The following is a 112731-nucleotide window of genomic DNA, read 5'->3' on the forward strand; positions in this document are numbered from 1 at the left end:
AATACATCAACAGCCGCACTGCAATATTTGTCCGTTTCGTGATCCGCATGATCGCCCCTCCGAGGTGCCTTGTCGCAAGATCATGACATGGCCGCACAAAGGCCACTTTGACATGTATCAAAGCCGCACGCGCTTTCGCCTGACCCTGCCCCTGCCGGGTCCCGCTGCGCCGCCCGCAGGCAGCGCCGACGCAGGGCAAACGGTGGGCGACAGACCCCGCCTGCCTGTGGCGGTCAGCGCCGCTGAGACAGACATCGCCAGTCAGGAGATCTGAATGCCCGCCCCCGTTTCCCCAGCCCCCTATTTCTTTGGCTACGGCAGCCTGGTGAACACGCGCACCCATGGCTACGGTCAGGCCCGCCCCGCGCGGCTCAGCGGCTGGCGCCGGGCCTGGGTGCATACCGATCTGCGCCCGGTTGCCTTTCTCAGCGCCGTGCCCTGTGACAGAACCACCATCGACGGGCTGATCGCCGAGGTGCCGGGGGCCGACTGGGCGGCGCTTGATGACCGCGAATTTGCCTATGAACGGCTGCCTGCCAGCGGCGCGGTCCAGCATGATCTGAACCCGGAGACGGATATCGCGGTCTATGCGGTGCCCGGCCACAGCCAGCGCGCGGCCAGCCTGCGCCATCCGATCCTGCTCAGCTATCTCGACGTGGTTATTCAGGGCTATCTGGACGTCTTCGGCGCCGATGGTGTCGCCGCCTTCGTGCGCACAACCGATGGCTGGGACGCGCCGATCCTGAACGACCGCAGCGCCCCGCGATATCCCAGAGCGCAGAGGCTGACTGTTGAAGAGCTGGATCTGGTCGATCAGCATCTGCTGGCGCTTGGCGCGACCGTTATCGGGGCAGATCAGTGATTTCCCGCACCCTGCTCTATGTCCGGCGGATCACCCGGCAACTGTGGTTCCGGGTTGTGCTGCTCTCGGCCTGTTCGCTGCTGGCGCTGGCCATCGCACCCTGGCTCACGCCCTTCATCCCCGAAGATCTGGGCGAACGCTTTGGCCGCGAGGCGGCGCTGCCGGTGCTGACCATCCTTGCCTCCGGGATGCTGGCGGTCACCACATTCTCGCTCAATGTCATGGTCTCGGCCTATCGTACGGCCGCTGCCACGGCGACGCCACGGGTCTATCGCCTGCTGCTGGAGGATACGATCACCCAGAGCGTATTGGCCACCTTTGTCGGCGGGTTTGTCTTCAGCCTGAGTGCGGTGATCCTGTTCCGCGCCGGGTTCTACAGCGAGGATGCCGCCATCGTGATCTTTGCCATCACCGTCGGAGTGGTGGCGCTGATCGTCGTGGCGATTTTGCGCTGGATTGACCATCTGTCGGGACTTGGCAGCATGGATCACACGCTGCGACTGATCGAAGAGCGCAGCCGCACCAGCCTGCGCCAGCGGGCCGAAGCGCCCTGCCTGGGCGCCGCCTGCGCCGAGGATGACACCAGATTTCAGCAGCAGGGCCGGGCCATCCCAGCGCAGGCCTCGGGCTTTGTGCGGTTTGTCGATGTCGCAGGGTTGCAGACGCTGGCCGAAGAGGCCGAGACCAGGATCGCCATCCACCGCACCCCCGGCGAATTCGTGCTGCGCGGGCGGCCGGTGGCCTATGCCGAGACCGGCGAGGAGACGCTCTGCGAGGCGGCCAGCCGCTGCATCGAAATCGGTGATGTGCGCAGTTTCGATCAGGATCCCTCCTTTGGCCTGACGCTGCTGGCGGAAACCGCACAGCGCGCCCTGTCGCCCGGCGTCAATGATCCCGGCACCGCGCTGGAGGTCATGGGGCGGCTGGAACGGTTGCTGTGGGAGAATACCCCGGATGAGGCCGAGCCTGACGCGCGCGACGTGTCCTTTGACCGGGTGATGATGCCTGCGGTTTCGGCCCGGCACCTGCTGTCCTGCGCCTTTCCGCCTATCGCCCGCGCCGGCGGCGACGACCCTGCGGTGATCGACTGGATGGACAAGGCGCTCTCGGCGCTTGCGCATCATCCCAACCCGGCCATGGCCGAGGCCGCCGCCGACCTGCGCGATGGCAAGCGGAAGGGAGATGACCAAGAGGGAGAGCCGAAGTGACACCCGGAGGCGGGCCCGAAGGGCGGCGGCCAAGGCGGCTCCCGCCCGCGCAACAGGGCAGATCTGCCCTGCCCTGAGCGCAGTTGGGCATGGCAGACCGCCTACAGGCGGTCTGCGGCGCCGCGCCGGCGCGCGGCGCCCGGCTCAACCGCAGAGGTAGCTTCTGTGATGCCACCGATGTGGGCGGGAGCACCCCGGAGAGCACAGGACAGCACAAAGGCGGCCCCCTATGGTGCCGCCTTTGCATCAGACAGTCGTCAAAGCTCAGCCGCGGGCGCGGACCGTTTCCATCAGCGCCAGCAGGGCGGACATGTCGGGGCCGCGCTCCATGCCGGTCACGGCTTTGCGCAGCGGCATGAACAGGCCCTTGCCCTTGCGGCCCGTCGCCTCTTTCACAGCAGCGGTCCATGTGCCCCAGCTCTCGCTGTCGTAGGGGCCTTCGGGCAGCAGCGCCATCGCCTCGGCGATGAAGTCCTTGTCCTCATCAGCCACCAGCGGCTCGGCGCCGTCGCGGCAGAGGTCCCACCAGCCCGCCAGATCCTTCAGCGTGGTGATGTTCTCCTTGGCCATATCCCAGAATGCGGCCTGTTTCTCTGCCGGAACCCCGAGCGCGTCCACATGGGACTGCACGGCCTCCAGCGGCAGGGACTGCAAATACCGGGCGGTCAGCGGGTAGAGATCCTGCACATCGAACTTGGTCGGCGCAGCGCCAAAACGGTTGATGTCGAAACCCTCGATCAGCTCTGCCAGCTCCGCGCGCAGCTCAACCGGGTCGGAGGAGCCAAGGCGCGCCATCAGGCTCAGCAGCGCCATCGGCTGCACGCCCGCTTCACGCAGATCGCGCAGGGCCAGCGTGCCGAGGCGTTTGGACAGCGCCTCACCCTGCGGGCCGGTCAAGAGCGAGTGATGCGCAAAGGAGGGGACAGTGCCGCCAAGCGCCTCGATGATCTGGATCTGGGTGGCGGTGTTGGTGACATGGTCAGAGCCGCGCACAACATGGGTCACGCCCATTTCCGTGTCGTCCACTACCGAGGCCAGCGTATAGAGGAACTGGCCGTCGCCACGGATCAAGACCGGGTCGGAGACCGAAGCGGCATCGATGGAGATATCGCCCAGGATACCATCGGTCCACTCGATCCGCTCCTGATCCAGCTTGAAGCGCCAGACACCATCGCCGCGCTCGGCGCGCAGCTTGGCCTTGTCGTCCTCCGACAGGTTCAGCGCAGCGCGATCATAGACCGGCGGCTTGCCCATATTCAGCTGCTTCTTGCGCTTCAGGTCCAGTTCAACCGGCGTTTCAAACGCCTCATAGAACCGGCCGATCTCGCGCAGCTTGTCGGCAGCGGCGACATAGCGGTCAAGACGTTCGGACTGGCGTTCGACACGGTCCCAGGTCAGGCCCAGCCATTCCAGATCCTGCTTGATGGCATCGACGTACTCTTCCTTCGACCGTTCCGGGTCGGTGTCGTCGATGCGCAGGATGAAGCTGCCGCCGGCCTTGCGGGCGATCAGATAGTTCATCAGCGCGGTGCGCAGATTGCCAACGTGGATATAGCCGGTCGGCGACGGGGCAAATCGGGTGGTTGTCATCACAAGTCTCCTGTTGCCCTGCCCCATGTCACATAGGCGACGTTTTGTCCAGTTGCGGCGCAGTCGCCGACGGTTGATCCCAAGTCGTCTCAAACTGTCCGCGTTTTTCAGGGGGCGGCTTAGATTTCGTTCAGACTTCCTGTGTCAGCCTGTCGCAGCACTGACGATTATTGGTACGAAGAATGGGGTCTCCCGTGAACAAAGTGATCCCGAGCGACATGTTGCAGGCGGAGAGTTTGCCTGAACCCTCCCATGCGCGGCTCATGGATGTGTTGAACAAGCTGGATCAGGGCGTGATGGTCTGGACCGAGGACGGGCATTGCCAGGTCTTCAACGAACGGCTGCTCACCCTGCTGGAGTTGCAGAATGGCGACATCTTTCCGGGCTATTCGCGCGAGGCGTTTTTTGCCACCGCCGTCAGGCTGGGCCATGTGACCGAAGACAGCGCCAGACAGGCCGAACAGGATTTCAGCTCTGACAAGGAGCGGTTTTCGGCGACCCGCAGGATGCCGTCGGGACGGCGCCTTCAGATCGACACCCGCAGGCTGTCCACCGGCGGCTTTGTTTCCTGCTACACCGATGTGACCCAGATCGAGCGCAGTGCGCGGGACCTGACACTCGCGCGCCAGGCCGCCGAGGAGGCGGAGCTGACCGCGCTGAAGACGCTTGCGGCGGAACAGTCCTGGCGCGAAGAGGCCAAGCTGCTGTCGCAGCTCGACGTCTGGCTGCATTCCTGCAAATCCCAGGAGGAGCTGTTCCGCATTGTCAGCGCCTTCATGGCGAAGCTGTTTCCGCAATCCCAGGGCGAGCTTTACATCTACTCCAACTCGCGGGACGTTCTGGATGGCAAATGCCACTGGGGCGGGGCCGAGGTCCATGACCACATCTTTGCCGATGCCTGCTGGGCGCTGCGGCGCGGGCGACAGTATCTCTATTCTGCGGATAAGATCGCCTTTCCCTGCGCCCATGTCGAGGAGCAGCCTGCCACCGATGAGCATGGCGATTACGTCTGTTTTCCGGTGGTCGCCCATGGCAATACCGTCGGTCTGCTGCATGTGAAATTTGCACCGGAAACCGACCCCAAGCGCAAGGTGGCGCTGCATCGCCTTGCCCTGCGCTGCGGCGAACATATCTCGCTGGCGGTGGCCAATGTCCGCCTGCGCGACGAATTGCACGACCAGTCCACCCGCGATCCGCTGACCGGTGTCTACAATCGGCGCTATTTCCTCGGCGAGCTGCGCAATGCGGTGGCGCTGGCCGACCGGCGCGCCAGCCAGCTGGGAGTGCTCAGCTTTGATGCGGACCGGTTCAAGACCTTCAACGACACCCATGGCCACGATGCCGGCGACATGGTGCTGCGCGCCATTGGCGACACGCTGAAGGATCTGTTCCGCAATGGCGAGATCTGCTGCCGGATGGGCGGCGAGGAATTTGCCGTCTTCCTGCCGGATACCGACAAGGAACAGACGATGGAGGTCGGCGAAGCGCTGCGTGTCGCGATTGAGGAAATCACACTGCGCTATGGCTCCGGCACGCTGCCGCGTGTCACCATCTCCATCGGCGTTGCCAGCTTCCCCGAGGATGGCCTGCTGCCGCAGGATCTGATGCACGCCGCTGACCGCGCGCTTTACGCGGCAAAGGATGCAGGCCGCAACTGCGTCGTGGATTGCCAGGAAGCCGATCCCGCCAACGGCCCCTTCTCCGGCAGCTGACCCCGACCGAACGTATGCGATGCTCCCGCCTTTGGCCGCACCTTTGGCCGCAGGGACCAGCCCGATATCGCTGGCACCAACTGGCGGATCACCAGCGCCTTACTGGTCGGTCAACTGGGGTCGCGCCAGCGGTTCACGATCGGATACCGACGATCCAGCCAGAACGCGCGCGGTGTGAGCCGCGCACCGGGGGCTGACTGAAAGCGTTTGTATTCGCTGATATAAATCAGGTGTTCCACGCGTTTTGCCGTCTCCCGCGAGAACCCGGCCGCAACGCAATCAGCAATCGAACCGTCCCGATCCACCAGGATCTCCAGCAGCGCGTCCAGTTCGGGGTAATCCGGCAGGCTGTCGCTGTCCTTCTGATCGTCGCGCAGCTCGGCGCTCGGTGGCTTGTCGATGACCGAGGGGCGGATGACCTCCCCTTCCGGCCCCATCATCCAGTCGCGGTGATTGGCATTGCGCCAGCGGCAGGTCTCGAACACGCGGGTCTTGTAGAGATCCTTGATCGGGTTGTAGCCCCCCGCCATATCGCCGTAGATCGTGGCATAGCCCACGGCGACCTCGGATTTATTGCCGGTGGTCAGCAGCATCTCGCCAAATTTGTTGGACATCGCCATCAGGAGAAGCCCGCGCAGGCGCGACTGGATGTTCTCCTCGGTCAGCCCCTCCTCCATCCCGGCAAAGAGCGGCGCCAGCGTGTTGGTGATCGCGGCGCGCCCCTCGGCAATCGGGACGTAGTCGTAGCGCACGCCCAGCGCCTTTGCCACCGCTTCGGCATCGTCAAGCGAGGCTTGCGAGGTATATTCGGACGGCAGCATCACGCAGCGCACATTCTCAGCCCCAAGCGCATCGACCGCGATCGTGGCGACAATGGCGGAATCGACGCCACCGGAGAGCCCCAGCAGCACCTTCTTGAAGCCGGTCTTGCGCATGTAATCCCGCAGCGAAAGCGTCATGACGTGGTAATCCTGCTCCCACTCATCCGGCAGCACCGCCTTGGGGCCATCCACGGCGCGCCAGCCCTCGGCGGTCCGCTCCAGATCCAGATGGCAGATATCTTCGCGCAGGACCGGCATCTGCAAGGCCAGCGCCCCGCCCGGATTCAGCACAAACGAACCACCATCAAAAACCTGATCATCCTGGCCGCCCACCATATTGAGGTAGATCACCGGCAGATCGGTCTCGATCGAGCGGGCCACAATATGGTTGAGCCGCACATCCATCTTGTTGCGATAATAGGGCGATCCATTGGGGATCAGCAGGAACTCCGCGCCGGTTTCGGCCAAGGTTTCGGCCACATCCTCATACCAGCTATCCTCGCAGATCGGGCTGCCGATCCGGGTATCGCCAACCGCGTAAGGACCGCCCAGCGGGCCCGCATCAAAGATCCGCACCTCGTCAAAGACGGTGGCATTTGGCAGGTGATGTTTCAGCACCTGCGTGGTGATCTTGCCGCCCTTCAGGATCAGATAGGCGTTGTACAACCTGTCGCCCTCGACCCAGGGGCTGCCGATCGCCAGCGCCGGACCATCGGCACAATCGGCGGCCAACCGCTCAACCTCGGCAATGGCAGCACGGTGGAAAACCGGCTTCATCACCAGATCCTGCGTGTTGTAACCGGTAATGAACATCTCTGGCAGGGCGACCAGATCAGCACCTGCCTCGCGGCCTGCGGCCCAGGCCTCGCGGGCCTTATCTGCATTGCCAGCCAGATCCCCGACGGTGGGGTTCAACTGGGCCAGTGTCACGCGAAAACGATCAGCCATCCTGCTTGCGTCCTTCGATAATCCTGCCTTCTGCCATTAAACAGATCACGCTGCGAGGGAAAGACCGCAGTGGCAAAAGACATTGCGACGGCGGCGGCTGTGGCATAGTTTCCTGTCAAACCGATCAACAGGCCCGCACCCCGGCTCCCCTTATGGCAAGCAGATATTCCATGACCCGTTTCACCACCGCCGCTCTTCTGACCTCCGCCCTGGCGCTTGGCGCTGCCGGGGTCGGACGCCCGGCCCTGGCCCAGGATGGCAAGGTGCTGACCACGCAGGATGAAATCGGCGGCATCTATGAGGGCACCTTTCGCGGCGGCCTGCAACATGGCACCGGCACCTACCGGCTGCCCAACGGCTATGAATATACCGGCGACTGGGTCGATGGCGAAGTCCGCGGTCGTGGCGTTGCGCGCTTCCCCAACGGATCCATCTACGAGGGCGAGTTCGTCAAAGGCAAACCCGAAGGCGCAGGCAAGATCACCTTTGCCGATGGCGGCACCTATGATGGCGAGTGGTCGGACGGCGTAATCAATGGTCAAGGGGTTGCGGTCTATGCCAATGGCGCGCGCTATGAGGGCGGCTTTCGCGATGCCAAGCACCATGGCAAAGGCATCATGCGCAATCCCGGCGGCTACGAATATGACGGCGACTGGGTCGATGGCCGCAAGGAAGGCACCGGCAAGATCACCTACCCGGACGGCGCCACCTATGAGGGCGACATCCGCGACGGCCAGCTGGAGGGCAAAGGCAAGCTGATCATGCCCGATGGTCTGGTTTACGAGGGCGATTGGTCCGCAAACCAGATGGATGGCACCGGCGTGTTGACCCAGCCCAATGGCGATATCTACGAAGGCCCGCTGGTGGCCGGCCGCCGTCAGGGCGAAGGCAAGCAGATCCATGCCAATGGCGATGTCTATATCGGCAATTTCGAGGATGACCTGCGCCACGGCGAAGGCACCTTCACCAAGACCGACGGCTATGTCTACACCGGCGAATGGCTGGCCGGTCAGATCGAGGGCAAGGGCCGCGTCACCTATCCCGACGGTTCGGTCTACGAGGGCCAGTTCCGCGATGATCTCGCCGATGGCGTGGGCAAGATCACCTATCCCGACGGCTCCACCTACGAAGGCGACTGGGTGGCCGGCGTGATCGAGGGCAGCGGCACCACTACCTATCCCAACGGGCTGGTCTACACAGGCGAGTTCCAGAACGCCAAGAACCACGGCCAGGGCGTGATGACCTACCCTGACGGCTACCGCTATGATGGCGGCTGGAAAGAGGGGCAGCGCCATGGCGAAGCGGTTGTCACCTACCCCGACGGTTCGGTTTATACCGGCAGCTTTGCCAACAGCCAGCGCCACGGCACCGGCAAGATCGTGATGACAGATGGCTTCAGCTATGAGGGCGACTGGACCGAAGGCAAGATCAGCGGCCAGGGCGTCGCGACCTATGCCAATGGCGATGTCTACGAGGGCAGCTTTCTCAATTCCAAACGTCAGGGACCGGGTGTGATGCGTTATGCCAGCGGTCAGCAAGCCGAAGGCACCTGGGAGAACGGCGCGCTCAAAACCACCGGTGCGGCGGCACAGGACAGCGATGATGCCACAACAGCCGACCCGGCCACCGCCACCGACGATGCAAACGCCAGCAACTGATTACCGCTGACCCGCAGCACGGCCGACCGGATAGGCTGGCGCGCCCTACCGCCAAAAGGCGTAGCGGAGCCGCCGCACAGCGCGCGCCCAGCCATAAGGCGTAGCATGTCTGATCCGGGCCAACGGGTTACAGTCGCAGGCTTTGCCCCTGCCCGGTCAATTTCTGTCTTTCCATTCGTCTTTGGCTCTGTATAACTCTGCGTCATGATGATGCGTGCAGATATCCCTTGCTTTGCCACCGCCTCGCGCGGTGCAGATCTGCGCGCCCTACTGATCCTAATCCGCCTCTGAGCGTGCCATCCGGCGCGCCCGCTCAGAGGGGAAGGCATGCGCGCCACATGGATTGGATTTTAGGACAGACAAGAAAGATACCGACATGACGACTGCAGCTGACAAAGATCGCGTTTTGATCTTCGACACCACTTTGCGCGATGGCGAGCAGAGCCCCGGCGCAACCATGACCCATGATGAAAAGCTCGAGATTGCCGAGCTGCTGGACGACATGGGCGTCGATATCATCGAAGCGGGCTTCCCCATCGCCTCCGAAGGCGACTTCAAAGCGGTGAGCGAGATTGCCGAACGTTCCAAGAATGCCGTGATCTGTGGTCTGGCGCGCGCCAACTTCAAGGATATCGACCGCTGCGCCGAAGCCGTGCGCAAATCCGCACAGCCGCGCATCCACACCTTTATCGGCACCTCGCCGCTGCACCGCGCCATTCCGAACCTCACCATGGATGAGATGGCCGAGAAGATCCACGAGACGGTCACCCACGCCCGCAATCTGGTGGACAATGTGCAGTGGTCGCCGATGGATGCCACCCGCACCGAATGGGATTACCTCTGCCGGGTGATCGAAATCGCCATCAAGGCGGGCGCCACCACCATCAACATCCCCGATACCGTCGGCTATACCGCCCCGGTCGAGAGCGCCGATTTGATCAAGCGCCTGATCGAAACCGTGCCCGGTGCAGATGACGTGATCTTTGCCACCCATTGCCACAACGACCTCGGCATGGCGACCGCCAACGCGCTGGCTGCCGTTGCAGGAGGCGCGCGCCAGATCGAATGTACCATCAACGGTCTGGGCGAACGCGCGGGCAACACCGCGCTGGAAGAGGTGGTGATGGCGCTCAAGGTGCGCGGTGACATCATGCCCTTTACCACCGGCATCGACACCAAGAAGATCATGCACATCTCGCGCCGGGTCTCCACCGTGTCGGGATTTGTCGTGCAGCCGAACAAGGCCATCGTCGGCAAGAACGCCTTTGCCCATGAAAGCGGCATCCATCAGGATGGTATGCTGAAGAACAAGGAAACCTTTGAAATCATGCGGCCCGAGGATGTGGGCATTGCCGGCACCTCGCTGCCGCTTGGCAAACATTCCGGCCGTGCGGCGCTGCGCGACAAACTCAGCCAGCTCGGGTTTGAGGTGGGCGACAACCAGCTGAAGGATCTCTTTGTCCGGTTCAAGGAACTCGCCGACCGCAAGAAAGAGGTGTTTGACGACGACATCATCGCGCTGATGCGCACCAGCGGCGATGAGGATGACCACCTCAAGCTGGTGTCGATGAAAGTCGTCTGTGGCACCGGCGGTCCCGCCGAGGCCACCATCGAAATGGAAGTCGACGGCAAGGATGTGACCGAGACTGCAGAAGGCGACGGCCCTGTCGATGCCGCCTTCAAGGCGATCCGCAAGATCCACCCGAACTCGGCCCATCTTCAGCTCTATCAGGTCCATGCGGTCACCGAAGGCACCGACGCGCAGGCCACTGTGTCTGTCCGACTGGAAGAAGACGGCGTGATCGCCACGGGCGAGAGCGCGAACACCGACACGGTTGTCGCCTCTGCCGCCGCCTATATCAGCGCCCTCAACCGCCTGATCATCCGCCGCAGCAAAATGGGCGAAGGCGCCGACACCCGCGAGATTTCCTACAAGGACATCACCTGATCAATGCGTTGATCTGAAACAGCAAAGGCCACCCGACGGGTGGCCTTTTTCGTTCTGCCCAGGGCCAACCGGCTCTGTTGGCCGCATCTCAGCCCAGACGGCTGAACAGTTTGGTCAGCCGCGCGGCTTCTTCCTCGGTGCCATAGGGCGCATTCACGATGAACATGCCCGAGCCGACCATCCGGTGCCCCTCCCGCGCCGGGGGAAACCGCACCTCATGACGCAATGCGCCGGACAGTCCCTGCGCCTCCAGCGCGCTCAGCATCGGCTTATGCGCCCCGTCCGTCAGGATCGGATACCACAGCGCAATGACGCCGACGTTCCACTTGCGGTGCAGCTTGGCGATATGGCCGGGGATCTGGGCGTAGTCGCGCTTTACCTCATAGCTGGGATCAATCAGCAGCAGCCCGCGACGCGGCGTCGGCGGCGCCAGCGACTGCGCCAGCTCAAACCCGTCCTGCTGATGCACATGGACCCGCCGCCCCAGCCCATGCGACCACAGCGCCTGCCGCAGGGCGGCGTTTTCCTGCGGGTGCAGCTCGGCAAAATTGAGACTGTCGGCCTCGCGCAGCAGATGCGCTGCAATCAGCGGCGACCCCGGATAGGCCATCTCCCCATGAGCGCTGCGGGTTGCGGCAATGGCAGCGGCCAGCGGGTGATCCTCGGCCAGCAGGGCCTGATCCAGCAGGCGGCTGATCCCCGCCGCCGCCTCGCCGGTCTTGACCGCCTCTGCCGCATCCAGCTGATAGAGCCCGCGCCCGGCGTGGGTCTCGATATAGCTGAGCGGCTTGTCCTTCCGCGTGAGATAATCCAGCATCCGCGCCAGCAGCGCGTGTTTCTGAACATCGGCCAGATTTCCGGCGTGATAGATATGTTGATATGACAGCATCCCAGCGGTCTAGCGCCAAACCCTTGCGGACAAAAGCCCCCGGATGGCAGCGGGCCCAAGACTTTCCCATGGGGCACCCCGCAGTGGCGGCGAAAAGGCGCCTTTTGATCGGAATCCGCCCTTTCGCCACCTCCCGGCGCTGCTTATAAGACATAAAGCCCGCGCTCAGCAGAGTCGCGGGACAGGTGGCAGTTTTACAGGGTCCTAATACATGTCGATCTTTGGAAGTCTTGGCGGGTTGTTCACGTCTGATATGGCAATTGACCTCGGCACGGCGAACACGCTCGTCTATGTCAAGGGTCGCGGTGTCATCCTGTCGGAACCCTCCGTTGTCGCCTATCATGTGAAGGACGGCGTGAAAAAAGTGCTCGCAGTTGGCGAGGATGCCAAGCTGATGCTGGGCCGCACCCCCGGCTCCATCGAGGCGATCCGCCCGATGCGCGAAGGGGTGATTGCCGATTTTGACACCGCCGAAGAGATGATCAAGCATTTCATCCGCAAGGTGCACAAACGCTCCACCTTCTCCAAGCCCAAGATCATCGTCTGCGTCCCGCATGGCGCCACCCCGGTTGAAAAACGCGCGATCCGCCAGTCGGTGCTATCCGCAGGCGCCCGCCGCGCCGGGCTGATCGCCGAGCCGATCGCCGCCGCCATTGGTGCCGGGATGCCGATCACCGATCCCACCGGCAACATGGTCGTGGACATCGGCGGCGGCACCACCGAGGTTGCGGTTCTGTCGCTGGGCGACATCGTCTATGCGCGCTCGGTCCGCGTTGGTGGCGACCGGATGGATGAGGCGATCATCAACTACCTGCGCCGTCAGCAGAACCTTCTGGTGGGCGAGGCCACGGCCGAACGCATCAAGACCTCCATCGGCACCGCCCGGATGCCCGACGACGGCCGCGGCCAGTCGATGCAGATCCGCGGCCGCGACCTGCTGAACGGCGTGCCGAAGGAAATCGAGATTTCGCAGGCCCAGGTCGCCGAAGCGCTGGCGGAACCCGTGCAGCAGATCTGCGAAGCGGTGATGACCGCGCTGGAAACCACACCGCCGGATCTGGCGGCGGATATCGTGGATCGCGGCGTGATGCTGACCGGCGGCGGCGCGCTGCTGGGCGATCTGGATCTGGCCCTGCGCGAACAGACCGGTCTGGCGGTCTCCATCGCCGATGAAAGCCTGAACTGCGTGGCGCTTGGCACCGGCAAGGCGCTGGAATACGAAAAACAGCTGGCACATGCCATTGATTACGACAGCTGAGCGGTCCGGCCATCGCTAGGATGGCCGACGCCCGGCGCCGGGAAGGAATACCTTGGCCAAAGACCGGTCCCAGCGTGATGACTATACCGCCCCGCTGCGCCGCCTGCTGACCGGGGTTATCTGCCTGTGCCTGCTGGCGATTTTCCTGATCTGGCGGATCGACAGCCCAAGGGTCGAGAGGTTTCGCGCCCAAATCGTCGATGCCGTTGTTCCCAGCATGGACTGGGCCATGGTCCCGGTTGAGGGCGCCATCAACCTGCTGCGCGATTTTCAGAGCTATCAGCGGCTTGCCGAACAGAACCGCGAACTGCGCAGCGAATTGCGCCAGATGAGCGCCTGGAAAGAGGCGGCGCTACAGCTGGAACAGGAAAACGCCCGCCTGCTGGATCTCAACAATGTGCGGCTCGACCCCCGCCTGACCTTTGTCACCGGTGTGGTCATGGCCGACAGCGGCTCGCCCTTTCGCCAGTCGGTGATCCTGAACGTCGGCGCGCGTGACGGGGTGCGCGACGGCTGGGCGGCGATGGATGGCATCGGCCTTGTCGGGCGGATCTCCGGCACCGGGCAGGATACCGCGCGGGTGATCCTCCTCACCGATGCTGCCAGCTCCGTCCCCGCGCTGATCCAGCCCTCCGGGCAAAGCACGCTGGTAGCTGGCGACAACAGCCCGGCGCCGGTGATCGACTTTCTCGAAAACCCCGATCTGGTCCGCCCCGGCGACCGGGTGGTCACCTCGGGCGATGGCAAGGTGTTCCCGGCAGGTCTGCTGATCGGGCAGGTCACGCAGGACCGTTTTGGCCGCCTGAGGGTGCGCCTTTCGGCCGATTACGAGCGGCTGGAATTCCTGCGGGTGCTGCGCCATCACGGATCTGAGGTGATCAAGGATCCCGGCGGGCTGGTGGTTCCAGCACCGGGCATCAATATTCCGCAACCCCGGCCCGAGGGGCTGGGCGATGGGGCGGCGGCGGAGGCCGGAGATGGCCAATAACGCCCCGGCGCGGATCTGGCTCATGCGCGCGGCCTTTCCGGCGCTCGCCCTCGTGATCATGTTCTTTCACCTGCTGCCGCTGGATACGCTGCCCTCTCGCTGGGCGCCGCCGGATCTGATGCTGGCGCTGGTCCTGGCCTGGTCGCTCCGGCGTCCCGACTATGTGCCGACGCTGCTGATTGCCCTCACCTTCCTGCTGGCCGATCTGCTGTTCCAGCGGCCTCCGGGCCTGATGGCGCTATTGGTGGTTCTGGCCTCCAGCTTTCTGAAATCACAGGTTCAGCCGCACCGTGAAACCGCCTTTCTCGGCGAATGGTTCACGGTGGCGGTGACCGTCACCGCCGTGACCCTGCTCAACCGGCTGATCCTGGCGATTCTGGGGGTGGTGCAGCCGTCGCTGGGGTTGATTCTGATCCAGATGGTGGCAACATTGCTGATCTATCCGCTGGTCGCGCTGGCCAGCCAAAGCCTGCTGGGGGTGCGCAAACTCTCCCCCGCCGAGGCAGAAGCCCTGGGAAGCCGCTGATGAAACGCAACGTCAAGGATGTAGAGGCCTCACATCGCAAACTCAGCCGTCGCGCTCTGCTCTTGGGCGGGTTGCAGCTGGCCTTTGCCGGGGGTCTGGCGATGCGGATGCGTCACCTTCAGGTCGATCAGGCTGACCAGTTCCGCCTCTTGGCCGAGGAAAACCGCATCAACCTGCGCCTGATCCCCCCGGCACGGGGGCAGATCTACGACCGCAACGGCACAATTCTGGCGCAGAACGCGCAGTCCTACCGGATCACCGTGGTGCCCGAGGATGCCGGCGATGTGGGCGACGTCATCGACAAACTGTCGCGACTGCTGACGCTGGACCCCGAAGACATCGAACGCGCCATGGCTGAAATGCGCCGCTCGCCACCGTTCCTGCCAATCACCCTGGCCGATCAGATCAGCTGGGACGACATCTCCAAGGTTGCGGTCAACGCCCCCGCCCTGCCCGGCATCACGCCCGAGGTCGGCCTCACGCGGGTCTATCCGCAGCATGAGGATTTTGCCCATGTGATCGGCTACGTCGGGCCGGTCTCGGATTATGACCTCAGCAAGATGGAAGACCCAGAACCGGTGCTGATGATCCCGCGCTTTCAGATCGGCAAGGTCGGGTTCGAGGCCAAGCGCGAGGATGTGCTGCGCGGCAAGGCCGGCGCCAAACGTGTCGAGGTCAACGCCACCGGTCGCGTCATGCGCGAGCTGGATCGCCGCGAAGGCGAGGCCGGCGCCGACATGCAGCTGACCGTCGATGCCGATCTGCAAAACTACACCCAGGCGCGGCTTGGCCTCGAGAGCGCCAGCGCCGTGGTCATCGACTGCGAAAACGGTGATGTGCGCGCCATTGCCTCTTCGCCCAGCTTTGATCCCAACCTCTTTGTGCGGGGTATCTCGGTAGCCGACTACCGGATGCTGACCGAAGACCCCTATCGCCCGCTGGCCAATAAATCCGTTCAGGGCACCTATCCGCCCGGATCGACCTTCAAGATGATCACCGCCCTTGCCGCGCTGGAAGAAGGCCTGATCGGCACCGAAGATACCGTCTGGTGCCCCGGCCATCTGGAGGTCTCGGGCCGCCGCTTCCACTGCTGGAAACGCGCAGGCCATGGCCATGTCGATCTCAATACATCGCTCAAAAGCTCCTGCGACGTCTATTACTACGATCTCGCCATCAAGGTCGGCATCGACAAGATTTCCGCCATGGCAAAACGCTTTGGCCTTGGCGTGCGCCATGATCTGCCAATGTCCGCCGTGGCCAAGGGGATCGCCCCCAACAAGGAATGGAAATCAAAGACCTACGGTCAGGACTGGCTGGTTGGTGACACCGTGAACTCCTCTATCGGGCAGGGCTATCTTCTGGCCTCGCCCATGCAGCTGGCGGTGATGACCGCACGTCTGGCCACCGGGCGTTCGGTGACGCCGCGCCTGCTGAAATCCATCGACGGGGTGGAACAGCCCAGCGGCGCCGGAGAGCCGATTGGCGTCAACGAGAACAATCTGCGCACGATCCGCCGGGGCATGTATTCGGTCAGCAACGAACGGCGCGGCACCGGCTACGGCTCCCGGATCATCGCCGAGGGCATGCGCATGGCGGGCAAGAGTGGCACCAGTCAGGTCCGCAATATCACCGCCGCAGAGCGCGCCGCCGGGGTGATCCGCAACGAGGACCTGCCCTGGGAACGGCGCGACCATGCGCTGTTTGTCAGCTACGCGCCCCATGACAACCCGAAATTCGCCGTTGCGGTGGTGGTGGAACATGGCGGTGGCGGCTCCAAGGCGGCGGCGCCAATCGCCCGCGACGTGCTGCTACAGGCGCTCCACAATGGCACGCCACCGCTTGAGGCCTACCCCAAGAAGGACCGCAGCCGTATCGAAGCCCAGCAGGACCGTCTGGAACGTGAACGCATCCAGCGCACCAGCCGCAACAGCGACAGTGGTCAGGCCTGAGATGGGCCTGCGTGAACAGGGGCAGACAGCGACAAGAGGACAGCCATGAGCTATCTTGCCAATAACGCGCAATCGGTGCCGACCGGCCTGCGCAAGATCCTCTATCTCAACTGGCCCTTGACCCTGCTTCTGGCCAGCGTCGCCAGCGTCGGTTTTCTGATGCTCTATTCGGTGGCGGGCGGCAGTTTCTCCCCCTGGGTGGAACCGCAGGTCAAACGCTTCCTGCTTGGGCTTTCGGTGATGCTGGTGGTGGCCATGATCCCGATCTGGTTCTGGCGCAATATCTCGGTACTGGCCTATCTGGTCTCGGTGCTCTTGCTGGTGGCGGTGGAATTCTTCGGCACCGTTGGCATGGGGGCACAGCGCTGGATCGACATTGGCTTTATGCGGCTACAGCCATCGGAGCTGATGAAGATCACGCTGGTGATGCTGCTGGCCGCCTATTACGACTGGCTGCCACCGGAGCGCTGTTCACGGCCGCAATGGGTGATCCTGCCGGTGATCCTGATCCTGCTGCCCACCTTTCTGGTGCTGCGCCAGCCCGATCTTGGCACCTCCATCCTGCTGATGGCCGCCGGAGGGGGCGTGATGTTCCTTGCCGGTGTGCACTGGGCCTATTTTGCCGCCGTCATCGGCGCCGCAGTGGGTCTTGTTGCGGCCGTGTTCAAAAGCCGGGGCACCGACTGGCAGCTGCTGAAAGACTATCAGTTCCGCCGCATCGACACCTTTCTCGATCCCTCGCAGGATCCGCTCGGCGCCGGCTACCACATCACCCAGTCGAAGATTGCGCTGGGGTCCGGCGGCTGGTCCGGCCGCGGTTTCATGCAGGGTACCCAGTCACGGCTGAACTTTCTGCCCGAGAAACACACCGATTTCATCTTCACCACCCTGGCCGAAGAATTCGGGTTTATCGGCGGGTTCACCCTGCTGTTCATCTACATGCTGGTGATCCTGTTCTGCATTGCCACGGCGCTTGCCACCAGGGACCGGTTTTCCTCTTTGGTCACGCTGGGCGTCGCCATCACATTTTTCCTGTTCTTTGCGGTGAATATGTCGATGGTGATGGGGCTGGCACCCGTGGTCGGCGTGCCGCTGCCGATGGTCTCCTACGGGGGGTCGGCGATGCTGGTGCTACTGGCCGCCTTTGGTCTGGTGCAAAGCGCCAATATCCACCGCCCGCGATAGCCGTCGGCTAGAGCGCTGCCAGCAAGACCCGCGTCAGCGCGCTGTCCGCATCGCGCTGATGGAGAAGCACGCCCAGCCGCCGTTCCGCATCATCAAAGGGCGTGAACCGCAGCCCGCCATATCGCCCCACCCCTTCCCAAAGCGGCACAACCGCCTGCGCAGTGCCCTCTGCCACCATCTGGGCAATCAGTTCCAGCGCATCCAGTTCCGCCAGGATCTCCGGCGCCTCGACCCTCTGCGTCAGCGCCTGCCAGCAGCGCGCGCCACCCCAGGCGTCCCGGCTGTAGATCAGATAGGGCAGCGGCTCTTCAGCGGCCTTCTCAGCCTGCAACAGCCCGATGGGTTGCCGGGCAATCTCGGTGAACACATAGGATTTTGGCAGCAGAAAGGGCGGTTCGATCAACAGGGCTGCATCGACCTGCCCCTGTTCCATCGCCGCATAAAGCCCCTCAGAGGTGCCGGGCACCAGCTGCAACGCAACCTCCGGCGCGGCGGCTCTCAGATGCCGCAGGATCGCGCCCGCGTAATCTCCCATCGCCGTCGATACCGCGCCCAGCCGCAACCGCCCGGTCAGCGCGGCGCCGCGCAGCTCTCCCCGCAACTCGGCTTCTGCCCGCAGCATGTCACGCATCCGTGGCAGCAGCCGACGACACTCCGCCGTTGGCTGCATGACCCGGCCCGCCCGGCACAGCAGCGCCACGCCCACATCAGCCTCCAATGCGGCAATCCGCTGCGAGATGGCCGAGGCGGTGATCCCCTCACGCCGCGCCGCCGCCGCAAGGGAGCCTTCTTCAATCGTGGCAATCAGGCTGGTGAGAAATCGTGTATCCATAGATATCCTTATGTCTGAACATAGAAAAACAAGCTATCCTTTGCACGCCTCACCGCCTATCCCCTTAGGTACAGAGTTAAGGGAGCACAGAGATGAGCATTTTTCACCTCGCCTATCACGTGGATGATCTCGACAGGGCGCGCGGCTTTTACGGGGATCTGCTGGGCTGTCAGGAAGGGCGTAGCACCGAGACTTGGGTCGATTTCAACTTCTTCGGCCATCAGATTTCGCTGCACCTCGGGCCAGTTTTTGCCACCGCCAAGACCGGCAGGGTCGGCGATCACATGGTGCCGATGCCCCACCTCGGGGTGATCCTGCCGCAGGGTGACTGGCGCGCGCTGGCTGACCGGCTGGAGGCGGCGGGTGTTGACTTCACCATCGCCCCCACCACCCGGTTTGCGGGCGAGCCGGGAGAGCAAAGCACGATGTTCTTTCACGATCCTGCGGGCAATCCGATCGAAATCAAGGGATTTGCCGATATGGACGGGGTGTTTGCCACATGATCAACGTCCAGTTCGCCGCCCTGCCCGAACGCTGGGCCAGCTATCAGGCACCTTTGCGCGCCGCCTTTGCCGAGGCCGGGCTGGAGGTTGATCTGCGCCTCGATCACGCGCCGGGAGAGGTCGATTACGTAGTCTATGCCCCCAATTCCGACCTTCAGGACTTTACCCCCTATACCCGCTGCAAGGCGGTGCTGAGCCTCTGGGCCGGAGTGGAAAAGATCGTCGGCAACCAGACCCTCAAGATGCCGCTCTGCCGGATGGTGGATCCGGGGCTGACCGCAGGCATGGTGGAATGGGTCACCGGCCATGTGCTGCGCTATCACCTCGGCATCGACCGCACGATCCGCACGCAGGACAGATGGGACCCCGTGGTGCCGCCGCTGGCCGAGGAACGGCCGGTCACCGTGCTGGGCCTTGGCGCATTGGGGCAGGCCTGCGCGCAGATGCTGGCAAAGCTGGGCTTCCCGGTCACCGGCTGGTCGCGATCCGAAAAATCCATCGACGGCATCACCTGCCGCCACGGCGAGGCCGGGCTGCGCGCAGCGCTCAGCGCCGCCGAAATCGTGATCCTGCTGTTGCCCGATACACCCGCCACCGAGAATACGCTGAACCGTGACACGCTCGCCCTGCTGCCCCGTGGCGCACGGATCATCAACCCCGGACGCGGCCCGCTGATTGAGGATGATGCCCTGCTGGCCGCGCTCGACAGTGGCCAGATCGGCCATGCCACGCTGGATGTTTTCCGGGTGGAGCCGCTGCCGCTGGATCATCCCTATTGGGCCCATCCCAATATGACCGTGACGCCCCATATCGCGGCCGAAACCCGCGCCATCACTGCCGCACGGGTGATTGCCGAAAACATCCGCCTGGGCGAGGCCGGACAGCCCTTGCGCCATCAGGTGGACCGCAATCTGGGCTATTGATCACCCAGGTGGGCGGCAGATCTTAACATCCGGCAAACCTGCCGCCCGCTCCGCTCAGGATCGTTTCAGACCCTTGCGCTAGTCTCTCGGGCAATCGCGATTGCAGGATCCGGGTCTGGCACCCCGGCTCCGACCAGGAACCGGGCCTCAGTGTGTGAGGCTGTGCAGAGAATTTGAGCACGCGGGCCATCAACCCGCCCCTCTCCGCCCCCGTGGCGGCGCCGTCCACTTTATGCCGCAACCCCCGGTTGCAGAACAAGTCCCCAGTTCCAAGACTGGCAGATCAGCACGGCAGCATCCCCGGGACGACCACAGGTCGCGCCGGTGATGACCCGTGTCTGGACAACAGCCACCCCGACGCACCATGCCGGGCCACGTTTTCACAGCACCGATCATCATCGAAATTTCCAAATAGTGCAGCCCCAATCCGCCCCCGGCCATGTCCCCGCAAAACCACGATCAGCGCGACCTCGGGTCCGCTCAGCCCCGTCCAGACCGGCTGAGCGCCATAATGGCTGGCCAAATGCGAGAAACTTGCGCTACGGTTCTTCAAAAAACATAAAAACAGGGACGGAACTAGATGAACAATCGCTTAAGGAAGATCACCATCGTCGGCGGCGGCACGGCGGGGTGGATGACGGCGCTGATCCTGGAGACGGAATTCTCCCGCACCTCGGCACCAAAGGACTGCCCGCGGATCTGCCTGATCGAAAGCCCAAATATCGCCACGGTCGGCGTCGGAGAGGCAACGGTGCCACGGATGCCGAAGACGCTTCGTCAGGCGGGCATATCCGAACGCAATTTCTTCCGCGAAACCAACGCCTCCTTCAAGCTCGGTGTGAAATTCTGCAACTGGAACAAGGACCCGAAGGGCAATCGCATCGACTATGTGAACCCCTTTGCCCATGGTCAGCTGCTGGAGGGGCTGGAGGCCGCTGAATATTTCCTGCGCTTTGGCAACGGCGACCGGGATTTCACCCAGTCCATCGCGCCACATGATGATCTGGGCCGCCTGTGCAAGGGTGCGCGCCCCTTGGGTCAACCGGAGTTCGAACAGCGGTTCGGCTATGCCTATCATCTGGACGCGGTGAAATTTGCAGGCATGCTCACCAGGGTCTGCACCAAACGCGGTGTTGAGCATATTCAGGACGAGGTGACATCGGTCGAACTGGATGAACAGGGCAATGTCAGCCACCTGATGCTGGAACAGCGCGGCCGCCACGATATCGAAATGGTCATCGACTGCACCGGTTTCCGCGGGCTGATCATCAATCAGGCGCTGGGTGAGCCGTTCATGGATTATTCCGACTACCTGCCCAATGACCGCGCCATGGCCTTGCAGATTGAACATCCCGACCCGGAAAAAATCGAAAGCCTGACCCGCTCCACCGCCCTTGGGGCCGGCTGGACGTGGCGCGTGCCGCTCTACAATCGCGTGGGCACCGGCTATGTGTTCTCCTCGGCCCATCGCACCGATGATCAGGCGGCGGATGAATACCTTGAATGGCTCGGGGACAGTGGCAAAGGGGCGACGCCACGGGTGATCCCGATGCGGATCGGACGCGTGCGCAATGCCTGGGTCAAGAACTGTCTGGCCATTGGTCTGGCCGGCGGGTTTATCGAACCGCTGGAAAGCACCGCGATCCACATGATCGACCACGCCGTGCGCTGGTTTGCCGAACATCTGCCAACGCGCGAGATCGCCCCCTCCCTGCGCAGCCGATACAACCGGCAGATGGACAAACTTTATGACGAGGTGCTGGAATTCATCTGCCTGCACTACCGGCTGGGCAACCGCACCGATGACCAATACTGGATCGACGCCCGCACGGAGATGAAGATCCCGGATCGCCTTGCCGAGAACCTTGAACTCTGGCAGCACCGCCTGCCGATGCCCCATGATATCGAATTTGCCACCCTGTTTGATTACCGGGTCTACCAGACCGTGCTTCTTGGAAAACAGGTCTATGATACCGGCTATGGCCCCGGCATCCGGGATCGCCTGCGCCCATTGAAGAAACCGATCTGGTTCCAGTGGTGGAAGGGCGCGAAGGTGGATCTGGCGAACATTCTGAAGTCGATGCCGGATCACAAAACCCTGCTGCGCGACATCCGCGGCGAACTGGACCAGCCAAGCTTTGGCATGGCGGCGGCGATGAAACCGACAGTGCCGATGCCCGGCGCCGCCCCGGTGCCCTGGGCGATCCAGAACATGCCGAGCTTCAGCGAGATTGAGAGCGGTCAGAAAGACCTGCAACTGTTCTAGGCAGGCCTGCGCCCCCTCACCGCAGATCGCGGGGGCACAACCACAAACGAGAGAGGGCAGACGCATCGCGCCTGCCCTCTCACATTTCAGACAAAACCATTGTGCGGATTATTTTGCCGCCAGCCCCCGCCCCTTCAGCAACGCATCCACACCGGGCAGTCGGCCCCGGAACGCCGTGTACAGCTCCGCCGGATCGCGCGAGCCGCCGGTCGACAGGATATGCGCCTCCAGCGCCTTGGCGCGTTCGGGGTCAAAAGCACCGCCCGCCTCCTCAAAGGCGGCAAAGGCATCGGCGTCCATCACCTCCGACCACATGTAGCTGTAATAGCCCGAGGAATAGCCATCGCCCGAGAACACATGGGCGAAATGCGGGGTGGCGTGGCGCATGATGATCGCCGACGGCATCCCGATCTCGGCCAGAACCTCGGCCTGTCTGGCCATCGGATCCTTCGGTGCAGGCCCGTCGTGAAATGCCAGATCCACCAGTGCAGAGGCCACATATTCCACCGTCTGGAACCCCATATCAAAGGTCGAGGCCGCCAGCACCCGGTCGCGCATCTCCACCGGCATCGGTTTGCCGGTTTCCGCATGGGTGGCGAATTTGCCCAGAACCTCCGGCACATCCAGCCAGTGCTCATAGAGCTGCGAGGGCAGTTCGACAAAATCGCGCGCCACCGAGGTGCCGGAGATGCTCTCGTAACTCACATCCGACAACATCTGGTGCAGCGCATGGCCGAACTCGTGGAACAACGTGCGCGCATCATCATAAGACAAGAGCGCCGGATCCCCCTTGGCAAAGTTGCAGACGTTGATCACAACCGGTGTCTGCACCTTGGGGAAATTCGCCTGGCTGCGCATTGCCGAACACCACGCACCGGAGCGTTTGAAGGAGCGGGCGAAATAGTCACCAATGAACACGGACACATGCGCGCCATTGCGGGTCACCTCCCAGGCGCGGCAATCCTCGTGATAGAGCGGCACATCAAGCGGCGTGAACTCCAGCCCGAACAGCCGTGTCGCGCAGTCAAACGACGCCTCGATCATCCGGTCCAGCTGGAAATATGGCTTCAGCTCCGCCTCATCCAGATCATGCTCTGCCTTGCGCCGTTTCTCCGCGTAATAGCGCCAGTCCCAGGGCTCCAGCTCGCCGTTGATGCCATCATCCTGCATCATCTTCGTCAGCACCCAGGCATCCGCTTCCGCCTGCGCCTTGGCCGGTTCCCAGACCTGCATCAGCAGATCGCGCACCGCGGCCGGGGTCTTGGCCATCTCGGTTTCCAGCTTGTAGGCCGCGAAATTCTCATAGCCAAGCAGCTTGGCCCGCTCTTCGCGCAGGGCCAGAATTTCGGCGGCAATCTTACGGTTGTCGCTGTCGCCGCCATTGGCACCACGCGCGGCCCAGGCCTCGAACGCCGTCTTGCGCAGGTCGCGGCGGGGCGAGAATTGCAAAAACGGAGTGATGAGCGAGCGCGACAGCGTGACCGCCGGCCCCTCCAGCCCCTTGTCCTTGCCCGCCGCGCGGGCAGCATCGACCACAAATTGCGGCAGGCCGGTCAGATCCTCTTCGCCGAGCTCCATATACCAGCTGCGTTCATCCGCCAGCAGGTTCTGGGTAAACTCGGTCCCAAGGGTCGCGAGCCGGGATTTGATCTCCTGCATACGGGTGTCATCCGCGCCTTCCAGCGCCGCACCGCCGCGTACAAATCCGCGATGGGTCAGCATCAGGACGCGCTGCTGTTCCTCGGTCAGATCCAACGTATCGCGCTGATCCCACACCGATTTGACGCGCGCATAAAGCGCCTTGTTGGCGGTGATGGCGGAAAAATGCGCCGCCAGCTTCGGGGAAAACGCCCGCTGCAACGCTTCGCGCTCGGGGTTACTGTCCGCACCAGCCACGCTGTAGAACACCGACAAAACCTGCTCCAGCTCGCGGCAGGGGGTTTCCAGCGCCTCGATCACATTGGCAAATGTCGGCGCCTCGTCCGAGGCGGCAATGGCGTCAATCTGCGCCTTATGCGCAGCCAGCGCCTCATCCAGCGCAGGGGCAAAATCACTGTCCTTGATCTGGTCGAAGGGGGCAATTTCAAACGGCGTGTCCCAGTTGGACAGCAGCGGATTGGTCATGGCAAATCTCCTTTGTGAGGAAGCTATGCCCGCCCCTGCCCGCCGTCCAGAGGCACAGTCGAGAGAATTTCACCGATTGCCGCCGGAGCCTGCCCGCTACCGGCGCTCCTCGCGGCGACGCAGGTGTTTCTCAAACCGCCTGAGCAGCAGCGACAGGCCAATTGTCAGCGTGAGGTAAATCAGCGCCACCACATTATAGGTCTCGAAATAGCGGAAATTGCCCACCGCCGTGATCTTGCCCAGCTGGGTGACATCGGCGACCCCCAGCACAGAAACCAGCGAACTGTCCTTTACCAGTGCCACAAAATCATTGCCAAGCGGCGGCAGGATGGTGCGGATCGCCTGCGGAAACACGACAAAGCGAAAGCGGTGCCAGCGGCTGAGACCCAGCGCCTTGGCCGCCTCGATCTGGCCCGCATCCACCGATTGCAGACCGGCGCGGAACACCTCTGAAATAAAGGCGGAATAGGCGATCATCAGCGCGATAATGGCCCGCCACAGCAGTGGGAAATTGCGGGTACGGATCGGGTCCAACCCGATCTGCGCGCCGATCCAGTTGCGCAGTTCCACCAGCGCTGGCGCCAGCACAAAGGCGACGTAAAGCAGCAGTACGATGATCGGGATGCCCCGCACCACCTCGATATAGAACCGCGCACCCTGCCGGATCACCAGCCAGCGCGATCCCGCAGCCAGCGCCAGCCCAAGCCCCAGAAGAGAGGCCAGGAAAAAGCTCACCAGCGTGACAAAGATCGTCAGCTGGACGCCACGCATCAGGGTGCTGAGGATATTGAGATAGAGATCATCCGAAACCACCCGCCAGATCAGCGTCGCCCCGATCAGGATCACTGCCGCCAGCCACCATGGGAAATCTTCTTTTTTGCTGTCCGCCCAACGGTTTTGCCTGCCCGGTCTTGGCTCTTGCTCGTTCATCTCTGCCCCATGATGTGGAAATCCCCGACGCTAGGGCCGGGGATTGGTCATAGTCTGCCGCCGGGTCAGCCGCCCAGCTTATACTCCAGGAACCACTTGGTGTTCAGCGCATCGAGCGTGCCATCCGCCTCCATCGAGGCGATGGCGGCGTTGATCGGCGCCACCAGATCGCTGCCCTTGGGGAAGATGAAGCCGAAATCCTCGGTCCCGAGCGGCTCGCCCACGATCTTCAGCGCCCCGTCCGAGGCCTGCACATAGCCATTGGCGGCGGTGCTGTCCGACAGCGCCAGATCCACATCGCCCGTCCGCAGCGCCTGAATCGCCGCGCCAAAGGTTTCAAACAGCTTGATCCGCGGGTTGGCCTCATCGCCGTCAAGGATATCATAGACGGTCACATAAAACGGCGTGGTGCCGGGCTGGGCCCCGGCCAGAAGATCCGCATTGGCAGCAAAACTGGCGGCATCGTCAAAGCGGCTCTCGTCCCCGGCCACGATCATGCGCATCTGCGAGGTCAGATATTTGTCGGAGAAATCCACTTTTTCCTTGCGGTCGTCGCGGATGGTGATGCCGGTCATGCCCATGTCATACTGGCCATCGCTCACCGCCGGGATCATTGCGTCCCAGCTGGTGGTTTCATAGACGACTGTGATGTTGATCCGCTCGGCGATCTCCGCCATGGCGTCATATTCCCAGCCGATGGCTGTACCGCTGGCAGGGTCGACAAATTGCAGCGGCGGATAGGCGTTCTCCACCGAGACCACCACTTCGCGCCCCTCAAGGTCCGGCAGATCCGCCGCCGTGGCAGCGGTAGACAGCAGGGCCAGGCCTGCGGCAGCGGCGATGGTTTTCACCGCGCCCTGGGTCATGTTGAATGTCATTTTGTCCTCCCCTTTGGTTTTGATTGATCAATCGCTGCGTCTGGTTCCGTCAGACCCCCTCCGCGCGCCTGCTGATGAGCGCCGCGTCAGGCTCCACGCCGGCATCGGCGCCACCGGCACAGATCGGGCAATCGGGCTGGCCGCGCAGGGTGATCTTGCGGCTTTCGGCATAAAGGCCGTCATAGATCAGCATCTCACCACGCAGCACCGCACCGGCACCGGTCAGCGCCTTCACCGCCTCCAGCGCCATCATCGCGCCGATGACACCGGGCAGCGGCCCGACCACCCCGGCCTCGGAACAGCTGGGCGCCAGCCCGGCCGCCGGTGCTTCGGGAAAGATGCACTGATAGCAGGGGCCGCTGACCGAGGGCTGGAACAGCGAGATCTGCCCCTCCCACTGCGACAGCGCGCCTGAAATCAACGGCTTGCCCAGCGCCACCGCCGTGCGATTGGCCAGATAGCGGGTTTCGAAGTTGTCGGTGCCGTCGAGAATCAGATCGTAATCGGCAAAAAGATCCGCCGCGATCTCGGCATCCAGGCGGCGATGATAGGGGCGCACCTCCACATAGGGGTTCTGCGCCACCATCGCGGCCTGCGCCGAAAACACCTTGGGCCGCCCGATATCATCATCGCGGTGAATGACCTGCCGTTGCAGATTGGCGTTCTCCACCAGATCATCGTCGATGACGCCGATTGTGCCGACGCCAGCGGCGGCCAGATATTGCAGCGCAGGCGCGCCCAGACCACCGGCTCCGATCACCAGCACGCGGGCGTTGCGCAGTTTTTTCTGCCCGGGGCCACCCAGCTCGCGCAGGACAATATGGCGGGCGTAGCGCTCCAGCTCTGTCTCGGAGAATTTCTGCGACCGGGGCTGGGTCGCCTCACTGTCGGCCGCCTTCGGCTGCGCCCGATTGCGCAGGACACGCAGCCCCTGACGGTAGCCCAGCACCAGCGTCACGGCCCCCGCCAGCATCAGCCAGGGGGCGGCGGTTTCCCCGGTGGCCAGCCGCAGCGGCGCGGTCGCAGGCAGGGTCAGATGCAGCGTCAGGATCGCACCATAGAGCAATGCCAACAGGCTGAACCGCAAACGGCGTCCCAGCCCCAGGAAGTGGCCACCCCACCAGATCAATGCTGCAAGGACAAGGATCGACAGCATCAGCCCTGCCCCGTCGAGCCGAAACCGCCAGACCCGCGCGGCGTCTCATCCAGCGTTTCGACCAGCTGGAACTCCGCCCGCAGCACCGGTGCCACCACCATCTGCGCAATGCGGTCCCCATGGGCGATGTCAAACGCGGCCTCGCCGGCATTCATCACAATCACCCCAAGCGGACCACGATAGTCGCTGTCGATGGTTCCGGGGGTATTGGGCAGGGTGATGCCATGTTTCAGCGCCAGACCCGAGCGCGGGCGGATCTGCACCTCATAGCCCTCGGGGATCGCCAGCCGCAGGCCCGTGGGCACCAGCGCGCGGGCACCGGGGGCAAGCGTCAGGCTGGCGCGATCCGGCAGATTGGCGCGCAGATCGGCGCCTGCCGCGCCGCTGGTCTGATAGGCGGGCAGCGGCACCTCCCGGTCTGCGCCTTCGTCATATGTGATACGGATATCGACCATTCTCTGCCTGATCCCTCTTGGTTTCGTCCTGTGCGGCTCTGTTCAGCCCGTCTCCGCCAGCGCGTGTGCAATGCGGTCGGCCAGCTTGCGGGCAACCGCGTCCTTGTCCATGCGCGGCCAGCTTTCGGCGCCTGCATCGGAGATCAGGATCACCGCGTTCTCACGGCCGCCCATGATACCGGTTGCCGGGGAGACGTCATTGGCGACAATCCAGTCGCAGCCCTTGCGCAGGCGTTTGGCGGTGGCATTGTCAACCACATCATTGGTCTCCGCCGCAAAGCCGACGACAAGTCCCGGTCGCCCCTGCTCCAGCCGCGACACGGTCTTGAGAATGTCGGGGTTCTCGGCAAATTCCATCACCGGCAGCCCATCCTTGGATTTCTTCAGCTTGCGATCCGATGCGCTGGTCACACGCCAGTCGGCGACCGCCGCGGCAAAGACACCGGCATCTGCGGGCAGCGCCGCTGACACCGCCTCGGCCATCTCCCGCGCGGTCTCAACGGCCACCACTTCGACGCCATCGGGCGGCGCAACGCTGGCCGGGCCCGTGATGAAGACCACTTCAGCGCCCAGATCGCGCAGAGCACGGGCCAGCGCTGTCCCCTGCGCGCCCGACGATCGGTTGGCGATGTAGCGCACCGGGTCGATCGGCTCATGCGTCGGGCCGGAGGTCACGACGATGCGCCGCCCCTTGAGCGGTCCATCGGACAGTTTCGCGGCAATGGCGGCAACAATGGCGTCCGGTTCCGCCAGACGGCCGGGACCAAATTCGCCGCAGGCCATGCCGCCCTCATCCGGGCCGACGCAGGACACACCATCCGCCATCAGGCTTGCCAGATTGCGCTGGGTCGCGGGGTGCTGCCACATGCGCACATTCATCGCAGGAGCCAGCAGCACCGGAGTATCTGTGGCCAGCAGCAGGGTTGAGGCCAGGTCATTGGCGTGACCATGGGCCATCTTCGCCATCAGATCCGCCGTGGCCGGGGCCACCACCAGTAGATCCGCACTGCGCGACAGCTGGATATGACCCATCTCCGCCTCGGCGGTAAGGTCAAAGAGATCGCGGTGCACCGCCTGCCCGGCCAGCGCCGAAACGGACAGCGGAGTTACAAATTCCTCGCCCGCCTTGGTCAGGACCGGCACCACCTCGGCGCCCTGATCCTGCAGGCGGCGGATCAGCTCCAGCGATTTATAGGCGGCAATCCCGCCACCGATGATCAGGAGAATACGTTTGTTCGCCAGCATTTGCCTATCCTTGCCGCAGATCCCGGCAAACTCTACTGCGCCCTGTCGCCAGTGTGAAACGGTTTTCCGCAGGGTGTCTGCCGCAGCGCGCGCGTGCCCCTCACTGGAAGGCCAGACAGGGATCGGCGCGCGGGACTGGATCTGCCTCCATCACCACATCAAACGTCCCCTCGATCTGCCCACCTTCGGACTGGCCCAGAGCGGTGATCTTCAGCGCCGGGCGCGCCTGCCGCAAGGCCAGCGGCGCGCCACGATCCAGCCGGGCATGGCCATTGCCGGTCACCACCACGACCGGCCCCGGATTCTGGCCGCCAGATTGCCTGACCGGGTCTGCGGCGACGTGAACCAGCGCCGCAACTACAGCGCGGGCCAGCACCGCATCGCGCAGCCGCTGAAGCTCAACCAGAACCGGCAGCATCTCGCCCGGCATCGCATTGCAATGGCTGGCCAGCTGATCGGCTTCACGCGCCGCCTGCTCTGCCTCATCCAGCGGGGTGGAGAGCCCATAGGCCGCCGCATCAGGACCAAAGACCCCCGCCACGCCCTGTTCCATCGCGCGGCGGGTTTCCGTTCGCGGCACCAGCGCGCCGAACTGCGCCGCCCCGTGACTGGCGGCAAAGACCGGTTGATAAAGCGCGAACTCAGGCCAGAGCCGGACAGCGTCCAGTCGAGCGTCTCTGCCAGTGCCTGACCATCCTGCAACAGATCCGGTGTCAGCGCTGCCGCCTGCGTCGCCGTGATCATCTCCCAGACCACAGCGGCGGGCTGGAGCGCGGTGATGATCTCTGCCTGCACCGCGTGATGGGCGGGGTTGTCGTGGATCTCGCCCAGAAACACCACGTCAGCCCCGGCCAGAACCGGCAGCACCTCCGCCACCGAGCTGGCCAGCACCGCAGGCGGGCGGACCTGTCCACTGTGTTCGTCCGCGCGGGCCGTGCCGGTCATGACGGCAGCCGCGACAAGAACGCCGACGGCGATCGGTCCCCATGCCGCCGCGCAGATGCAAAAGGCGCGCCCGAAGTCGGACACGCCTTTGATCATGATAGGTATCTGAGATGTCATAGGAGGAAGTTCTGAACTTCCCGTGAGCAGGTTTCAAGCGATTTGCGCATCTTCTGAAAGGCGCCCGCCTCGAGCTGGCGGACACGCTCCTTGGACAGGCCCAGCTCCGTGCCGAGGCTCTCCAACGTGCGCGGCTTGTCCCGCAGCTTGCGTTCGGTGATGATGAAGCGTTCGCGGTCGTTCAGCGCCTGCATCGCCTCCACCAGCCAGATCCTGAGCTGCCTGGTGTCATGGCTTTCCTCGACCAGCTCGGCGGCCTGGGCGCTGTCGTCCTCCAGCGCTTCGATCCACTCGCGGCCCTCTTCCTCGGCCGATTGCACCGCATTCAGCGAGAAATCCGCCCCGGCCAGCCGCCCGTCCATCATCTGCACATCGCGCAGCGGCACACCGATTTCGGTGGCGATCTTCTGATGCAGCTGGTGCTGATCCAGCTGGGTGCCCTCGGACTGGGCCTGACGCTCCAGCTGGGCCTGCACCCGACGCATATTGAAAAACAGCGACTTCTGCGCCGAGGTCGACCCGGTCCGCACCATCGACCAGTTGCGCATCACATAGTCCTGAATCGACGCCTTGATCCACCAGACCGCATAGGTCGAAAAGCGCACCCCACGGTCAGGGTCGAATTTATCGGCCGCCTTCATCAGGCCCAGCCCGGCCTCCTGAATGAGATCATTCATCGGCGCGCCGTAGCGGCGGAATTTGGAGGCCATAGAGATCGCCAGTCGCATATAGGCATTGATCAGCCGATGCAGCGCCTGCACGTCCCGCTCATCCCGCCAGGCGTAGGCCAGTCGCAATTCGGTCTCAGCGTCCAGCAATTCCGCCTTCATTGCCCGCTTGGGCAACGGGTTTTCGATCATGGTATCAAGAGCCATTTTTCTTCCCCGTAGATGAATTTTGATCTGAATACGGACGATGCGCCCTCTTGGATCACTTCAGTCTTGGTAAATTCCCGAAAATCAGGCTCGGGACTGTCGTCTCGGCCCCCAGCGTGGTTGGACAGGCGCGAAATGCGCCGCCACAGCGGGCCGGTCCGGGTGCAATCAACCTCTGAAATCAGCGTCATCTCTGCGGGCCTGACGCGCGCCCGTGGTCAACACATCTTGTGTTGCGCCGCACCCGTGGCTACCCAGTCACGCAACACTCGATAGCTTCAGGGTAATAAAAGTGCCGACTAAAGTCACATTCATTCTGGGCGGTGCGGCATCGGGCAAATCGGCCTATGCCGAGGAAATCTGCCTAAACTCAGGGAAAGACAGGGTTTATCTGGCCACTTCACAAGTGTTTGACGAGGAGATGCGGGCCAAGGTGGACCGCCATCTGCATCAGCGCGGCGCCGGCTGGACCACCCATGAGGCGCCACGGGACCTCGCGCCGGTGCTCGACTCGCTGCGCGCCGACCAGATCTGCCTGCTGGACTGCGCCACCATGTGGCTCAGCAATCAGATGCTGGCGGAGGCGGATCTGATTGTTGAGCAGGCAGCGCTGATGGCCGCCTTGCAGCGCTGCGCCGCCGAGGTGGTGGTGGTGTCAAACGAGGTGGGCCATGGCATCGTCCCCGACAATGCGCTGGCCCGGCAGTTCCGCGAGGCGCAGGGACGGCTGAATATCGCATTGGCCGGGGTGGCCGACCGGGCTGTGCTGGTCACCGCCGGGCTGCCGCAGGTGCTGAAAGGAACGCTATGAGCAACGATGCGATCACGAGACTGTTTCTGGTCCGTCACGGCCCGACCCATGCCAAATCCATGGTTGGCTGGTCCGATCTGCCCGCCGATCTGTCCGATACCGCCGCGCTGGACCGGCTTCACGGGTATCTGCCCCCCGAGGCGCTGGTGGTGTCCTCCGACCTCAGCCGGGCGCGCGATACGGCCACGGCCATCGGGCGCGACCGGCAGCGGCTGACGGACCAGCCGGCGCTGCGCGAAATCCATTTCGGCGCCTGGGAGCTGCGCAGCTGGCGCGAGATTGACGCCGAAGACCCCGAGCGTATCCGCGCTTATTGGGAAACCCCCGGCGATGTAACCCCGCCCGGCGGCGAGAGCTGGAATCAGGTCTGCGCGCGGGTAAACGCAGCCATCGATGGTCTGATCGAGGCGCATCGCGGCCGGGATCTGGTGGTGGTTGGCCATTTCGGCCAGATCCTGACGCAGATCCAGCGCGCCGAGCAGCTGACCGCCGAGGAGGCCTTTTCGCATCGGATCGACAACCTGTCGGTCACCGAGATCACCCATCAGGGCAGCAGCCGGGATCGCGGCTGGGGGCGTGGTAGAATAAATCACATTCCGTGATGGGTTAGCGAACAAATATTCCGTTTGAGAATGACTCGAGGCGCGCTAACCTCGCGACATGACATATCAACTCTATATCGGTGATCGCAAGTATTCCAGCTGGTCGTTGCGCGGCTGGCTGATGCTGGAAAAATTCAACCTGCCTCATGAGGTCTCGCTGGTCGAGATGTTCTCGGGCACCATGGCGGAGAAGATGGCGGCACTGGCCCCGGCACGGCTGCTGCCGACGCTGCAATTGCCGGATGGCACGGTGATTGGTGAAACCGTCGCCATCGCCGAAACGCTGGCGGAACGGCACCCGGAGGCTGGCATGTGGCCGCAGGATCCGCGCCAGCGGGCAACGGCACGCTGGCTGGTGGCCGAGATGGCCTCGGGCTTTGGTGCGCTGCGCAGCGCCTGCCCAATGCAATTGGCACATATCTATCAGGGGTTTGAACCCTCTGACGCGGTGCTGGCAGATCTCAAGCGGATTGAAACACTGTTCGCCCATGCACGCGATGTGTCCGGCAGCAAGGATGGCTGGCTGTTTGGCAGCTATTCCATCGCGGATGCGTTCTATGCGCCAGTGGCGGCTCGCATCGTCGGCTTTGATCTGCCTGTTTCGGACGAGATGCGTGCCTATTGCCGCGTCACCCTGTCCGACCCCGTGCTGCGCCGCTGGCAGGACCGCATTGACGAGGTGAGCTATGCAACCGATCCCTACCCGATTGATCTGCCGCGCAAACCCTGGCAGCTGAGCTGACCTCACTGTCCCCGGCATCGCCCCGGCGCCCCCTGGCATCAGGGTGAATAAAACGTAAAACCGCAGCGGCATCGCCGGTGCGTTAACGACTCCGAAACCACGTTGGCCAAGCATCTCTCCCCACCCACAGCGGAAAGGGGAGAGATGATTTCGCGCGCCTATACCGTTGCGTTTCAAGGCGTCGAGGCCCGCCCGGTCGAGGTGCAATGTGCGGTCGCCCCAGGTCTGCCGGCTTTCTCCATCGTCGGCCTGCCGGATAAGGCGGTCAGCGAGGCCCGCGAGCGGGTCCGGTCGGCGCTGGCGACGATGTCGATTGCCCTGCCCTCGCGCCGGATCACCGTAAACCTGTCGCCTGCCGATCTGCCCAAGGAGGGCAGCCATTTTGATCTGCCGATCGCGCTGGCGCTGCTGGCGGCGATTGGGATCATCCCGCCCGAGGCGGCCTCTGAGACCATTGCCCTGGGCGAGCTGTCGCTGGATGGCAATCTGGTGCCGGTGGTGGGTGCCCTGCCTGCCGCCATGGCCGCCGCCAGCGAAGGACGGCGGCTGCTCTGCCCGAAAGCCTCGGGTGCGGAGGCGGCCTGGGTCAGCGATGCGACGGTGATCGCGGCGGGCGGTCTGGCGGATGTGGTGGCGCATTTCACCGGGCAGATGGTGATCCCCCCCGCCGCCCCCGGCGAGGTGATTGATCCCCCCGCGGGAAAGGATCTGCGCGATGTGAAGGGGCAGGAACGGGCCAAGCGCGCGCTGGAGATTGCCGCGGCCGGTCGACATCATCTCTATATGGTCGGCGCGCCGGGATCGGGGAAATCCATGCTGGCGGCGCGGCTGCCCTCGATCCTGCCGCCGCTAAGCGCGGCCGAAGCACTGGAGACCTCAATGATCCAGTCGCTTTGCGGGTTGATCGACGAAGGCGGCATTCGGCGCAGCCGCCCCTACCGCGAGCCGCATCACACCGCCTCGATGGCGGCCATTGTCGGGGGCGGGCGCAGGGCGCAGCCGGGCGAGATCAGCCTGGCGCATAATGGTGTGCTGTTTCTTGATGAGCTGCCGGAATTCAGCCGGGCAGTGCTGGAGACGCTGCGCCAGCCGTTGGAAACCGGCCATGTGAATGTGGCACGTGCAAATGCCCATGTCAGCTACCCGAGTCGGTTCATGCTGGTGGCGGCGGCCAACCCCTGCAAATGTGGCGCGCTCAGCGATGCCAATCGCGCCTGTGCAAGGGCGCCGCAGTGTTCGGCGGATTATCTCGGCCGTATCTCCGGGCCGCTGATGGACCGGTTCGATCTGCGGGTGGATGTGCCGCCGGTCGGCTTTGCCGATCTGGATCTGCCGGGTGATGGCGAGACCTCGGCGGAGGTGGCCGTGCGGGTTGCCATCGCGCGGGAGGTCCAGGCCAGCCGCTACCGCCAACATCCCCAGCTGCGGCAGAATGCCGATGCCGAGGGCCAGCTGCTGGAGGAGGTGGCGACGCCCGACAGCGAAGGCCGGGCCCTGCTGTTGCAGGCGGCGGACCGGTTCGGGCTGACCGCGCGTGGCTATCACCGGGTGCTGCGCATCGCCCGCACCATCGCCGATCTGGATGGGGCGCCGGATGTCCGCCGCCCCCATATCGCCGAAGCGATCAGTTTTCGGATTGCCGCCTGAGGCGTGTTCTCACGCGAGAGCTCAGAGCTTGGCTTCGATCGCCTGCCAGATCTTCTCGGCGATATTGACGCCGTCGAAGCGTTCCAGCTCCTGAATGCCGGTCGGCGAGGTCACGTTGATCTCGGTCAGGTAGTCGCCGATCACGTCGATGCCGACAAAGACCTGCCCTTTTTCGCGCAGCAATGGCCCGATGGCGGCGCAGATTTCGCGGTCGCGGTCGGTCAGGCCGATTTTCTCCGGCCGGCCGCCGACATGCATGTTGGAACGGGTTTCCCCCGCCGCAGGCACCCGGTTGATTGCGCCGACGGCTTCGCCATCGACCAGGATCACCCGTTTGTCGCCATTGCTCACATCCGGCAGGAATTTCTGCACGATCAGCGGCTCGCGGCTGAAGCCGGTGAACAGCTCATGCAGCGAGGTCAGGTTGCGGTCGTCGCGGTCCAGCCGGAACACGCCGGCACCGCCGTTGCCGTAGAGCGGCTTCAGAATGATATCGCCATGTTTTTCCTTGAACGCCTTGATCGTCTCAAGATCGCGGGCAATGGCGGTGGGCGGCGTCAGCTCCGGGAAATCCAGAACCAGCAGTTTCTCCGGGTAGTTACGCACCCAGAAGGGATCATTGACCACCAGCGTCTGACCCTTCAGCCGGTCCAACAGATGGGTCGAGGTGATATAGTGCATGTCAAAGGGCGGATCCTGCCGCAGCCAGACCACGTCGAAGTCGCTCAGGTCGACTTCGCGACGCGGACCCAGCTCCGCCGGGTGTCCGGCCACGCGCTGAACGGTCATATCATGACCGCGCGCGGTGATGCGGCCCTCCTGATAGGCCAGCTGGTCGGGGCCATAGAAAAACAGGCTATGCCCGCGCGCCTGCGCTTCCTCAGCTAGGCGAAAACTGCTGTCGGCATTGATATCAACGTCGGTGATCGGGTCCATTTGAAAGGCGATTTTCATAATGTCAGTCCCTCATGACATGGGCAAAATGACATGGGCAAACCGCCCACGCCGAATACATGACCCAGCTTGGCGACAGGTTCAATGGCAGAGGCGCTCAACCCTGACCATAGGCGTTTTCCATTACCTCAACCCTGCCGGTGCCATCGACCACCGCCACATCCAGCCGCGACTCGGTCAGCTGCCCGGCAGGTTCGCCGGCCAGAAACCCGGCGGCGCTGGTCATCATGCGCTGCATCTGGGTGCTGTTGATGCGGGCGATCGCCTCATCGCGGCTGACGCTGTGCTTGACCTCGACAAAGACCACCATCGCCCCAAGCCTCAGGATCAGGTCGATTTCGGCGCCACCGCCGCGCCAGCGGCGCGCCGCGACTGTGTATCCCCCGCGTTCATAAAACCGGGCGACCAGCTCTTCCGCGGCGTATCCGGCGTGATGGGATCTAGATCCACGCAGCCCGCGCGCAGAGGGCCGTCCGGGCGGGGTATCTGCCCGCCCAGCCATGCTCAGCCTGCGTCCTTGGCCATGTCGAGCGCCAATTGATAGATCTTGCGGCGCGGCAGATTGTGCATTTCGGCAACGATGGAGGCGGCGTCTTTCACGGAGTTGTCCTTTAGGGCGGCGCGCAGATCGCTGTCGAGATCGCCATCGCTGACACTGGTGCCGCGCGCACGGTCCACCAGAACCACAATTTCGCCTTTCACCGGGGATTGTTCCAGTCCTTCGGCGAGGGTCAGCAGGGTATCGCGGCGCACCTCCTCGAATTTCTTGGTGATTTCACGGCAGAGCGCCGCCGGCCGGTCGCCCAATACGCCCGCCATGTCGCGCAGCGAGGCGGCAATCCGCTTGGGCGATTCGTAAAACACAAGCGTGCCGGGGACGGCGGCCAGCTCCTCCAGCCGTTTGCATCTTGCACCACTGGCGTTGGGCAGAAAGCCTGCAAAGAAAAACGCATCCGTTGGCAGTCCGGCCAATGTCAGCGCCGCCAGCGCCGCAGAGGCGCCGGGCGCAACCGTGACCATATGCCCGGCCTCGGCGGCGGCGCGGCTGAGATCATAGCCCGGATCGGCAATAAGCGGCATACCCGCCTCGGAGGCATAGGCCACGGACTGCCCCGCCTCCAGCGCCGCCAGAAGCCGTCCGCGCGCACCAGCGCCGCTGTGATCGTGATAGGCCACGATCTGCCGCCCATTAAGCGGAACACCGTGGATTTCCATCAGCTTACGCAGAGAACGGGTGTCCTCGGCGGCGATCATGTCGGCGGAGGCCAGCACGTCAAGCGCCCGCAAAGTGATGTCGCGCGCGGTGCCGATGGGCGTCGCGACGAAGTAGAGCCCGCATGGCAAATGGACGATCTTGTGATTCACGCTGGACCCGCCTTGTTGGTCGTTTATGATCCCTCAGGTACCAACACGGCGTACGCCGCCGGACAAGGGAGTTTCAAGTCCATTATGTTTGCTGTTTTTCAACACGCCCGCAAGGCGGCACTGGCCGCTGCAACCGTTGTTTCGACGCTGGCACTGGCCGCCTGTGACACCTTGCCGACTGGCAGCGGGCCGTCGATCAACACGACCAAACCCGTTCCGGTCGCCCTGTTGGTTCCGCGTGGCTCGGCGCAGCCCGGTGACGCGCTGCTGGCCAAGAGCCTTGAAAACGCTGCCCGCATGGCGATTGCCGATCTCAACGGGGCGCAGATCGACCTGCGGATCTATGACACCGCCGGCGTGCCGCAGCAGGCCGCAACCGCAGCAACCACCGCGATCAACGATGGCGCGCGGATCATCCTGGGGCCAGTCTATGCCGAGGCCGCAAATGCCGCAGGTCTGGTCGCCGCACAACGCAACGTCAATGTGCTGGCGTTTTCCAACAACACCGCCATTGCCGGCGGCAATGTCTTCATCCTCGGGCCGACCTTTGACAATACCGCGCGACGCCTGACCAGCTATGCCAGCCGTCAGGGCAAGGGCAATATGGTGATCGTCAGCGGCAGTGACCCCGCAGGTCAGGCCGGCCGCGTGGCAATCGAACGTGCCGCCGCCGGGACCGGGGCAAATATCAACGGCTCCGTCAGCTATGAACTGTCGCAGCAGGGCGTGATCAACGCGATCCCGACGATCCGGTCAACCGTTGCCAGCAGCGGCGCGCAGTCGGTGTTCCTGACGGCAAATACCGCAGGCGCCCTGCCCCTGCTGACGCAGCTGATGCCCGAAGCCGGTGTCGATCCTGCGGTGACGCAGTATATCGGCCTCACCCGCTGGGATATTCCGGCGCAGACGCTGGCCCTGCCGGGTGTGCAGGGTGGCTGGTTCGCAATGCCCGACACCAACCGGTCGCAGCAGTTCCGCAGCCGCTATCAGGCCAGCTATGGCGCCGCGCCGCATCCGATCGGTGGTCTGGCCTATGATGGGATTGCCGCAATCGGTGCGCTGGTGAGTGCCGGCAAATCCGACGCGCTGACCGGCGCGGCACTGACCCGTGGCAATGGGTTCCAGGGCACCGGTGGTATCTTCCGCCTGCGCCCAGATGGCACCAATGAACGCGGCCTTGCGGTTGCGACAATCCAAGAACAGAAGGTTGTGGTTATTGACCCAGCTCCCAGCAGCTTCGCCGGTGCCGGATTCTGATCCAGCGCTGCCGGACACCGTCCATCTGCCACCCTTGCTGGGGCCGCTGATCTGCGACCCCGGCAAAATTTTTGACGCCGTTGCCGTGCGCGCCGCCATCACCGCCCTGTCGCGGGATTGCTCAGCGGCGGAGCTGCGCGCTGGCGTTGTGAAAATCCTACGCGAGGCCAATCTGGCCGGGCGCGCCGCCATCGCCGAGGCCTTTGCCGAGGAACCCTTTGCGGCGCGGGCGCTGACCCGGTCTTATGTCTATCTGACCGATGGGCTGGTTACTGCCGCCTATTTCACAGCCACCAGCCTGCTGCATCCGCTGGCCAACCCGACCCAGGGCGAGCGGATCGCGGTGATTGCCGTTGGCGGCTATGGCCGCGGTGAAATGGCACCGCAGTCCGATGTGGATCTGCTGTTCCTCACCCCGTACAAGATCACCGCCTGGGCCGAGAGCGCGATTGAATCGATGCTCTATATCCTGTGGGATCTGCGCCTGAAGGTGGGCCATTCGAGCCGCACCATCCGTGACTGCATCCGTCTGGGGGGCGAGGATTTCACCATTCGCACCGCCATGCTGGAACAGCGGTTTCTGGATGGCGATGCCGGGCTTGCGGCTGATCTGGATAGGCGGCTTAATGCGGAGCTGTTTTCCAAGGACGCCCGCGATTTCGTCGAGGCCAAGCTGGCCGAGCGCGATGCGCGCCACCTGAAACAGGGCGAACGCTATGTGGTGGAACCCAACGTCAAGGAAGGTAAAGGCGGGCTGCGCGACCTGCAATCGCTCTATTGGATCGCCAAATACCTGTACCAGGTGCAGGATGTCGCCGAACTGGTGCCGATGGGGCTGTTCAGCCCGGAAGAGCTGGATTCCTTTGCCAAGGCGGAGAATTTCCTCTGGGCAGTGCGGGCGCATCTGCATCTGCTGACCAAACGCGCCACCGAGCAGCTGAGTTTCGACCTACAGGTCGAGGTCGCCGCCCGTATGGGCTATGAGGATCGGGCTGGTCGCCGCGCCGTCGAGGTCTTCATGCAGGAGTATTTCCGCCACGCCACCAAGGTGGGTGACGTGACCCGGATCTTTCTCACCAAACTGGAAGCCACCCATCAGAAGAGCGAGCCGCTGCTGGAGCGGATTTTCCGCCGTCGCCCGAGGGTCAAACCCGGCTATGTGGTGGTGCACAACCGGTTGGATGTCTCTGATCCCGAAGCCTTTTGCGCGGATAAGCTGAACCTGTTGCGGATCTTTGAGGAGGCGCTGCGGACGGGGATGCTGATCCACCCGGATGCCATGCGGCTGGTGACTGCCAGCCTGCATCTGGTCGACGACGAGATGCGCAACGACAAGGAAGCGCGGCGGATTTTTCTGGATCTGCTGCTGAAACACGGCAACCCGGAACGCGCGCTGCGGCGGATGAACGAACTGGGGGTGCTCAGCGCCTTTGTGCCCGAATTCGAGCCGATCGTGGCGATGATGCAGTTCAATATGTATCACTCCTACACAGTGGATGAGCACACCATTCAGGTGATCTCCAACTTTGCCGCCATCGAGCGGGGCGAGCTGGAGGACGAGCTGCCGCTGTCCTCCACCGTGATCCGCAAGGGGGTCAATCGCAAGGTGCTGATGGTCGCCATGCTGCTGCATGATATCGGCAAGGGGCGCGAGCAGGATCATTCGATCCTGGGGGCGCAGATTGCCCGGCGTGTGGCGCCCCGGCTTGGTCTCAACAAAAGCGAAAGCGAAACCGTTGAATGGCTGGTGCGCTATCACCTGCTGATGTCGGATATGGCGCAGAAACGCGATATTGCCGATCCGCGCACGGTGCGCGGCTTTGCCAAGGCGGTAAAGACGATCAAGCGGCTGGACCTGCTGCTGCTGCTGACGGTCTGCGACATTCGCGGCGTCGGGCCGGATACCTGGAACAACTGGAAGGCCGCGCTGCTGCGGGCGCTTTATAACCAGACCCGCGAGGCGCTGGAGAATGGCGTGGAGGCGCTGAACCGCGCCCATCGCGGCACCGAGGCCAAGAAGGCCCTGCGCGCCGCCCTGCCCGACTGGCCCAAGGCCGATCTGAAGATCGAGACCGCCCGCCACTATGACCCCTACTGGCAGGGGCTGCATGTGACGGCCCATATTGATTTTGCCGAGATGCTGCGCGAACTGACCGATCTGGACGACCCGGGTGGGGTGATCATCCGCCTGCACCCCGATGAGGATCGCGACGCCACCCGCGCCTGTTTCTCGATGGCCGATCACCCCGGCATCTTTGCCCGGATTGCCGGCGCGCTGGCACTGGTGGGCGCGAATGTGGTGGATGCGCGGTCCTATACCACCAAGGACGGCTATGTGACGGATGCCTTCTGGATCCAGGATTCCGAAGGTCACCCCTATGAGGCCGCCCGGCTGCCGCGTCTGCGCGAGATGATCCACAAGACCCTGAAGGGCGAGGTGATCACCGGCGAGGCGCTGAAATCGCGCGACAAGATCAAGAAGCGCGAGCGGGCGTTTAACGTGCCGACGCATATCACCTTTGATAATGATGGCTCGGAGATCTACACGATCATCGAGGTCGACACCCGCGACCGCCCCGGTCTGCTCTATGATCTGGCGCGCACACTGGCGGGGGCCAATATCTATATCGCCAATGCGATCATCGCGACCTATGGCGAGCAGGTGGTCGATGCGTTTTATGTGAAGGATATGTTCGGGTTGAAATACTACTCCGAATCCAAACAGAAATCGCTGGAGGCCAAGCTGCGCAACGCCATCGCCGAAGGGGCAAAGCGGGCCGGATCATGAAGCCGATCAAACTGCTGTCGGGCTTTCTCACCGTCGGATTCTGGACGCTGGCAAGCCGCATCCTGGGGTTTCTGCGTGAAATCCTGATCACCGCCTATATCGGGCCGGGTCCGTTGATGGATGCCTTTGTGGCCGCTTTCCGGCTGCCGAACATGTTCCGCCGCTTCTTTGCCGAGGGCGCGTTCAACGCGGCTTTTGTGCCGATGTTTGCCAAGCGACTGGAGAGCGGCGAGGATCCGCAGGGGTTTGCGCAGGAGGCGTTTAACCTGCTGGCGGTGACCGTGCTGCTGCTGGTGGGGATTGGCATGGTGTTCATGCCGGCCCTGGTCTGGGCCACGGCGGGCGGTTTTGTTGGCGATGCGCGGTTTGATCTGGCGGTGGGCTACGGGCAGATCGTCTTTCCCTATATTCTGTTCATGTCGCTGGCGGCGCTGTTTTCCGGCGTACTGAATGCCACCGGTCGTTTTGCGGCGGCGGCGGCGGCGCCTGTCTTGCTCAATATCTTTGCCTGCGCGGCCATGGTGGCGGGCGCGGTGCTGGGGGGCGAGGTGATCACCTGGCTGGTCTGGACCATTCCGGTTGCAGGGGTTGCACAGCTGGCGCTGGTGTGGATCGCCGCCAGCCGGACCGGTATCCGCTTGCGCCCCGGCCTGCCGCACTGGACCCCGCGCATGAAGAAGCTCGTCCGTGTGGCGCTGCCGGCAGCGCTGGCGATGGGGGTCACGCAGATCAATCTGGTGGTCGGCCAGCAGGTGGCCTCTGACATTGAAAACGCGGTGAGCTGGCTGTTTGTGGCAGATCGCCTCTATCAGCTGCCGCTGGGGGTGGTGGGGATTGCGATTGGCATCGTGCTGCTGCCGGATCTGTCGCGCCGTCTGCGGGCGGGGGACGATGCGGGCGGGCGCGATGCGTTTTCCCGTGCCGGGGAATTTTCGCTATTGCTGACCCTGCCCTCGACTGCGGCGTTTCTGGCGGTGCCTGTTGTGCTGGTGTCGGTCCTTTATGAGCGTGGCGCCACCGGGGCCGAGGATGTGGCCGCCATTGCGCTGGCGGTGGCGATCTACGGCGCGGGCCTGCCGGCATTTGTGCTGCAAAAAGTGCTGCAACCGCTGTTCTTTGCCCGCGAGGACACCCGCTCGCCATTTCGCTATGCGCTGGTGGCGATGGTCATCAATGCCGCTCTTGCCTTTGGTCTGAAACCCTATCTGGGCTGGATCGCCCCCGCCATCGCGGCGACGGTGGCGGGCTGGGCGATGGTCGCCTGCCTGTGGCTGGGGGCCCGCCGTATGGGAGAGGTCGCGCGCTTCGATCAGCGCTTCTATGACCGGAGCCTGCGCATCCTGGCGGCCTCCGCCATCATGGGGCTGGCGCTATTCGGCGTGGTACAGAGCTTTGGCTGGCTGTTCTACCTGCCCAGCTGGCGCTACCTCGCACTGCTGGGTCTGATCGTGCTGGGCGCGGTGGTCTATTTCGGCGTCGGCCAGATCATCGGGGCGGTGCGCCTCGGCGACCTGAAACGCTCCGTCCGCCGGGGCGGCGACACGGGGTGACGGGGGAGACGGGGGTGCGGCCGGTGCCTCGGTAGCCCCACCAAGTTGGGTTCTGGCAGAGGTTCGTGTTGCTGCGCATCGCGCTGATTAGTGAGATGCGCGGCAAGAGAGCTGGGCAGAGGGGCCATCCCAACCGGCGCTGCACTCATCCGGATCAGATCTGCTCCGGGATAACCCCACCGCTCCTGAGGGTAATTTCGGCGGCGGCCTTGGAGACCGCTGCGCCGAACTGTGCAACATGCGCGTCATCAAACCTGATGCTTGGGCCTGAAATTGACACACCGGCACAGGGTTTGCCGAATTCATCAAAGATCGCGCTGCCGATGCACGACATGCCTTCGTAGCGCTCTTCGCTGTCAAAGGACCAGCCACGCGCGCGGATCTGCGCAAGATCCTCGAACAGGGATTTCGGGCTGGTATGGGTATTGGCCGTGAATTGTTGCAGGCCCGCTTTTGTCAGCAACTGGGTGACTTTCTCTTCTGACAGCTGTGACAGAATGGCCTTACCGGTGCCGGAGGCATGCATGGCCGTGCGCGTGCTCGGCGGGAAGAACGCGCGGATCGGATTATGTGTTTCTACCTGCCCGATGAAGACAACCTCCGCGGCGGCGGGCACCGCCAGATTCGCAGTCTCGCCGGTCTGCTCCATAAGCAGCTGCATGACGGGGCGCCCGATCTCGGCAAGGTTTCTGCGTTTCAGAAAGGACGAGCCGGTGCGAAAGGCCTCGATCCCTATGAGCCAGTCCTGGCGGTCTTCATCGAAGGTGACGAAGTTGTGCTTTTGCAGGGTCATCAGAATGCGATGGGTCGTGGCTGTGGGAACACCGACGGTCAACGACAAATCCGTCAGCGTCAGACGATCCGCGCGTGCAATGGCTGTCAGCACACCAAGGGCACGATCCAAAGACTGAAGCGTGCCTGCACTGCTTTCGGTGAATTGTGACTTCGGTCTGCCACGGGACCGTTTCTGTTTTTGCATCGTCATTCCTAGCTCATACCTCGCGATGCCTCAAAGGTATCGAAGTGAAAAATATTTTCAAGACGAACAGCGGTCGGGATATGAAAAATGTAAAATTCATCAATATCAGTGACTAAGTGAATATTCTTCAATACTGGAAATATTTTTCAAGAAAATTGCAGCACACCTTCGAACTGGTAATAATAACTTACCAAAGCGGAGAATCGAGTGATGTCAGATCAAAATCCAGTCTTTATTCCAGGCCCCACCAACATTCCCGAGAGGCTCTTGTCGGCGATGCATGTTCAGACGCGGGACCACCGCGCTCCGGATTTTGTCAGCACGTTTGCACCGGTTCTGGAGGGCACAAAGAAAGTGTTTGGTTCGACGAATGGCAAGATCATCACCTTTCCCGCAAGCGGGACCGGTGGCTGGGAGGCCTCTGTCACAAATACCCTCAGCCCCGGCGATACGGTTCTCGTGGCGCGCTACGGCATGTTCAGCCACCGCTGGATCGACCTGTGCCAGCGTCATGGTCTGGATGTTCAGATCATCGAATGCGCCTGGGGTAGCGGTGCGCCCGCCGAGAAATTCGAAGCCGTGCTGAGCGCAGACAAGGACCATAAGATCAAGGCCGTTCTGGTCACCCACAACGAGACAGCGACCGGCGTGCGGTCGGACATCGCGGGCGTTCGCAAGGCGATGGACGCCGCCAGCCACCCGGCGATGCTGTTCGTGGATTGCGTCAGCTCGCTGGCGTCGATGGAGTTCCGCTTTGACGATTGGGGCGTGGATATCGCGGTATCCGGGTCGCAGAAGGGCTTCATGCTGGCCACCGGCATGGCCATCCTGTGTGTCAGCCCCAAAGCGCTGGACGCAATGGCAACCGCCACATTGCCCCGTACCTTCTTTGATTTCCGCGACATGATGGCGGCCAACGCCTCAGGCGGATTTCCCTATACGCCGCCGTTGCAGCTGATTTACGGCATGGGCGAAAGCCTGAAGATGCTTTTTGAAGAAGGGCTGGAGAACGTTTACGCCCGCCACTTCCGGCTGGCGGAAGGCGTGCGCCGCGCGGTTCAGGCATGGGGGCTGAAGCTGGTCGCCCAATCGCCCGAGCTCTACTCGGACACGGTGAGCGCGATCTATGTGCCAGAGGGGTTCGACAGCAATGCGCTGACCGAGCACGCCTTTGACGCCTACGGCGTGTCCTTCGGGATTGGGCTGGGCGAGATGAACGGCAAGGCCTTTCGCATCGGCCATCTGGGCAGCCTGACCGACGTCATGGTTCTGTCCGGTCTTGCCACCATAGAGATGGCGATGGCCGATCTCGATTATCCGGTCCAACTCGGCAGCGGGGTGACTGCCGCACAGGAGTATTTCCGCAGCACCCATGCAACCGCAGCCAAAGCGGCCGCGTGATGAAGGATATCCAACCCATGTATATCCCCACCTACGAGGACATGCTGGCCGCGCATGAGCGGATCAAGCCACATATCCGCCGTACACCGGTTCGGACGTCGGATTACCTGAACGAGATCGCCGGGTGCGACCTGTTTTTCAAGTGCGAGAACTTTCAGGAGCCGGGTGCTTTCAAAGTGCGCGGTGCCTCGAACGCCGTATTCGGCCTTGATGATGACCAGGCGGCAAAGGGTGTTGCGACGCATTCCTCGGGCAACCATGCTTCCTGCCTGAGCTATGCGGCGATGTTGCGGGGCATCCCGTGCAATGTGGTCATGCCGCACACCGCGCCACAGGCCAAGAAAGACACGGTGCGCCGCTACGGCGGCAAGATCACCGAATGTGAGCCCTCTACCACCTCGCGCGAGGAGACCTTTGCCAAAGTGCAAAGCGAAACTGGCGGTGACTTCGTGCACCCCTATAACGACCCGCGCGTCATCGCTGGCCAGGGGACCTGCTCGAAAGAATTCATGGAACAGACCGGTGGTCTCGATATGGTTGTGGCCCCGATCGGTGGCGGCGGCATGATTTCGGGAACCTGCCTGACCCTGTCGACACTTGCGCCGGAAACCAAGGTGATCGCGGCCGAACCCGAACAGGCCGACGATGCGTTTCGCAGCTTCAAGGCCGGATATATCATTGCCGATGACGCACCCAAGACCATTGCGGACGGGCTGCTGGTGCCGCTCAAGGACCTGACCTGGCACTTCGTTTCGACCCATGTGTCCGAGATTTACACAGCCTCCGAGCACGACATCATTGATGCGATGAAGCTGGCCTGGAAGCACCTGCGGGTGGTCATGGAGCCATCATCGGCGGTTTCGCTCGCAACGGTTCTCAAGAACCCGGAGGCCTTCAGGGGCAAGCGCGTCGGCCTGATCATAACCGGTGGCAATGTCGACCTCGACAAGCTGCCCTGGCTGACCGCCGCCTGATCTCAATCATCTTACTGAAATCCCGACAGAGGAGCACGGACATGAAGGACATGACCAATCTCGACGCATTCGAAGTGGGCTACGACATCCCGGCCAAACCGGGCATGGACGAGGCTGACATACAGACCCCATGCCTTGTGCTGGATCTGGACGCGCTGGAGCGCAACATCAAGAAGATGGGCGACTATGCCAAGGATCACGGTATGCGCCACCGCACCCACGGCAAGATGCACAAGTCGGTCGACGTGCAGAAGCTTCAGGAAGAGCTCGGCGGCGCCTGCGGTGTCTGCTGTCAGAAGGTCTCTGAAGCTGAGGTCTTCGCCCGGGGTGGTATCAAGGATATTCTGGTATCGAACCAGGTGCGCGACGCCGCCAAGATCGACCGTCTTGCGCGTCTGCCGAAGCTGGGCGCCCGCGCGATCTGTTGTGTCGATGATATCGACAATGTGGCTGACCTTGCGGCTGCGGCCAGGACGCATGGGACCCAGATTGAATGCCTCGTCGAAATTGACTGTGGCGCAGGACGCTGTGGCGTGTCGAGCACGCGCGATGTCGTGGAAATCGCCAAGGCCATCGACGCCGCAGAAGGTCTGAAATTTGCCGGCATCCAGGCCTATCAGGGCGCGATGCAGCATCTTGACGACTATAACGAGCGCAAGGCGAAGATCGACGTTGCGGTGGCCATGGTCAGGGATGCGGTCGACACGCTGAAAACCGAAGGCCTGGAGTGTGACATCGTCGGTGGCGGTGGCACCGGATCTTATTACTTCGAGTCGAACTCGGGTGTTTACAACGAATTGCAATGTGGCTCCTACGCCTTCATGGATGCCGACTATGGCCGCATCCTCGACAAGGACGGCAAGCGCATCGACGCTGGGGAATGGGAGAACGCCTTGTTCATCCTGACCACGGTCATGAGCCACTCCAAGGCCGACAAGGCCATCGTGGATGCAGGCCTCAAGACCCAGTCCGTAGACAGTGGGTTGCCCTTTATCTACGGCCGAGACGATGTCGAATATCTCAAATGTTCGGATGAGCATGGCGTTGTCGCAGATCCCGGTGGAGCCCTGAAGGTCAACGACAAGCTCCGGCTCGTGCCCGGCCATTGTGACCCGACCTGCAACGTCCATGATTGGTATGTCGGCGTGCGGGGCGGCAAGGTCGAAACCCTCTGGCCCGTCTCCGCCCGCGGCAAAGCCTATTAACGCCAGCCCTCCTCCCACTGGCGCGCGGGGTGCGGCGTGGTGCTAGACGCTGCCCCCGCAAAATGAACTCACAAAGGAACAAGACGATGACCAACCCGACTGACACCGATGGATTGCTGATTGTCAGCGAGGAGATCTGCGCAAAAACCGTCAGCCGTGCTGATGCTTTTGACGCGGTAGAGGCTGTTTTTGGCGCCATGGCGCGCGGAGACGCTTACAATTTCCCGGTGATCCGCGAGGCGATCGGATACGCCGATGCGATCTATGGGTTCAAATCGGGTTTTGACCGGGCGGGCAAATCTCTGGGTGTGAAATCCGGTGGCTTCTGGCCCGGCAACATGGACAAGGGGCTGACCAACCACCAGTCCACCATCTTTCTGTTTGATCCAGATACCGGTCGTCTTCAGGCGCTGGTCGGCGGCAACTACCTGACAGCAGTCCGTACCGCTGCCTCGTCATCCGTCTCAATTGCTCATCTGGCGAGACAGGACGCCAGAGTCCTTGGCATGGTGGGCGCAGGTCATCAATCCACCTTTCAGCTTCGGGCCGCTGCCGAACAGCGCGATTTCGAGAAGGTCGTCGCCTGGAACCCGCATCCCGACATGCTGCCGCGTCTGGGCGCCGTGGCTGAAGAGCTGGGTCTGGAGTTCGAAGCCGTAACGCAAGAAGAGCTGGGCGCGCAGGCGGATGTGATCATCACCATTACATCGGCGTTTGAACCGCTGTTGATGGCCGACTGGATCAAGCCCGGCACCCATATTGCCTGCATGGGCACAGACACCAAGGGTAAGATGGAAGTGGACGCGGCGCTCTTTGGCAAGGCCACCGTCTTTGCGGATGAGATCGCCCAGTCGATCACCATTGGCGAGGCGCAACATGCAATCGCATCCGGGCTGATCGACGAAGCTGACATCACACCCATCGGTGCCGTGATCAACGGCGACCATCCGGGCCGCAGCTGTGACAGTGAAATCACTGTGTTTGATGGCACCGGTGTGGGCCTTCAGGATCTGGCCGTCGCCTCGGTCGCGGCGCGGATCGCTGATGAAAGAAATCTGGCGACACGCGTCGCTTTGTAAAAGCGGCCCTCCGGTGAAGAGATCGGAGGCTCGGACGCGGAGGGTGCGGCCCAACCGGGCCACGCCGTCGAAATCGCCGGGGATGTCGGGGCTGGCAGACCGCAGGATCCGGGAAAGTCAGATGCGGGTCAACATATGTTTGATCGCCGTTGGCTGCTGTCCCTGACCAGAGTGTTCCCTTTGGAAGCACCCGCAGAACCACGCGCACCCGGTCGGGTGCGCGCCCAATCTCGACAGGTTTCAAGATGCCTTGCGAGGCGCACATGGCCGGGACGTGATCCCCGGCTTACCCAACCGGGTCTGCAAAAAGATCCGGACACATGTCATCAAGGAGGAAAACGACATGAAGAAAGTAGCAACAGCTCTCGCCGCAGCGGCTCTCGCCGCGGCACCGGCCTTTGCCTCAGACAAAATTCTGCTGAAAACGCCGGTCGCCTTTTCAACTGAACTGCCTGGGCTTGGCACCCCGATCGTTCGCGTGTCGGAGGATCTTGCGGCTATCTCAGGTGGGGCCATCAAGATGAAGGTCTACGAGCCCGGCAAGCTGGTTCCGGCGTTTGAGATTCTTGATGCGGTTTCATCCGGCAAGATCAACTCGGGCTTTGCCACCGCTGGCTACTGGGCCGGCAAGATTCCGGCAGCGCCGTTGTTCTCGGCTGTCCCATTCGGCCCCGAAGCAGGCGAATACATGGCCTGGCTCTACTACGGCAATGGCATGGATCTGTATCAGGAGATGTACGATCAGGCCGGTTTCAACGTCAAAGTTCTTCCCTGCACCATTATTGCACCGGAAACCTCGGGGTGGTTCGCTGAAGAAATCACATCGGTTGAACAGCTGAACGGCCTGAAGATGCGCTTCTTCGGTCTGGGCGGCAAAGTCATGCAGAAACTGGGCGTTGCCACATCCCTGCTGCCCGGCGGTGAGATCTTCCCGGCCCTGGAAAAAGGGGCAATCGACGCCACCGAGTTCTCGATGCCCGCCATCGACCAGCGTCTCGGTTTCCACAAACTGGCGAAGTACAATTACTTCCCCGGCTGGCATCAGCAGGCCACCATCTTTGAACTGATCATCAACAAGGATGAATGGAACGAGCTGAACCCGACCTTGCAGGCCCAGATTGAGCTGACCTGCCGGGCGCAGATGACCGAGAGCTTTGCCGAAGGTGAGGCGATCCAGTTTGCAGCGATGCAGAAGAACGTCGATGAAAACGGCGTGACCATTGTCGACTGGACACCCGAGATGCTGGACGTCTTCCGCGCGACCTGGACCGAGGTGGCCGAGGAAGAAGCCGCAAACGATGAGTTCTTTGCAAAGGTATACGCCGACCTGAATGAGTTCAGCGAAGGCTACGCCCTGTGGAAAGCCCACGCATTCCTGCCACGCCAGTAACACATCTAACCCGGACCGGCTTTGCGGTCCGGGTTTTTGATCTGATCGGGGGAGGCCCGGTTCAGGGGAGGAAAAGAAATGACATCGACATCTCACGATCACCAAGACGCCCACTATGACCCGCTTTGGGAAGAAATCGAAAACGACGACCGGAAAGACCCGAAATTCGCAGCCACGCTGGACCGGCTGGTCAAGGGCGTCGGACACGTCGTTATGTGGGCAAATGTGCTCCTGATCCTTGCTATCATAGTGCAGGTTGGGATGCGCTATACGCTGGATCTGAATTTTCCAAAGCTGGATGAATTGCAGTGGCATCTCTATGCGCTGACAACCATGGTCGGCGTGTCCTATGCGCTGAGCACCGACGCCCATGTCCGCGTCGACGTTTTGCGTGCCGACTTTTCCTTCCGCGCCCGGCGGGTGATCGAAATTGTCGGGATCGTGGTTCTGATCTTGCCGTTCTGCTACCTGATGATTGATCAGGGCCTCGATTATTTTCAGGACAGTTACCGGGTCAACGAACGGTCCGACAGCCCCACCGGCCTACCGGCCCGCTGGCTGCTGAAGGCTGTTATCCCGGCCAGCTTTGTTCTGATTGCCATGGCTGCTGTCGCACGCTTGATTCATGACCTCTACATGCTGGTGACCCGCGCCGATCCATCGTCGGATCGCGCTGGTCTGAAACCCCTCATGTGGATGATGGTTGGCTTCGCCATCGTGACGTTCACCCTGATGCAGCTGGTGGACGCGCCTGAGGAAAAGCTCGTCATCGCAATGTTCATGTCCTTCGTCGGTGTCCTGTTCACCGGCATTCCGGTCGCCTGGGTCCTGTCGGGCATCGGCGTTCTTTACTGCGGTATTGCCTACCTCGGCGACAATGACATGCTGCTCTGGACGGGCATGGAGGCCACGTTTACGGGGCTCGATTACCTGACACTTGGCGCGGTTGTGAACCGTGTTTACGCGACGATGTCCAACGCCGTTCTTGTTGCCCTTCCCATGTTTATCTTCATGGGGCTGATGCTGGACGAAAGCGGCGTGGCACAGCGGCTGATGACCTCGATGCAGAGATTGTTCGGCACCATGCGTGGGGGCCTGGCCATCACCGTGACCGCGATCGGGATCATCTTGGCCGCCTCGACCGGTATCGTCGGGGCATCCGTCGTGCTGTTGGGTCTTTTGTCGATGCCCGCGATGATGGAACAGAAATATTCCAAGACTCTGGCAGCAGGCGTGATTGCCTCGTCCGGCACGCTTGGCATTCTGATCCCGCCGTCGATCATGCTGGTCATCATGGCCGACCAGATGGCGCTGTCAGTGGGGGATCTGTTTATGGCGGCGCTGTTTCCCGGCCTGATCATCGGGGGCCTTTACATCCTCTACATCGTGGTGATTTCAACCCTGCGCGCTGATGTGGCGCCACTGCCTGAGGGTGCCAAGAAGGTGGACTGGGCGGCGATCTGGGATGTGTTCAAGGCGGTTCTGCCGCCCGTGGCGCTGATCTTTGCCGTGTTGGGGTCGATCTTTGCCGGTCTTGCGACACCGACGGAAGCGTCAGGCGTTGGCGCCGCCGGGGCCACGCTGCTGGCAATAGGCTATCGCAAGCTGACAATCGCGAAACTGGTCGAAGTGACACGGAACACGTTCAAGACAACGGCCTATATCTTTGCGATCTTCCTTGGTGCCACCTGCTTTGCCTTTGTTCTGCGCGAATTGGGCGGCGATGAGCTGATCACCCACACCATCGAAGGCATGGGCCTGGGAGAAATGGGCACGATCCTGTTCATTCTGTTCATCGTATTTCTGCTTGGTTTTGTGTTGGACTGGATCGAGATCACGCTCATCATCCTGCCGCTTGTCGCTCCGATCATTGCGGCAATGAGTTTGTCGGTACCTGGCTATGGGCTGGATAACCCGGAGCTTGTCTGGTTCGTGATCCTCGTCGCTGTAACGCTGCAAACGAGCTTCCTGACACCGCCGGTGGGGTTTTCGCTGTTCTACCTGAAGGGCGTCTGCCCGCCCGAGGTCACGCTGACGGATATCTACAAGGGCGTCGTTCCCTTCATCCTGCTGCAATTGACCGGACTCGCCCTGGTGATCTGGTTCCCGTCGATCGCAACCTGGCTGCCATCGGTGGCCTATTGAGGCCAGGCTGGTGGCGTCCAGAGTGGCGCCGCCAGCCCTTTCCCGCTGCCAGTATCGAACTGAGAACGCCCTGTCCGATCCTGCGGCCTTCGCGCCCTTACTCCCGGCGGATGCGGTTGCGGATACGGGCCCAGCCACCGGGGGCGAGGAAGAAGGAGAGACCAAAGCCGGTGGCAAAGCCGCAGAGATCGGCGACCCAGTCAAGCGTGCCGCCAAACAGCAGGCCAAACAGCAGCTGGATCCCCATCAGGAAGGCAATCAGCGTGAAGGCGCGGCTTTGCTGGGCGCCGACAAGCGACAATTGCCGCCACAGGATATAGGTAAAGGCTCCGATCAGCCCGTAGACGGCGGGAAAGCCACCGATCAGCGGCACCGGCGATTGAGTGAGCAGCGCATAGCCAAAGGCGCCGCCAATGCCGGATATCAGAAACACCAGAACCATGGCCAGATCGCCAAAGATCTCGCCCACCATCTTGCCCATGGCGAGCACGAAAACGCAGACAAACAGCGTCTGGGTAAAGGCCACATGCACAAAGGGATAGGAGACAAAGCGGATCAGATGCTCCACCGGCCATTGCCCGGTCTCCCACATCCACCAGAAGATGTCGGAAGAGAACGAATAGGTCTGGATCGCCTGTAGCCGCCAGCCAATCGCCTCGGGGCCGCCGATGATGCCGCGCGCGCCGAGGGAAAATCCGGCCTCGATGGCAAAGAGGATCAGCACCAGCGCCACCACCACGGGCGGCAGCGGGTTCACCGGCGACGGCTCTTTTTGATATTCCATCGTGTTCTTGCTCCTGCTTGCCTGCTCTGCTGTTCTGCCCGGCCGCCCGGTTGATCCGCGCGCGGTTGACGAGGGTTGCCGCCATGGTTAAGCCAGCGAGGATCCTAATTCCAGACGGGAGTTTCTTGATGACCGAGACCACATTCACGCCCCGCGTGTTTTCCGGCATCCAGCCATCGGGCAATCTGCACCTTGGCAACTATCTTGGCGCGCTGAAGCGGTTCGTGGACTGGCAGGCCAAGGACGTGGAGAGCATCTACTGCATGGTGGATCTGCACGCGATCACCGTCTGGCAGGATCCGGCGGATCTGAAGAAATCCACGCGTGAGCTTTGCGCGGGCTTCATTGCTGCGGGTCTGGACCCCGAGCAGTCGATCCTGATCAACCAGAGCCAGGTGCCTGAACATGCGCAGCTGGCCTGGATCTTCAACTGCGTCGCCCGCATGGGCTGGATGCAGCGGATGACCCAGTGGAAGGACAAGGCCGGCAAAAATGCGCAGAACGCCTCGCTTGGGCTCTTTGCCTATCCGGCGCTGATGGCGGCGGACATTCTGGTCTATCACGCCACCCATGTGCCGGTGGGAGAGGACCAGAAGCAGCATCTGGAGCTGACCCGCGACATCGCGATGAAGTTCAATCACGACTACGGAGTCAACTTCTTCCCGGAGACCGAGCCGGTGATCGAAGGGGCGGCCACCCGCGTCATGTCCCTGCGCGACGGATCGAAAAAGATGTCGAAGTCCGACCCCTCGGATGCCAGCCGCATCAATCTGACGGATGATGCCGACACCATCGCCAAGAAGATCCGCAAGGCCAAGACCGACCCTGATGCCCTGCCCTCCGAGGTTGAGGGGCTTGAGGGGCGGCCCGAGGCGCGCAATCTGGTCAATATCTATGCCGCCATGGCCGAACTGTCGGTGGAACAGGTGCTGGCCGAAGTCGGCGGCAAGCCGTTTTCCGAGTTCAAGCCGATGCTGGCCGACCTGTCAGTTTCGAAAATGGCGCCGATCACCACGGAAATGGCCCGGCTGATGCAGCATCAGGACGAAATCGACAAGATCCTTGCCCGGGGATCAGAGCGTGCCCGAGAAATCACAGCCCCCATTCTTCGCAAAACTTATGACATTGTGGGCATGGTCGCGCCGGTTACTCTGTGATATCAGGCCTTACGATCCCGCACCCTGCGGGGAGATAGATACTGGAGAATTCGGATGGCCAATGGCACCGTGAAATGGTTCAACGCAACAAAAGGCTACGGCTTTATCGAGCCTGAGTCTGGCGGCAAGGACGTGTTTGTACACATCTCTGCGGTTGAACGCTCGGGCCTTAATGGTTTGAACGACAACCAAAAAGTTTCCTACGAGCTGGAAACTGGTCGTGACGGCAAGCAGTCCGCAGGTTCGCTGGAACTGCTGTAAGGATCGCGGCGCGGAGTTTCCGCGCCCATCCATCTAAAGACATTCTGACCATAGTGACCTGTGGATAGAATCACCTAAGGCCGCCCGTTTCAGGCGGCCTTTTGCGTATCCGGGTCTTTTGCCTGTTCCGGGGCCTATTCAGGGCCTGCTCCGGGCCTGTTCTGGTCGTGGCGCTGGATGACAAGCTGCGGCGATAGTCGCCTGCTAGAGCGCGCGAATGCCGTTCATCGTCAGATCCGCCACCATCTGCGCGTAATCCTCGCGTGCCTCCGGGCCTGCGCCGGAATTCCACATATAGTACCAGTTCAACATGCCAAAGACGGACATGGTCACGGCGCGCAGCCTGGCCGGATCCCTGGCAATTGCTGGCGCGGCCACCCCGGCAAGGGCATCGCTGACCAGCTGCACCAGTTCGCGCTGGTAGGCGCGCAGGAGTTTCTGCTGCGCTTCTGGCAGGGCGCCCATGGCGCTGATCTGGACCTGATGCTCATGATCGGCGCCCTGATAGGCCAGCAGGATTTCCGACACGATGCGCCGCAGACGCTGCTCGGGCGACAAGCCCGTCACATCGACCGTGCAGACCCGGTCGCGCAGCGCGCTGAGATAGGTATCAAGGAGGCCAAACAACACGGCATCCTTGCTGTCGTAGTAATGGTAGATATTCGCCTTGGAGATTCCGCATTCGCGCGCGAGCTGGGTCATCGACGCACGGTCGAACCCCTCCTCGGCAAAGACTTTCGCCGCGGATTTCAGGATCTGGGCGCGCTTGTGGTCGTGGTCTTTTGCGATGGTGCGGGCCAAGCCGGGTTACTCCTTGCTGCGGTTGTCGACGACGCGCTTGGCCTTGCCCTGGCTGCGCTCCACCGATCCCGGCTCGCCTACAATGATCTCGCTTGAGACGCCAACCATATCCTTGATCCGCTTGGTCAGCATCCGCGCGGCTGCGGTCTTGCTGAGTTCGTCGGCGGCATCCGGGTTGGCCTCCACATAAACCCGCATCGCGTCCATGCGGCCGGATTTATACAGCTCAATCTGGTAGTAAGGCGCCAGCCCGCCGGTGGCCAAGAGCTGCTCTTCGACCTGGCTGGGGAACACATTGACACCGCGCAGGATGATCATGTCGTCGCTGCGGCCGGTGATCTTCTCCATCCGCCGCATCGTGCGCGCGGTGCCCGGCAGCAGGCGGGTCAGGTCGCGGGTGCGGTAGCGGATCATCGGCAGGCCTTCCTTGGTCAGCGTGGTGAACACCAGCTCGCCCATCTCCCCGTCCGGCAGCACCTCGCCGGTCTTCGGGTCGATGATCTCCGGCAGGAAGTGGTCTTCCCAGATCACCGGACCATCCTTGGTCTCGACGCATTCATTGGCGACACCCGGCCCCATGATCTCGGATAGGCCGTAAATATCGACCGCGTGCATGTCAAAGGCCGCCTCGACCTCCTTGCGCATGGCGTCGGTCCAGGGTTCGGCCCCGAAAACGCCAACCTTCAGCGAGCACTCGCGCGGATCAAAGCCGACCTTGTGGAACTGCTCCAGAATGTTGAGCATATAGGAGGGCGTCACCATGATGCCGTCAGGCTTGAAATCGGTGATCAGGCCCACCTGTTTTTCGGTCTGGCCGCCCGACATCGGAACAACAGTGGCGCCCAGCCGTTCGATCCCGTAATGCGCGCCCAGGCCGCCGGTGAACAGCCCGTAGCCATAGGCGTTGTGCACCATGTCGCCCTTGCGCAGGCCGGAGGCCCGCAAGGACCGCGCCACCAGATCGGCCCAGTTGCTGATATCATTCGCCGTATAGCCCACAACGGTCGGTTTGCCGGTGGTGCCGGAGGACGCGTGCAGGCGGATGATTTCACTGCGCGGCACCGCAAACAGGCCGAACGGGTAGTTGTCCCGCAGGTCGTTCTTATAGGTGAAGGGGAACTTGGACAGATCCGAGAGCTGTTGTAGATCGTCGGGATGCACCCCTGCCTCGTCAAAGCGCGCCTTATACATCGGCACGTTGTCATAGGCGTGGCGCAGCGACCATTTCAGCCGCGTGAGCTGAAGGTCGCGGATTTCGTCGATCGAGGCGATCTCGATCGGGTCCAGATCAGCCTTTTTCGGGCTCAGGTCTTCCATGGCGTTCTCCACAGCTTGTCTTTGCAATAGGGCTTACTCATCAAACAGCTGACCCTTTATCGCCCGGGAAAAGCCCCGGAATTCGGCGATCTGCTGGCCGTCCTGATTGGTCACTGTCACGTCATAGATGCCGCTGCGCCCGGTCAGGGAAATCTCGCGCGCCGTGGCGATCAGCGTATCGCCCAGCCGTCCGGGCGCGGTGAAGCTGATCACATTGTGCTGCGCCACGGTCGACTGGTTGCGGCTGTTGCAGGCAAAGGCAAAGGCGCTGTCGGCCAGCATGAAGGTGACACCACCGTGGCAGATGCCATGGCCGTTGCAGTGATGCTGGGCGATGGTCAGCTCCAGCGTGGCCTCGCCATCATCCACATGGGTGATCTCCATCCCCGCCCATTTGGACGCATGGTCTTCGGCCCACATAGCGGCGGCGGATTTCTCGGCACGTTCTTTCGGGGTCATGGTCATTTGCCCTTGAACACAGGTGCGCGTTTTTCAAGGAAGCTGGCGACGCCTTCCGCATAATCGGCGCTTTCGCCACAGGTCTTCATCGCGTCCGCCTCGATCTCCAGCTGGTCAGACAGCGTGTTGACCGCCGCCGCCTGAATGCACTGTTTGGTCAGCCCCAGGCCCAATGTCGGGCCATTGGCGAATTTCTCTGCCATCGCGCGGGCCTCTGCCATCAGCGCGTCATCCGGCAGCGCCTTCCAGATCAGGCCCCAGTCCTCGGCCTTTTTCGCGGGCAGCGGTTCGGCGGTCAGTGCCAGCCCCTTGGCGCGGGCCTCGCCCAGCAGGCGCGGCAGATGCCAGCTGCCGCCGGTATCCGGGATCAGGCCAACCTTGGAGAACGACTGGATGAACTTGGCGCTTTCCGCCGCCAGCACCACGTCGCAGGCCAGCGCCAGATTGGCCCCTGCCCCGGCCGCCACGCCATTGACGGCACAGATCACCGGGACGTCCAGCGAGCGGATGAGGTTCACAAGTGGCGCGTAAAAGGTCCGCACCGTGTGCCCGAGATCCGGGGGACCATCCATCTTGCGCGGGTCGCGGTCGCCAAGATCCTGACCTGCACAAAAGCCACGGCCAGCGCCGGTCAGCAGCACTGCACGGGCGCCGCTGTCACGCGCGGCTTCAAGGGCGGCGCGCAAGGCATGGTGCATCTCTTCGTTGAAAGAGTTCAGCCGGTCCGGGCGGTTCAGGGTGATTTCCACCCAGTTTTCGTGGTCCTTCACCAGCAGCGTCTCAGACATCACAGCGCCTCCCTCGTACATGTGTTAACAAAGACCTTGCATAAACCGACCGGTTGGTCAATATATTTGGAGCTTCTCACCTCAGACCGAACCACATTGGTTCAGATGCAAAGGATCGCGCTCATGAGCCTTCTTGATGTTTCCAGCTTTGTTGCGGGCCAATGGGTTGCACCGGGGGCTGGCGCGCGCAACATCGCCAGCGCCATTACCGGCGCACCTCTCGCCCAGGCCGGCAATGATGCGCTGGATGTGCAGGCAATGCTCGACCATGCCCGCACGGTGGGCGGTCCCTCTTTACGCAAGCTGACATTCCACGACCGCGCCCGGATGCTGAAGGCGCTGGCAGGCCACCTGAACCAGCACAAGCAGGCGCTTTACGATCTGTCGTTCAACACCGGTGCCACCCAGTCCGACCACATGATCGACATCGACGGCGGCATCGGCACCATGTTCGTCTTCGCCTCCAAGGGGCGCCGCGAAATGCCGGACGGGCATGTTTATCTGGACGGCGATGTGGAGCAGCTCTCCCGCAACGGCACCTTCCTCGGTCAGCATATCTGCACGCCTTTGCAAGGGGTTGCAGTGCATATCAACGCCTTCAACTTCCCGGTCTGGGGGATGCTGGAGAAGCTGGCGCCGACCCTGCTCGCAGGGGTTCCGGCCATCGTGAAACCGGCGACCGCCACCTGCTATGTCACCGAGCTGGCGGTGCGGCTGATGCTGGACTCGGGCCTCCTGCCCGACGGGGCACTACAGCTGGTGTCCGGCGGCCTCAGTGACATGCTGGACCATCTGACCATGCAGGATGTGGTCAGTTTCACCGGCTCGGCGCAGACCGCGCTGAAGCTGCGGGCGAACCCGGTGATCCTGGAAAACTCGGTCCGTTTTGTGGCCGAACAGGACAGCCTCAACGCGTCGATCCTGGGCCCGGACGCGCAGCCCGGAACGCCGGAGTTTGACCTGTTCGTCAAGGAGGTCAGCCGTGAGATGACCACCAAGGCAGGTCAGAAATGCACCGCCATCCGCCGCATCATCGCGCCGCAGGCGCAGGTGGACGCGGTGATCGAGGCGCTCTCTGCCCGCCTGGCCAAAACCCAGATCGGCGACCCGCGTCTGGAAACCACCCGCATGGGCGCGCTGGTCTCCAACAGCCAAAAGCGTGACGTGCTGGAAAAGGCGGAAATCATCGGCCAGGAAGCTGAGCGTGTCTTCGGTGATCCCGAGAACTTCACCGTCGATGGTGCAGACGCCGACAAAGGCGCCTTTGTGCCGCCGATGCTGTTCCACTGCGCCGACCCGGACCATGCCCAGCGGATCCATGACACCGAGGCCTTCGGCCCCGTCTCCACCATTATGGGCTACCGCGATCTGAGCCATGCGATTGCTCTCGCCAATCGCGGTGAAGGCTCGCTGGTCGCCTCGGTCATCACCCATGATACTGAGGTGGCCCGCGAGGTCGCGCTGGGGGCTGGCGCCTACCACGGGCGGCTTTATTTCAACAACCGCGACTCGATGAAGGAATCGACCGGCCATGGTTCCCCCCTGCCCCACATGGTGCATGGCGGCCCGGGCCGTGCCGGCGGTGGCGAGGAGCTGGGCGGCGTGCGCGGCGTCAAGCATTACATGCAGCGCACCGCCATTCAGGGCTCACCCGATATCCTGTCTGCGATTGGCAAGACATGGGTCCCCGGCGGCACAGAGATCAAGGGCCCGGCACATCCGTTCACCCGCAAATTCGGCGAGCTGGCGATTGGCGAGACCCTGCACACCGCGCCGCGCACCGTGACGCTGGAGGATATCGAGACCTTCGCCCATTTCACCGGCGACACCTTCTATGCCCACATGGACGACGCCGCCGCCAAGCGGAACCCGTTCTTCCCGGGCCGCGTGGCGCATGGCTACCTGCTGTTGTCCTTCGCGGCGGGCATGTTCGTGCAGCCGGACGAAGGCCCAGTTCTGGCCAACACCGGCCTCGACTCCCTGCGCTTCATGAAGCCGGTTTCGGCAGGTGACAGCATCAGGGTGCGCCTGACGGTGAAGAAAAAAACTCCCCGCAACGAGGACTACGGCGAAGTGCGCTGGCATGTCACCCTGACCAATCAGGACGACGAGATTGCCGCCGAATATGAGCTGCTGACGATGAATGCCTTCTGACAGGTGTTTGCAGTGAAACACTCGCCCGGTCTGGCCTAACCGGCCCGGGCGATTTATCTATTCTATATGACCGACACGCAGACCCTCTGGTTTGACACCGCCGTAACCGCCCTCAGCGATCCGCAGAACCAGCGGGTGTGGTCGATTATTGTCTCGCTGTTTGGCGATCTGGCGCAGCGCGAGGGGGATCAGATCGGCGGCAGCGCCCTCACCCGGATCATCACGCCGATGGGCATCAAGCCCGAGGCGATCCGCGTGGCGCTGCACCGGCTGCGCAAGGATGGCTGGATCGACAGCACACGCTCGGGCCGGGCGTCGGTCCATTTCCTGACGCCGATGGGGCGCAGTCAGTCCGCCGCCGTCACCCCGCGCATCTATGCGCCAACCACCGTGCCCCCCGCCGACTGGCACCTGCTTGTGGCTGCGGATGGGCAGAACAGCGCACTGGATGCGCTGTTGCAGCAGCCCAATTATGTCGCGATCAACCGTTCGACCCTGCTGGGTCACGGTCCGCTGCCGCAGGGTCGGGACAATTTCCTTGTGGTGGAACAGCCGGAACTGACGGTGCCCGATTGGCTGCGGGACCGGCTGTTTCCCGATGACCTGAGACAGGCCTGCGCCCGGCTCGACACCACGTTGAGCGGTCTGACACCGCCAAAGATGACCGAGGCAGGCGCGCTTGATCCGGCGCAGATTGCCACGCTGCGGACCCTGATCGTGCACCGCTGGCGGCGTGTGGTGCTGCGCCACCCCGACTTGCCGCCCCGGTTTCACCCCGCAGACTGGACCGGGGAACATTGCCGCCAGCGCGTGGCAACCCTGTTGCAGCACCTGCCGCGCCCCCGGCTTGGCGCCGGTGGTGAACTGCTTCAGCCCGAAGAGCCCTGAGGCGCGCATTTGCGCCACCGCCGCCCTGGCGGCACACGCATTGGCAGACGGTTTCCCCTTTACAAACCCCGGCGAGAAATCTACCCAAAACCGGAGATGGTTCCCAAGACCCAAAAGCGGTCACGGGATGAAAAGGGAACGCGGTGTGGTGTAGCCATCAGGCGCCGAATCCGCGACTGCCCCCGCAACTGTGAGCGGTGAGCGACCTCGATTGACCACTGGCGCTGGCGCCGGGAAGGCCGAGGCCCGCAGCAACCCGCAAGTCAGGAGACCTGCCATCGACTGGAAACCTATTGACCGGGCGGGGTGTTCCGGCGGGCAGGACGATTTTGCGTGGCGCTGAGGCATTGCTGATCCCCTTCCCCCTCATCACCTGACCGGATTGCGCGGAGGGCGCTATGGACGGGACAGCAAGGCACCGTATTCTGGTGTGCACATCCTGCAAGGGCGCGACCCCGGGCAGCCGTCCGGGGCCGGAGCTGATTGCGGCCCTGCGCCGTGAACTCGACCGGCGTGGCAGTGCCGCGATCGAGGTTGCCGGCGTGGCCTGTATGGCCGGATGCAGCCATCCCTGTACCGTCGGATTTCAAGCGGATGGCAAGGCAAGCTATGTCTTTGGCGATCTAAGCCCCGAGGAGGATCTCGCCGATCTCCTGAGTTTCACCGATCTCTACCAGATGCTGGCTGACGGCTGGTGCAGTTCGGTTGACCGCCCCGGAAAACTGCGCCGTTGTACATTGTCGCGCATCCCGGCCCTGGTTCCGGCCGCCCCGGCCGCTGCGATCCCGGCGCCCGCCATCGACGCCCCTGCGGCGCTGCAACAGGTGGAGCCTGCCGAATGACCGCAGCTGCCGTAACCGTGACCGATGTCAGCTGGGGGCCGGGCCGCATGGCTCCGCTGATCCTGCATCCGACCAGTTTTCATCTGGACGCGGGCCGGGTGCTGGGCGTGGTGGGGCCGAATGGGGCCGGCAAATCCAGCCTGCTGCGGGTGATCTACCGGTTCAACCAGCCGCGCAGCGGCAGGGTTGAGGTCGGCGACAGCGACATCTGGGCCCTTCCGCCCAAGGCCGCAGCGCAGCGCGTTGCCGCTGTCTTGCAGGAGCAACCCACAGATTTTGCCCTGACCGTGGCCGAGATTGTCGCGCTGGGGCGCGCGCCCTACCGGTCCGGTTTTGCCACGCCGGGCGCCCGCGATGCGGCGATTGTCGACCGGATGCTCCATCGTCTGGAACTGGGCGAAATGGCCGATCGTGCCTTTGGCACCCTGTCGGGCGGCGAACGTCAGCGGGTCATGGTGGCGCGTGCGCTGGCGCAGGAGCCGGCCCTGCTGGTGCTGGACGAACCCACCAACCATCTGGACATTCGCCATCAGCTTGATGTGCTGGAGCTGATCCGGGATCTCGACGTGACCATCATCACCAGCCTGCATGATCTGAACATAGCAGCCGGGGTCTGCGACGACATCCTGCTGATGGCGCAGGGCCGCACGCTGGCCTTTGGCGCACCGCGCGACGTTCTGAGCGAAGATACCGTTAGCGAGGTCTTCAACGTCGCTGCGAGGCGCGAGACACTTGCCCCCTCCGGGCAGGATCACCTTACCTTTCATCTCCCTGTTTCATAAGGACACCACCTGATCATGTTTGCCCGCCTTTCCACTGTGATGCCGCTGCTTGCCGCCACCCTACTTGGTGCCTCCCTGGCCCCGGCGGCGCAGGCCGAGACCACCGTGCAGAGCTGCAACCGCAGTGTCAGTTTTGCGGCACCGCCAAAACGCGCGGTCTCCAACGACGTCAATCTCACCGAAATGATGCTGGCACTGGGGCTGGCTGACCGCATGGTCGGCTACACCGGTATTTCCGGCTGGAAAACGCTGGATCCGGTCATGCGCGCAGGCGTGGCGGAGCTGCCGGAACTATCGGCCAAATACCCCTCCAAGGAAGTGCTGATCGGCGCCGGTGCGGATTTCTACTTTGCCGGGTGGAACTACGGCATGAAAGTGGGCGGTGAGGTCACACCCGAGACACTCGCGCCGTTTGACATCAAGGTCTATGAGCTGACCGAGAGCTGCATTCACATCGGCGAAAAAGCCAAGGTCAGCATGGATGACATGTATAATGACCTGCTGAATCTGGGCCGGATCTTTGCGGTCGAGGACACCGCCGAGGCGCTGGTGGCCGGCTATAAGGACGAGCTTGCCGCCTTTGCCAAGGACCGCCCCGAGACGGGTGAGCCGCTGCGGGTCTTTGTCTATGACAGCGGCGAGGATTCGCCCTTTACCGCCGGGAAATACGCCATGCCCACCGCGCTGATCGAGGCCGCGGGCGGCAGCAATGTGATGGATGATCTGGAGAAAAGCTGGGCCACCGTCACCTGGGAAGCCGTGGTCGAGCGCAACCCCGAAGTGATTGTCATCGTCAACTACGGCTCGGTCACCGCCGAGGAAAAACGCGCCTTCATGCGGGGCAACCCGGCCTTTGCCGAGATCGACGCGGTGAAGAACGACCGTTTCGTGACGCTGGAATATGTCGAAGCCACACCGGGTCCGCGCAATATCCGCGCGATCAAGACACTTGCCACCGATTTTGACGCCGCCCGCGCGGATGCGGTAAGCAACTGATATGTCCACAGCCGACGCACATCACGCATCTGAGCCGCGCCTGAGCGCGCGTGCCCGGCGGCGCCTGCGCGGGCGGCTGGCCTGGATCCTGGGCGGGGCCGTGCTGACGGCCCTGACCCTGTCGATTGCGGTCTCCGTGGGCGCGGTCGGCATCCCGCTGACCTCCGTCTGGGGGATCATCGCCGACAAGCTGGGCGGCGGATCGGGCGCCGATTTCGCCGCAGGCTGGACCAAGGGGCAGGCGGCCATCGTCTGGGATATCCGGTTTCCCCGCGCGCTGCTTGCGATGATGGTCGGGGCCGGTCTGGCCATGGTGGGTGCCAGCCTTCAGGCGGTGACCCGCAACCCGCTGGCAGATCCGCATCTGCTGGGCATTTCGGCCGGCGGTGCCTTTGGTGCCATTCTGGCGCTGCTGCACACCGGGTTGTTTCTCGGGCTTCTCACAGTGCCCTTGCTGGCCTTTGTCGGCGCATTGGGCGCAACCGCGCTGGTCCTTGCGGTCTCCCGCTTTGCCGAGGCGACAACCGCTGACCGGCTGGTTCTGGTTGGCGTGGCGGTCTCCTTTGTGATCATGGCAGGCGCCAATATTCTGATTTTCCTTGGAGATCCGCGCGCCACCCATACCGTGGTGTTCTGGATGCTGGGCGGGCTTGGCCTCGCGCAGTGGAGCCACCTGGCCTATCCGCTGGTGGTGCTGCTGCTCTGCGGGGGGTGGCTCTGGTCCCGCTCTGGCGATCTCAATGCGATGACCGTCGGTGACGAAACGGCAACAACCCTGGGCATACCGGTGGCGCGGTTCCGGCTGATGACCTTTTGCGTCGGCGCGCTGGTCACCGGGGTGATGGTGGCCTTTTCCGGAATGATCGGCTTTGTCGGGCTGATCGTCCCGCATGTGGCGCGGCTGATCGTTGGCGGTGATCACCGCCGGGTGCTGCCGGTCTCGGCACTATTCGGCGGGCTGTTTCTGGTCTCTGCCGATATCGCCGCCCGCACCCTGATGGCGCCAGAGGACATGCCGATCGGGCTGGTCACCGGGCTGGTCGGCGGCGTCTTCTTTATCTGGCTGCTGCGGCGGCGCTAAGGTCGCCCGATCCCAAAGAAGGCCCCCATCGCTGACGGGGGCCTTTTGCAATTATCAGCCTCAGGCCGCGGCAACGACGATCATCTCCACCAGAAACTCGGGGCGCGCCAGCTTTGCCTCGCCGCAGGCCCGGGCCGGGGTATGCCCCTCGGGCACCCAGGCGTCCCACACCTCGTTCATCGCAGCAAAATCAGCCATGTCAGACAGCCAGATGGTGCATTGCAGGATACGTGTTTTGTCGCTGCCCGCCTCTGCCAGCAGCCGGTCGATATTGTCGAGGCAATCCTGCGTCTGCTGCGCGACGCTGGCCCCGGCGGTGCCGACCTGACCGGCCAGATAGATGGTATCGCCATGTTTGACGATCTGGCTCATGCGGGGGCCGGTGTGGCTGCGTTCAATCTGTGTCATGTGATCCTCGTTCGGTGTCGGCCGCGCCGACAGGGCGGGTCCGCATCATGGATACCGCCCCATCGAAAGCAAGGCAATGCGCAGGGCAAGCGGTTCAAATACCGCACAGATTTCGATATCTGAATTCATCCTTGCCCAAAAGAGAAGCGCGCCCCTATAGTTTCCCCTGCGGAACACAGGGCGCGTATTGCCGGGGTCACGACCAGCCCCCTAGCGTCGACACCACGCGGGCATGACCGGCGACGTTCCAAAGAGCCTGCACCAACGCAGGGCCATCGACAGGGGGAAATGACATGACACAGACCAAGACCAGCGCGCGGATGTCGCGCCGCCACTTTCTGCTCAGCTGTGCCGCCGGGGCGCTGACCGTCGGGCTTGCCGCCTCGCTGCCGCTTCGGGCAACAGCGGCCGAGCCGATCAAGGTTGCAGGCATCTACACCGTGCCCGTCGAACAGCAATGGGTCAGCCGGATCCATGTTGCCGCCCTCGCCGCAGAGAACCGTGGCGACATCACCTATACGTTTTCCGAAAACACCTCGAACACCGATTATCCGCGCGTGATGCGCGAATATGCCGAACAGGGGCACAAGCTGATCATCGGTGAGATCTTCGGCGTTGAGGCAGAGGCCCGCGAGGTGGCGGCAGATTATCCCGATGTGGCCTTCCTGATGGGCTCTTCCTTCAAGGAGGATCCGGCGCTGCCCAATCTGGCGGTCTTCGACAACTACATTCAGGATGCCTCCTACCTGTCGGGGATCGTGGCCGGGGCCATGTCGGAGAGCGGCAATATCGGCATGGTCGGCGGTTTTCCCATTCCTGAGGTGAACCGCCTGATGCACGCCTTTATGGCGGGCGCGCGGGAGATGAACCCCGATATCAAATTCCAGGTCTCGTTCATCGGCAGCTGGTTCGATCCGCCCAAGGCCAAGGAAACCGCATTCGCCATGATCGAGAACGGTGCCGATATGCTCTATGCGGAACGCTTTGGCGTCTCCGACGCGGCCAAGGAGAAGGGCGTGCTGGCCATCGGCAATGTGATCGACACCCAGAGCGACTATCCTGACACGGTGGCGGCCTCGGCGCTGTGGCATTTTGAGCCGACCCTGGATGCAGCCATCGCCAAGGTGCGGGACGGCAATTTCACCGCTGCCGACTATGGCATCTATTCCTTCATGAAGGAGGGCGGAGCCTCGCTGGCGCCTTTTGGCACCTTTGAGGGCAAGATCCCGCAGGAGGCACTGGATCTGATCGCCAGCCGCAGCGCAGCGATCAAGGATGGCTCTTTTGTGGTGGAGATCAACGACACCGAGCCCGGCTCCTCCTGAGCAGCTGCGCATGACGCCGGACCAGACGGCGCAGGCATCGGGCAGTGGCCCGGTGCTGCGCCTGCAACACATCACCAAGCATTTTGGCAGCGTCACCGCAAATGATGACGTGAGCTTTGACCTGTTTGCAGGCGAGGTGATCGCCCTGCTGGGAGAGAATGGCGCGGGCAAGACCACGCTGATGAATATTCTGTTCGGACAATACACGGCGGACGCTGGCGGCGTGGAACTGTTCGGCACGGCCCTGCCCCCCGGTGTACCGCGCGCCGCGCTGGATGGCGGCGTCGGCATGGTGCATCAGCATTTCACGCTGGCGGATAATCTGACGGTCTGGGAGAATATCACCCTTGGCGTGGAGCCGCTGCTGGGTCTGGGCCTGCGGGCAGGACCGGCAAAGGCCCGTATCCGCGCGCTGGCGGAGCAGTTTCATCTGAAAGTCGATCCCAACGCCAAGGTCTCGCGGCTCACCGTCGGCGAACGCCAGCGGGTGGAAATCCTGAAGGCGCTGTACCGCGATGCCCGGATCCTTATTCTGGACGAGCCCACAGCGGTTCTGACACCGCAGGAGACCGATGCGCTGTTTGCCACGCTGCGCGAAGCCATCGCCCGTGGTCTGTCGGTGATCTTCATCTCGCATAAGCTGCATGAGGTGATGGCAATCTCCGACCGCGTGCTGGTGCTGCGCCATGGCCGGCTGGTGGCCGAGCGGCGTACCGCCGAGACCAGCCGTGACGAACTGGCGGCGCTGATGGTGGGTGCAGAAGTGACGCCGGCGGATTTCACCGCCAACGCCCCCGGCCCTGCCCTGTTGCAGCTGCATGAGGTCTCCACCCCCAGCATCGGGGCAACACCCGGATTGCAGCGCGTGTCACTGGAACTGGCGGCGGGTCAGATTACCGGATTGGCCGGGGTGTCCGGCAATGGTCAGGCCGCGCTTTCTGATCTGGTCTCGGGGCTGATCACGCCGCAGTCCGGCAGCCTGACCCTGAACGGCGCCGCCCCGGCAGGCTGGTCCCCGCGTGAGGCGATCAACAGCGGGATCGCCCGCATCCCCGAAGACCGGCACAAGACCGGCACGATTGCCGATTTTGACCTGACCGAAAACGCGATCCTTGAAACCTATGCGACCCGCTTCAGCCGCCGTGGCTGGCTCGACTGGCGGGCCGCGCGTGACTTCGCCAAGACGGTGATTGCGGGCTATGACGTGCGCTGTCCCGGCCCCGACACGCGCATCCGGCTGCTGTCGGGCGGCAATATGCAAAAGCTGATCCTTGGCCGTGTGCTGGAGCAGGCCCCGCAGATCATTCTGGCCAACCAGCCGGTGCGCGGGCTGGATATCGGCGCGGTCACCTATGTGCATGAACAATTGGCCAAAGCCTGCGCGCGCGGGGCGGCGGTTCTGCTGATTTCCGAGGATCTGGACGAAATCATGCAGCTTTCCGATGTGATCCATGTGATCAGCGAAGGGCGTCTGAGCCCCGGTTTTGCCCGTGGCAGCAAACAGCCCGAGGAACTGGGCGCCTGGATGGCCGGCCATGGGTTTGACGATCGGTCGGATGCCCCACAGACGGAGGATGGCCATGCGGCTTGAACCGATTGCCGCGCCAAGCTGGCAGCGGCGGCTGCTGCCGCCTGCCCTTGCACTGCTGGCGACATTTGTCATTGCTGCCGCGCTTGCACAGGTCGCCGGGGGGGAACCGCTGTCGATCTTTGGCCTGATCCTGAGCGGGGCATTCGGGTCGAAATTTGCGCTGCTTGAGACCTTGAACCGCGCAACCCCGCTGATTTTCACCGGTCTGGCGGTTGCGGTCGCCTTTCGTGCCAAGCTCTGGAATATCGGAGCCGAGGCGCAGCTCTATGCTGGGGCTGTGATCACCGTTGTTCTGGGCACCGGCGCGCTGAACCTGCCTGCACCGCTGTTGCTGCCCCTGCTTGGTGCGGCGGCTCTGATCGCGGGGGCGGTGCTGCTGCTGGGGCCTGCGCTGCTCAAAACGCGGCTGGGGGTGGATGAGGTGGTCACCACGCTGCTGTTCAACTTCATATTCCTGTTGTTCGTCTCCTACCTGCTTGAAGGGCCGCTGAAGGATCCGATGGGCATGGGCTGGCCAAAATCACCCCGGCTAAGCGCCGACGCGCGGCTGCCCCGGGTGGTGGATGGGCTGCGGCTGCACTGGGGGTTTGCGCTGGCGCTGATTTCAGCGCTGGTGATCTGGGTGATCAACACCCGCACCACGCTGGGCTATGAGATGCGCGCAGTTGGCCAGAACGCCGAAGCCGCGCGATTTGCGGGCATTCCGGTCACAAAGGTGATCCTGAAAACCGCGCTGTTGTCCGGCGGGCTGGCCGGGCTGGCGGGTTATTCGGAGGTGGCCGGCCTCAAGGGGGCGCTGACGCTCGATCTCAGCCCCGGTTTTGGCTACACGGGCATCGTTGTGGCCATGCTGGCGCTGCTGCATCCGATTGGCGTGGTTTTTGCAGCGCTGTTTGTCGCCGCGATCTTTGTCGGGGCCGACAGTATGAGCCGCGCCGCAGGTGTTCCCAGCTATCTGGCCGATATCATGCTGGCCTCGGCTCTGCTGCTGATGGTGCTGGCGATCCTGCTCAGCAAATTCCGGCTGCGGAGGGACTGAGATGGACATTCTCGAAATCCTGCTTTCCGCCAGCTTCTGGGCCGCTGCGATCCGCATCGCCTCGCCGCTGATCTTTGCCACGCTGGGGGAGCTGATCTGCGAACGGGCCGGCGTGCTCAATCTCGGGATCGAGGGGATCATGGTCGCGGGTGCCTTCTCCGGCTGGATCGCGGTCTGGGCCGGGCTGCCGCTATGGGGCGGGGTTGGTGTGGCGCTGCTGACCGGCATGGCCTTTGGCCTGCTGCATGCGACGCTCAGCGTGCCTTTCGGGTTGTCGCAGCATGTGGTGGGCATCGGGCTGACACTGCTGGCGACTTCGCTGACCTTCTACACCTACCGCGTGGTGCTGCCAGAGGTGTCCTCGCCGCCCAAGATCGAGGCGTTTCAGCCCTATGAAATCCCGCTGCTGTCGGATCTGCCGCTGATCGGCCCGGCCCTGTTTTCCCAGACACCGCTGACCTATGCCGCCTTTGTGCTGGCGGCGCTCTGTGCCTATGTGCTCTACCGAACGCCGCTGGGGCTGGCGGTGCGCGCGGCGGGTGAGAACCCATCGGCAGTGGCCGCACAGGGGCTGTCAGTGACCGCAATCCGCATGGGTGCGGTGGTGGTGGGCAGCGGCCTGATGGCCGTGGGAGGCGCGTTCCTGACGCTTTCGGCCTTTGACAGTTTCTTTTTCGATATGGTGAACGGGCGCGGCTGGATCTGCATTGCGCTGGTGGTCTTTGGCGCGTGGCGACCGGGCAAGGCGGTGTTGGGCGCCATCCTCTTTGCCGCCTTCGATGCCTTGCAGATCCGCCTGCAACAGACCGGGATCGGCGCGGTGGTGCCCTACCAGCTGTTCCTGATGATGCCCTATATTCTGTCGATACTGGCGTTGATCGTGATGTCGCGCCGCGCCGAGGTGCCTGCCGCATTGATGGTGCCATTCAACAAGGGAGAAAGATGATGTTGGATCTGTTGATCAAGGGCGGCACGCTGCCCGATGGCTCGGTCGCGGATATCGGCATCACCGGTGACATCATCACCGAGGTGGCGCCGTCCATTGACGCGGCGGCCAGAGAAACCATCGAGGCCAGCGGCGATCTGGTCACGCCCCCCTTTGTCGATCCGCATTTCCACATGGATGCGACGCTCTCCTACGGGCTGCCGCGGGTCAATGCCTCTGGCACGCTCCTGGAGGGCATCAGCCTTTGGGGAGAGCTGCGCGAGGAGGCCAGTGTCGAGGATATGGTCAGCCGCGCCCTGACCTATTGCGACTGGGCGGCCAGCATGGGGCTGCTGGCGATCCGCACCCATGTCGATACCACGCCCGACCACCTGCGGGGCGTGACCGCGATGCTGGAGGTCCGCGAGGCGGTCAAGGAGTACATCGACCTGCAATTGGTCGCCTTTCCGCAGGATGGGTTGTACCGGGCGCCGAACGGTCGCGAGAACCTGATCCGCGCGCTGGATATGGGCGTCGATGTGGTGGGCGGCATTCCGCATTTCGAACGCAGTATGCAGGATGGTGCGGAGTCTCTGGGCGATCTATGCAAGATCGCGGCGGATCGTGGGTTGCAGGTCGACATCCATTGTGACGAAACCGATGATCCGCTGTCGCGACACATCGAGACACTGGCGCAGGAGACGCTGCGCCACGGCTTGCAGGGGCGCGTGGCCGGCAGCCATCTCACCTCCATGCACTCGATGGACAACTACTACGTCTCCAAGCTGTTGCCGCTGATTGCCGAAGCCGGGATTGCCGCCATCCCCAATCCACTGATCAACATCGTCTTGCAAGGTCGCCACGACAGCTTTCCCAAGCGGCGCGGCCTGACCCGCGTGAAGGAATTGCTGGCCCATGGCGTGACGGTGGGCTGGGGGCAGGATTGCGTACTGGATCCCTGGTATAGCCTTGGCACCGGCGACATGCTGGACGTGGCTTTCATGGGGATGCATGTGGCGCAGATGACCCACCCGGACGAGATGGCGCAGTGTTTCACCATGGTGACCGAGAACAATGCCGCGATCATGGGGCTGGACGGCTACGGGCTGAAGAAAGGCGATCGCGCCTCGTTGGTGGTGCTGGATGCGGCCACCCCGACCGAGGCACTGCGCCTGCGGCCTGCCCGTCTGGCAGTGGTGGCAAAGGGCAAGGTGATCAGCCGCAGCGCACGCGGCGATGCTGCGCTGTCGCTGCCCGGTCGCCCTGCACAGGTCCGGCGCCGCCACACCCTGCCGGGCTGATCCCCGTCATAGCAGCAGGTAAGGCAGGCCGACGCCCGCTACCGCCAGCAGCGCCAGCGCCACCAGCATTACCAGCCCGTCGCGGGTCAGCATCGCAACGGCAAGGCTGCTGACCACCGCCCCCAGAGTGGAAGAGCTGAAGGGCACCAGTTCAAGAAACGGCATCGCCAGCCCAGAGAGGGCGCACAGGATACGCGGCACTGTGACAAAGGGCTGGCGCAGCAGGATCTTCACCCGCGCCTCGGTATGGCGATCGAGAAATCGGGCCATCCGGCGCATAGGCCCCAGCACCCTGCGCGCCCGCTCCGAGGAGATCCGCTGTCGGCGGAGCCAATCCGGCAGCCACAGGTGATCCCGGCCAAGCGCCATTTGCCCGGCGATGAGAAAGATCAGCAGCCCGCAGACAGTCGAGAACAGCGGCACGCCACTGAGCGGCGACACCACCGCCATCGCGGGCAGCAACAGGGTCGCCGCCATCGAGGAATGGCCAAGATCCTCGACAACCTCGGCAACGCTGATGCAGTCCTCTTCCAGCAATTCGGTCGTCGCCTCGATTATCTCGCCGACGGGATGGTCCTGCGCTGTCATTGTGATCTGCCTCCTGTCTGGCCTGCGGTGCGCGCTTCGGCGCTCTGTCCGACCTGTCACGCGTCGGGTCCCGTGTCTGTTCTGTGTCTCTGGAAAGCAAACGTTTCGACGCGCCTGCGGTTCCGGCGAGCGCGGAACAATGCGCACGACAACACCGCTCGCCCCCGAGGCAGGTCAGGTGTTTTTCTTTGACTGCCAGCAGCTTCGGCGGGAACCGATCCGGCAGCAGAGGCGTTAGCCCAGCGCAACCCCGTGACGAGACGGGGCAGGCCCCGCCAGATCGGGGCCACCCGGGGCCGCGACTGGGCTTTGCCCGCGCCCCATACTCCGCCGGTGCGACACCGGCCCCGATTTTTCGGGACTGATACTTGGATCTGACACCGGCGTTCGCGCCGCGAAACAAAAGGAATTTGACATGCGACTAATTATTGCCGCTCTTGCCCTGGCCGGTCTGGCTGCCTGCGAAACAACCGAGGGCTTTGGCCGTGACGTCTCCGACCTTGGCGACGCGATCACCGAGGAATCTCAGGAAGCACAGTAAAGCGCCGCCCGATTCATGCCCCGTCAGACCAGTTCTGGCGGGGTTTTTCTGTCCGATCCCGCGCGCATCCGGATATTGCGGTGCTGATGGCGGTCGGCGGTTGACGTTCCCCGTAACTCGAAGAACCATTGCAGCGCGATCAATGGCCTGACGGGTATTACAACCAGCGGGCCACGCGCCCCTTTCCGATGCGTTCCAGACCGAGGATGCCAATGCCCCACCGCCCTGCCCGCCGCTCCCCCCATCCCGTCGGCGCCGCCGCCCGGCCCTTGGCCCGGGCATTCCGTCAATCCCGGCTTGCGCTGCATCTGAGTGTCATGGCGCTGACATTCTGCCTGTTGCTGCCGCATCCCGGCGCCGCTCAGGCGACCAGCGATCCGGTGCAGACCGACAGCGCAATCCAGCTCGACAGCAAAGCCGCCCCGGACGCCCAGATCCGCCGCAGGATTGTCCAGCTGCTGGGAGAGATCGACGGCTTCGACAAGGTGAGGGTCTCTGTGTCAAGTGGCGTTGTGACCCTGTCGGGCGAGGTTCTGGACAATCCGCGCCAGACCCAGCTGACCACGATGGTCGAACGCATTGACGGTGTCGTGGCGATCGAAAACCGGACCGCGATCAATGGGCGGCTTGATGAGCGGCTCGACTCGGCCTTTTCCCGGCTGAAGGAGCGGACCCGAAATATCATTGCCAATGCACCGATTTTCTTTGTCGCGATGCTGGTTTTCGTGATGATTTCCGCCTTTGGCTGGCTGCTGACGACGCGGCTGCGGATCTGGAAGCGTCTGGCGCCAAACTCCTTTATCGCGGAGGTCTATAGCGGTGTGGCGCGCATTGCCTTTATCGTCCTTGGGCTGGTGGTGGCGCTGGATATCCTCAACGCAACAGCGCTGCTGGGGGCCGTATTGGGGGCCGCTGGTGTTGCTGGTCTGGCGGTTGGTTTTGCGGTGCGCGACACGGTGGAGAATTTCATCGCCTCTATTCTGCTCAGCCTGCGGCAACCGTTTCGACCGAATGATTTTGTCGAGATTGCAGGCGATATGGGGACCGTTGCCCGGCTGACCTCACGCGCGACCATCCTGATCTCACCCGAAGGCAACCATATCCGCATCCCCAATGCGACCGTCTTCAAGGGCCGGATCGTCAACTACACCCGCGATGCCAACCGGCGGTTCGAGTTTGAACTGGGTGTTGATGCCGACGCCGATCTGGCCGCGGCCCTGTCGACGGCGGTTGATGCCCTGCAATCGCTGCCCTTTGTCCTGCGGGATCCATCGGTTGGTGCCTGGGTCAAGGAGGTTGGCGATTCAAATGTGATCCTGACCTTCACCGGCTGGGTCGATCAGACCCAGAGCAGTTTTCAAAAAGCCCGTGGCGAGGCCATTCGGATTGCCAAGACCGCGCTGGAAAGCAATGGGTTTGGCCTGCCGGAGCCGATCTACCGCCTGCGTGTTGATGCTCGGGACGCCGCGAGCCTGCTGCCCGTGGCCCAGCAGAAATCGCAGAAGGCCCCGGCACCTAAACCTGCCGCCGCCCCGGCCGAGACCCCCCTGCCGGCAGCGTCGGATCCAGCCCGTGTCGAGGACGCCAATGAGGAGGCTGCCGCCCGCGAACGCAACGCCCCCGATGGTGGCGGCGACCTGCTGAGCGACGGGCAGAACGCGGAGTGATGACGCCAATCGCCACGGCCAGATGGCAATGCGGCAATATGAGATGGCGGAACAATTTATTCAGGTTCTGCGTTGCGCTTGGAAAAGAGGAGCACCCCATGGCCGACGACCACAGCGCATCCATCAAGAAGGAAGACACCTATGAGGCCCTGCGCGACAAGGGCTATGGTAAGTCGAAGGCTGCCGCCATAGCCAACGCGCAGGCAAATGATGACATGTCCCCATCTGAAAAGGGCGGTAAGGCGCCCCCATATGAGGATTGGACCAAAGACGAGCTGATGGACCGCGCCCGCGAGCTGGATATCGACGGGCGCTCGACTATGAACAAGGACGCGCTGATCGAGGCGCTGCGCAGCGCCTGACCGCGCCCATACCCCGACAAGGAGAGATTATATATGGTAGAATATGCTGGCATCGGCGGGCTGATCGTCCTGCTGCTATCCATCTGGGCAATCGTGTCGATTGTCGGGTCCAACGCAGGCACCGGAAAGAAAGTCATCTGGGTTGTTTTCGTGCTGATCCTGCCGATCCTTGGCTTCATCTGCTGGCTGCTCTTCGGCCCCCGCGCGCGGAAGGCATAAACACATCTGACCGAAGACTGAAACGTTAAAAAATGGCGCTGCCCCAACACGGGACAGCGCCATTTTTCGTGATCGCGCGACGTGCTGACGATCAGGTATTGAGCTGAAGCACGTGGTGCACGCCGACATCCGGGTGGCCCTCGGTCTCGCTCAGGCTGGCGCGCAGCAGCTTCAGGCCGACCAGAACGGCGTTGCCCTGCGAGGCCCAGACCGCTGCTTCACGCGGGGTCATCTTGAGCAATGTCACCTTGGGGTCGTCACGGCCCTTTTCAAACCAGGCGCCGACTGCAAAGCTCCACAACTCGTCGAGCTTATCGGGGTCATTGGTGACCTCCAGCGGTCCGCGCACGCTTGCGTGGTAATCCTGACCGTCAGAGACAAGGGTCAACTGGGCGTCGGCACCAAGGCCGATTGCCCGGACCAGATCGCTGTCGGAGGAGCTGATGAACCAGATCGCGCCATTCTCTGCATCCGCGAAATGCGTCATCGGCTGCGGATGCTGGTCGCTGTCACGCACAGCCAGCATCGAAGTGCGGCGTTTCTCCAGCTGGTGCCACAGTTGAGAGATCGCCTCCTGCTGGGTTTCGGTCTGTCGTGCCATGTCAAAATTCCTTTCGTCTCAATTCGATAGGCGGGGTCAGAGTGTCACCCCGCGCAGTTTGCGGCCGCCTGTCCGGCAGCCAAACCACAGGACATCAGATGGAGGGGTCAGACCGAGGCGAAGAACTTATCCAACTCGCGCTCAGCTTCTTCGCGGGCCTTGCCATATTTCGTTTGCAACAGGCCAAGCAGCTGTTCGCGGTCGCCCTTGGCCTTCTCGACATCATCATCTGTCAAATCGCCATAGGCCTCATGGAATTTGCCCTTCAGGGTTGCCCAGTTCCCTTTGATCTGTTGCTCGTTCATGTCTTGGCTCCTGTCATTTGGGTATCGTCGCCTAGTCAACGTGCCGGTATCGGCTTGGTTCCCGGAAAACTCCGCCGGTGCGCTATCGCCGATCGCGAAGACTGCTCTGGAGTCCGCGTCCCAGAGGGCGCTGCCATATCGGCGTTCATGATCGCGCGTTGGGCACCGCTAGTTGGAACAGACAGAAGTCCAGAGAGATCGGGAACCAACCGTCGCAGGCCGCGTTGGGATCACAAGCCATCCAAACAGAACGGGAGAGGCACATGACCGATCAACACACGACTTCACGCCACATCGAGCGCGCCAAGACACATGCGACGGAACTCGCGGAACAGGCGCAGGAGACGCTGCGCAGCGAGGCCAGAGCACGCGCGGAGCAGGCCCAGAGCAAAGCCGCAGGTGAGGCCGCCGCCGTTGCGCGTGCTGCTGATGCCGCTACTTCCGAGCTGCCGCAAGGCTCGCTTCAGGCTCAGGCCGCCCAGCAGCTGGCTCAGGGGCTGGAGCAGGTTGCGGATACCATCCGGACAGCCGATCTGGAAAAAGTACTGCGCGATACCGGCACTTTTGCCCGCAAGAACCCGATGCTGTTTCTGGGGGGGGCTGCGCTTCTCGGCTTTGCCGCAACCCGGTTCCTGAAGTCGACAGCGCCGGACGCCACGTCGGACCGCGCCGTCGCCGATGACGCAACAGGCGACCCATGGGCCGCCTATGAGGCCGGTGACGGCTCCCCGGCCAGCGACAGTGACTACAGCCGTGGCAGCATGACGCAGAGCCCGACGCGGAGGGTTTCTTGATGGAAGATCAGAACACCTCTGCCAGCCCGTCACAGGCGCCGGGACTGCTGGTGACCGTGCTCAAACAGATGTCGCAGCTGGTTCAGGACGAGTTGCGACTGGCGCGGGCAGAACTGTCGCGCAACCTGTCGCGCGCTGGTGTTGCCATCGCGATGATCGCGGTGGGTGCCGTGCTGGCCATTGTGGGGCTGCATGTCCTTGCAGCCGCGCTTGTCGCCGCGATCACCGCTATGGGCCTTAGCGTCGGGACCGCCGCGCTGATCGTCGGCGGGCCGTTGATCGCCCTTGCCGTGGGGCTGGTGATGCTGGGCGTCAACCGCCTGTCACCCTCAGCCCTTATGCCGGATCGCAGCCTGCGGAACGTGCAACGCGACCTCAAGACCTTGAAGGAGACCACACGCCATGTCTGATGATACCGATCTGACCGAGCTTGAGACCGAAATCGCCCGTGACCGCGTGGCGCTGTCCAAATCCCTCGACACATTGGCGGCGAGCCTGTCGCCGGAGCGCATCGCGACGGAAGTTTCTGCAACCGCATCGCAATATGGCGGTGAGATTTCGCAGCAGCTGTGGTCAACCGCGCGTGCCAACCCGGCCGCGCTGGCGCTCGTCGGCACCGGCATCGCGCTGCTAATGTCGGGAGCCGGCAAGCGACGTGATCCGGAAGGACAGGCGCAACCGGCGGGACCGGTGGCCGCGGCGACCAGCGCTGAGATGGCTCACGTGCCCAGCCCCGATGCGGGCCAGCGCAAAAGCCCCAGCGCCAGGCGTCTGCGTGCGGCGCTGGACCACGGGCTGGACAAACTGCCTCCCAAAGCGCGCAAGCAGGTGCGAAAGGCACGTCTTTCCGCGATCCAGATCCAGGAAGAACTGGAACGCAGAGCCGCAAAGCTCAGCCGCGCGTCGCAGGATGGCATCGCGGCGCAGCCACTGGTCGCCGGCGGTCTCGCCTTTGGTCTTGGCGCGATTGTCGCGGCCCTTCTGCCGCAAACCCGGCAGGAAGATGAACTGCTGGGCGACAAACGCGACGCCCTGATGGCTGAGGCGCGCGACACCCTGCAACAGGAGTTACGCAAGCTGGCCAACAAAGGCGAGGCCGCGCTGCACGACCAGCTCAGCCAAGGCCGCGAGGCGCTGGAAGCCTCTCTGAACTGACGCTGCCCTCCCCTCTGGCCCGACCGGGCCGGAGGGTTTTCTCTCAGACAAGGCCATTCGCCATGCTCAATTCGATGCTGTCCGACCGTGCGGCGCGCATCATGCTGCTCATTCTGACGGCACTTGCCCTCGGCCTTGCACTCTATGTATCCAAACCGATCCTTGCGCCCATCATATTTGCCGTGGTGGTGGGGATTGTCGTCTCACCCATTGCCGACCGGCTACAGGGCATTGGCGTGGCCCGCGTGATCGTCGCGAGCAGCCTTCTGCTGTTCTCCTGCGCCATCATCGTGCTGCTGTTCCTGTCGCTGGAGCCTCTGATCTCGGGCGTTGTTGAAGATCTCCCCAAAATCAAACGTGAAATCAAAAGCTGGGTCTACATGATGTCCGGCCTTCTGCGCGGCATCGAAGCCATCAGCCAGGAGATTGAACAAACCGTCGGCACACGCGGCGCCGAGGCGGATGTGGCCAGCGGGTTTCCGACGCTGATGGATGCGCTCTGGGTGGCGCCCAACTTTGGTGCGCAGGTGTTTATCTTCATCGGCACGCTGTTCTTCTTCGTGCTGACACGTACGGATATCTATGCTGCTGCGGGGGCATTGGGCAAACGGCTCTACCGCGCGGAACATGAGGTGGCGCGCTACTTCGCTGCTGTGACGATCGTCAACGCAGGGCTTGGCGTCGCCACCGCAATCGGCCTTGCCGTGATCGGCATCGACAGCGCGCTGATCTGGGGGCTGGCGGCCATGCTGCTGAACTTCATCCTGTATCTCGGCCCGTTGATGATGATCACCGGCCTGACATTCGTCGGGATGACACAGCTTGGCGGTGCGGCGGCGCTGCTGCCGCCGGCATTGTTCCTAGGGCTGAACCTTATCGAGGCGCAGTTTGTCACCCCGGCTTTTGTCGGTCATCAGCTGCATCTGAGCCCGCTGGTGGTGTTTCTCGCGATTGTCTTTGGCCTGTGGATCTGGGGTCCGGTGGGCGCGATCGTGGCGCTGCCGACGTTGCTGTGGGCCGGTCAGTTGCTGCGCGCCTCCTCAGAGGCACGCCGGTCACAAGGCCCCGATACCCAGCCAAGTTGAGCCAGACCACCGGGCCACCGGGCTGCCGCCTGCGCGCCATCAGGCCCTGTCATCCCGTCGGGTCAGACCACATCCTCGGTCGCGCCCGGAAGGGGCTGCTGAAGATCGGCCATTTTGTCCGGATCATGGGGCACCAGAAAGCCGTTGCGCGACTCCGGCAGGCGCAGGCCATTGCGTGCGACTTCTGCGCGCCACCAGTCCGACGCTGTCTCCAGCCTGCGCGCCTCATCCGGCATCTGGCCCTGATCCCACCAGTGGTCGCACATCGCGCGCCAGGTTTCGGCCACGCGGTCCTTGCGGGTGATGCGCAGCGCCACCTCAGTGTCCCAGCGCATCGACCGCCCGTTCATGTTCGCAGACCCGACCATCGCAAAACTATCGTCAACAATCAGTACCTTGCTGTGGACATAGATCACCGGTGAGCCTGCCAGCACCGAGGGCGCTTCGCGATCGGCCAGGATCGGCTGTACCGGGCTGGCGATGGTCGCGCGGCTGCCAAAAGCTGCTTGCAATGTGTCCAGCGCCTGCCCCTGTAAGGCCATACCATAGCGCGCATCCAGATCCCGGTTGCCCTCAAAAGCCACATCATCGGGCAGCGCGGGCAGCACCAGAATAAGAGAGAGGTCCGGGTTGCGTCTGGCGGCAGCGGCGAGCCCGTCGGCCAGTACGCTGGAGCGCAGAAACTGCGTTTCGAGATAGATCAGATGTTCGGCGCGTTCGAAGGCGGCGAGATAATCCTCTTCGATCTCGCGCAATACCGTGCGGGGGGACAGCGCCCAGAATCCGAAACGACGCGGCGCGGAAATCGTCCGGCGGATCAATTTGCCTTCGGGCGGGTGTTCCTTGCCCGCGACATAGCGTTGAAAATGCCGCAAATGCTGCGCGGCCTCGCGGGCCTCGGGGCCGCTGACCAGCACCTGGACATCCGCCCAGGTCTGCTGTGACGGCTCATCATGCTCCAGCGTATCGCGGCGGCGCTCGTTGAGATCCAGCCCGCCGACATAGAGTAGGGTTTCGTCGATCACCGCCAGTTTCTGATGGTGGGTGACCGGGCGCACTTCGGGAAGAAGACCATCGTCGGGGGTATCGGACAGGCCACGCCTGGGGAACCCGGTGGCGCCTGCTGGTCCGGTTGGCCTGCGGTCCGAGATCTTGTTCTTCTTCATCTTGATGAACGGGCCAAACGCCAACCGTGGCAACAGACCTGCCCGCGCCGGATGCAGCGCGCCCTCGACATGAAGGTCACCGACCGGATCATCGGTCGCGCGGCGCGCGAGGCGCACGGCGATTTCCTGCGCCTGCGCCACGGTGCGTTTGGTTTTCTGATGCAGCTCCTGGCCCATCACCGGGTCGAAATCGCTGACAACCAGATGAAAATGGACACCTCGGGCAACCACATGTTCGACCAGATCCGCCCATGTCTCGCCGATGGCGCGCGCCTCGTCGCTCAGCAATGCGGTAGAGAAGTCGAAGATACGGAAACTGGCACGCACCTCTGTTTTGGCGCTGAGCACCGCCCGCTCAAACGCAGGCCATGCCTCGGCAGCGGTCACCAGAACCTCAAAGACCTCTGGATCCGTCGCCGCGTCATCCTGTGTTTCGCAGGTCGGCATTGTCGTTCGCACCCCTTTTTTCCGCAAGCCCCTGTGCCGCCGTGTCGTCGCTATGCGGAAAGACGACCTCATAGGTAAATTCTGTTTCTGTTTCCGTCGTCTTGGCCTCACCCTCGAGCTGTGCGACGAAGGCCTTGATAAGCCGGGCGCCGAGCCCGCTGGTGAACTGGCGCTCTTCGCTTTCGGCCCCGTTCTGCGGGTCCAGCGCGTTGCGGATGGTAAGACGACAGTAGCCGCCTTCCTGTTCTGCAAAGGAGACACCAACAACGCGTCGCCCGTCGCCGTCTACACCCGCAAATCTGACAGCATTGGTCAGCGTTTCGGCCACCAGCATCGACAGATTCACCGCATCGTCCTGATTAAGCTGGACCGAGGCCAGATCTGTTTCGATGGCGACAGCGCCATCGCGCCCATGCGACAGGGAGGCAATCTCCTTGGCCAGAGCCGTAATAAGCTCGGCCGCATCCACGGTGGTGACATCTGGATTGGTGTTCAGGGACCGGTGAATCGCCGCCAGCCCACGCACCCGGCGCTGAAGCTGGGCAAGCACGTTGCGCGCCTCGTCCGAGCGCGCCGATCTTGCCTGCATGTTCATGATCGAGGCGATGAGCTGGAGGTTGTTCTTTACCCGGTGATGCACCTCGCGCAGGAGCACGGTTTTCTCGCGCAGGTCGATCTCCCGGCGTTCTTCGGCCTTGCTGAGGATCATCACCATGCGGTTGAACGACTGCTGGGCCTCGGCAAATTCGCGCGGCGGGTTCAGCAGATCCAGCTGGGCCTGTTTCCGCTCGCCTAGTGCATAGCGCCGCATGGCTGCGCGCAGGTCACTGAGATGGCGGATAACAAGACGATGTAGGCCAAATACGCCGACGACCATGCCTGCGAGCCACATCAACACCGGAAAGGCCAGGGTGAAGGCCCAGCCGCCCATGCCTGTTGCCATCTGCGCCTGTGCAGCTGGCCAGCTTCCCACAACGGCGACCTGGCCCGGAACGATGTCGCTCACCGCGAAGAACCGTTCTTCCTGGGATTTTGACGTTGCAAAGAACGTGTCGCCAGACCGCCTGATCAGATCCGACTGCGCGGGTGTCTGGGGCAGCATCAACCCGGCCTGAGGCAGCGGCTCCGAAGAGGACAGGATATCGCCGTCCCGATCAATTGTGGCAAAACGGATGCCTTCCAGCTGCCAGCTCTCGGTGAAAAACGCGCTGGTCAATCTTTTCGGAATGGCGAGGGTCAGATAGCCGACGATTTCGCCACCTTCGCGAACCGGCGCTGTCAATGAGAGTTCGAAATCCCCATTTCCATCAAGGCTGCGCCCCACCCCATAGGTCAGCGCGCCGCGCGCGACCGCTTTTGCAAAAAATGCTGTTTCGGCGATCGCGGCGCCCACATCCTTGGAACTGCAGACCGGCTGCCCCTCGGGCGTGACAAGGCCCGCAAAGGAATAGGTCGGCTGCGCTTTGACAAAGGCGGCCAGGGCGAGATTGCAGGCTGCGGGCTGATTGCGCAGCGGCAGGGTGGCCGCCGCCAGGGCGTCAGCGGCGCCGCTGGTGCGTTGCAACAGCTCCCGCTCTCCCATGGCGGCCCGTTCGGTGCGGGCAAGAATGGCCATCCGGGACAGGCGCGCGGCCTCATCTATCACCGTGTAGGTCTGATAGATGGCAATCATGCCCAATGGCAGCAATGCCAAGGTCATGAGAGCGGCGAGCCGAAAAAACAGCCCGCCAGCCAGTGCCCGCCCCAGTTTCATATCAGGCCACGCTTTGCTGCGACACGATGCCTGCAGTTACGGTGTCGGTCAGCTCCAGCGGCTCGTTTTCGCTCAGATTCATCAGCTCGGCCAACCGCGCCCGGCCTCTGTTCACCCGGCTCTTGATCGTGCCGACCTTGACGCCGCAGGTTTCTGCGGCCTCCTCATAAGAGAACCCGCCGGCGCCAACCAGGATCAGCGCCTCGCGCTGTTCATCGTTCAGCTGTTCGAAAGCTTTGTTGAAATCGCGCATGTTCAGGCGCCCGTCATGATCAGGTTTCTGCGAAAGCTGCTCGGACAGGACGCCATCGCCGTCCTCCACCTCGCGGCGGCGTTTACGGCGTAGAGAGTAATACGTGTTGCGCAGGATCGTAAAGAGCCAGGCCCGCATATTGGAGCCTTCCTCGAATTTGTCGATATTGGTCCAGGCTTTCACCAAGGTATCCTGCACCAGATCATCGGCCATGGCCGTATTCCGGGTCAGACTGATGGCAAACGCACGCATGGCACCAAGGTGGTCCACCAGCTCGTCTCTGGGATCGCCCATCAGGAGTCATCCTCATCACGATTGGCGCTTTCGATCGGCGCTGCGCCCTTGGCTTTCAACTGGTCGAGAAGATTTGCGAACCGGTCGGGGATAGGCTCCGACGCAAGCGTATCAAACGCCTTTTTCAGGTTGCTGTCGATCTCTCGCTCGATCGCGTCGCCGCGTTTTTCTGTTGCCTTGTGCTTTTCCATACGATCCAACTATATTTTTTTACGCACACTCTGGAACCAAACGCAGTGACCAGACGTATGGTTCCATATGTATTCAGAAAAAAAGGGACATATCAAATGACCGCCCCGACAGGAGAAATTCTTGCTAATCAGATCGGGTCTAACCTGCCGTTCCTGCGCCGTTATGCGCGGGCGCTGACAGGTAGCCAGACCAGCGGTGACACCTATGCCCTTGCAACTCTGGAGGCGATCCTGGCCGAGCCGGACCGCTATGAGGCTGAGCTGAAAGCAAAGGTGGCTTTGTTCCGCGCTTTCCATGTTATCTGGAGTTCCAGCGGTGCCCCGGTTGAGCTGGATATGCCCGACAGCGGGCTGGAGACCCAGGCGCAGAAGCATCTGCGTGCGCTTACCCCGAATACCCGCGAGGCGCTTCTGCTTCACACGATTGAGGATTTCAGCACCGCAGAGGTGGCGCAGATCATGGAAATCGGCGCCGATGAAGCAAGTGAGCTGGTGAAGATCGCCTATCAGGAGATGTCGAAATCCACATCGGGTCGCATCATGATCATCGAGGATGAGGCGATCATTTCGATGGATCTTGAAGGGATCGTCAGCGAAATGGGACATCGGGTGACCGGCATTGCCCGGACTGAAGATGCCGCGCTGAAACTCGCAAGGGAGGAGACACCGGATCTGATCCTGTCGGATATCCAGCTTGCGGATAACTCCAGCGGCATTGATGCGGTGAACAAGATCCTTGAAAATCATTTTGACTGCCCCGTGATCTTTATCACTGCCTTCCCCGAAAGGCTGCTAACCGGCGAAGGGCCGGAACCTGCCTTCCTGATCTCGAAGCCCTATACCGAGGATCAGGTTCGCTCGGCGGTCAGCCAGGCGATGTTCTTCTCCTCGACCGAGACGTTGAAGGCCTAAACCAGGCGCAAACCTGTTTTGATCAAATAGCCGCCTGTGATCAGGCGGCTATTTTTGTGTCTGGACGGCAGTTGCGGATGTTTTCCGCTCTTTCGCTTGAGATCGCCGCCGCGCCGGGATCACCGCCGCGCGCGTCTCTCGTGCCGGATCACCCTGTCAGGCGGCGCCTAAGCTCTCGTCAGGCCTCAGCCTTTGGCGATGGCGCGCAGCATCCAGGCGGCCTGCTCGTGAAAGGCGGAGCGCGCCGTCGCCAGATCCTCGGTAACGATATCCTTGCGATCGCCCGCCAGCTCGGCCAGCGCATGAAGGCGGTGCGCGACACGTTCATGGCAATGAGCGAGATCCTCAACCATATCCGCAGCCGTCAGCGAGCCGGTTTTGTCTTCAAGCTTCGAACGGCTGACGATATCGGCAAGGCTCGACGGCGCCAGATGCCCCAGCGCGCGGATCCGTTCCGCCAGCTCGTCGGTCGCTGCAAACATATTCTCATACTGCTCTTCGGTCAGCTTATGGACCGAGTAGAAGGCCGGCCCTTCGACGTTCCAGTGATAGGCATGGGTCTTGAACACGAGGCGATAGGTATCGGCCAGCACATCGGCCAGCCCGCTGGCGATCACCGAGGTGTCACGGACACCGGTGCTAACGTCATCACGGCTGGGCACAACTGAAAGCGCTTCGCTCATCTCATCATCTCCTTTGTCTATGTCGGTCTCACCACCCCAACGTGTGCTCCTGACAGAGGTTCCCATATTTCTCGCCGGTGTCAGACCTTCTCACCGATGTCAGGCGCGCAGGCGCCGGGGACAGATGGGCAACGAAAATGGGCGGACGCCACAGCATCCGCCCCTTATCGCTTTCGCATTGTCGTCTCCACGCTATCTGCCCTTTACCACCCGAACCACCATGGCGATGGCAAAGAGTACAAGGAACACGAAGAACAAAATCTGCGCGATCCCGGCAGAGGCAGACGCCACACCGCCAAAGCCGAAGAGGCCAGCGATGACTGCGACAACAAAGAATAGCAAAGCCCAGTAGAGCATGGTCCTCTCCTTCATATCATGTCGTGCTGTGATACCGTCCCAACTCAGACCGCGCGGCGATGGTTCCATGGAACTTTCGCGGCTCGGCGCACGTTGAGTGGTGGAAAGGAGACTTCATCATGGCTGCAACTCAGACACAGACTGAACCGAAGAAATCGACCGCTGCGCGACGCAAGCAGGACACCCTGACAGAGGCGTCCCAGCCGATTGCGGCAAAAGCCAAAGAGGTTGGCGAACAGCTGGAGGATATGGCGGTACGCAATGCTCAGGCGGTCCGTGAGATGGCGACCGAGGGTGCAAAAACCGCGTCCCAGACCGTTAATGAGCTTGCCTCCCAGAGTGAGGAATTCGTGAAGAAGAATCCGGCGCTTGCCGTAGCTGGCGCGCTGGGGCTGGGCGTTCTGATCGGCCTTGCGGTCCGCAACCGCTACTGAAACACTTAAATTCCGAGATACAAAAAAGGGAGGCCAGCGGCCTCCCTTTTTTGTATCTGTTGGACACGTTTCTCTGACTATGAACAACCACCGCTGCGAGGGGATTCAGGTGAATTTGCGAAACAGCCGCGTGGTGTCGAAGATTGTATCGAGTTTCTCGTAGCGCGCGCGCGTCTCGTCCCAGCGCTCCTCCTGTGCGGCCGAGATCATCGCCTCCAGCAGCATCATGGTTGAGATGTTCGAGTCCCAGGCCGAGGGGATTTCCACCCAGCAATTGAAGGTATGCGCCGCCACAGATCCGATAGGGCTGGACCATTGGTCGGTGATCAAGATCACCCGCACCCCCCGTTCCGAAGCCAGTTCGGCCAGCCGTTGCAGGTTGGTCTCATAGCGGCGTACGTCGAACATCAGCAGCGTGTCGCCTTCCACCATATCCAGCACGTAATGCGGCCAGGTCGCCGAGGAGGAGGTCATATGTGTGACCCGCTGGCGAATGGCCTGAAAATGCGTGAAGGCATAATCCGCAAGCGCACGGGTGATGCGCCCGCCAACCACATAGAGCCGACCCTCAGTATCGGCCAGCTGCCGGACCGCCGCATCGAACTGCTCTGAATCGACGTTGGAAAAGGTCTGGCTGAGGTTGTCGGTCACCGCCTGTGCAAATCTGTTTAGAAGATGCCCCTCCGGCGCCTCCGACGCCCAGTTGGCCCGGCGCTGGGTCGGACCGGATCCCTTTGCCTCCAGCTCTTTCAGCAGGGCCTGATGGAACTGCGGATATCCTTTGAAACCAAGCTTCTGCACCATGCGCGCCACGGTGGGTGTCGACACATCGGCATTGGCGGCAACAATGGTGATAGAGGCCAGACCAGCCGCCGGATAATTGGCCAGCAGGGCATTTGCGAATTTGCGCTCTGCCTGGGTCAGGGTTGCATATTGCTCCCGGATGAGTTCGCGCACGGTGGCGGGCGGTTTTGTCACTGTCCGGCTATCCCTCTGGTTTGCCTACAATTTATGCACTACCCCAAAGACAGGGCCATCCCCGACACGAGGGGATCAAACTGATGCTGAAAATATATTGACACAAAAAGTCGTACGTGAAAACATTTTTCCAAAATCAGGGAGTGCCCAATGTCACTGAGCGATTCCAACGCTCCATCTGCCGCCGCACCGGAACTGCCCAATGAGGCAGTAGAGATCTGGAATGCAGCGGGCACCGGCGATGTGCTGGTGCTGTGCGAACATGCCAGCAACCACATTCCGGCGCGGTATGAGGGGCTTGGCCTGTCGGAGGATGACCGCGCCAGCCATGCCGCCTGGGATCCCGGCGCATTGGCGGTGGCCAAGGGTCTATCGGTGGCTCTGGACGCGCCGCTGGTAGCAAGCCGGGTGTCGCGGCTGGTCTATGACTGCAACCGCCCGCCCGAAGCTGCCAGTGCCATGCCCGCGAAATCGGAACTGATCGAAGTCCCCGGCAACCGTGATCTGGATGCGGCGGCGCGGGCCGAACGGGTCGACAGCGTCTACACCCCTTTCTGCGCGGCCGTGGCGCAGGTGATCGCTGATCGCAGGGCCGCAGGCCGCGAGACGATGCTGGTGACGGTCCACAGCTTTACCCCGATCTTTTACGGCACCCCGCGCAGCGTCGAAATCGGCATCCTGCACGATGCGGACAGCCGCTTGGCCGATGCGATGCTGGAGGCCGCCCCGGCCCTGCCCGACCGCCAGATCGAGCGCAACGCGCCCTATGGCCCGCAGGACGGTGTCACACATTCGCTGGTGCTGCATGGTCAGAACAATGGTTTGGCCAATGTGATGATCGAAGTGCGTAACGATCTGTTGCAGACCCCGGAACAGGAAGCCGCCATGACAGACGAATTGCTGTGTCTGCTGCGCCCGGCCCTGAGCGCGCTGACCAGTAAGGAGGCAGCCAATGCCTAGTGCCATCAAGAGCTATGTACGCGCCATCGACGCGATGAACCGCGTGATTGGCCGTTTCGCCATGTATCTGATCTTTGTGCTGGTTGGGGTGCTTCTGTGGTCCTCGGTGTCAAAGACCTTTTTCAACCCGTCACTCTGGACGCTGGAGACCGCGCAGTTTGTCATGGTCGCCTACTATATTCTGGGCGGTCCCTACTCGATCCAGATGGGCAGCAATGTACGGATGGATCTGTTCTATGGCGCATGGTCGCTCAAGACCAAGGCCATGGTCGATGCCGTCACCGTGCTGTTCCTGATGTTCTACCTGGGGATCCTGTTTTATGGCGCCGTCAGCTCCACCGCCTATTCGCTGGGGTATTTCGGGCTGGAGCCGTTTCAGTTCTTCGGAGAGCTGCTGACAATCCTTGTGAGCGAAGGCGTCGATGCCGCCAGCGCCAAACTCGGCTATCTGGAACGCAGCTCCACCGCCTGGCGCCCCTTCATGTGGCCGATCAAAACCATCCTCTGTTTCGGCGTCTTTCTGATGCTGCTGCAATGCCTTGCTGAATTGTTCCGTGATCTCGGACGCCTTCGCGGAGACGACTTCTAATGTCCTATGAACTCATCGCCATTATGATGTTTGCCGGCATGATGCTGATGCTGATGACCGGTCAGCGTGTGTTTGGCGCAATCGGTTTCGTCGGCGCTGTGGCCGGTCTGCTGCTCTGGGGCACTGGCGGCAGTGAAATCCCCTTCTCCGCGGCCATGAAGCTGATGAAATGGTATCCTCTGCTCACGCTGCCAATGTTCATCTTCATGGGGTACGTGCTGTCGGAATCGAAGATCGCAGATGATCTCTACCGGATGTTTCACGTGTGGATGGGACCGGTCAAAGGCGGGCTGGCGATTGGTACCATTGGTCTGATGGTCCTGATCTCGGCGATGAACGGTCTGTCCGTGGCTGGTATGGCCATCGGCGCCACCATCGCCCTGCCCGAGCTTTTGCGCCGTGGCTATGACAAGACGCTGGTCACCGGCACCATTCAGGCCGGATCCTCCCTCGGCATTCTGGTGCCGCCCTCCGTCGTGCTGGTGCTGTATGCGATGATCGCGCGCCAGCCAGTTGGTCAGCTCTGGCTCGCCGGTGTTGTTCCGGGTCTGTTGATGGCGGCCATGTTCATCATCTACATCTATCTGCGCGCCCGGATGCAGCCCGAACTCGGCCCCGCCATGAGCCCCGAGGATCTCGCCGAATATGAGCGCATCAGCGATCATCCGCTGCGCCTGAACTACATCGTTCTGGCCCTTCTGGTGCTGGTGCCGCTGGTGGTCAAGATGGGCATCATCGAGGCAAAACCCGCGATGGGCGTGGCTCTTGCCGGTGCTGTTCTGGCCTTTGTCACCAGAGGCGTTCCGATCTTCTATCATGATGTCTTCATGAAGGAAAAATACCGCCTGCTGTTCTCCGGCGTGCTGCCCTTGGCGATCTTTGCCGCGATGATGGTTCCCTTTGTGAATGGCTGGACCTCGCTGGTGGAAAGCTCCGCCATTGGTGCGATGACCGCCTTTGTCGCGGCCATTCTCAAAGGTCGGATGAACAAGGAGGTGTTTGAAACGTCGGTGCGCTCCACCCTGGGGATTTCCTGCATGTTCATGTGGATCATCCTCGCCGCGCTTGGCTTTGGCGCAATTTTTGATGGTCTGGGCGCGGTGAAGGCGATCGAGGATCTGTTCACCACGCAGCTGGGTCTCAGCCCCTGGATGATCCTGATCCTGATGCAGCTGAGCTTTATCGTGATGGGCACCTTCCTTGATGACACCGCGATGCTGGTGATCGTGGCGCCGCTTTATGTGCCGCTTGTGGGGGCGCTGGGGTTCGATCTGATCTGGTACGGTGTGCTTTATACCATCACCACCCAGATCGCCTATATGACGCCGCCCTTTGGCTACAACCTGTTCCTGATGCGGGCGATGGCGCCACCGGAAATCGGGCTGAAAGACATCTACGTCTCAATCATCCCCTTTGCCGCTGTCATGGTGGTCGCACTCGCCCTGGTGATGATGTTCCCGCAGATTGCCCTGTGGCTGCCGGACTATGTTTACGGAAAATAACCCTCAGAAGAGCTCCGCAAGGGGGCCGGACATTCAACATGGAGAAGAGACATGACGACAAGACGTAAGTTTATACAGACCGCCGGTGTCGGCGCCCTGGCCGCACCGCTGGCCACACCTGCGCTGGCTCAGTCGAAAATCACCTGGCGTATGCAGACCTATGCCGGTGCGGCACTGGCCGAGCATGTGGTGAAACCCGCCATCGACATGTTCAACAAGATCGCAGGCGACCGCATGCAGATCGAGCTCTACTATGCCGACCAGCTGGTCCCCACCGGCGAGCTGTTCCGCGCCATGCAGCGCGGCACGATCGACGCGGTGCAGTCGGATGACGACTCGATGGCCTCGCCCACCGAAGTCACTGTCTTTGGCGGCTATTTCCCCTTCGCCTCGCGCTACTCGCTCGATGTGCCTGTGCTGTTCAACCAATATGGTCTGAACGAGATCTGGGACGAGGAATACTCCAAGGTCGGCGTCAAGCATATCTCGGCAGGCGCCTGGGACCCCTGCCATTTCGCCACCAAGGATCCGATCAACTCGCTGGCCGACCTCAATGGGAAACGCGTCTTCACCTTCCCGACCGCCGGCCGTTTCCTGAGCCAGTTCGGCGTGGTGCCGGTCACCCTGCCGTGGGAAGACATCGAAGTTGCCATGCAGACTGGCGAGCTGGACGGCATCGCCTGGTCCGGCATCACCGAGGATTACACCGTCGGCTGGGCGGATGTGACCAACTACTTCCTGACCAACAACATCTCCGGCGCCTGGGCTGGCTCCTTCTTTGCCAACCAGGGCCGCTGGAACGAGCTGCCCGAGGATCTGCAGACCCTGTTCCGTGTCTGCTGTGATCAGTCGCATTATTATCGCCAGTGGTGGTACTGGGGTGGCGAAGCCTCCTTGCGCGTGAACGGCGACAAGATGAAACTGACCACGATTCCGGACAACGAATGGCAGCAGGTCGAAGACGCCGCCGTCAAATTCTGGGACGAAATCGCCGCCGAAAGCCCGACCAAAGCGCGCGTTGTCGAGATCATCAAGAAGTACAACGCCGACATGCAGAAGGCCGGCCGCCCCTATCGCTACGGCTAAGGCTGCCACAGAAAACCGAATTTGGCCCGCGTGCGGTGGGCCAAATTCCTTCCCAAGGAATTTGCTCAACTTTTTTAGTCAGAAAGTTGTGGCCTCAGAACACAAAGGGCTGCTCATGCTCTCCTTCGATACGCTCAAAGACCAGGTTGCCGACGGCACCGTTGATACAGTTCTTGTGTGCCTTGTGGACATGCAGGGTCGGCTGATGGGCAAACGCTTTCACGCCAAGCATTTTGTGAACGGCGCCTGGGAAGAGACCCATTGCTGCAACTATCTCCTCGCCACCGATCTGGCGATGGCGACGCCGGAAGGCTATGCCTCGACCAGCTGGGAAAACGGCTATGGCGATTATGTAATGAAGCCGGATCTGGCCACGCTGCGCCCGGTGCCCTGGCTGGCTGGCACGGTGATGGTGCTCTGTGATGTGCTGGATCACCACAGCCATGAGGAAGTCCCCCATTCTCCCCGCGCCATCCTGAAACGTCAGGTGAACCGTCTCAAAGAGATGGGTTTTGACGCGATGTGCGCCACCGAGCTGGAATTCTTCCTGTTCGAGAAGAGCTTTGACGAAATCCGCAAATCCGGTTTCCGCGATCTGCAGCCGATCTCGGGCTACAATGAGGACTACAGCATCCTGCAGACCTCGCGTGAGGAACATATCCTGCGCCCGATCCGCAACCACCTGTGGGATGCAGGGCTGCCGATCGAGAATTCCAAGGGCGAGGCCGAGACCGGTCAGGAAGAGCTGAACATCAAATATGCCGCCGCGATGGATACGGCTGAATATCACACCATTGCCAAACATGCGGTGAAAGAGATCGCCCAGCAGCAGGGCCATGCCGTCACCTTCCTGCCGAAATGGCATCACGAGAAGGTCGGCTCCTCCTCCCATGTCCACCAGTCGCTGTGGCAGGACGGCAAACCTGCCTTCTATGACGAGAGCGACGCGCTGGGCATGTCATCGCTGATGAAGGCCTACATGGCGGGTCTGCTGAAATACGCGCCGGATTACACCGCCTTCATGGCGCCCTATATCAACAGCTACAAACGCTTCATGAAGGGCACCTTTGCCCCGACCCGTATCATCTGGTCGGTGGACAACCGCACCGCAGGCTATCGCCTCTGCGGTGTCGGCAGCAAGGCAATCCGCGTGGAATGCCGGATACCCGGCTCGGACATGAACCCCTATCTCGCGATCGCCGGCATGCTGGCGGCGGGTATTGCAGGCATCGAGGAAGGGCTTGAGCTGCAGGCCCCCACCAAGGGCGATGTCTATCAGGGCGACACCGGCATGATCCCCGGCACGCTGCGTGAGGCGGCGGCGGCACTCAAAAGCTCGGCCATGTTGCGGGCCACCATGGGCGATGCGGTGGTTGACCACTATGTCCGTGCGGCGGAAGTTGAGATCGAGGATTTCGAGCGGATCGTGACCGACTACGAGATTGCCCGCGGGTTTGAGCGCGTCTGAGACGCGCAGCCTTCGGCGAGAGTATTTTTGGAAAGATGACGATGGGGGCGTGGCCCCCGTCAAACCACATGAGGAAGACCATGGGCCAGACCCTGAAATGTATTTCACCGATCGACGGATCAGTCTATGCCGAGCGCGAGACGCTGTCGCCGGAGGCCGCAGCAGAGCGTGCCAAGGCAGCACGTGTGGCCCAGGCGGCCTGGGCCGCCCGCCCCCTGCAGGAGCGGATTGACCTGGTGATGGCCGGCGTCGCCGCCGTGGGGGCCATGAATGACGAGATCGTGCCGGAGCTGGCCCACATGATGGGGCGCCCGGTGCGCTATGGCGGCGAGTTTGGCGGCTTCAACGAACGTGCCAGCCACATGGCCGCGATTGCGGCAGAGTCGCTTGCGGATATCGAGGTTGGAGAGGACGCCACCTTCAAACGCTACATCAAGCGCGTGCCCCATGGGGTTGTGTTGGTGGTCGCGCCCTGGAACTACCCCTATATGACCGCAATCAACACCGTGGCGCCTGCGCTGATTGCGGGCAATACCGTGGTGCTGAAACATGCCACCCAGACGCTTCTGGTGGGCGAGCGCATGGCGCAGGCCTTCCAGTCGGCGGGCGTTCCGGCAGATGTGTTCCAGAATGTATTCCTCGACCATGACACCACATCCTCGCTAATTGCCTCAAAGGCATTTGACTTCGTGAACTTCACAGGCTCCGTCGGTGGCGGTCAGGCGATGGAGCGCGCAGCGGCCGGCACCTTTACCGGCGTCGGCACCGAGCTGGGCGGCAAGGATCCGGGCTATGTGATGGACGACGCAGATCTGGACGCGGCGGTGGACACGCTGATCGATGGCGCCATGTTCAACGCAGGCCAGTGCTGCTGCGGCATCGAGCGGATCTATGTCCATGAGAGCCTTTACGACGCCTTTGTCGAGAAGGCCGTAGCCATCGTGAAAGGCTACAAGCTGGGCAATCCGCTGGAGGCAGAAACCACCATTGGCCCGATGGCCAATGTGCGCTTTGCACAGGAGGTGCGCGACCAGATCGCCGAGGCGGTAGCGGCGGGTGCTGTCGCCCATATCGCGCCCTTCGCCGAGGATGACGGCGGTGCCTATCTCACACCGCAGATCCTGACCAATGTGACTCATGACATGCGGGTGATGCGCGACGAGAGCTTTGGCCCTGTCGTGGGCATCATGAAAGTCACCTCTGACGAGGAGGCGATTGCGCTGATGAATGACAGCGAATTTGGCCTCACCGCGTCGCTCTGGACCCGCGATGTCGAGCGCGCCGCGCGTGTTGGCGATCAGATCGAAACCGGCACCGTGTTTATGAACCGCGCCGATTATCTGGATCCGGGCCTGTGCTGGACCGGCTGCAAGAACACCGGCCGCGGTGGGGGTCTGTCGATCATCGGCTTCCATAACCTCACCCGCCCGAAATCCTATCACCTGAAAAAAGTCACGGGCTGAGCCCCGTCATCTTTCCAAAAATACTCCGGGGGGCTTGCCGCAGGGCAAGCGGGGGCAGCGCCCCCTCCCCGGCTTCATCACAGGAACACACCTATGACTCTTGTTGGAAACTGGTCCTACCCGACCGCAATCAAATTCGGCGCAGGTCGGATCAAGGAACTGGCGGACGCCTGCGCTGCTGTCGGCATGAAGAAACCTCTGCTGGTCACCGACAAAGGCCTGGCCGAACTGCCTGTCACCCAAGCCACCCTCGACATCCTGGAGGCCGCGGGCCTTGGCCGGGCGATGTTCTGCGAGGTTGACCCAAACCCGAACGAGAAGAACCTCGAAGCCGGTGTTGCCGCCTACAAGGCGGGCGGCCATGACGGGGTTATCGCTTTTGGCGGCGGCTCTGGCCTCGATCTGGGCAAGATGGTCGCCTTCATGTGCGGCCAGACCCGACCGGTTTGGGATTTTGAAGACATCGGCGACTGGTGGACCCGCGCCGATGCCGATGCAATCGCGCCAATCATCGCCGTGCCGACCACCGCAGGCACCGGCTCCGAGGTCGGCCGCGCCTCTGTGATCACCGACAGTGTGACCCATCAGAAAAAGATCATCTTCCACCCCAAGGTGCTGCCAACCGTGGTGATCTGTGATCCCGAGCTGACCGTGGGCATGCCGAAGTTCATCACCGCAGGCACCGGGCTGGATGCCTTTGCCCATTGCGTCGAGGCGTTCTCCAGCCCGCATTACCACCCGATGTCGCAGGGCATCGCGCTGGAAGGCATGCGCCTGATAAAGGATTTCCTGCCGCGCGCCTATGCCGATGGTACCGATATCGAGGCGCGCGCGCAGATGATGTCGGCTGCGGCCATGGGGGCCACCGCCTTCCAGAAAGGCCTCGGCGCGATCCACGCCATGAGCCACCCGATCGGCGCAGTGTTCAACACCCACCACGGCACCACCAATGCGGTCTGCATGCCTGCGGTTCTGGCCTTCAACGCGCCGGAAATCCGCGAGCGGTTCAACACCGCAGCTGCCTATCTGGGCATCGACTGCGGCTTTGACGGTTTCTGCGCCTATGTGCAGGAGCTGAACGACAGTCTCGGTATCCCACGTGGCCTCGCGGACCTCGGCGTCACCGAAGACGCCATCCCCGAGCTGGTCCGAGGCGCCCTGATCGACCCCTCCTGCGGCGGCAACCCTGTCGTTCTGGATGAAGCCAATCTTACGCAGCTATTCAAGGACGCGATGTGATCTCCGGTTGAGGGCCACAGAATACTGAGCCCGGACCGAGCTGTCTGACGTCTGGCTCAGGTGTCGTGATTGCGGCCCCTCTCTGCTTGAGAGGGGCCGCATTTTTATTCGCAATGATCCGGGTCGGTCCCTATTTCGCCGCGCCGCAGTGCCGATCGACCATGCGCTGCACCATCGGGGCAAAGTGCCAGAAATCGGGCGTCTTCATCCCCTCACGCTTGCCCGCCTCGTCCAGATAGCGCACCGCGATGATCTCCTTGAGGTTCGGATTGGCCTCGAACTCCACCACTTCCTGCGCGGTCATCGGTCCCCCCTGCAGCTCCAGCGTATGGACCGAGGCAGGCGAAAGGCGTTTAAAATACTCGGGCTTCGTCGCACAGAGATAGCGTTTCGCAGCAACGTGGTAGCGACAGCAATCGGTGATCACGCTGGGAAAGAAGCGCTCCAGCACCTCGGCCCCGGCGTCCTCATGGTGGCGGTCTTCGGTATCATCGGGGTGATAGGTGCCAAACTCCGATGTGAAATGACCGATATCATGCAGGAGGGCGCCGACGATGATTTCCTCCGGCTGGCCATTCTCTTCGGCGATTGTGGCGCCCTGCAGCATATGCTCTCCCATGGTCACCGGCTCGCCCAGATATTCCTCACCGCCGCGGCGATCGAAGATGGAGCCGAGGAACGCAACGATTGTGTCGCGGTCGAGTGTCTCAGGCGGGCGATGCGGCGCTGGCTGCGGTTTGCGGCTGGTCATTCCGCCGCCTCCCCCAGGGCCTGACGCCGCCGGGCCTCATAGGCAGAGCGCAGCCCGTCCTTGTCGGCATAGCAGCCCTGCAACCACCGCGTTCCTTCGCCGGAATAGCCCTTGCGCGCATGAAGGACACGGGTGTTGTCGACCACAAATGCCTCACCGGGGTTCAGGCGAAAGGTCACCTCCATTGCCGTGTCGTCGATAATCTCGCCGAACCGGCGATAGGCCGCATAATAGAGCGCCATTTTGTCGAAGGGGACATCCTGAACCGCCGCAAGGGAGCGATTGTTGAAACGCACAGCAATCAGCTCGCCATCCGGCGCCAGCTCGATCATCGGACGGCGCGAGGTCAGGCAAACCGCGGCTTCGCCAGCATATTCAAAGCGCGCGCAATGCTCGGCCAGAACGTTGAAATAGGCTTCGTTTTCGGCCTTGAGCCGCAGCGCCGCGGCAAAGCCGTCAACCACCATGTTCTCGCCGCCGGCAGCCGAGCTTTCGAGACAGTAGAGCACCTGGATCGTCGGCACGGGATCGCGATAGGGGTTGTCGGTATGGGCCTGCAAGCCAAGCCCGGTAAAGGCCAGATTGGTCGGATTCACCTCGGTACGGACCTCAAAGTGACGCCCATAGTTGGTCTCCCGGACATGACCAAAAAGATCCACAACCCGGAACAGTGCACCGTCCTCAACCGGACCGTTGACGATTTTGCCAAACCCGTAGCGTGTCACCGCGCCAAGCCAATCGCCCAACGCCGCACCACCGGCTTGCAGCGCGGCAAAATCCCCGGTGGGCACGGCCGCCATCAACCCCGCGTCCCAGGGCTCGACCCCCTCCGCGAGCCAGCCGCGCGCGTCCTGACGCGCCCGGTCATAGGCATGATCCCCAAGCCAGGACAGATCGTAATCCACGGTCTTCTCTTCCGGGACGAACCGCACCCGGAGGTGGCCGCCATCAAGCGTCGCCTCCGCAATTGCCGTGTCGGCCGGAATATCGCGCAGGGCGATCAGACGCTGACCATTGGCCGTCGCACGGGTCTCGGGATCGCCCGCATTGTCGCGCAGCCAGATCGCGTGGAACCGCAGTTCAGACGTCCCGAGAGACAGGGTGAGATAATCGCCCGCTGGGGCAACGGTAACTGATGGCATGATGTCCTCAAGAAAGGGTCCGCAATGCGGAAGATGACTTTTGCCTGTATGTTGCCACCGGTCCTGGATAATCTCAAATTAGGAATTTCTGCACTTAGGCCAAGGTCAGCTAATGCAAAAACAGCGCTCAACCCTGCCCCCGCTGGAATGGATCCGCGCCTTTGAAGCGGCGGCGCGCTGCGGCAGCTTTACCGCAGCCGCAGGCGAAACCGGGATCACCCAATCCGCCATCTCGCAGCGCATCGCCCAGCTGGAGAAACGGCTGGGGGTGGCGCTGTTCCACCGTCACCCTCGTGCCATTTCCCTGACTGTAGAGGGCGAGGCCTGGCTGCCCCATATCCAGTCGGCGCTGGACACGATGCGCGACAGCTCAGAGGCGCTGTTCGGCACCGGGCGGCGCCAGCTGACGATCTCCGCCAGCCAGTCGGTCATTGATCTGTGGCTCACGCCAAGGCTGGCAGCCCTGAGCGAGATTTCGGGTGGTCAGCTTGCAATCCAGACCATGGTGCTGGGCGCCCATGACGCGCCCGAGGATGATGTGCTGCGCATTCGCTACGGCGCCGGGGACTGGCCCCACCCCTATAAGCTGCCGCTCTATTCCGAGGAAATCGCGCCGATGGCGGCGCCCGCTCTGATCAAGGCTGCGCAGGACTGGACCGACTGGCCCCGCATTGCCTGTTCCGGTCCACGCCCGGGCTGGCCCGATTGGGTTGCCCGCCACGGCGGCGGGACAACGCCAGTACCGCATCTGCGTTTTGACACATTCCTGTCGGCACTTGGCGCGGCACAGGCCGGGGCCGGCGTTCTGCTAGGTTCGCTTCCCCTGTGCCGCGTGCCCCTGGCCGAGGGGCGGCTGGTTCGCCTTGATCGGAACCGGCTGAAACACCATGCCACCTATTGGATGATCGCCGGAAAAGACGCGGTAACCCACACGCAATGGAGCGAGCTGACACGCATCATGCAGTGAGCCGCGACAAACGATTGGGCCACGCGAATTGTCGCAATGGCAATCTGTCTTATGGGCCATTGATGGGGGCCGGTGCTTAGCTGCATCCATTCATGCAAACCCAATTAGGAGCATTGACGCCCATGAACATGTGGTTACTGGCAGCAGGAGGCCTGATGGTCGCGAACACGCTGTTGCACATCTTCGCCGGTGGTAAGAGCGTTGCACGCCCCCTGCTGAACGCGCGCGAGCTGTCTGCCGAGGTACGATATGTAAACTACTACTGCTGGCATCTGGTGAGCATTAACCTCGCTGCGGTGGCTGCGCTCTTTTTATGGCCTGCGCTGCTGAACGGGCCAGTCGTCGCCGCGATCATCGCCACCGCTCTGTCCGCCTCATATGCCCTCTGGGGGCTGGCCTTGCCGGTTCTGAACGGCCAGCGCTACAAGGATATTCCCCAGGGGTTCCTGTTTGTCCCCGTCACCCTGTCCGGTCTCGTCGGCCTGATGATCTGACACCTGTCAGGCACGATAACCACGCAAGTATCGGTATGGGCCGCAAGATGGCGGCCCAACCTGAGACCTGGTCAGACAGTTGGCCAACAGTATTTCATAGATAAAATATCTTCTGTTGATTACCCGACATCTTGTGGGCATTGAGCCTGTTCCTCATAGAAAACCACCAAAAACACCCTTAACAGCTCATGAATCGGCCGCATTCAGGGCAGGCGCGCGCTCAACTCATAGCTGTCTGGTTAAAGTCTTAACGACACTAGGCGGGCATATTAATCATTTGTTAGCGGCAAAATGACAGTCTCAGGCCAGTCTTTGGAAAGGGCGTTATCATGAATGGTACTGAGGTTACGACACAAACCAACCACGCGACACTGCCCTCCGGCAACCTATGTGTCCTGGTGCTGGATGACAGTGAATTTGACAGAACACGGATGCGAAGGCTGATTGCCCAAGCGGACAGATCTGTGAATGTGATCACCTGTTCGGATATCAAGGACTTTGAAAGAGCACTGGACGAGAATATCGTCGACCTCTGCCTGATTGACCATCAGCTGCGCGACGCCTCGGGGCTGGATGCCGTCGCCGTGGTCAAACAGCAACTGGAGACCGCGGAGGTCCCGGTGGTCATGATTTCCGGTCGTGAAGATACAGAAGCGGTTGTCAGTTCGATCCGCGCCGGCTGTGTCGACTACATCGGCAAGGGCAATCTGACGGCTGAAAAACTTCATGGTGTGATCTACAATTCCATCGCTGAAACCTTCTCCAGCCCGGCCATGAAAGCCGAGGTGCAGGAAGCAACCCGTAATGTGATCCGTGGCATGGCTGAAGGCTGCATCAGCGAGCTGCAACCCAAACTGCGGCGCATGTACCGTCAGATCTCCTTTATTCGCGGCTGCCACAATCAGGGCCTGACCCCCTCCCCTGAGGCGCTGGATGAGATCGAAACCCATTGCCTGAACATCTGGCGGTTCTTCGACGAGATCGAACACTACAGCAATAGTTTCAACGAAGTTCGCCACTAGGTGGATCACCTCACCGCGGCTCAGCCACGGTGAGGTTGCTTCAGACGCACCCGAATAGTCGCCCCGTGCCGATTGGTCCGGGGCGGCAACGCGTCTACAAGACCGCCATAGCTATCGGCAAGGCGCCGCAGGATCGCCAACCCCATGCCTGCCCCTCCGGTGTCGGCGATCGAGAATTTGCTCATCGGATCAAAAATCCGTTCCAGCTTGCCTGCTGGAATTCCGACACCATCGTCTCGCACCAGCATCTCCCACATGCCGTCGTGGCAGCGGCCAACCACGGCAATGCGCACCGGCTCCGGGTTATGACCGGCCGCATTTCCCAGCAGGATCAGGAACATCGACATCAGGGCATCGGGGTTCATGTCAATCTCAGGCGGATCGAACCGCGCCCGCACCCGCAGGCCATCTGGCAGATTCAGCGCCGCAATCGCACGATCAAGGCAAGCTTGAACCGACACGTTCTCCGTCTCCCGGTATCCGGTCTTGGAATATCGCGACAGCTGGTCAAGCATCATGTTGAGCTTTTCGGCGTGCTGCCGCATCAGATCAAGGGATTGCGCCGGGGCTTCCGGCAGGGTCAGGCCTGCGTCCTCCAGATCCTCCCCAATCCAGTTCGGCAGTTCGGCAAGCGCCCTCACCGACCCCCGCAGATCATGCACGATTTTGTAGACCACTTCCATCATCGCCTGATCGCGCGTGGTCTGGCCAGCCGCCTGGTCGGGGGTATCATGTTTCATCGCGGAGCGCCTTTCGAAGTTCGGCAGGATAGGTGTCACGCAGGGCCATCCAGCGGCGCGCCTGCAACGTGGCACCCGCACGATCCGTTGTCGCACGCCAGGACTGGGCCACATTGTTGAGCGCGACCTCCGGCGTGGCGTCACCCGCCAGCGCAAGCTGAAGCCAATAGGACAAAGCGTCGAAATACTCCCCCCGCCGCGCCAGATAGAGATCGGGCATAGACGAGCGCATTGCCTGTTCATGCACCCTCAGGAACTGTGCACCATAGGCATCGACGATTGCGGGATCCTGATATTGATCGGTCCGGAAAGGGTCAAAAAAACCACCCGTCTGCGCGATCGCCTCGGCGCCGACTTTCTGCGAAACGGCATTCACGCAAAACTGATATGCGAGCTCGGGCTGCCTTGAATTTTTGGCGACGACGTAACTCCACCCCCAGTTGAAATACGACATGGGCACCAACGCCCCATTGATGCGTCCACCGGGCAGCGAGGCGTTGACCAGATTATCGCGCATCGCCGAGTCCGGCGCATAGAGGCTTTTCTGTGTCCCCCCCCAACCGATATTGGCGTAGATGTCACCCTCCCGATACCGTGCCCAATTGGCAAAGAGGCCCAGGTCGGCCCCAACCAGATGGGCGCTCGAGGCGATCATCTCTTCCAATGCGGCGACGCCTTGGGCACCGGCAATCTGCGGCTCCATCGTGGGTGAAAACGGCCAGGCCCCCTTGGCGTGGAACCGGGCCCACCATTCCCAGGCCACCTTGTCGGCAGCGCGGAACAGGCAGCCGCCATAGCGTCCCGCATCCGGGTCGTGAAAGAACGCCATCTGGCGGTCCAGCTCTTCCCACGTCGCCGGTGTTGTCAGGTCTGTCCCGGTCTGATCCGCATATTTCTGTCTTAACTCAGGGTTCTCCATAAACCTTTTGTTATAAAACATTAAGAACACGTCACCGTCGGTTTGATATCCCCAGAGCCGGTCATCGAAAACATCACCGCTGGTATACATCATCGCGTCGGTCAGATCCTGCGGCGCATATTGCTGCGCCAGCCCGTCCAGGGGCAGGATCGCCTCCGCCTCGACAAGATCGGGGATTCCAAACGTTGCAGGCAGCGCCACATCGACACCGACGTCATTGAGCATTGCCTCCAGCGTCAACACCGCATTAATCTCTCCCACACCGACAACGACCAATTCCGCCCGGCAGCCACATAACGCTTCGAAACTCTTGGCAACCGGGGCCAGATTCGCCTCTGCCCCATGAGGGGTCAGAATACGCAACAGGTTGGGAGACTGGGGATCAGTTGCAGCACGTCCGGCTGCAGGCAGCAGGCCACCGCCCACCCCCAACGCCAGCGCATGCGTGGTAAAGGCGCGTCTTGTGAACATGGGGATCCTCGCGGTTGGCTATATGTCGTCAAACCTATCGTCGCCCAGTTAACGGCTGGTAAACCTCTCAACCTTATGTTGAGTCTCGCAAACAGCAAAAGGGACCCGCAGTGTCGCTAACCGCACGCCTAAGATCCTGTGTCGTCATCTGCCTCGCGTCGATCTGTGTCGCGATGTATACGGAGTGGAACGACCTTAGCCGTATTGAGCGCAAGACGGAAAACCTGTCGGACCGCACCATCCCCCTACTGGACAGGATCGCCGATCTTGGCGACCTACAACATGGGCTGGAGGTGACATTGGCGAGGATCCGGCTCGTCGACGAACCAGATGGGCTAAAGGCGCTTGGACAGCGGCTCGACACGCTTGCACAGCTCTTTCGCGACAATTTCAGCGATCAGACAGATACAGTCACCGACGGTCCGTCCCCTGCAGATGCCGATGTCTTCCAAAAGGTTGTCAAAGGTCGGCAAGACCTCGTCGTCCAGTATGACCGGCTGGAGGTGGTTATCTCACAGGCGGCCTCCAAGATCCTGGCCCTGGAGAAATCCATCATTGTCGCGCAGATCGAGTTCGGCAATCAACAGCGTGGCACCGAGAGTTCGAGCCAGTCGTATTCCTGGGCAATCGACACCGCCAAAACCCTTGGGGAGATCTCCGGCAGCGTTGCATCGCTTGCCATCCTGACCAAGGATTTCTCCATTGATACCGGCGAAAAACACAGCGCGGAAAGTCAGCGCCTCGTCGCCCAGATCAATACTCTTGCCTCCCGCCTTGCCCGGCTCAAAAACATCGATGCGCGGCACGAGATTGCCGGTGTGCTGGTCGACTATCGCAAGATAATGCTTGGCCCGGATGGCGTCGTCGAAGGATTGTCGCAGTTACAGATCAGCGAAGCGCAACAGGATCGTCTTTACAAAGAGGCTGAAGCCGTCCTGAACCGCATCGGCACCTGGAGCAGGTCGAACACGCAGCGTGCGGCGATGGAGTTTCGACAAAGCGCGGCCGAAACCACGCGCATCGTGGAACGCATTCGCTTTGTCGATGTCGCTTTCAACATGTGTATGCTGTTGATTTCTCTGGCGCTCTTGTGGTTCATGATCGAGGTTCGCATGATCTCGCGCATCCATCGCCTGACCCGCCATATCCAGCGCATGTCCCGCGGCGAGCTCGACGACCCGATCAACACCAGCGGCTCGGACGAAATCTCGGAGATCGCAAAGGCTGTCGAGAAATCACGCCTCACCGCCGCTGCGCTGAAGCGCTCGAACGAGGAGCTGGAGAGATTTGCCTATGTGGCCGCACATGACCTGCGTGCGCCATTGCGGGCGATTTCAAATCTGATTGAATGGACCGAAGAAGACTTTGCCGATGAGATGCCGGCCGATGCGCAAAAGAATATCGGATTGATCCGCAATCGCACGGACAGACTATCCAGCCATCTGTCGGCGCTGCTGGATTATGCACGTGCAGGACAGATCGAGGGCGAACACGGCGCATTCAGCCTGACGCATTTTGCAGATGAGCTGCGGCTCTACTTCAATTCCAACCCGGAATTCGAAATCAAGGTCGAGCAGGATTGCGGTCCCTTCGGTGCATATCTGACACCGTTGAAAACCATCCTGATCAATCTTGTCAGCAATGCCAGCAAGCATCACGACAGATCATCGGGCACCATCCGCATCAGCAGCGAACTCTACCCGAACTATGTGGAAATAACCGTTGCCGACGATGGTCCGGGCATCCCGAAACAATACCAGGAGCAGATTTTCGTGCTGTTTCAAACGCTGAAATCCCGTGATGAAGTCGAAGGGTCCGGCCTGGGTCTGGCTCTTGTGCAAAAACTTGCCAGATCACTGGGTGGCAGCGTTTCTGTAGTTTCCAATCCGGAGGTGGCGCGCGGCACCGTGTTCACGGTCCGGATCCCGCTCAACTCCAAATCAAAGAAACCGCTGAATGACATCCAAGGATTGGCCGCATGACCAATAAAGAATCCGTTACATTCCTGATTGTCGATGACGATGAAGTGGCTGTCATGGCCATCAAACGCGCCTTGAAAAAGCTGCGTCTCGTGAACCCGGTAGAGGTCGTGGGCGACGGGCAGGAAGCGCTGGACCTGTTGCGCGGCGTGAACGCTGCCGCGCTGGAGCGCCCCTATATCATCCTGCTTGATCTGAATATGCCGCGCATGGGTGGTCTGGAATTCCTGTCAGAGGTCCGGGAAGACAAGGAACTGGCAAATTCCGTGATCTTTGTTCTGACAACCTCCGATGCGCCTTCCGATATCGCGGTCGCTTATGAGCACAAAATCGCAGGCTATATCGTGAAAGAAAACGCCTATGACGCCGTCAAATCGGCCGTTGAAATGCTGGGCGCCTATGTCGAGATTGTGTCGCTTGAAAACAAGCTGAGATGACGCCGGTCAGCGGATCAATGCTGTTGGCGCCAGCTTGCCGAAAAGGCGGGCCCTTACAATCTGTGCGGTCCATGAACGCAACGGCGGGAGAAGACTGATATTCCCGGCGCCATCGATGGCAGCATTCGTATGGTCGATGCCCCGGCGCGACTGAACGCTAATGGCGTAGCTACTCTGGCGGTGGCGCTGTTTCTTCATGGCGATATCTAGCCCCGATGCCCCCGGTGGTGGCCCCCGCCCCTCAAAGCATATGGCAATACCAAGCTGTCGCTGGACCAGATGCACCTGAATGGTCTTCGGGATGCGGGCTCCGTCCATTCGGAGGCCGCGCATTCCAGTCCGAATTCTGACCACGGATCGACAGCTTGCGGCCTGACATCGGTGATCGGGAAGATTTTCCGATCCAGAGACGCTCAAATCTGCGCGACACATCCCATGTTGGAACGCGCGCATTCGCAGACGCGCAAGATTGGAAAACGGGTCGGGCCCTGTGCTCAAACCTGCAATCGTTCTAGATTGCGACCATACAGATTGGCCGCATGGCAGAGCGGGATCGCCCGCTGCACCCTCAGCCCCAACGCATGCGTGGTCTTCCGGTCAACTCTGAACCAACCTGCGCGCCGGTCATCAGCGCTGCTCTGCGCGTGCAGCCGGTTGCCCGCCCCACGGTTGTCGCACAAGTCTGCGGATCGCAGCACCTACATCACTGTCAGCCACTCAACCAATCACTCAACCTATTCCAATGCAATCATACCGGTGAAACCGACCCGCGCCAGCTGGCGCGGGATATCAGTCTTCGACGGTTTGCCCCAGTTCGCACCAACCATCAGGTCCCGCGCAGCAAGTTCAGCGCAGAACCCGTCTGGTCAGCCCTCTTTTCCAGCAGGATCACCCTCTTAACTGGGGTGATGTGACCCAGCCCAACCCAACGATTGCCTCCCCGCCATGGGCCAGCAAAAAACCCGCGTGCGCACAATGGACGGCGCCGAGAGCATGACCGGCCATCCGGGACGCCCCAGGGACCACGCCTGCCCAGACGCGGGCATCATTTCAGCGTCAGCACAACAAACAGCGTCCCCGCAATCCCTGCAAAGATGGTGAGCCAAATGAGCCCCACCAGCTCGGTCGCGCTTTCCGCTTCAAGCTGGTTGGCCAGCGAGATGATTTCAGCGGTGACATTCCTCTCTTCCCTGCGCAGAAAGTCGATCCATTCCGTCGACGCCGCGACCCAGCGCTCGCTGTTGAGAGCCGCCGGCCCGGAGGCCGCTTTTGCTGACCTGATGGTATCACGCAGGTCGCTTAAGGTGAGATATTGGTCCGTCCTTTGCAGCGATGGCAGCCAGCTTCCACTTCCCTTGACGACCGCTGCTTCGGTCAACAGGATGATCTGCGCGCCGCCGAGGGCGGCGAAATGCTCCCGCAGCGCAGAAGAATTTCCCGTTTCGATGACCGCCGCGCCAGTTGCCCGCTCAAGTCCGGCCTTTTCCTTGGCTTCGCCGATCAGGAAACGCGCCTGTCGCAGCGCTTGGTATTCGGTGGAACTGTCCAGCCCGACGCTTTGTCGGGTAAGAGCCATGATGGTGCTGATGAGTTCCGTGTAGGGCCCAGCGACATCCGAAACCATGACCGGCCTATCAAAGCCGAAGCCATCGACATGCTGGCGCAGTTCCGCCAGCCGTTCCACCCCGTGAACAACGCGATCAAAGGCCAGGCTATGATCGTCGGCCATCAGGGTGATGCGCGAAAGTGCGGAGGCGACCACCGCATCAGTCTGGCCGCGCTGACGTATCAACGCATCTGGAAAAACCCGCCCATCTGAGGAGACATATCCGACGGAATACCCGCGCTCGCGCTGCAGCTCATGGATCATATCGCTGATCGCGCTTTCCTCCTGCGCGGTCTGCGCGGCGTATTCCGCAAGGAGGTGGCGAGCGCGCTGCGCCACAAGCGCGCTCGCAGCGAGATACCCTGCCAGCAGGAAAAGCGGCGCAACAACCAGCAATATGGCAAGCCTGAGCGGCATGATTTCCCCAATCCGATGAGACACTGTTGGAACAATTATAGGAATACTTTGTTTAACATATACTACCAAAACGTGTATTGCTTCAGTTTCCTCAGCGCAGGGTCTAGAGCCGCGGCTGCCAGCCCCGCCGGATCGGCTGTCGTTCAGGACCGGCAGCAGCGGCGTGAGAGGCGCAGACAGATCGCGCACAGCGGCACCTGCGAAGACCCCCTTTCTGGCTTGCCGTGTAAACGCATCCCCTCCTGCGCTGATGTGCTACACTGATGCTTCGGGCAGCGGCATTACGCGCCAATCCGCTGACCGGCGAACGGGCTTGATTTTTGCAACTGTTAGCGATAACGATGCGGCAATTGTCAGGCCACCGGGCGCGCCCGTCGAAGGCTGAACCCCTATCACCATCGGAGTTGCACAGATGACCTTGAAAATTGCGATCAATGGATTTGGACGAATTGGCCGTGGCGTATTGCGCGCCTTGCTGGAGAGCAACGCCGACGATATCTCGGTTGTGGCGATCAACGATCTGTCGCCTGCGGAAACCCTGGCGCATCTGTTGAAATACGACAGTGTGCATGGCCGCCTGCGGAACGAGGTGACCGTCGACGGCGATACGATGACTGTCGGCAATCACAGCATCCGCCTGACGGCGATCCGTAATCCCGAGGATCTGCCCTGGCAGGACGTTGATATCGCCTATGAATGCACCGGCCTGTTCACCAGCCGCGAGACTGCTGCCAAGCATCTGCAAAACGGCTCCAAACGTGTCCTGATCTCCGCCCCCGGCAAGGAGGTCGATCGCACCGTGGTGTTCGGGGTCAATCACAAGGATCTGACCAAGGACGACGTCATTGTCTCCAACGCCTCCTGCACCACCAATTGTCTGGCCCCGGTGGCAAAGGTTCTGGACGATACATTCGGCATTAAGACCGGGTATATGACCACGATCCATGCCTATACCGGTGATCAGCCGACCCATGACACCAGCCACAAGGATCTTTACCGCGCCCGTGCCGCGGCGCTGTCGATGATCCCGACCTCAACAGGCGCAGCCCGCGCGATTTCGGAGGTCCTGCCGCATCTGAAAGGCCGCCTGGAGGGTTCGGCAATCCGCGTGCCGACCCCGAATGTTTCGGTGGTTGATCTCAGCTTCATTCCTGAAAAACCTGCCACTGTTGAGACAATCAACGAGGCGATGAAGGCGGCGGCGGCGGGCGATCTGGCAGGGATCCTGTCCTATGAGACGGACCCGCTGGTCTCCATCGACTTCAACCACGACCCGCATTCCTCCTGTTTTGCGGCACCACAGACAGCGGTTACCGCCGAGGGGCTGGTCCGCGTTGTCAGCTGGTATGACAACGAATGGGGCTTCTCCAACCGGATGGTCGACACCGGCCGCCACATGGGCAAGGTGATGAACGGCTAAGCGCGCGGAAGATGCGCTGACAGAACAGGAAAGGGCTGCCACTGGCAGCCCTTTTTGCGTTGAACTCTCAGGCCTTGCCCACCCCTTGCGGGAAGGCCTTTATGCCGCTAGATGCGGAAAATCGGTTGCAGCAGGCGCGGGACGAAGGACCGGAACCGCAGTGCAGCATCAGTCGCGGCAAGGCAGATACAGGTCTCACCGTCCTCGGCAATCGGCGTATGTTCCAGGTGATCGTCCGCAACTTCCAGATCCCCGACACCAAAGCGCCCGGTTTCATCGCGAAACGCGCCCTGTAAAACCAGCGTCAGCTCCAGCCCGTTGTGGCCATGGTCAGGGACCGCCTGTCCCGCAGGAATATAGAGCAGCCGCACGCTGCCCTCCTCGTCATGGCTGAGGATTGACTGACGCACCCCCATGCCGAGCGACTTCCACTTTGGCGGCAGCCCACCCAGCGCCTGCATCACCGGCGCCGGAAAGATGCCCGAGCGGTTGAACTTCGGTGCGTCCTCAAAGGGTGAATCCAACTCGGCAAACACGCGCTCCCGCAGATCATCCGAGACATCCCGGGTTCCACAGGTTTCCAGTACCGACCCACCGACCGCCTGATGCGCATTCAACCGGGCGCGGCAGTCGTCACACATCGACAGATGGGTCGCCACAACCAGAGAGTAGGCATGGGGCAGGTTGCCGGATGCATAGGCCACCAGCAACGGGTCAGGGATATGATGGCGTACGCCGGTCATGATAGTCCTTGTTCCTTCAACTCATGACGCAACCGCTCAAGTCCGAGGCGGATGCGGGATTTGATTGTCCCCAGGGGCAATCCGGTCTGTTCCCGGATGTCCGCATGGGTCAGCTCGCCCAGATAGGCCTTTTCAACCATCTCTCGCTGTGCCGGTTTCAACCGGGCCAGGGCTGCGCGCAGCTTTGTTGTTTCCTGATCCAGCGCCAGAATCTGGGCTGCGTCTTCTTGTGTTTCCTCGGGAAGCTTCAGCTCCTCCGGTATTGGCCGCCGTTCCTTGCGGATCACGTCGATCTGCCTGTTGCGGGCGATCTGGTAGATCCACGCCGAGACCTGAGCACGTTCAGGATCGAACATGGCCGCCTTTCGCCATACGGTCAGCATCACCTCCTGAACGACCTCTTCGGCCTGGCTGGGTGGCATACCGGATCGGCAGATCACCCCCTTCAGACGCGGCGCGAAATAGTCGAACAGACGACCAAACGCCACCTTGCAGCGGTTGTCGCGCACGGCCAGCATCCAGACTGTCTGATCCGACAGGCTTTCCCGTTCCACTTTTTTCCTTTCGCGCATTACACTTGTGTCACGGTCTACCGTAACGGGCGGCGCAGGCGCTGCAAGAGTTGGATGGCTCAGCATGGTCAACATGTACGGATTACGCATCTTTCACGGTGCTGGATCACTCTGAGCGCAATTAATTTCAGTTTTTTCCATTCGTCCGGAGAGGCCCGTCATCTTAATCACCATCTTTTTTGATCCGCCAGGGCGAGCGGCCCGTAACAAGTTGAAATCACAGATGGAGACAGCATGTCCTTCGACGCATTATCATCCGCTCGCCAGCGTATCGCCGTTGTCGGTGGTGGCATCTCCGGGCTTGCCACCGCCTGGCTGCTCGCAAAAAGCCACAACGTCACGCTTTATGAAGCCGCGCCGCGACTGGGTGGGCACGCGCGGACCGTCGTCGCCGGTCGTAATGGCGACCAGCCCGTGGATACCGGCTTCATCGTCTTCAACTATGTGAACTATCCGCATCTGACGTCGATGTTCCGCGATCTGGATGTGCCCGTGGTCAAAAGCGACATGAGTTTCGGTGCCAGCATCGGGGATGGCCGCGTCGAATACGGTCTGCGAGATCTTGGGGCGCTGCTCGGGCAGCGTCGCAACATCGCGCGGCCCGCCTTTTTCCGCATGGTACGCGATATCCTGCGCTTTAACGCCAACGCCGAAGAGGTCGCCAAGAGTGACAGCGTCACCATCGGCGAACTGGTCAATGATCTGAAGCTCGGCGACTGGTTCCAGCGCTATTACCTGATGCCCATTTGTGGCGCGATCTGGTCGACGCCGCCGGATGAAATTCGCGGTTTTCCGGCGCAGTCGCTGGTCCGCTTCTTTCGCAATCACGCATTGCTCAGCGCTTCTGGACAGCATCAATGGTGGACGGTCAAAGGCGGCAGCATCGAATATGTCCGACGTCTGACCGCCCGATTGGACCAGATGGGCTGCCAATTGCGTCCGGGCACCCCGGTGCGCAGCGTCGAACGGACATCCGAGGGGGTACGCATCCACCTCCCCGATGGCACCTCCGAAAACTTTGATCAGGTGGTGATGGCCTGCCATTCCGATGACAGCCTGCGCTTGCTGGCGCAGCCGACAGCGGCAGAGCAGGCAACGCTGGGGGTCATGCGCTATCAGGATAACGAGATGATCCTGCACCGCGACACCGACCAGATGCCGCGCCGCCGTGCCTGCTGGTCGGCCTGGGTCTACAAGGCCGACACCCGCGACAACCGGGCCGCCATCGGCGTCACCTACTGGATGAACCGGCTCCAGAATATCAACGAAAACGATCCTCTGTTCGTTTCGCTGAACCCGGTAAAGGATGTGCGGTCGGATCTGATCTACGATCAAAAAACTTTCCGCCATCCGGTGTTTGACACCTCCGCGCTGCGTGCACAAAGCCGGATTGCCGATATCCAGGGGCAGAACAACACCTGGTTTGCCGGTGCCTATCTGCGGCATGGGTTTCACGAAGACGGCTTTGCCAGCGCGGTGCGCGTCGCACGTGGCATCAGCGCGCGGGAACGGGTGATCGGATGACCCTGTGGCCCGAGCATATCGCCGGACAGACCACCCATGCCCGCCATGGCGCCATCTCCAACAGCTTTCGCTACGGCGTGGACTATGTGCTGATTGACCCACGCTCCGAGAGCGGCCCGCTGCTGTTTTCGCGCAATCGCTTCAATCTGGCTGCGGTCCATGATCGCAACCATGGTGGCGCACCAAAACAGGGGATCGGCCTGCCATGGGCGCAGGACGTGTTCGCCCACGCCGGGCTGGATCTGGAGGGGATCACCATTCGGCTGCTCACTCAACCGAGCTATCTGGGCCATATTTTCAACCCGGTCAGCTTCTGGCTGGCCTTTCGCGGCAAGGCGCTACATGCGGTCATCGCCGAGGTCAGCAATACCTTTGGCGACCGGCACAGCTATGTCTGTCACAAACCCGGCTTCACCGCGATCGCCCCCTCCGACAAGCTTCAGGCCAAGAAGATCTTTCACGTCTCCCCATTTCAGGACATTGCCGGGGACTACTGGTTCAACTTCGACATCGGCCCCCGGCGGATCGCCATCCGGATCGACCACAAGAACGATGGCGAAGGGGTGGTCGCCACGCTGACCGGCCCGCGCCAGCCGCTGAGCAACGCCGCACTCATACGCTCCAGCCTGCGCCGCCCGGCCGGCACGCTGCGCACGGTTGCGCTGATTTACTGGCAGGCGCTGAAATTGAAACTCAAGGGCGCCAGCTATCGCCCCCGCCCTACCCCACCGGAACATGAGGTCAGCTGATGATTTTCCTTACCAAACGCGTAAAACACGACTTTCTCGACAGCTGCGCGCGCATCCGCAAGGGCAGTCTGCGCCTGCTGACCCCAGAGGGCGACACCCATGATTTCGGCACCGGTGAACCACGCGCCGAAATCCAGCTGCGTGACTGGAGCGCCATAACCGCCATGGCCGCCCGCGGCGATATCGGCCTCGGCGAGGCCTATGTCGCCGGACTTTGGGAGACGCCCAGCATCGAAGACGTCATCAAGGTGGCGCTGCTCAACCTCGATCATCTCACCGATTACGCCTACCCGAGTTTCTGGGCCAGTCTGAAGTTCCGGGTCGTGGACCGGATGCTGCGCGCCAATTCGATCAAGGGCGCGGCGCGGAACATCAAGGCCCATTACGACGTCGGCAATGAATTCTACCAGCTGTGGCTGGACGAAAGCATGACTTATTCCTCGGCCCTCTTTGCGCCGGGTGACAATGACCTCGCGCGTGCGCAGACCCGCAAATACGACCGGGTGCTGAGCCGCCTCACCGCCGGTGATCGCGTCCTGGAGGTTGGCTGCGGCTGGGGCGGATTTGCCGACCGCGCCGCCGAACAGGGGCGCCATGTTACCGGACTGACCATCTCCCCCAGTCAATTTGGTTATGCCGACGCGAGGCTCGATGGGCGCGCCGATATCCGCCTTTGCGATTATCGCAAATCGGAGGGAAAATTCGACAATATCGTTTCCATCGAAATGGTTGAGGCCGTGGGCGAACGCTATTGGCCCAGCTATTTCGCCACGCTGAAAGACCGTCTGGCCGATGACGGCCGCGCCGTGGTGCAGGCGATCACCGTTCAGGACAGCTATTTCGACATCTATCGGCAGTCGTCGGACTATATCCGCCAGTATACTTTTCCGGGCGGCATGTTGCTCTCTGATGCGGTGATCTCACATCAGGCGCGCACCGCAGGTCTGAAGGTTACGGATAATTTCGCCTTTGGCCAGGATTACGCGCGCACCTGCCGGGAATGGGCGGCGCGCCTTGTCGCGATGACCCCCAAAATCCACTCTCTGGGCTATGGCGAGGCCTTCCTGCGCAACTGGCGCTACTATCTGGAAACCTGCGCTGCCTCCTTCGAGGTCGGCCAGACGGACGTGATTCAGGTGGAGCTGGCCCATGCCTGAGATCCGCCAAAACCGCCTACGCTCCGCCATCGCCGCATTTGCCGTCAGTCTCGGAGTGGGTCTCGCCAGCGCTGCAACGGCAAATACCGGCCTCAGCTCCCCGACCAAACTGGGAGAGGTCACCTTCCGCTGGTTTGGCCTGCCGCTCTATGATGCCAGCCTTTACACCGAAGGGCAGACCCGCTTTGACTGGCAGAACCCGATGGCGCTCAAGCTCAGCTATCGGCGCGGTTTCAGCAGATCCCAGCTGATGCAGGCCACGGTCGCGGAACTGCTGCGGCTGGAAGGCAGGCGCGCCGATCACGATCAGCTGGTCGGCAAGCTGGATCGCTGTTTTCGCGATGTGAGACCGGGCGACAGCTTCGTGGCAACAACCCGCGCGCCTGATCAGGTGGCGCTCTATCTGAACGGAAAACAGACCTGCGATCTGCGCCATGCAGACGCCCGCAAGCGGTTTCTGAATATCTGGCTGTCGCCCAACAGCCGCGCTGCGCGTTTGTCCAGCGAGCTGCGGGGCAACTGATGCAAGCCACCCGTATCTCCCTATTTGCGCTGATGCTGGCCGCCGCCGGTCTGCCGCTCTATATCCATCTGCCGCGCTTTGCGACGGCGGAACTGGGACTGAGCCTGGCAACCCTCGCAGCGGTGCTGGCGGCGATACGGGTGCTGGATTTCGTGCAGGACCCCCTGCTGGGCTGGGTCACCGACCGCTGGCCGCAGGAACGCGCGACCTTTGCAGCTCTGGCGGCCTTTGGCATGGCGGTGGGGTTCATCCTGCTCTACACCTACCGCCCGGCAGCGGGGGGCGTGCTGCCATGGTTCGTCATCGCCCTGGTGCTTCTGTTCACAGCCTATAGTCTCGGAAGTGTTTTGTTCTACGGGCAAAGCACCGCGCTTGCAGGCAGCCCGGAGGCGCTGATCCGTCTGGCCGGGTTTCGCGAGGGCGGCACATTGGCCGGTATCATCCTGGCAGCCCTGGCGCCGGGCGCGCTGGTTGCCGTCGGCGCAGGCCACGGCGGCTACCCCGCTTTTGGCTGGATGCTGGCCGCACTCTGCGGTGTGGTCTGGTGGCTGACCCGCGGCCTCTGGACAGCGGCACCGCGCCCCGAACACCCGCTGTCCATTACCGCGCTGCGTGCAGCGGGTGGCCTTCGCCTGCTGGCGCTGGCCCTCGTGAACAGCCTGCCGGTCGCCATGACATCGACACTGTTTCTGTTCTTCGTCGAGGACAAGTTGGCGCTTGCCGATATGGCCGGCCCCTTTCTGGTCCTGTTCTTTCTCGCAGCGGGACTATCGGTGCCGCTATGGACCCGCGCGGCAGAGCGGTTCGGCGCGCGCGAGGTGTTGTTTCCGGCGATGGCACTGGCGATCCTTGCCTTTGTCTCCGCAGCCTTTCTTCCGCCCGGCGCCAGCCTTGGCTTTGCCGCCATCTGCATTGGTTCGGGGGCCGCGCTCGGCGCGGATATGGTGATCCTGCCGGTGCTGTTTTCACGCGCATTGGCGCGCGCCGGGTTGCAGGCGGGGCAGGCCTTCGGGCTGTGGTCCTTTGCTGCCAAACTCGCGCTTGCCGCCGCTGCTGTGCTCCTGCTGCCGCTTCTGCAGATGAGCGGCTTCACCCCCGGTGGCGAAAACAGCGCCGCCGCCCTGCAGACGCTGACATGGGCCTACGCAATCATTCCCTGCTGCATCAAACTTATCGCCATCGCGATGGTGATCCGCCTCCCTGGAAAGGTAACCGCGTCATGAAACTCCTGCTTGTTGCCATCATTCTGTTGCTGCTGCTTGCGCTCCTTCGCCCTGGGCTGGGATTTCGCAGCCAGCACCCCGAACACTATGCCAATACCAGTCCCGCCTTCGACATTCGCACACATCTGAGCGGCGAGATGATCTCCGAAGGTATGATTTACGGCCCGATGGGGCGCGTCTCCTCGCGGTTTGTCGCCACGATGA

108 protein-coding genes, 1 pseudogene and 1 riboswitch (2 of these 110 only partly in view) are annotated in these 112731 nt (G+C 62.2%); of the genes and pseudogenes, 68 read left to right on the forward strand and 41 right to left on the reverse strand.

Features of this window, described 5'->3' with window-relative positions; all coding sequences use genetic code 11:
- On the reverse strand, window positions 1-49 hold the 5' portion of the coding sequence (locus tag VWY60_RS05130) for an RrF2 family transcriptional regulator (protein WP_416539945.1). It extends 416 nt beyond the left edge of the window; only the first 49 of its 465 coding nucleotides appear in the window; its start codon is at window positions 47-49; the stop codon falls past the left edge of the window.
- A gap of 225 nt (window positions 50-274) precedes the next feature.
- On the opposite strand from VWY60_RS05130, the gene VWY60_RS05135 reads away from it, so the two are divergent.
- On the forward strand, window positions 275-862 hold the full coding sequence (locus VWY60_RS05135) for a gamma-glutamylcyclotransferase family protein (protein ID WP_416539946.1): 588 nt from the start codon (window positions 275-277) through the stop codon (window positions 860-862).
- Window positions 859-2070, forward strand: a complete 1212-nt coding sequence (locus tag VWY60_RS05140; protein WP_416539947.1) for a DUF2254 domain-containing protein — start codon at window positions 859-861, stop codon at window positions 2068-2070. The genes VWY60_RS05135 and VWY60_RS05140 overlap by 4 nt, the downstream gene beginning before the upstream one ends.
- Window positions 2071-2334: 264 nt before the next feature.
- Here VWY60_RS05140 and gltX read toward each other — a convergent pair whose 3' ends face one another.
- Complete coding sequence (gene gltX / locus VWY60_RS05145; RefSeq protein ID WP_340547305.1) at window positions 2335-3660, reverse strand: glutamate--tRNA ligase; 1326 nt, start codon at window positions 3658-3660, stop codon at window positions 2335-2337.
- 194 nt (window positions 3661-3854) lie between these two features.
- Here gltX and VWY60_RS05150 point away from each other — a divergent pair, with 194 nt between their 5' ends.
- A complete protein-coding gene (locus tag VWY60_RS05150) occupies window positions 3855-5372 on the forward strand; it encodes a diguanylate cyclase (protein ID WP_340547306.1) in 1518 nt (505 codons plus the stop codon).
- A 110-nt stretch (window positions 5373-5482) separates the two neighbouring features.
- On the opposite strand, the gene VWY60_RS05155 is transcribed toward VWY60_RS05150, so the two are convergent.
- On the reverse strand, window positions 5483-7141 hold the full coding sequence (locus VWY60_RS05155) for an NAD+ synthase (protein WP_416536693.1): 1659 nt from the start codon (window positions 7139-7141) through the stop codon (window positions 5483-5485).
- 170 nt (window positions 7142-7311) lie between these two features.
- Here VWY60_RS05155 and VWY60_RS05160 point away from each other — a divergent pair, with 170 nt between their 5' ends.
- Both VWY60_RS05160 and VWY60_RS05165 read left to right on the forward strand, forming a co-directional pair.
- The gene (locus VWY60_RS05160) at window positions 7312-8799 is read left to right on the forward strand and encodes an MORN repeat-containing protein (RefSeq protein WP_416536692.1); all 1488 of its coding nucleotides are present in this window, start codon (window positions 7312-7314) and stop codon (window positions 8797-8799) included.
- Between the two features lie 376 nt (window positions 8800-9175).
- On the forward strand, window positions 9176-10747 hold the full coding sequence (locus tag VWY60_RS05165) for a 2-isopropylmalate synthase (protein ID WP_340547309.1): 1572 nt from the start codon (window positions 9176-9178) through the stop codon (window positions 10745-10747).
- Between the two features lie 88 nt (window positions 10748-10835).
- Here VWY60_RS05165 and VWY60_RS05170 read toward each other — a convergent pair whose 3' ends face one another.
- A complete protein-coding gene (locus tag VWY60_RS05170; RefSeq protein WP_416539948.1) occupies window positions 10836-11636 on the reverse strand; it encodes a 23S rRNA (adenine(2030)-N(6))-methyltransferase RlmJ in 801 nt (266 codons plus the stop codon).
- Between the two features lie 211 nt (window positions 11637-11847).
- Between VWY60_RS05170 and VWY60_RS05175 the strand changes: the two genes are divergently transcribed.
- The 5 genes from VWY60_RS05175 to rodA are packed head-to-tail and all read left to right on the forward strand — an operon-like array spanning window position 11848 to window position 17542.
- Entirely contained in the window at window positions 11848-12894 is a 1047-nt protein-coding gene (locus VWY60_RS05175) for a rod shape-determining protein (RefSeq protein WP_061049901.1), read from the forward strand.
- A 52-nt stretch (window positions 12895-12946) separates the two neighbouring features.
- On the forward strand, window positions 12947-13882 hold the full coding sequence (gene mreC, locus VWY60_RS05180; protein WP_340547312.1) for a rod shape-determining protein MreC: 936 nt from the start codon (window positions 12947-12949) through the stop codon (window positions 13880-13882).
- Window positions 13872-14408 carry a rod shape-determining protein MreD gene (locus VWY60_RS05185; RefSeq protein ID WP_340547313.1) on the forward strand — a complete coding sequence of 179 codons (537 nt, stop codon included), beginning with the start codon at window positions 13872-13874 and terminating at the stop codon, window positions 14406-14408. The genes mreC and VWY60_RS05185 overlap by 11 nt, the downstream gene beginning before the upstream one ends.
- Window positions 14408-16357, forward strand: a complete 1950-nt coding sequence (gene mrdA, locus VWY60_RS05190) for a penicillin-binding protein 2 (RefSeq protein WP_416539949.1) — start codon at window positions 14408-14410, stop codon at window positions 16355-16357. Before VWY60_RS05185 ends, mrdA begins: the two co-directional genes overlap by 1 nt.
- 45 nt (window positions 16358-16402) lie before the next feature.
- Entirely contained in the window at window positions 16403-17542 is a 1140-nt protein-coding gene (gene rodA / locus VWY60_RS05195) for a rod shape-determining protein RodA (protein WP_340547315.1), read from the forward strand.
- A 7-nt stretch (window positions 17543-17549) separates the two neighbouring features.
- Here rodA and VWY60_RS05200 read toward each other — a convergent pair whose 3' ends face one another.
- Window positions 17550-18374: a LysR family transcriptional regulator gene (locus VWY60_RS05200; protein ID WP_416539950.1), complete on the reverse strand. Its 825-nt coding sequence runs from the start codon at window positions 18372-18374 to the stop codon at window positions 17550-17552.
- A gap of 92 nt (window positions 18375-18466) precedes the next feature.
- Between VWY60_RS05200 and VWY60_RS05205 the strand changes: the two genes are divergently transcribed.
- From VWY60_RS05205 to VWY60_RS05215, 3 genes are all read left to right on the forward strand, one after another.
- Complete coding sequence (locus VWY60_RS05205) at window positions 18467-18877, forward strand: VOC family protein (protein ID WP_416539951.1); 411 nt, start codon at window positions 18467-18469, stop codon at window positions 18875-18877.
- Window positions 18874-19800 (forward strand): 2-hydroxyacid dehydrogenase, encoded by a 927-nt coding sequence (locus tag VWY60_RS05210; protein WP_416539952.1) that lies wholly within the window; start codon window positions 18874-18876, stop codon window positions 19798-19800. Before VWY60_RS05205 ends, VWY60_RS05210 begins: the two co-directional genes overlap by 4 nt.
- Window positions 19801-20380: 580 nt before the next feature.
- Window positions 20381-22066 (forward strand): tryptophan halogenase family protein, encoded by a 1686-nt coding sequence (locus tag VWY60_RS05215; protein WP_340547319.1) that lies wholly within the window; start codon window positions 20381-20383, stop codon window positions 22064-22066.
- 108 nt (window positions 22067-22174) lie between these two features.
- Here VWY60_RS05215 and VWY60_RS05220 read toward each other — a convergent pair whose 3' ends face one another.
- The 9 genes and pseudogenes from VWY60_RS05220 to VWY60_RS05260 all read right to left on the reverse strand — a co-directional run bounded on the left by VWY60_RS05220 (window position 22175) and on the right by VWY60_RS05260 (window position 30791).
- Window positions 22175-24190, reverse strand: a complete 2016-nt coding sequence (locus tag VWY60_RS05220; protein WP_416539953.1) for a M3 family metallopeptidase — start codon at window positions 24188-24190, stop codon at window positions 22175-22177.
- A gap of 96 nt (window positions 24191-24286) precedes the next feature.
- Window positions 24287-25120: an amino acid ABC transporter permease gene (locus VWY60_RS05225; RefSeq protein ID WP_416539954.1), complete on the reverse strand. Its 834-nt coding sequence runs from the start codon at window positions 25118-25120 to the stop codon at window positions 24287-24289.
- 65 nt (window positions 25121-25185) lie between these two features.
- Window positions 25186-25998: a transporter substrate-binding domain-containing protein gene (locus tag VWY60_RS05230; RefSeq protein WP_416536684.1), complete on the reverse strand. Its 813-nt coding sequence runs from the start codon at window positions 25996-25998 to the stop codon at window positions 25186-25188.
- Between the two features lie 49 nt (window positions 25999-26047).
- Window positions 26048-27154, reverse strand: a complete 1107-nt coding sequence (locus tag VWY60_RS05235) for a HesA/MoeB/ThiF family protein (RefSeq protein WP_416539955.1) — start codon at window positions 27152-27154, stop codon at window positions 26048-26050.
- Window positions 27154-27609, reverse strand: a complete 456-nt coding sequence (gene dut, locus VWY60_RS05240) for a dUTP diphosphatase (RefSeq protein ID WP_340547324.1) — start codon at window positions 27607-27609, stop codon at window positions 27154-27156. Before dut ends, VWY60_RS05235 begins: the two co-directional genes overlap by 1 nt.
- A 42-nt stretch (window positions 27610-27651) precedes the next feature.
- Window positions 27652-28854, reverse strand: a complete 1203-nt coding sequence (gene coaBC / locus VWY60_RS05245) for a bifunctional phosphopantothenoylcysteine decarboxylase/phosphopantothenate--cysteine ligase CoaBC (RefSeq protein WP_416539956.1) — start codon at window positions 28852-28854, stop codon at window positions 27652-27654.
- A 100-nt stretch (window positions 28855-28954) separates the two neighbouring features.
- On the reverse strand, window positions 28955-29605 hold the full coding sequence (locus VWY60_RS05250) for a ChaN family lipoprotein (RefSeq protein ID WP_416540017.1): 651 nt from the start codon (window positions 29603-29605) through the stop codon (window positions 28955-28957).
- Window positions 29578-29916 (reverse strand): annotated as a pseudogene (locus tag VWY60_RS05255) (ChaN family lipoprotein); the annotation flags it as partial. The pseudogene VWY60_RS05255 and the gene VWY60_RS05250, both read right to left, overlap by 28 nt.
- Window positions 29913-30791, reverse strand: coding sequence for an RNA polymerase factor sigma-32 (locus VWY60_RS05260; RefSeq protein ID WP_340547327.1), 879 nt, complete (start codon window positions 30789-30791; stop codon window positions 29913-29915). The pseudogene VWY60_RS05255 and the gene VWY60_RS05260, both read right to left, overlap by 4 nt.
- A gap of 292 nt (window positions 30792-31083) precedes the next feature.
- Here VWY60_RS05260 and cobU point away from each other — a divergent pair, with 292 nt between their 5' ends.
- From cobU to VWY60_RS05280, 4 genes are all read left to right on the forward strand, one after another.
- The gene (cobU, locus tag VWY60_RS05265) at window positions 31084-31602 is read left to right on the forward strand and encodes a bifunctional adenosylcobinamide kinase/adenosylcobinamide-phosphate guanylyltransferase (protein ID WP_416539957.1); all 519 of its coding nucleotides are present in this window, start codon (window positions 31084-31086) and stop codon (window positions 31600-31602) included.
- A complete protein-coding gene (locus VWY60_RS05270; RefSeq protein WP_416537466.1) occupies window positions 31599-32204 on the forward strand; it encodes a histidine phosphatase family protein in 606 nt (201 codons plus the stop codon). The genes cobU and VWY60_RS05270 overlap by 4 nt, the downstream gene beginning before the upstream one ends.
- Before the next feature lie 58 nt (window positions 32205-32262).
- Window positions 32263-32946: a glutathione S-transferase gene (locus tag VWY60_RS05275; protein WP_416536679.1), complete on the forward strand. Its 684-nt coding sequence runs from the start codon at window positions 32263-32265 to the stop codon at window positions 32944-32946.
- A 144-nt stretch (window positions 32947-33090) separates the two neighbouring features.
- The gene (locus tag VWY60_RS05280) at window positions 33091-34593 is read left to right on the forward strand and encodes a YifB family Mg chelatase-like AAA ATPase (RefSeq protein WP_416539958.1); all 1503 of its coding nucleotides are present in this window, start codon (window positions 33091-33093) and stop codon (window positions 34591-34593) included.
- Window positions 34594-34614: 21 nt separating this feature from the next.
- On the opposite strand, the gene gshB is transcribed toward VWY60_RS05280, so the two are convergent.
- From gshB to rsmI, 3 genes are all read right to left on the reverse strand, one after another.
- The gene (gshB, locus tag VWY60_RS05285) at window positions 34615-35547 is read right to left on the reverse strand and encodes a glutathione synthase (protein ID WP_340547332.1); all 933 of its coding nucleotides are present in this window, start codon (window positions 35545-35547) and stop codon (window positions 34615-34617) included.
- 97 nt (window positions 35548-35644) lie between these two features.
- On the reverse strand, window positions 35645-36001 hold the full coding sequence (locus VWY60_RS05290; RefSeq protein ID WP_340547531.1) for a YraN family protein: 357 nt from the start codon (window positions 35999-36001) through the stop codon (window positions 35645-35647).
- 50 nt (window positions 36002-36051) lie between these two features.
- Window positions 36052-36912 (reverse strand): 16S rRNA (cytidine(1402)-2'-O)-methyltransferase, encoded by an 861-nt coding sequence (rsmI, locus tag VWY60_RS05295; RefSeq protein WP_416539959.1) that lies wholly within the window; start codon window positions 36910-36912, stop codon window positions 36052-36054.
- A gap of 84 nt (window positions 36913-36996) precedes the next feature.
- Here rsmI and VWY60_RS05300 point away from each other — a divergent pair, with 84 nt between their 5' ends.
- From VWY60_RS05300 to murJ, 3 genes are read left to right on the forward strand one after another with little or no spacing between them, the layout of a single operon-like run.
- Window positions 36997-38169 carry a penicillin-binding protein activator gene (locus VWY60_RS05300; protein ID WP_340547334.1) on the forward strand — a complete coding sequence of 391 codons (1173 nt, stop codon included), beginning with the start codon at window positions 36997-36999 and terminating at the stop codon, window positions 38167-38169.
- Complete coding sequence (locus VWY60_RS05305) at window positions 38129-40957, forward strand: [protein-PII] uridylyltransferase (protein WP_340547335.1); 2829 nt, start codon at window positions 38129-38131, stop codon at window positions 40955-40957. The genes VWY60_RS05300 and VWY60_RS05305 overlap by 41 nt, the downstream gene beginning before the upstream one ends.
- Window positions 40954-42507 (forward strand): murein biosynthesis integral membrane protein MurJ, encoded by a 1554-nt coding sequence (gene murJ, locus VWY60_RS05310; RefSeq protein ID WP_340547336.1) that lies wholly within the window; start codon window positions 40954-40956, stop codon window positions 42505-42507. Before VWY60_RS05305 ends, murJ begins: the two co-directional genes overlap by 4 nt.
- A 154-nt stretch (window positions 42508-42661) precedes the next feature.
- On the opposite strand, the gene bhcR is transcribed toward murJ, so the two are convergent.
- Window positions 42662-43486 (reverse strand): HTH-type transcriptional regulator BhcR, encoded by an 825-nt coding sequence (gene bhcR / locus VWY60_RS05315; protein WP_416536675.1) that lies wholly within the window; start codon window positions 43484-43486, stop codon window positions 42662-42664.
- 210 nt (window positions 43487-43696) lie between these two features.
- Here bhcR and bhcA point away from each other — a divergent pair, with 210 nt between their 5' ends.
- The 6 genes from bhcA (at window position 43697) to VWY60_RS05345 (ending at window position 51680) form a co-directional block, all read left to right on the forward strand.
- Entirely contained in the window at window positions 43697-44887 is a 1191-nt protein-coding gene (gene bhcA / locus VWY60_RS05320; protein ID WP_340547338.1) for an L-aspartate--glyoxylate aminotransferase BhcA, read from the forward strand.
- Entirely contained in the window at window positions 44887-45861 is a 975-nt protein-coding gene (bhcB, locus tag VWY60_RS05325) for a beta-hydroxyaspartate dehydratase BhcB (RefSeq protein ID WP_416539961.1), read from the forward strand. Before bhcA ends, bhcB begins: the two co-directional genes overlap by 1 nt.
- Before the next feature lie 41 nt (window positions 45862-45902).
- The gene (gene bhcC / locus VWY60_RS05330) at window positions 45903-47066 is read left to right on the forward strand and encodes a 3-hydroxy-D-aspartate aldolase BhcC (protein WP_416539962.1); all 1164 of its coding nucleotides are present in this window, start codon (window positions 45903-45905) and stop codon (window positions 47064-47066) included.
- 86 nt (window positions 47067-47152) lie between these two features.
- Window positions 47153-48145 carry an iminosuccinate reductase BhcD gene (gene bhcD / locus VWY60_RS05335; protein ID WP_416539963.1) on the forward strand — a complete coding sequence of 331 codons (993 nt, stop codon included), beginning with the start codon at window positions 47153-47155 and terminating at the stop codon, window positions 48143-48145.
- 343 nt (window positions 48146-48488) lie between these two features.
- Window positions 48489-49535, forward strand: a complete 1047-nt coding sequence (locus tag VWY60_RS05340) for a TRAP transporter substrate-binding protein (protein WP_340547342.1) — start codon at window positions 48489-48491, stop codon at window positions 49533-49535.
- Between the two features lie 78 nt (window positions 49536-49613).
- Complete coding sequence (locus VWY60_RS05345; RefSeq protein WP_416539964.1) at window positions 49614-51680, forward strand: TRAP transporter large permease subunit; 2067 nt, start codon at window positions 49614-49616, stop codon at window positions 51678-51680.
- A 97-nt stretch (window positions 51681-51777) separates the two neighbouring features.
- On the opposite strand, the gene VWY60_RS05350 is transcribed toward VWY60_RS05345, so the two are convergent.
- The gene (locus VWY60_RS05350; RefSeq protein ID WP_340547344.1) at window positions 51778-52464 is read right to left on the reverse strand and encodes a rhomboid family intramembrane serine protease; all 687 of its coding nucleotides are present in this window, start codon (window positions 52462-52464) and stop codon (window positions 51778-51780) included.
- A gap of 128 nt (window positions 52465-52592) precedes the next feature.
- On the opposite strand from VWY60_RS05350, the gene trpS reads away from it, so the two are divergent.
- Window positions 52593-53621: a tryptophan--tRNA ligase gene (trpS, locus tag VWY60_RS05355; protein ID WP_416536669.1), complete on the forward strand. Its 1029-nt coding sequence runs from the start codon at window positions 52593-52595 to the stop codon at window positions 53619-53621.
- Window positions 53622-53675: 54 nt separating this feature from the next.
- Window positions 53676-53882 carry a cold-shock protein gene (locus VWY60_RS05360; RefSeq protein ID WP_014875579.1) on the forward strand — a complete coding sequence of 69 codons (207 nt, stop codon included), beginning with the start codon at window positions 53676-53678 and terminating at the stop codon, window positions 53880-53882.
- 204 nt (window positions 53883-54086) lie between these two features.
- Here the strand turns inward: VWY60_RS05360 and VWY60_RS05365 are convergent, their stop codons facing one another.
- From VWY60_RS05365 to paaG, 4 genes are read right to left on the reverse strand one after another with little or no spacing between them, the layout of a single operon-like run.
- Window positions 54087-54683 (reverse strand): TetR/AcrR family transcriptional regulator, encoded by a 597-nt coding sequence (locus VWY60_RS05365; protein WP_416539965.1) that lies wholly within the window; start codon window positions 54681-54683, stop codon window positions 54087-54089.
- Between the two features lie 6 nt (window positions 54684-54689).
- A complete protein-coding gene (gene paaK, locus VWY60_RS05370; protein WP_416539966.1) occupies window positions 54690-56000 on the reverse strand; it encodes a phenylacetate--CoA ligase PaaK in 1311 nt (436 codons plus the stop codon).
- Window positions 56001-56033: 33 nt separating this feature from the next.
- Complete coding sequence (gene paaI / locus VWY60_RS05375) at window positions 56034-56459, reverse strand: hydroxyphenylacetyl-CoA thioesterase PaaI (protein ID WP_416539967.1); 426 nt, start codon at window positions 56457-56459, stop codon at window positions 56034-56036.
- A 2-nt stretch (window positions 56460-56461) separates the two neighbouring features.
- Window positions 56462-57247 (reverse strand): 2-(1,2-epoxy-1,2-dihydrophenyl)acetyl-CoA isomerase PaaG, encoded by a 786-nt coding sequence (gene paaG / locus VWY60_RS05380; RefSeq protein ID WP_416539968.1) that lies wholly within the window; start codon window positions 57245-57247, stop codon window positions 56462-56464.
- A 123-nt stretch (window positions 57248-57370) separates the two neighbouring features.
- Between paaG and paaZ the strand changes: the two genes are divergently transcribed.
- From paaZ to VWY60_RS05410, 6 genes are all read left to right on the forward strand, one after another.
- Window positions 57371-59401: a phenylacetic acid degradation bifunctional protein PaaZ gene (paaZ, locus tag VWY60_RS05385; protein ID WP_416539969.1), complete on the forward strand. Its 2031-nt coding sequence runs from the start codon at window positions 57371-57373 to the stop codon at window positions 59399-59401.
- Between the two features lie 66 nt (window positions 59402-59467).
- Window positions 59468-60289, forward strand: coding sequence for a PaaX family transcriptional regulator C-terminal domain-containing protein (locus VWY60_RS05390; RefSeq protein WP_416539970.1), 822 nt, complete (start codon window positions 59468-59470; stop codon window positions 60287-60289).
- 80 nt (window positions 60290-60369) lie between these two features.
- A riboswitch (cobalamin riboswitch) is annotated at window positions 60370-60584 on the forward strand.
- Between the two features lie 103 nt (window positions 60585-60687).
- Entirely contained in the window at window positions 60688-61131 is a 444-nt protein-coding gene (locus tag VWY60_RS05395; protein ID WP_416539971.1) for a DUF1636 family protein, read from the forward strand.
- Window positions 61128-61913, forward strand: a complete 786-nt coding sequence (locus VWY60_RS05400) for an ABC transporter ATP-binding protein (protein ID WP_340547353.1) — start codon at window positions 61128-61130, stop codon at window positions 61911-61913. The genes VWY60_RS05395 and VWY60_RS05400 overlap by 4 nt, the downstream gene beginning before the upstream one ends.
- Before the next feature lie 15 nt (window positions 61914-61928).
- Window positions 61929-62909, forward strand: a complete 981-nt coding sequence (locus VWY60_RS05405; protein ID WP_416539972.1) for an ABC transporter substrate-binding protein — start codon at window positions 61929-61931, stop codon at window positions 62907-62909.
- A gap of 1 nt (window position 62910) precedes the next feature.
- Window positions 62911-63990, forward strand: a complete 1080-nt coding sequence (locus tag VWY60_RS05410; protein ID WP_416536660.1) for a FecCD family ABC transporter permease — start codon at window positions 62911-62913, stop codon at window positions 63988-63990.
- 60 nt (window positions 63991-64050) lie between these two features.
- Here VWY60_RS05410 and VWY60_RS05415 read toward each other — a convergent pair whose 3' ends face one another.
- The gene (locus VWY60_RS05415) at window positions 64051-64398 is read right to left on the reverse strand and encodes a RidA family protein (RefSeq protein WP_340547356.1); all 348 of its coding nucleotides are present in this window, start codon (window positions 64396-64398) and stop codon (window positions 64051-64053) included.
- Window positions 64399-64691: 293 nt separating this feature from the next.
- Here VWY60_RS05415 and VWY60_RS05420 point away from each other — a divergent pair, with 293 nt between their 5' ends.
- From VWY60_RS05420 to VWY60_RS05440, 5 genes are read left to right on the forward strand one after another with little or no spacing between them, the layout of a single operon-like run.
- On the forward strand, window positions 64692-65723 hold the full coding sequence (locus tag VWY60_RS05420) for a BMP family protein (RefSeq protein ID WP_416536659.1): 1032 nt from the start codon (window positions 64692-64694) through the stop codon (window positions 65721-65723).
- 10 nt (window positions 65724-65733) lie between these two features.
- Entirely contained in the window at window positions 65734-67314 is a 1581-nt protein-coding gene (locus tag VWY60_RS05425) for an ABC transporter ATP-binding protein (RefSeq protein WP_416539973.1), read from the forward strand.
- A complete protein-coding gene (locus VWY60_RS05430; RefSeq protein WP_340547359.1) occupies window positions 67304-68353 on the forward strand; it encodes an ABC transporter permease in 1050 nt (349 codons plus the stop codon). Before VWY60_RS05425 ends, VWY60_RS05430 begins: the two co-directional genes overlap by 11 nt.
- Before the next feature lies 1 nt (window position 68354).
- Window positions 68355-69299, forward strand: a complete 945-nt coding sequence (locus VWY60_RS05435) for an ABC transporter permease (RefSeq protein WP_416536656.1) — start codon at window positions 68355-68357, stop codon at window positions 69297-69299.
- Window positions 69299-70579 (forward strand): amidohydrolase family protein, encoded by a 1281-nt coding sequence (locus VWY60_RS05440; protein ID WP_416539974.1) that lies wholly within the window; start codon window positions 69299-69301, stop codon window positions 70577-70579. Before VWY60_RS05435 ends, VWY60_RS05440 begins: the two co-directional genes overlap by 1 nt.
- 6 nt (window positions 70580-70585) lie before the next feature.
- Here the strand turns inward: VWY60_RS05440 and VWY60_RS05445 are convergent, their stop codons facing one another.
- Window positions 70586-71167 (reverse strand): exopolysaccharide biosynthesis protein, encoded by a 582-nt coding sequence (locus VWY60_RS05445; RefSeq protein WP_416539975.1) that lies wholly within the window; start codon window positions 71165-71167, stop codon window positions 70586-70588.
- 415 nt (window positions 71168-71582) lie between these two features.
- Between VWY60_RS05445 and VWY60_RS05450 the strand changes: the two genes are divergently transcribed.
- The 4 genes from VWY60_RS05450 to VWY60_RS05465 all read left to right on the forward strand — a co-directional run bounded on the left by VWY60_RS05450 (window position 71583) and on the right by VWY60_RS05465 (window position 73956).
- Window positions 71583-71708 carry an entericidin A/B family lipoprotein gene (locus tag VWY60_RS05450; protein ID WP_072505423.1) on the forward strand — a complete coding sequence of 42 codons (126 nt, stop codon included), beginning with the start codon at window positions 71583-71585 and terminating at the stop codon, window positions 71706-71708.
- Window positions 71709-71920: 212 nt separating this feature from the next.
- Complete coding sequence (locus VWY60_RS05455; protein WP_416539976.1) at window positions 71921-73375, forward strand: mechanosensitive ion channel family protein; 1455 nt, start codon at window positions 71921-71923, stop codon at window positions 73373-73375.
- A gap of 98 nt (window positions 73376-73473) precedes the next feature.
- Complete coding sequence (locus tag VWY60_RS05460) at window positions 73474-73737, forward strand: DUF7218 family protein (protein ID WP_340547364.1); 264 nt, start codon at window positions 73474-73476, stop codon at window positions 73735-73737.
- Between the two features lie 33 nt (window positions 73738-73770).
- A complete protein-coding gene (locus VWY60_RS05465; RefSeq protein WP_340547365.1) occupies window positions 73771-73956 on the forward strand; it encodes a PLD nuclease N-terminal domain-containing protein in 186 nt (61 codons plus the stop codon).
- Between the two features lie 91 nt (window positions 73957-74047).
- On the opposite strand, the gene VWY60_RS05470 is transcribed toward VWY60_RS05465, so the two are convergent.
- Together VWY60_RS05470 and VWY60_RS05475 are read right to left on the reverse strand one after the other, a co-directional pair.
- Window positions 74048-74557 (reverse strand): pyridoxamine 5'-phosphate oxidase family protein, encoded by a 510-nt coding sequence (locus VWY60_RS05470; protein ID WP_416539977.1) that lies wholly within the window; start codon window positions 74555-74557, stop codon window positions 74048-74050.
- Between the two features lie 107 nt (window positions 74558-74664).
- The gene (locus tag VWY60_RS05475; protein WP_340547367.1) at window positions 74665-74862 is read right to left on the reverse strand and encodes a CsbD family protein; all 198 of its coding nucleotides are present in this window, start codon (window positions 74860-74862) and stop codon (window positions 74665-74667) included.
- Between the two features lie 263 nt (window positions 74863-75125).
- Here VWY60_RS05475 and VWY60_RS05480 point away from each other — a divergent pair, with 263 nt between their 5' ends.
- The 4 genes from VWY60_RS05480 to VWY60_RS05495 all read left to right on the forward strand — a co-directional run bounded on the left by VWY60_RS05480 (window position 75126) and on the right by VWY60_RS05495 (window position 77896).
- Window positions 75126-75656, forward strand: a complete 531-nt coding sequence (locus VWY60_RS05480) for a hypothetical protein (RefSeq protein ID WP_416539978.1) — start codon at window positions 75126-75128, stop codon at window positions 75654-75656.
- Window positions 75656-76066 (forward strand): phage holin family protein, encoded by a 411-nt coding sequence (locus tag VWY60_RS05485; RefSeq protein ID WP_340547369.1) that lies wholly within the window; start codon window positions 75656-75658, stop codon window positions 76064-76066. Before VWY60_RS05480 ends, VWY60_RS05485 begins: the two co-directional genes overlap by 1 nt.
- On the forward strand, window positions 76059-76811 hold the full coding sequence (locus VWY60_RS05490) for a hypothetical protein (RefSeq protein ID WP_416539979.1): 753 nt from the start codon (window positions 76059-76061) through the stop codon (window positions 76809-76811). The genes VWY60_RS05485 and VWY60_RS05490 overlap by 8 nt, the downstream gene beginning before the upstream one ends.
- Window positions 76812-76873: 62 nt before the next feature.
- A complete protein-coding gene (locus VWY60_RS05495; RefSeq protein WP_416539980.1) occupies window positions 76874-77896 on the forward strand; it encodes an AI-2E family transporter in 1023 nt (340 codons plus the stop codon).
- A 62-nt stretch (window positions 77897-77958) separates the two neighbouring features.
- Here the strand turns inward: VWY60_RS05495 and VWY60_RS05500 are convergent, their stop codons facing one another.
- Genes VWY60_RS05500 through VWY60_RS05515 form a run of 4 tightly spaced genes read right to left on the reverse strand, consistent with a single transcriptional unit; the run spans window position 77959 to window position 82000 of the window.
- Window positions 77959-79509 (reverse strand): phospholipase D family protein, encoded by a 1551-nt coding sequence (locus tag VWY60_RS05500; protein ID WP_416540018.1) that lies wholly within the window; start codon window positions 79507-79509, stop codon window positions 77959-77961.
- Window positions 79484-81262 carry a sensor histidine kinase gene (locus tag VWY60_RS05505; RefSeq protein ID WP_416592470.1) on the reverse strand — a complete coding sequence of 593 codons (1779 nt, stop codon included), beginning with the start codon at window positions 81260-81262 and terminating at the stop codon, window positions 79484-79486. Before VWY60_RS05505 ends, VWY60_RS05500 begins: the two co-directional genes overlap by 26 nt.
- Before the next feature lies 1 nt (window position 81263).
- Window positions 81264-81809 carry an RNA polymerase sigma factor gene (locus VWY60_RS05510; protein WP_340547374.1) on the reverse strand — a complete coding sequence of 182 codons (546 nt, stop codon included), beginning with the start codon at window positions 81807-81809 and terminating at the stop codon, window positions 81264-81266.
- Window positions 81809-82000, reverse strand: coding sequence for a NepR family anti-sigma factor (locus VWY60_RS05515; protein ID WP_340547375.1), 192 nt, complete (start codon window positions 81998-82000; stop codon window positions 81809-81811). Before VWY60_RS05515 ends, VWY60_RS05510 begins: the two co-directional genes overlap by 1 nt.
- A gap of 96 nt (window positions 82001-82096) precedes the next feature.
- Here VWY60_RS05515 and VWY60_RS05520 point away from each other — a divergent pair, with 96 nt between their 5' ends.
- Window positions 82097-82912, forward strand: coding sequence for a response regulator (locus VWY60_RS05520; RefSeq protein WP_340547376.1), 816 nt, complete (start codon window positions 82097-82099; stop codon window positions 82910-82912).
- Between the two features lie 185 nt (window positions 82913-83097).
- Here the strand turns inward: VWY60_RS05520 and VWY60_RS05525 are convergent, their stop codons facing one another.
- Together VWY60_RS05525 and VWY60_RS05530 are read right to left on the reverse strand one after the other, a co-directional pair.
- Window positions 83098-83595, reverse strand: coding sequence for a Dps family protein (locus VWY60_RS05525; protein ID WP_340547377.1), 498 nt, complete (start codon window positions 83593-83595; stop codon window positions 83098-83100).
- Window positions 83596-83787: 192 nt separating this feature from the next.
- Window positions 83788-83952, reverse strand: coding sequence for a DUF1328 domain-containing protein (locus VWY60_RS05530; protein WP_340547378.1), 165 nt, complete (start codon window positions 83950-83952; stop codon window positions 83788-83790).
- Window positions 83953-84071: 119 nt separating this feature from the next.
- Here VWY60_RS05530 and VWY60_RS05535 point away from each other — a divergent pair, with 119 nt between their 5' ends.
- Window positions 84072-84386: a hypothetical protein gene (locus VWY60_RS05535; RefSeq protein WP_340547379.1), complete on the forward strand. Its 315-nt coding sequence runs from the start codon at window positions 84072-84074 to the stop codon at window positions 84384-84386.
- Window positions 84387-84491: 105 nt separating this feature from the next.
- On the opposite strand, the gene VWY60_RS05540 is transcribed toward VWY60_RS05535, so the two are convergent.
- Window positions 84492-85364 carry a MurR/RpiR family transcriptional regulator gene (locus VWY60_RS05540; protein ID WP_340547380.1) on the reverse strand — a complete coding sequence of 291 codons (873 nt, stop codon included), beginning with the start codon at window positions 85362-85364 and terminating at the stop codon, window positions 84492-84494.
- Window positions 85365-85514: 150 nt separating this feature from the next.
- Between VWY60_RS05540 and VWY60_RS05545 the strand changes: the two genes are divergently transcribed.
- The 7 genes from VWY60_RS05545 to VWY60_RS05575 all read left to right on the forward strand — a co-directional run bounded on the left by VWY60_RS05545 (window position 85515) and on the right by VWY60_RS05575 (window position 93671).
- A complete protein-coding gene (locus tag VWY60_RS05545) occupies window positions 85515-86324 on the forward strand; it encodes an N-formylglutamate amidohydrolase (protein WP_340547381.1) in 810 nt (269 codons plus the stop codon).
- Entirely contained in the window at window positions 86317-86913 is a 597-nt protein-coding gene (locus tag VWY60_RS05550; RefSeq protein WP_340547382.1) for a TRAP transporter small permease subunit, read from the forward strand. Before VWY60_RS05545 ends, VWY60_RS05550 begins: the two co-directional genes overlap by 8 nt.
- Window positions 86913-88415 (forward strand): TRAP transporter large permease, encoded by a 1503-nt coding sequence (locus tag VWY60_RS05555; RefSeq protein ID WP_340547383.1) that lies wholly within the window; start codon window positions 86913-86915, stop codon window positions 88413-88415. The genes VWY60_RS05550 and VWY60_RS05555 overlap by 1 nt, the downstream gene beginning before the upstream one ends.
- A gap of 51 nt (window positions 88416-88466) precedes the next feature.
- Window positions 88467-89501, forward strand: coding sequence for a TRAP transporter substrate-binding protein (locus VWY60_RS05560; RefSeq protein WP_340547384.1), 1035 nt, complete (start codon window positions 88467-88469; stop codon window positions 89499-89501).
- A 115-nt stretch (window positions 89502-89616) separates the two neighbouring features.
- Window positions 89617-90969, forward strand: a complete 1353-nt coding sequence (locus tag VWY60_RS05565; RefSeq protein ID WP_340547385.1) for a glutamine synthetase family protein — start codon at window positions 89617-89619, stop codon at window positions 90967-90969.
- An 80-nt stretch (window positions 90970-91049) separates the two neighbouring features.
- Entirely contained in the window at window positions 91050-92432 is a 1383-nt protein-coding gene (locus VWY60_RS05570) for an aldehyde dehydrogenase family protein (protein WP_416539982.1), read from the forward strand.
- A 93-nt stretch (window positions 92433-92525) separates the two neighbouring features.
- Window positions 92526-93671 carry an iron-containing alcohol dehydrogenase gene (locus VWY60_RS05575; protein WP_416539983.1) on the forward strand — a complete coding sequence of 382 codons (1146 nt, stop codon included), beginning with the start codon at window positions 92526-92528 and terminating at the stop codon, window positions 93669-93671.
- A gap of 130 nt (window positions 93672-93801) precedes the next feature.
- Here VWY60_RS05575 and VWY60_RS05580 read toward each other — a convergent pair whose 3' ends face one another.
- Window positions 93802-94422, reverse strand: coding sequence for an HD domain-containing protein (locus VWY60_RS05580; protein ID WP_416536638.1), 621 nt, complete (start codon window positions 94420-94422; stop codon window positions 93802-93804).
- Window positions 94419-95564 (reverse strand): TauD/TfdA family dioxygenase, encoded by a 1146-nt coding sequence (locus VWY60_RS05585; RefSeq protein ID WP_416539984.1) that lies wholly within the window; start codon window positions 95562-95564, stop codon window positions 94419-94421. Before VWY60_RS05585 ends, VWY60_RS05580 begins: the two co-directional genes overlap by 4 nt.
- Window positions 95565-95676: 112 nt before the next feature.
- Here VWY60_RS05585 and VWY60_RS05590 point away from each other — a divergent pair, with 112 nt between their 5' ends.
- The 3 genes from VWY60_RS05590 (at window position 95677) to VWY60_RS05600 (ending at window position 98047) form a co-directional block, all read left to right on the forward strand.
- Window positions 95677-96531, forward strand: a complete 855-nt coding sequence (locus VWY60_RS05590) for a LysR family transcriptional regulator (RefSeq protein WP_416539985.1) — start codon at window positions 95677-95679, stop codon at window positions 96529-96531.
- A gap of 122 nt (window positions 96532-96653) precedes the next feature.
- Window positions 96654-97025: a hypothetical protein gene (locus VWY60_RS05595; protein WP_416539986.1), complete on the forward strand. Its 372-nt coding sequence runs from the start codon at window positions 96654-96656 to the stop codon at window positions 97023-97025.
- A gap of 329 nt (window positions 97026-97354) precedes the next feature.
- Window positions 97355-98047 (forward strand): response regulator, encoded by a 693-nt coding sequence (locus tag VWY60_RS05600; RefSeq protein WP_416539987.1) that lies wholly within the window; start codon window positions 97355-97357, stop codon window positions 98045-98047.
- Window positions 98048-98067: 20 nt separating this feature from the next.
- On the opposite strand, the gene VWY60_RS05605 is transcribed toward VWY60_RS05600, so the two are convergent.
- Both VWY60_RS05605 and VWY60_RS05610 read right to left on the reverse strand, forming a co-directional pair.
- Window positions 98068-98787, reverse strand: coding sequence for a sensor histidine kinase (locus VWY60_RS05605; protein WP_416536633.1), 720 nt, complete (start codon window positions 98785-98787; stop codon window positions 98068-98070).
- Window positions 98777-100177, reverse strand: coding sequence for a sugar ABC transporter substrate-binding protein (locus VWY60_RS05610; protein WP_416539988.1), 1401 nt, complete (start codon window positions 100175-100177; stop codon window positions 98777-98779). Before VWY60_RS05610 ends, VWY60_RS05605 begins: the two co-directional genes overlap by 11 nt.
- A gap of 110 nt (window positions 100178-100287) precedes the next feature.
- Between VWY60_RS05610 and VWY60_RS05615 the strand changes: the two genes are divergently transcribed.
- On the forward strand, window positions 100288-102159 hold the full coding sequence (locus VWY60_RS05615; protein ID WP_416592471.1) for a sensor histidine kinase: 1872 nt from the start codon (window positions 100288-100290) through the stop codon (window positions 102157-102159).
- A complete protein-coding gene (locus tag VWY60_RS05620) occupies window positions 102156-102593 on the forward strand; it encodes a response regulator (RefSeq protein WP_416536630.1) in 438 nt (145 codons plus the stop codon). The genes VWY60_RS05615 and VWY60_RS05620 overlap by 4 nt, the downstream gene beginning before the upstream one ends.
- 1045 nt (window positions 102594-103638) lie before the next feature.
- Here the strand turns inward: VWY60_RS05620 and VWY60_RS05625 are convergent.
- Window positions 103639-104805 carry a nitrate- and nitrite sensing domain-containing protein gene (locus tag VWY60_RS05625; protein WP_416539991.1) on the reverse strand — a complete coding sequence of 389 codons (1167 nt, stop codon included), beginning with the start codon at window positions 104803-104805 and terminating at the stop codon, window positions 103639-103641.
- Between the two features lie 223 nt (window positions 104806-105028).
- Here VWY60_RS05625 and gap point away from each other — a divergent pair, with 223 nt between their 5' ends.
- The gene (gap, locus tag VWY60_RS05630; RefSeq protein ID WP_340547398.1) at window positions 105029-106036 is read left to right on the forward strand and encodes a type I glyceraldehyde-3-phosphate dehydrogenase; all 1008 of its coding nucleotides are present in this window, start codon (window positions 105029-105031) and stop codon (window positions 106034-106036) included.
- A gap of 107 nt (window positions 106037-106143) precedes the next feature.
- Here the strand turns inward: gap and VWY60_RS05635 are convergent, their stop codons facing one another.
- Both VWY60_RS05635 and VWY60_RS05640 read right to left on the reverse strand, forming a co-directional pair.
- The gene (locus tag VWY60_RS05635; protein ID WP_416539992.1) at window positions 106144-106779 is read right to left on the reverse strand and encodes a ChrR family anti-sigma-E factor; all 636 of its coding nucleotides are present in this window, start codon (window positions 106777-106779) and stop codon (window positions 106144-106146) included.
- Complete coding sequence (locus tag VWY60_RS05640) at window positions 106776-107426, reverse strand: sigma-70 family RNA polymerase sigma factor (RefSeq protein ID WP_340547532.1); 651 nt, start codon at window positions 107424-107426, stop codon at window positions 106776-106778. The genes VWY60_RS05635 and VWY60_RS05640 overlap by 4 nt, the downstream gene beginning before the upstream one ends.
- A 159-nt stretch (window positions 107427-107585) precedes the next feature.
- On the opposite strand from VWY60_RS05640, the gene VWY60_RS05645 reads away from it, so the two are divergent.
- The 6 genes in view from VWY60_RS05645 to VWY60_RS05670 are tightly spaced (each overlapping or abutting the next) and all read left to right on the forward strand, a layout consistent with a single transcriptional unit that may run on beyond the window.
- On the forward strand, window positions 107586-108875 hold the full coding sequence (locus VWY60_RS05645) for an NAD(P)/FAD-dependent oxidoreductase (protein ID WP_416539993.1): 1290 nt from the start codon (window positions 107586-107588) through the stop codon (window positions 108873-108875).
- Window positions 108872-109624 carry a DUF1365 domain-containing protein gene (locus tag VWY60_RS05650; RefSeq protein WP_416539994.1) on the forward strand — a complete coding sequence of 251 codons (753 nt, stop codon included), beginning with the start codon at window positions 108872-108874 and terminating at the stop codon, window positions 109622-109624. Before VWY60_RS05645 ends, VWY60_RS05650 begins: the two co-directional genes overlap by 4 nt.
- On the forward strand, window positions 109624-110781 hold the full coding sequence (locus VWY60_RS05655; protein ID WP_416539995.1) for a class I SAM-dependent methyltransferase: 1158 nt from the start codon (window positions 109624-109626) through the stop codon (window positions 110779-110781). Before VWY60_RS05650 ends, VWY60_RS05655 begins: the two co-directional genes overlap by 1 nt.
- Window positions 110774-111304, forward strand: a complete 531-nt coding sequence (locus VWY60_RS05660; protein ID WP_416539996.1) for a chalcone isomerase family protein — start codon at window positions 110774-110776, stop codon at window positions 111302-111304. The genes VWY60_RS05655 and VWY60_RS05660 overlap by 8 nt, the downstream gene beginning before the upstream one ends.
- The gene (locus tag VWY60_RS05665) at window positions 111304-112527 is read left to right on the forward strand and encodes an MFS transporter (protein ID WP_416539997.1); all 1224 of its coding nucleotides are present in this window, start codon (window positions 111304-111306) and stop codon (window positions 112525-112527) included. Before VWY60_RS05660 ends, VWY60_RS05665 begins: the two co-directional genes overlap by 1 nt.
- On the forward strand, window positions 112524-112731 hold the 5' end (the start) of the coding sequence (locus VWY60_RS05670) for a DUF3833 domain-containing protein (protein ID WP_416539998.1). Its footprint extends 341 nt past the window's final position; only the first 208 of its 549 coding nucleotides appear in the window; its start codon is at window positions 112524-112526; its stop codon lies beyond the right edge, outside the window. The genes VWY60_RS05665 and VWY60_RS05670 overlap by 4 nt, the downstream gene beginning before the upstream one ends.

Source organism: Phaeobacter sp. JH20_26 (assembly GCF_048056275.1).
Classification (GTDB): domain Bacteria; phylum Pseudomonadota; class Alphaproteobacteria; order Rhodobacterales; family Rhodobacteraceae; genus Phaeobacter; species Phaeobacter bryozoorum.

Excerpts from the sequence above, each read along its gene's own strand:
- paaK (WP_416539966.1), bottom strand. The coding sequence starts at position 56,000 with ATGGAAGACCTGAGCCCGAAAAAGGCTGATCTGGACCCGATCGAGATC.
- paaZ (WP_416539969.1), top strand. The coding sequence starts at position 57,371 with ATGAGCCTTCTTGATGTTTCCAGCTTTGTTGCGGGCCAATGGGTTGCA.
- gshB (WP_340547332.1), bottom strand. The coding sequence starts at position 35,547 with ATGAAAATCGCCTTTCAAATGGACCCGATCACCGACGTTGATATCAAT.
- VWY60_RS05555 (WP_340547383.1), top strand. The coding sequence starts at position 86,913 with ATGTCCTATGAACTCATCGCCATTATGATGTTTGCCGGCATGATGCTG.
- VWY60_RS05275 (WP_416536679.1), top strand. The coding sequence starts at position 32,263 with ATGACATATCAACTCTATATCGGTGATCGCAAGTATTCCAGCTGGTCG.
- VWY60_RS05350 (WP_340547344.1), bottom strand. The coding sequence starts at position 52,464 with ATGGAATATCAAAAAGAGCCGTCGCCGGTGAACCCGCTGCCGCCCGTG.
- VWY60_RS05430 (WP_340547359.1), top strand. The coding sequence starts at position 67,304 with ATGCGGCTTGAACCGATTGCCGCGCCAAGCTGGCAGCGGCGGCTGCTG.
- VWY60_RS05505 (WP_416592470.1), bottom strand. The coding sequence starts at position 81,262 with ATGAAACTGGGGCGGGCACTGGCTGGCGGGCTGTTTTTTCGGCTCGCC.
- VWY60_RS05155 (WP_416536693.1), bottom strand. The coding sequence starts at position 7,141 with ATGGCTGATCGTTTTCGCGTGACACTGGCCCAGTTGAACCCCACCGTC.
- VWY60_RS05225 (WP_416539954.1), bottom strand. The coding sequence starts at position 25,120 with ATGAACGAGCAAGAGCCAAGACCGGGCAGGCAAAACCGTTGGGCGGAC.
- VWY60_RS05170 (WP_416539948.1), bottom strand. The coding sequence starts at position 11,636 with ATGCTGTCATATCAACATATCTATCACGCCGGAAATCTGGCCGATGTT.
- VWY60_RS05515 (WP_340547375.1), bottom strand. The coding sequence starts at position 82,000 with ATGGAAAAGCACAAGGCAACAGAAAAACGCGGCGACGCGATCGAGCGA.
- VWY60_RS05535 (WP_340547379.1), top strand. The coding sequence starts at position 84,072 with ATGGCTGCAACTCAGACACAGACTGAACCGAAGAAATCGACCGCTGCG.
- VWY60_RS05470 (WP_416539977.1), bottom strand. The coding sequence starts at position 74,557 with ATGGCACGACAGACCGAAACCCAGCAGGAGGCGATCTCTCAACTGTGG.
- VWY60_RS05480 (WP_416539978.1), top strand. The coding sequence starts at position 75,126 with ATGACCGATCAACACACGACTTCACGCCACATCGAGCGCGCCAAGACA.
- dut (WP_340547324.1), bottom strand. The coding sequence starts at position 27,609 with ATGGTCGATATCCGTATCACATATGACGAAGGCGCAGACCGGGAGGTG.
- VWY60_RS05665 (WP_416539997.1), top strand. The coding sequence starts at position 111,304 with ATGCAAGCCACCCGTATCTCCCTATTTGCGCTGATGCTGGCCGCCGCC.
- bhcD (WP_416539963.1), top strand. The coding sequence starts at position 47,153 with ATGACCAACCCGACTGACACCGATGGATTGCTGATTGTCAGCGAGGAG.
- VWY60_RS05450 (WP_072505423.1), top strand. The coding sequence starts at position 71,583 with ATGCGACTAATTATTGCCGCTCTTGCCCTGGCCGGTCTGGCTGCCTGC.
- coaBC (WP_416539956.1), bottom strand. The coding sequence starts at position 28,854 with ATGCTGGCGAACAAACGTATTCTCCTGATCATCGGTGGCGGGATTGCC.
- VWY60_RS05510 (WP_340547374.1), bottom strand. The coding sequence starts at position 81,809 with ATGGGCGATCCCAGAGACGAGCTGGTGGACCACCTTGGTGCCATGCGT.
- VWY60_RS05530 (WP_340547378.1), bottom strand. The coding sequence starts at position 83,952 with ATGCTCTACTGGGCTTTGCTATTCTTTGTTGTCGCAGTCATCGCTGGC.
- VWY60_RS05185 (WP_340547313.1), top strand. The coding sequence starts at position 13,872 with ATGGCCAATAACGCCCCGGCGCGGATCTGGCTCATGCGCGCGGCCTTT.
- VWY60_RS05585 (WP_416539984.1), bottom strand. The coding sequence starts at position 95,564 with ATGCCATCAGTTACCGTTGCCCCAGCGGGCGATTATCTCACCCTGTCT.
- VWY60_RS05465 (WP_340547365.1), top strand. The coding sequence starts at position 73,771 with ATGGTAGAATATGCTGGCATCGGCGGGCTGATCGTCCTGCTGCTATCC.
- VWY60_RS05230 (WP_416536684.1), bottom strand. The coding sequence starts at position 25,998 with ATGACATTCAACATGACCCAGGGCGCGGTGAAAACCATCGCCGCTGCC.
- VWY60_RS05605 (WP_416536633.1), bottom strand. The coding sequence starts at position 98,787 with ATGAAACATGATACCCCCGACCAGGCGGCTGGCCAGACCACGCGCGAT.
- VWY60_RS05660 (WP_416539996.1), top strand. The coding sequence starts at position 110,774 with ATGCCTGAGATCCGCCAAAACCGCCTACGCTCCGCCATCGCCGCATTT.
- gltX (WP_340547305.1), bottom strand. The coding sequence starts at position 3,660 with ATGACAACCACCCGATTTGCCCCGTCGCCGACCGGCTATATCCACGTT.
- paaG (WP_416539968.1), bottom strand. The coding sequence starts at position 57,247 with ATGTCTGAGACGCTGCTGGTGAAGGACCACGAAAACTGGGTGGAAATC.
- VWY60_RS05545 (WP_340547381.1), top strand. The coding sequence starts at position 85,515 with ATGTCACTGAGCGATTCCAACGCTCCATCTGCCGCCGCACCGGAACTG.
- VWY60_RS05215 (WP_340547319.1), top strand. The coding sequence starts at position 20,381 with ATGAACAATCGCTTAAGGAAGATCACCATCGTCGGCGGCGGCACGGCG.
- VWY60_RS05345 (WP_416539964.1), top strand. The coding sequence starts at position 49,614 with ATGACATCGACATCTCACGATCACCAAGACGCCCACTATGACCCGCTT.
- VWY60_RS05575 (WP_416539983.1), top strand. The coding sequence starts at position 92,526 with ATGACTCTTGTTGGAAACTGGTCCTACCCGACCGCAATCAAATTCGGC.
- VWY60_RS05175 (WP_061049901.1), top strand. The coding sequence starts at position 11,848 with ATGTCGATCTTTGGAAGTCTTGGCGGGTTGTTCACGTCTGATATGGCA.
- VWY60_RS05485 (WP_340547369.1), top strand. The coding sequence starts at position 75,656 with ATGGAAGATCAGAACACCTCTGCCAGCCCGTCACAGGCGCCGGGACTG.
- VWY60_RS05590 (WP_416539985.1), top strand. The coding sequence starts at position 95,677 with ATGCAAAAACAGCGCTCAACCCTGCCCCCGCTGGAATGGATCCGCGCC.
- VWY60_RS05260 (WP_340547327.1), bottom strand. The coding sequence starts at position 30,791 with ATGGCTCTTGATACCATGATCGAAAACCCGTTGCCCAAGCGGGCAATG.
- VWY60_RS05475 (WP_340547367.1), bottom strand. The coding sequence starts at position 74,862 with ATGAACGAGCAACAGATCAAAGGGAACTGGGCAACCCTGAAGGGCAAA.
- VWY60_RS05460 (WP_340547364.1), top strand. The coding sequence starts at position 73,474 with ATGGCCGACGACCACAGCGCATCCATCAAGAAGGAAGACACCTATGAG.
- VWY60_RS05160 (WP_416536692.1), top strand. The coding sequence starts at position 7,312 with ATGACCCGTTTCACCACCGCCGCTCTTCTGACCTCCGCCCTGGCGCTT.
- VWY60_RS05600 (WP_416539987.1), top strand. The coding sequence starts at position 97,355 with ATGAATGGTACTGAGGTTACGACACAAACCAACCACGCGACACTGCCC.
- rodA (WP_340547315.1), top strand. The coding sequence starts at position 16,403 with ATGAGCTATCTTGCCAATAACGCGCAATCGGTGCCGACCGGCCTGCGC.
- VWY60_RS05440 (WP_416539974.1), top strand. The coding sequence starts at position 69,299 with ATGTTGGATCTGTTGATCAAGGGCGGCACGCTGCCCGATGGCTCGGTC.
- VWY60_RS05165 (WP_340547309.1), top strand. The coding sequence starts at position 9,176 with ATGACGACTGCAGCTGACAAAGATCGCGTTTTGATCTTCGACACCACT.
- VWY60_RS05425 (WP_416539973.1), top strand. The coding sequence starts at position 65,734 with ATGACGCCGGACCAGACGGCGCAGGCATCGGGCAGTGGCCCGGTGCTG.
- VWY60_RS05455 (WP_416539976.1), top strand. The coding sequence starts at position 71,921 with ATGCCCCACCGCCCTGCCCGCCGCTCCCCCCATCCCGTCGGCGCCGCC.
- paaI (WP_416539967.1), bottom strand. The coding sequence starts at position 56,459 with ATGACCCCGAAAGAACGTGCCGAGAAATCCGCCGCCGCTATGTGGGCC.
- VWY60_RS05220 (WP_416539953.1), bottom strand. The coding sequence starts at position 24,190 with ATGACCAATCCGCTGCTGTCCAACTGGGACACGCCGTTTGAAATTGCC.
- VWY60_RS05640 (WP_340547532.1), bottom strand. The coding sequence starts at position 107,426 with ATGTTGACCATGCTGAGCCATCCAACTCTTGCAGCGCCTGCGCCGCCC.
- VWY60_RS05645 (WP_416539993.1), top strand. The coding sequence starts at position 107,586 with ATGTCCTTCGACGCATTATCATCCGCTCGCCAGCGTATCGCCGTTGTC.
- gap (WP_340547398.1), top strand. The coding sequence starts at position 105,029 with ATGACCTTGAAAATTGCGATCAATGGATTTGGACGAATTGGCCGTGGC.
- VWY60_RS05595 (WP_416539986.1), top strand. The coding sequence starts at position 96,654 with ATGAACATGTGGTTACTGGCAGCAGGAGGCCTGATGGTCGCGAACACG.
- VWY60_RS05550 (WP_340547382.1), top strand. The coding sequence starts at position 86,317 with ATGCCTAGTGCCATCAAGAGCTATGTACGCGCCATCGACGCGATGAAC.
- VWY60_RS05580 (WP_416536638.1), bottom strand. The coding sequence starts at position 94,422 with ATGACCAGCCGCAAACCGCAGCCAGCGCCGCATCGCCCGCCTGAGACA.
- murJ (WP_340547336.1), top strand. The coding sequence starts at position 40,954 with ATGAAGCCGATCAAACTGCTGTCGGGCTTTCTCACCGTCGGATTCTGG.
- VWY60_RS05395 (WP_416539971.1), top strand. The coding sequence starts at position 60,688 with ATGGACGGGACAGCAAGGCACCGTATTCTGGTGTGCACATCCTGCAAG.
- VWY60_RS05560 (WP_340547384.1), top strand. The coding sequence starts at position 88,467 with ATGACGACAAGACGTAAGTTTATACAGACCGCCGGTGTCGGCGCCCTG.
- bhcB (WP_416539961.1), top strand. The coding sequence starts at position 44,887 with ATGAAGGATATCCAACCCATGTATATCCCCACCTACGAGGACATGCTG.
- VWY60_RS05525 (WP_340547377.1), bottom strand. The coding sequence starts at position 83,595 with ATGAGCGAAGCGCTTTCAGTTGTGCCCAGCCGTGATGACGTTAGCACC.
- VWY60_RS05570 (WP_416539982.1), top strand. The coding sequence starts at position 91,050 with ATGGGCCAGACCCTGAAATGTATTTCACCGATCGACGGATCAGTCTAT.
- VWY60_RS05500 (WP_416540018.1), bottom strand. The coding sequence starts at position 79,509 with ATGCCGACCTGCGAAACACAGGATGACGCGGCGACGGATCCAGAGGTC.
- VWY60_RS05270 (WP_416537466.1), top strand. The coding sequence starts at position 31,599 with ATGAGCAACGATGCGATCACGAGACTGTTTCTGGTCCGTCACGGCCCG.
- VWY60_RS05235 (WP_416539955.1), bottom strand. The coding sequence starts at position 27,154 with ATGCTGTCGATCCTTGTCCTTGCAGCATTGATCTGGTGGGGTGGCCAC.
- VWY60_RS05280 (WP_416539958.1), top strand. The coding sequence starts at position 33,091 with ATGATTTCGCGCGCCTATACCGTTGCGTTTCAAGGCGTCGAGGCCCGC.
- VWY60_RS05210 (WP_416539952.1), top strand. The coding sequence starts at position 18,874 with ATGATCAACGTCCAGTTCGCCGCCCTGCCCGAACGCTGGGCCAGCTAT.
- VWY60_RS05405 (WP_416539972.1), top strand. The coding sequence starts at position 61,929 with ATGTTTGCCCGCCTTTCCACTGTGATGCCGCTGCTTGCCGCCACCCTA.
- bhcC (WP_416539962.1), top strand. The coding sequence starts at position 45,903 with ATGAAGGACATGACCAATCTCGACGCATTCGAAGTGGGCTACGACATC.
- VWY60_RS05415 (WP_340547356.1), bottom strand. The coding sequence starts at position 64,398 with ATGACACAGATTGAACGCAGCCACACCGGCCCCCGCATGAGCCAGATC.
- VWY60_RS05610 (WP_416539988.1), bottom strand. The coding sequence starts at position 100,177 with ATGTTCACAAGACGCGCCTTTACCACGCATGCGCTGGCGTTGGGGGTG.
- VWY60_RS05200 (WP_416539950.1), bottom strand. The coding sequence starts at position 18,374 with ATGGATACACGATTTCTCACCAGCCTGATTGCCACGATTGAAGAAGGC.
- VWY60_RS05435 (WP_416536656.1), top strand. The coding sequence starts at position 68,355 with ATGGACATTCTCGAAATCCTGCTTTCCGCCAGCTTCTGGGCCGCTGCG.
- bhcR (WP_416536675.1), bottom strand. The coding sequence starts at position 43,486 with ATGCAAAAACAGAAACGGTCCCGTGGCAGACCGAAGTCACAATTCACC.
- bhcA (WP_340547338.1), top strand. The coding sequence starts at position 43,697 with ATGTCAGATCAAAATCCAGTCTTTATTCCAGGCCCCACCAACATTCCC.
- VWY60_RS05300 (WP_340547334.1), top strand. The coding sequence starts at position 36,997 with ATGTTTGCTGTTTTTCAACACGCCCGCAAGGCGGCACTGGCCGCTGCA.
- VWY60_RS05495 (WP_416539980.1), top strand. The coding sequence starts at position 76,874 with ATGCTCAATTCGATGCTGTCCGACCGTGCGGCGCGCATCATGCTGCTC.
- VWY60_RS05655 (WP_416539995.1), top strand. The coding sequence starts at position 109,624 with ATGATTTTCCTTACCAAACGCGTAAAACACGACTTTCTCGACAGCTGC.
- VWY60_RS05410 (WP_416536660.1), top strand. The coding sequence starts at position 62,911 with ATGTCCACAGCCGACGCACATCACGCATCTGAGCCGCGCCTGAGCGCG.
- VWY60_RS05340 (WP_340547342.1), top strand. The coding sequence starts at position 48,489 with ATGAAGAAAGTAGCAACAGCTCTCGCCGCAGCGGCTCTCGCCGCGGCA.
- VWY60_RS05135 (WP_416539946.1), top strand. The coding sequence starts at position 275 with ATGCCCGCCCCCGTTTCCCCAGCCCCCTATTTCTTTGGCTACGGCAGC.
- VWY60_RS05490 (WP_416539979.1), top strand. The coding sequence starts at position 76,059 with ATGTCTGATGATACCGATCTGACCGAGCTTGAGACCGAAATCGCCCGT.
- VWY60_RS05390 (WP_416539970.1), top strand. The coding sequence starts at position 59,468 with ATGACCGACACGCAGACCCTCTGGTTTGACACCGCCGTAACCGCCCTC.
- VWY60_RS05520 (WP_340547376.1), top strand. The coding sequence starts at position 82,097 with ATGACCGCCCCGACAGGAGAAATTCTTGCTAATCAGATCGGGTCTAAC.
- trpS (WP_416536669.1), top strand. The coding sequence starts at position 52,593 with ATGACCGAGACCACATTCACGCCCCGCGTGTTTTCCGGCATCCAGCCA.
- VWY60_RS05635 (WP_416539992.1), bottom strand. The coding sequence starts at position 106,779 with ATGACCGGCGTACGCCATCATATCCCTGACCCGTTGCTGGTGGCCTAT.
- VWY60_RS05565 (WP_340547385.1), top strand. The coding sequence starts at position 89,617 with ATGCTCTCCTTCGATACGCTCAAAGACCAGGTTGCCGACGGCACCGTT.
- VWY60_RS05620 (WP_416536630.1), top strand. The coding sequence starts at position 102,156 with ATGACCAATAAAGAATCCGTTACATTCCTGATTGTCGATGACGATGAA.
- mrdA (WP_416539949.1), top strand. The coding sequence starts at position 14,408 with ATGAAACGCAACGTCAAGGATGTAGAGGCCTCACATCGCAAACTCAGC.
- VWY60_RS05445 (WP_416539975.1), bottom strand. The coding sequence starts at position 71,167 with ATGACAGCGCAGGACCATCCCGTCGGCGAGATAATCGAGGCGACGACC.
- VWY60_RS05650 (WP_416539994.1), top strand. The coding sequence starts at position 108,872 with ATGACCCTGTGGCCCGAGCATATCGCCGGACAGACCACCCATGCCCGC.
- VWY60_RS05205 (WP_416539951.1), top strand. The coding sequence starts at position 18,467 with ATGAGCATTTTTCACCTCGCCTATCACGTGGATGATCTCGACAGGGCG.
- VWY60_RS05400 (WP_340547353.1), top strand. The coding sequence starts at position 61,128 with ATGACCGCAGCTGCCGTAACCGTGACCGATGTCAGCTGGGGGCCGGGC.
- VWY60_RS05420 (WP_416536659.1), top strand. The coding sequence starts at position 64,692 with ATGACACAGACCAAGACCAGCGCGCGGATGTCGCGCCGCCACTTTCTG.
- VWY60_RS05360 (WP_014875579.1), top strand. The coding sequence starts at position 53,676 with ATGGCCAATGGCACCGTGAAATGGTTCAACGCAACAAAAGGCTACGGC.